Source organism: Duganella levis (assembly GCF_009857605.1).
Lineage (GTDB): Bacteria > Pseudomonadota > Gammaproteobacteria > Burkholderiales > Burkholderiaceae_D > Rugamonas > Rugamonas levis.
The window spans coordinates 1-112,699 of sequence record NZ_WWCT01000015.1; the positions used below are offsets into that span (position 1 = coordinate 1).

Annotated in this window: 105 protein-coding genes, 2 tRNA genes, 1 pseudogene and 2 riboswitches (1 of these 110 cut by a window edge); of the genes and pseudogenes, 59 read left to right on the forward strand and 49 right to left on the reverse strand. The window is 62.5% G+C overall.

What is annotated here, in order from left to right:
* From GTP69_RS17865 to fliE, 10 genes and pseudogenes are all read right to left on the reverse strand, one after another.
* A pseudogene (locus tag GTP69_RS17865) lies at positions 1-572 on the reverse strand (hypothetical protein); the annotation flags it as partial.
* Positions 569-886 carry a hypothetical protein gene (locus tag GTP69_RS17870; RefSeq protein WP_161056137.1) on the reverse strand — a complete coding sequence of 106 codons (318 nt, stop codon included), beginning with the start codon at positions 884-886 and terminating at the stop codon, positions 569-571. The pseudogene GTP69_RS17865 and the gene GTP69_RS17870, both read right to left, overlap by 4 nt.
* Positions 879-1,277 (reverse strand): flagellar export chaperone FliS, encoded by a 399-nt coding sequence (fliS, locus tag GTP69_RS17875; RefSeq protein WP_161056138.1) that lies wholly within the window; start codon positions 1,275-1,277, stop codon positions 879-881. The genes GTP69_RS17870 and fliS overlap by 8 nt, the downstream gene beginning before the upstream one ends.
* A 33-nt stretch (positions 1,278-1,310) precedes the next feature.
* Entirely contained in the window at positions 1,311-2,741 is a 1,431-nt protein-coding gene (gene fliD / locus GTP69_RS17880; RefSeq protein ID WP_161056139.1) for a flagellar filament capping protein FliD, read from the reverse strand.
* 99 nt (positions 2,742-2,840) lie between these two features.
* Complete coding sequence (locus GTP69_RS17885; protein ID WP_110849554.1) at positions 2,841-3,272, reverse strand: flagellar FliJ family protein; 432 nt, start codon at positions 3,270-3,272, stop codon at positions 2,841-2,843.
* Entirely contained in the window at positions 3,269-4,582 is a 1,314-nt protein-coding gene (fliI, locus tag GTP69_RS17890) for a flagellar protein export ATPase FliI (RefSeq protein ID WP_161056140.1), read from the reverse strand. Before fliI ends, GTP69_RS17885 begins: the two co-directional genes overlap by 4 nt.
* Complete coding sequence (gene fliH / locus GTP69_RS17895) at positions 4,579-5,295, reverse strand: flagellar assembly protein FliH (protein WP_110849556.1); 717 nt, start codon at positions 5,293-5,295, stop codon at positions 4,579-4,581. The genes fliI and fliH overlap by 4 nt, the downstream gene beginning before the upstream one ends.
* Entirely contained in the window at positions 5,292-6,332 is a 1,041-nt protein-coding gene (locus GTP69_RS17900) for a flagellar motor switch protein FliG (protein WP_161056141.1), read from the reverse strand. The genes fliH and GTP69_RS17900 overlap by 4 nt, the downstream gene beginning before the upstream one ends.
* Positions 6,316-8,088 carry a flagellar basal-body MS-ring/collar protein FliF gene (gene fliF, locus GTP69_RS17905; protein ID WP_161056142.1) on the reverse strand — a complete coding sequence of 591 codons (1,773 nt, stop codon included), beginning with the start codon at positions 8,086-8,088 and terminating at the stop codon, positions 6,316-6,318. Before fliF ends, GTP69_RS17900 begins: the two co-directional genes overlap by 17 nt.
* Positions 8,089-8,109: 21 nt before the next feature.
* The gene (gene fliE, locus GTP69_RS17910) at positions 8,110-8,460 is read right to left on the reverse strand and encodes a flagellar hook-basal body complex protein FliE (protein WP_161046257.1); all 351 of its coding nucleotides are present in this window, start codon (positions 8,458-8,460) and stop codon (positions 8,110-8,112) included.
* A 583-nt stretch (positions 8,461-9,043) separates the two neighbouring features.
* On the opposite strand from fliE, the gene GTP69_RS17915 reads away from it, so the two are divergent.
* The 7 genes from GTP69_RS17915 to GTP69_RS17945 are packed head-to-tail and all read left to right on the forward strand — an operon-like array spanning position 9,044 to position 15,403.
* Entirely contained in the window at positions 9,044-9,952 is a 909-nt protein-coding gene (locus GTP69_RS17915) for a FliM/FliN family flagellar motor switch protein (protein ID WP_161056143.1), read from the forward strand.
* Positions 9,953-9,954: 2 nt separating this feature from the next.
* Entirely contained in the window at positions 9,955-10,326 is a 372-nt protein-coding gene (locus GTP69_RS17920; RefSeq protein ID WP_202423758.1) for a FliM/FliN family flagellar motor switch protein, read from the forward strand.
* On the forward strand, positions 10,323-11,096 hold the full coding sequence (gene fliP, locus GTP69_RS17925) for a flagellar type III secretion system pore protein FliP (protein WP_161056144.1): 774 nt from the start codon (positions 10,323-10,325) through the stop codon (positions 11,094-11,096). The genes GTP69_RS17920 and fliP overlap by 4 nt, the downstream gene beginning before the upstream one ends.
* A gap of 18 nt (positions 11,097-11,114) precedes the next feature.
* Positions 11,115-11,387, forward strand: a complete 273-nt coding sequence (fliQ, locus tag GTP69_RS17930; protein WP_110849563.1) for a flagellar biosynthesis protein FliQ — start codon at positions 11,115-11,117, stop codon at positions 11,385-11,387.
* 8 nt (positions 11,388-11,395) lie between these two features.
* Positions 11,396-12,190, forward strand: coding sequence for a flagellar biosynthetic protein FliR (locus GTP69_RS17935; protein WP_110849564.1), 795 nt, complete (start codon positions 11,396-11,398; stop codon positions 12,188-12,190).
* On the forward strand, positions 12,183-13,319 hold the full coding sequence (locus GTP69_RS17940) for an EscU/YscU/HrcU family type III secretion system export apparatus switch protein (RefSeq protein WP_161056145.1): 1,137 nt from the start codon (positions 12,183-12,185) through the stop codon (positions 13,317-13,319). The genes GTP69_RS17935 and GTP69_RS17940 overlap by 8 nt, the downstream gene beginning before the upstream one ends.
* 14 nt (positions 13,320-13,333) lie before the next feature.
* Entirely contained in the window at positions 13,334-15,403 is a 2,070-nt protein-coding gene (locus GTP69_RS17945; RefSeq protein WP_202424476.1) for a flagellar biosynthesis protein FlhA, read from the forward strand.
* 10 nt (positions 15,404-15,413) lie between these two features.
* Here GTP69_RS17945 and GTP69_RS17950 read toward each other — a convergent pair whose 3' ends face one another.
* The 3 genes from GTP69_RS17950 to GTP69_RS17960 form a co-directional block, all read right to left on the reverse strand.
* Positions 15,414-16,385: a hypothetical protein gene (locus GTP69_RS17950; protein WP_161056147.1), complete on the reverse strand. Its 972-nt coding sequence runs from the start codon at positions 16,383-16,385 to the stop codon at positions 15,414-15,416.
* Positions 16,386-16,490: 105 nt separating this feature from the next.
* A complete protein-coding gene (locus GTP69_RS17955; RefSeq protein WP_161056148.1) occupies positions 16,491-17,471 on the reverse strand; it encodes a flagellin N-terminal helical domain-containing protein in 981 nt (326 codons plus the stop codon).
* A gap of 256 nt (positions 17,472-17,727) precedes the next feature.
* Positions 17,728-19,356 carry an electron transfer flavoprotein-ubiquinone oxidoreductase gene (locus GTP69_RS17960; RefSeq protein ID WP_161056269.1) on the reverse strand — a complete coding sequence of 543 codons (1,629 nt, stop codon included), beginning with the start codon at positions 19,354-19,356 and terminating at the stop codon, positions 17,728-17,730.
* 217 nt (positions 19,357-19,573) lie between these two features.
* Between GTP69_RS17960 and GTP69_RS17965 the strand changes: the two genes are divergently transcribed.
* Complete coding sequence (locus GTP69_RS17965) at positions 19,574-20,350, forward strand: SDR family oxidoreductase (RefSeq protein WP_110849571.1); 777 nt, start codon at positions 19,574-19,576, stop codon at positions 20,348-20,350.
* On the opposite strand, the gene GTP69_RS17970 is transcribed toward GTP69_RS17965, so the two are convergent.
* Positions 20,347-20,907 carry a PAS and helix-turn-helix domain-containing protein gene (locus tag GTP69_RS17970; RefSeq protein ID WP_110849572.1) on the reverse strand — a complete coding sequence of 187 codons (561 nt, stop codon included), beginning with the start codon at positions 20,905-20,907 and terminating at the stop codon, positions 20,347-20,349. The genes GTP69_RS17965 and GTP69_RS17970 overlap by 4 nt on opposite strands.
* 132 nt (positions 20,908-21,039) lie before the next feature.
* Between GTP69_RS17970 and GTP69_RS17975 the strand changes: the two genes are divergently transcribed.
* The gene (locus GTP69_RS17975; protein ID WP_161056149.1) at positions 21,040-21,747 is read left to right on the forward strand and encodes a CoA transferase subunit A; all 708 of its coding nucleotides are present in this window, start codon (positions 21,040-21,042) and stop codon (positions 21,745-21,747) included.
* Between the two features lie 14 nt (positions 21,748-21,761).
* Positions 21,762-22,412, forward strand: a complete 651-nt coding sequence (locus GTP69_RS17980; protein ID WP_161056150.1) for a CoA transferase subunit B — start codon at positions 21,762-21,764, stop codon at positions 22,410-22,412.
* Positions 22,413-22,761: 349 nt separating this feature from the next.
* On the opposite strand, the gene GTP69_RS17985 is transcribed toward GTP69_RS17980, so the two are convergent.
* The 3 genes from GTP69_RS17985 to GTP69_RS17995 form a co-directional block, all read right to left on the reverse strand.
* Positions 22,762-23,283, reverse strand: coding sequence for a PEP-CTERM sorting domain-containing protein (locus GTP69_RS17985; RefSeq protein ID WP_161056151.1), 522 nt, complete (start codon positions 23,281-23,283; stop codon positions 22,762-22,764).
* Between the two features lie 78 nt (positions 23,284-23,361).
* A complete protein-coding gene (locus GTP69_RS17990) occupies positions 23,362-24,393 on the reverse strand; it encodes an HAF repeat-containing protein (RefSeq protein WP_161056152.1) in 1,032 nt (343 codons plus the stop codon).
* 208 nt (positions 24,394-24,601) lie between these two features.
* On the reverse strand, positions 24,602-25,906 hold the full coding sequence (locus GTP69_RS17995; protein WP_161056153.1) for a dicarboxylate/amino acid:cation symporter: 1,305 nt from the start codon (positions 25,904-25,906) through the stop codon (positions 24,602-24,604).
* A gap of 244 nt (positions 25,907-26,150) precedes the next feature.
* Between GTP69_RS17995 and GTP69_RS18000 the strand changes: the two genes are divergently transcribed.
* The 3 genes from GTP69_RS18000 to GTP69_RS18010 are packed head-to-tail and all read left to right on the forward strand — an operon-like array spanning position 26,151 to position 29,644.
* Entirely contained in the window at positions 26,151-27,026 is an 876-nt protein-coding gene (locus GTP69_RS18000; protein ID WP_161056154.1) for an alpha/beta fold hydrolase, read from the forward strand.
* Between the two features lie 7 nt (positions 27,027-27,033).
* Positions 27,034-27,384: a RidA family protein gene (locus tag GTP69_RS18005; protein WP_161056155.1), complete on the forward strand. Its 351-nt coding sequence runs from the start codon at positions 27,034-27,036 to the stop codon at positions 27,382-27,384.
* 7 nt (positions 27,385-27,391) lie between these two features.
* Entirely contained in the window at positions 27,392-29,644 is a 2,253-nt protein-coding gene (locus tag GTP69_RS18010) for a RelA/SpoT family protein (protein ID WP_161056156.1), read from the forward strand.
* Between the two features lie 94 nt (positions 29,645-29,738).
* On the opposite strand, the gene gstA is transcribed toward GTP69_RS18010, so the two are convergent.
* Positions 29,739-30,338, reverse strand: a complete 600-nt coding sequence (gstA, locus tag GTP69_RS18015) for a glutathione transferase GstA (RefSeq protein WP_161056157.1) — start codon at positions 30,336-30,338, stop codon at positions 29,739-29,741.
* Between the two features lie 92 nt (positions 30,339-30,430).
* On the opposite strand from gstA, the gene GTP69_RS18020 reads away from it, so the two are divergent.
* The gene (locus GTP69_RS18020) at positions 30,431-31,294 is read left to right on the forward strand and encodes a LysR family transcriptional regulator (RefSeq protein WP_161056158.1); all 864 of its coding nucleotides are present in this window, start codon (positions 30,431-30,433) and stop codon (positions 31,292-31,294) included.
* On the opposite strand, the gene GTP69_RS18025 is transcribed toward GTP69_RS18020, so the two are convergent.
* Genes GTP69_RS18025 through GTP69_RS18035 form a run of 3 tightly spaced genes read right to left on the reverse strand, consistent with a single transcriptional unit; the run spans position 31,289 to position 33,905 of the window.
* Complete coding sequence (locus tag GTP69_RS18025; RefSeq protein ID WP_161056159.1) at positions 31,289-31,933, reverse strand: CatA-like O-acetyltransferase; 645 nt, start codon at positions 31,931-31,933, stop codon at positions 31,289-31,291. The two genes, GTP69_RS18020 and GTP69_RS18025, sit on opposite strands and share 6 nt — an antisense overlap.
* 12 nt (positions 31,934-31,945) lie before the next feature.
* A complete protein-coding gene (locus GTP69_RS18030) occupies positions 31,946-32,950 on the reverse strand; it encodes a serine hydrolase domain-containing protein (protein WP_161056160.1) in 1,005 nt (334 codons plus the stop codon).
* A 31-nt stretch (positions 32,951-32,981) separates the two neighbouring features.
* Positions 32,982-33,905, reverse strand: coding sequence for a cation diffusion facilitator family transporter (locus GTP69_RS18035; protein ID WP_161056161.1), 924 nt, complete (start codon positions 33,903-33,905; stop codon positions 32,982-32,984).
* A gap of 140 nt (positions 33,906-34,045) precedes the next feature.
* On the opposite strand from GTP69_RS18035, the gene GTP69_RS18040 reads away from it, so the two are divergent.
* From GTP69_RS18040 to GTP69_RS18095, 12 genes are all read left to right on the forward strand, one after another.
* A tRNA-Val gene (locus GTP69_RS18040) sits at positions 34,046-34,122 on the forward strand.
* Between the two features lie 40 nt (positions 34,123-34,162).
* Positions 34,163-34,239, forward strand: a tRNA-Val gene (locus GTP69_RS18045).
* Between the two features lie 175 nt (positions 34,240-34,414).
* Positions 34,415-36,322: a threonine--tRNA ligase gene (gene thrS, locus GTP69_RS18050; protein WP_161046208.1), complete on the forward strand. Its 1,908-nt coding sequence runs from the start codon at positions 34,415-34,417 to the stop codon at positions 36,320-36,322.
* A 20-nt stretch (positions 36,323-36,342) separates the two neighbouring features.
* A complete protein-coding gene (infC, locus tag GTP69_RS18055; protein WP_371868013.1) occupies positions 36,343-36,882 on the forward strand; it encodes a translation initiation factor IF-3 in 540 nt (179 codons plus the stop codon).
* A 195-nt stretch (positions 36,883-37,077) separates the two neighbouring features.
* On the forward strand, positions 37,078-37,275 hold the full coding sequence (rpmI, locus tag GTP69_RS18060; RefSeq protein ID WP_110849662.1) for a 50S ribosomal protein L35: 198 nt from the start codon (positions 37,078-37,080) through the stop codon (positions 37,273-37,275).
* A 25-nt stretch (positions 37,276-37,300) separates the two neighbouring features.
* Positions 37,301-37,660, forward strand: a complete 360-nt coding sequence (rplT, locus tag GTP69_RS18065; protein ID WP_056156032.1) for a 50S ribosomal protein L20 — start codon at positions 37,301-37,303, stop codon at positions 37,658-37,660.
* An 83-nt stretch (positions 37,661-37,743) separates the two neighbouring features.
* Complete coding sequence (pheS, locus tag GTP69_RS18070) at positions 37,744-38,763, forward strand: phenylalanine--tRNA ligase subunit alpha (protein WP_161056162.1); 1,020 nt, start codon at positions 37,744-37,746, stop codon at positions 38,761-38,763.
* Positions 38,764-38,795: 32 nt separating this feature from the next.
* Positions 38,796-41,219: a phenylalanine--tRNA ligase subunit beta gene (pheT, locus tag GTP69_RS18075; protein ID WP_161056163.1), complete on the forward strand. Its 2,424-nt coding sequence runs from the start codon at positions 38,796-38,798 to the stop codon at positions 41,217-41,219.
* 144 nt (positions 41,220-41,363) lie between these two features.
* The gene (locus GTP69_RS18080) at positions 41,364-41,711 is read left to right on the forward strand and encodes an integration host factor subunit alpha (RefSeq protein ID WP_019919772.1); all 348 of its coding nucleotides are present in this window, start codon (positions 41,364-41,366) and stop codon (positions 41,709-41,711) included.
* Between the two features lie 17 nt (positions 41,712-41,728).
* Entirely contained in the window at positions 41,729-42,142 is a 414-nt protein-coding gene (locus tag GTP69_RS18085) for a MerR family transcriptional regulator (RefSeq protein WP_161056164.1), read from the forward strand.
* A 142-nt stretch (positions 42,143-42,284) separates the two neighbouring features.
* Positions 42,285-42,917, forward strand: coding sequence for a response regulator (locus tag GTP69_RS18090; RefSeq protein ID WP_110849666.1), 633 nt, complete (start codon positions 42,285-42,287; stop codon positions 42,915-42,917).
* A gap of 108 nt (positions 42,918-43,025) precedes the next feature.
* Positions 43,026-44,606: a CHASE3 domain-containing protein gene (locus tag GTP69_RS18095; RefSeq protein WP_161056165.1), complete on the forward strand. Its 1,581-nt coding sequence runs from the start codon at positions 43,026-43,028 to the stop codon at positions 44,604-44,606.
* Here the strand turns inward: GTP69_RS18095 and GTP69_RS18100 are convergent.
* Complete coding sequence (locus GTP69_RS18100) at positions 44,503-45,306, reverse strand: Crp/Fnr family transcriptional regulator (RefSeq protein WP_161056166.1); 804 nt, start codon at positions 45,304-45,306, stop codon at positions 44,503-44,505. The genes GTP69_RS18095 and GTP69_RS18100 overlap by 104 nt on opposite strands.
* A 201-nt stretch (positions 45,307-45,507) precedes the next feature.
* On the opposite strand from GTP69_RS18100, the gene GTP69_RS18105 reads away from it, so the two are divergent.
* The 9 genes from GTP69_RS18105 to GTP69_RS18145 all read left to right on the forward strand — a co-directional run bounded on the left by GTP69_RS18105 (position 45,508) and on the right by GTP69_RS18145 (position 56,900).
* Positions 45,508-46,176: a response regulator transcription factor gene (locus GTP69_RS18105; RefSeq protein ID WP_161056167.1), complete on the forward strand. Its 669-nt coding sequence runs from the start codon at positions 45,508-45,510 to the stop codon at positions 46,174-46,176.
* Positions 46,173-47,162 carry a sensor histidine kinase gene (locus GTP69_RS18110; protein ID WP_161056168.1) on the forward strand — a complete coding sequence of 330 codons (990 nt, stop codon included), beginning with the start codon at positions 46,173-46,175 and terminating at the stop codon, positions 47,160-47,162. The genes GTP69_RS18105 and GTP69_RS18110 overlap by 4 nt, the downstream gene beginning before the upstream one ends.
* Before the next feature lie 101 nt (positions 47,163-47,263).
* Positions 47,264-47,692, forward strand: coding sequence for a type IV pilin protein (locus tag GTP69_RS18115; RefSeq protein WP_161056169.1), 429 nt, complete (start codon positions 47,264-47,266; stop codon positions 47,690-47,692).
* Positions 47,677-48,309 carry a pilus assembly FimT family protein gene (locus GTP69_RS18120; protein WP_161056170.1) on the forward strand — a complete coding sequence of 211 codons (633 nt, stop codon included), beginning with the start codon at positions 47,677-47,679 and terminating at the stop codon, positions 48,307-48,309. Before GTP69_RS18115 ends, GTP69_RS18120 begins: the two co-directional genes overlap by 16 nt.
* Positions 48,306-48,725 (forward strand): type IV pilus modification PilV family protein, encoded by a 420-nt coding sequence (locus GTP69_RS18125; protein ID WP_161056171.1) that lies wholly within the window; start codon positions 48,306-48,308, stop codon positions 48,723-48,725. Before GTP69_RS18120 ends, GTP69_RS18125 begins: the two co-directional genes overlap by 4 nt.
* Position 48,726: 1 nt before the next feature.
* A complete protein-coding gene (locus tag GTP69_RS18130) occupies positions 48,727-49,926 on the forward strand; it encodes a PilW family protein (protein WP_161056172.1) in 1,200 nt (399 codons plus the stop codon).
* Positions 49,923-50,516: a pilus assembly PilX family protein gene (locus GTP69_RS18135; protein WP_229261031.1), complete on the forward strand. Its 594-nt coding sequence runs from the start codon at positions 49,923-49,925 to the stop codon at positions 50,514-50,516. The genes GTP69_RS18130 and GTP69_RS18135 overlap by 4 nt, the downstream gene beginning before the upstream one ends.
* 25 nt (positions 50,517-50,541) lie before the next feature.
* Entirely contained in the window at positions 50,542-55,167 is a 4,626-nt protein-coding gene (locus GTP69_RS18140; RefSeq protein WP_202424474.1) for a pilus assembly protein, read from the forward strand.
* A 68-nt stretch (positions 55,168-55,235) separates the two neighbouring features.
* Entirely contained in the window at positions 55,236-56,900 is a 1,665-nt protein-coding gene (locus tag GTP69_RS18145; protein WP_161056174.1) for a peptide chain release factor 3, read from the forward strand.
* A gap of 106 nt (positions 56,901-57,006) precedes the next feature.
* Here the strand turns inward: GTP69_RS18145 and GTP69_RS18150 are convergent, their stop codons facing one another.
* Genes GTP69_RS18150 through xth form a run of 3 tightly spaced genes read right to left on the reverse strand, consistent with a single transcriptional unit; the run spans position 57,007 to position 59,449 of the window.
* On the reverse strand, positions 57,007-57,903 hold the full coding sequence (locus tag GTP69_RS18150; RefSeq protein WP_161056175.1) for an NAD(P)H-hydrate dehydratase: 897 nt from the start codon (positions 57,901-57,903) through the stop codon (positions 57,007-57,009).
* On the reverse strand, positions 57,900-58,664 hold the full coding sequence (locus tag GTP69_RS18155) for a histidine phosphatase family protein (protein ID WP_161056176.1): 765 nt from the start codon (positions 58,662-58,664) through the stop codon (positions 57,900-57,902). The genes GTP69_RS18150 and GTP69_RS18155 overlap by 4 nt, the downstream gene beginning before the upstream one ends.
* A complete protein-coding gene (xth, locus tag GTP69_RS18160) occupies positions 58,664-59,449 on the reverse strand; it encodes an exodeoxyribonuclease III (RefSeq protein WP_161056177.1) in 786 nt (261 codons plus the stop codon). The genes GTP69_RS18155 and xth overlap by 1 nt, the downstream gene beginning before the upstream one ends.
* Before the next feature lie 178 nt (positions 59,450-59,627).
* Between xth and GTP69_RS18165 the strand changes: the two genes are divergently transcribed.
* The 3 genes from GTP69_RS18165 to GTP69_RS18175 are packed head-to-tail and all read left to right on the forward strand — an operon-like array spanning position 59,628 to position 62,136.
* The gene (locus tag GTP69_RS18165) at positions 59,628-60,014 is read left to right on the forward strand and encodes a GntR family transcriptional regulator (RefSeq protein ID WP_161056178.1); all 387 of its coding nucleotides are present in this window, start codon (positions 59,628-59,630) and stop codon (positions 60,012-60,014) included.
* A complete protein-coding gene (locus tag GTP69_RS18170; protein WP_161056179.1) occupies positions 60,011-60,724 on the forward strand; it encodes an ABC transporter ATP-binding protein in 714 nt (237 codons plus the stop codon). The genes GTP69_RS18165 and GTP69_RS18170 overlap by 4 nt, the downstream gene beginning before the upstream one ends.
* Positions 60,721-62,136, forward strand: a complete 1,416-nt coding sequence (locus tag GTP69_RS18175; protein ID WP_161056180.1) for a hypothetical protein — start codon at positions 60,721-60,723, stop codon at positions 62,134-62,136. Before GTP69_RS18170 ends, GTP69_RS18175 begins: the two co-directional genes overlap by 4 nt.
* Here the strand turns inward: GTP69_RS18175 and GTP69_RS18180 are convergent.
* Complete coding sequence (locus tag GTP69_RS18180; RefSeq protein WP_161056181.1) at positions 62,133-62,474, reverse strand: hypothetical protein; 342 nt, start codon at positions 62,472-62,474, stop codon at positions 62,133-62,135. The genes GTP69_RS18175 and GTP69_RS18180 overlap by 4 nt on opposite strands.
* A 96-nt stretch (positions 62,475-62,570) precedes the next feature.
* On the opposite strand from GTP69_RS18180, the gene GTP69_RS18185 reads away from it, so the two are divergent.
* Both GTP69_RS18185 and GTP69_RS18190 read left to right on the forward strand, forming a co-directional pair.
* The gene (locus tag GTP69_RS18185; protein WP_110849683.1) at positions 62,571-63,005 is read left to right on the forward strand and encodes a cache domain-containing protein; all 435 of its coding nucleotides are present in this window, start codon (positions 62,571-62,573) and stop codon (positions 63,003-63,005) included.
* 11 nt (positions 63,006-63,016) lie between these two features.
* The gene (locus GTP69_RS18190) at positions 63,017-64,648 is read left to right on the forward strand and encodes a methyl-accepting chemotaxis protein (RefSeq protein ID WP_161056182.1); all 1,632 of its coding nucleotides are present in this window, start codon (positions 63,017-63,019) and stop codon (positions 64,646-64,648) included.
* Here GTP69_RS18190 and GTP69_RS18195 read toward each other — a convergent pair.
* From GTP69_RS18195 to gcvT, 6 genes are all read right to left on the reverse strand, one after another.
* The gene (locus GTP69_RS18195) at positions 64,645-65,052 is read right to left on the reverse strand and encodes a hypothetical protein (protein ID WP_161056183.1); all 408 of its coding nucleotides are present in this window, start codon (positions 65,050-65,052) and stop codon (positions 64,645-64,647) included. The two genes, GTP69_RS18190 and GTP69_RS18195, sit on opposite strands and share 4 nt — an antisense overlap.
* Positions 65,053-65,074: 22 nt before the next feature.
* On the reverse strand, positions 65,075-65,311 hold the full coding sequence (locus GTP69_RS18200; RefSeq protein ID WP_161056184.1) for a hypothetical protein: 237 nt from the start codon (positions 65,309-65,311) through the stop codon (positions 65,075-65,077).
* Positions 65,312-65,320: 9 nt separating this feature from the next.
* Positions 65,321-65,617 carry an ArsR/SmtB family transcription factor gene (locus GTP69_RS18205; RefSeq protein WP_229261032.1) on the reverse strand — a complete coding sequence of 99 codons (297 nt, stop codon included), beginning with the start codon at positions 65,615-65,617 and terminating at the stop codon, positions 65,321-65,323.
* Between the two features lie 115 nt (positions 65,618-65,732).
* Entirely contained in the window at positions 65,733-68,627 is a 2,895-nt protein-coding gene (gene gcvP, locus GTP69_RS18210; protein WP_161056186.1) for an aminomethyl-transferring glycine dehydrogenase, read from the reverse strand.
* 107 nt (positions 68,628-68,734) lie between these two features.
* Positions 68,735-69,115, reverse strand: coding sequence for a glycine cleavage system protein GcvH (gene gcvH, locus GTP69_RS18215; RefSeq protein WP_161056187.1), 381 nt, complete (start codon positions 69,113-69,115; stop codon positions 68,735-68,737).
* A gap of 28 nt (positions 69,116-69,143) precedes the next feature.
* Entirely contained in the window at positions 69,144-70,268 is a 1,125-nt protein-coding gene (gene gcvT / locus GTP69_RS18220) for a glycine cleavage system aminomethyltransferase GcvT (RefSeq protein WP_161056188.1), read from the reverse strand.
* A gap of 43 nt (positions 70,269-70,311) precedes the next feature.
* Positions 70,312-70,411: riboswitch (glycine riboswitch) on the reverse strand.
* 8 nt (positions 70,412-70,419) lie between these two features.
* Positions 70,420-70,506, reverse strand: a riboswitch (glycine riboswitch).
* 122 nt (positions 70,507-70,628) lie between these two features.
* Here gcvT and GTP69_RS18225 point away from each other — a divergent pair.
* Positions 70,629-71,189 (forward strand): ATP-dependent Clp protease proteolytic subunit, encoded by a 561-nt coding sequence (locus GTP69_RS18225; protein WP_161056189.1) that lies wholly within the window; start codon positions 70,629-70,631, stop codon positions 71,187-71,189.
* Positions 71,190-71,242: 53 nt separating this feature from the next.
* On the opposite strand, the gene GTP69_RS18230 is transcribed toward GTP69_RS18225, so the two are convergent.
* The gene (locus GTP69_RS18230; RefSeq protein WP_161056190.1) at positions 71,243-71,446 is read right to left on the reverse strand and encodes a hypothetical protein; all 204 of its coding nucleotides are present in this window, start codon (positions 71,444-71,446) and stop codon (positions 71,243-71,245) included.
* Between the two features lie 156 nt (positions 71,447-71,602).
* Positions 71,603-73,096, reverse strand: a complete 1,494-nt coding sequence (locus GTP69_RS18235) for a methyl-accepting chemotaxis protein (protein ID WP_161056191.1) — start codon at positions 73,094-73,096, stop codon at positions 71,603-71,605.
* Between the two features lie 176 nt (positions 73,097-73,272).
* On the opposite strand from GTP69_RS18235, the gene GTP69_RS18240 reads away from it, so the two are divergent.
* The gene (locus tag GTP69_RS18240; protein WP_161056192.1) at positions 73,273-75,762 is read left to right on the forward strand and encodes a DUF1631 family protein; all 2,490 of its coding nucleotides are present in this window, start codon (positions 73,273-73,275) and stop codon (positions 75,760-75,762) included.
* Here the strand turns inward: GTP69_RS18240 and GTP69_RS18245 are convergent.
* Positions 75,759-76,382, reverse strand: a complete 624-nt coding sequence (locus GTP69_RS18245; RefSeq protein ID WP_161056193.1) for a LysE family translocator — start codon at positions 76,380-76,382, stop codon at positions 75,759-75,761. The two genes, GTP69_RS18240 and GTP69_RS18245, sit on opposite strands and share 4 nt — an antisense overlap.
* Positions 76,383-76,480: 98 nt before the next feature.
* Here GTP69_RS18245 and GTP69_RS18250 point away from each other — a divergent pair, with 98 nt between their 5' ends.
* The gene (locus tag GTP69_RS18250) at positions 76,481-77,356 is read left to right on the forward strand and encodes a LysR family transcriptional regulator (protein ID WP_161056194.1); all 876 of its coding nucleotides are present in this window, start codon (positions 76,481-76,483) and stop codon (positions 77,354-77,356) included.
* Here the strand turns inward: GTP69_RS18250 and GTP69_RS18255 are convergent, their stop codons facing one another.
* A complete protein-coding gene (locus GTP69_RS18255; protein ID WP_161056195.1) occupies positions 77,357-77,956 on the reverse strand; it encodes a glutathione S-transferase N-terminal domain-containing protein in 600 nt (199 codons plus the stop codon).
* 108 nt (positions 77,957-78,064) lie between these two features.
* Here GTP69_RS18255 and GTP69_RS18260 point away from each other — a divergent pair, with 108 nt between their 5' ends.
* The 7 genes from GTP69_RS18260 to GTP69_RS18290 all read left to right on the forward strand — a co-directional run bounded on the left by GTP69_RS18260 (position 78,065) and on the right by GTP69_RS18290 (position 88,355).
* Entirely contained in the window at positions 78,065-78,691 is a 627-nt protein-coding gene (locus GTP69_RS18260; protein WP_161056196.1) for a phosphatase PAP2 family protein, read from the forward strand.
* Between the two features lie 96 nt (positions 78,692-78,787).
* Positions 78,788-82,315 carry a chromosome segregation protein SMC gene (gene smc / locus GTP69_RS18265; protein WP_161056197.1) on the forward strand — a complete coding sequence of 1,176 codons (3,528 nt, stop codon included), beginning with the start codon at positions 78,788-78,790 and terminating at the stop codon, positions 82,313-82,315.
* Complete coding sequence (locus GTP69_RS18270; protein WP_161056198.1) at positions 82,312-83,499, forward strand: cell division protein ZipA C-terminal FtsZ-binding domain-containing protein; 1,188 nt, start codon at positions 82,312-82,314, stop codon at positions 83,497-83,499. Before smc ends, GTP69_RS18270 begins: the two co-directional genes overlap by 4 nt.
* A 12-nt stretch (positions 83,500-83,511) precedes the next feature.
* Positions 83,512-85,851: an NAD-dependent DNA ligase LigA gene (ligA, locus tag GTP69_RS18275; RefSeq protein ID WP_161056199.1), complete on the forward strand. Its 2,340-nt coding sequence runs from the start codon at positions 83,512-83,514 to the stop codon at positions 85,849-85,851.
* A gap of 1 nt (position 85,852) precedes the next feature.
* Positions 85,853-86,752: a UTP--glucose-1-phosphate uridylyltransferase GalU gene (gene galU / locus GTP69_RS18280; RefSeq protein WP_161056200.1), complete on the forward strand. Its 900-nt coding sequence runs from the start codon at positions 85,853-85,855 to the stop codon at positions 86,750-86,752.
* Entirely contained in the window at positions 86,749-87,285 is a 537-nt protein-coding gene (def, locus tag GTP69_RS18285) for a peptide deformylase (RefSeq protein WP_161056201.1), read from the forward strand. Before galU ends, def begins: the two co-directional genes overlap by 4 nt.
* An 11-nt stretch (positions 87,286-87,296) precedes the next feature.
* Positions 87,297-88,355 carry an AI-2E family transporter gene (locus GTP69_RS18290; RefSeq protein ID WP_161056202.1) on the forward strand — a complete coding sequence of 353 codons (1,059 nt, stop codon included), beginning with the start codon at positions 87,297-87,299 and terminating at the stop codon, positions 88,353-88,355.
* On the opposite strand, the gene GTP69_RS18295 is transcribed toward GTP69_RS18290, so the two are convergent.
* The 3 genes from GTP69_RS18295 to GTP69_RS18305 form a co-directional block, all read right to left on the reverse strand.
* Positions 88,352-88,777 carry a hypothetical protein gene (locus GTP69_RS18295; RefSeq protein WP_161056203.1) on the reverse strand — a complete coding sequence of 142 codons (426 nt, stop codon included), beginning with the start codon at positions 88,775-88,777 and terminating at the stop codon, positions 88,352-88,354. The two genes, GTP69_RS18290 and GTP69_RS18295, sit on opposite strands and share 4 nt — an antisense overlap.
* Before the next feature lie 52 nt (positions 88,778-88,829).
* Entirely contained in the window at positions 88,830-89,906 is a 1,077-nt protein-coding gene (locus GTP69_RS18300; RefSeq protein ID WP_161056204.1) for a DNA topoisomerase IB, read from the reverse strand.
* A gap of 73 nt (positions 89,907-89,979) precedes the next feature.
* Complete coding sequence (locus GTP69_RS18305) at positions 89,980-90,207, reverse strand: hypothetical protein (protein ID WP_161056205.1); 228 nt, start codon at positions 90,205-90,207, stop codon at positions 89,980-89,982.
* Positions 90,208-90,360: 153 nt separating this feature from the next.
* Between GTP69_RS18305 and GTP69_RS18310 the strand changes: the two genes are divergently transcribed.
* Genes GTP69_RS18310 through urtE form a run of 6 tightly spaced genes read left to right on the forward strand, consistent with a single transcriptional unit; the run spans position 90,361 to position 96,938 of the window.
* The gene (locus GTP69_RS18310; RefSeq protein ID WP_229261033.1) at positions 90,361-91,473 is read left to right on the forward strand and encodes a porin; all 1,113 of its coding nucleotides are present in this window, start codon (positions 90,361-90,363) and stop codon (positions 91,471-91,473) included.
* A gap of 22 nt (positions 91,474-91,495) precedes the next feature.
* Positions 91,496-92,752, forward strand: coding sequence for an urea ABC transporter substrate-binding protein (gene urtA / locus GTP69_RS18315; RefSeq protein ID WP_161056206.1), 1,257 nt, complete (start codon positions 91,496-91,498; stop codon positions 92,750-92,752).
* A gap of 53 nt (positions 92,753-92,805) precedes the next feature.
* Positions 92,806-94,377, forward strand: coding sequence for an urea ABC transporter permease subunit UrtB (urtB, locus tag GTP69_RS18320; RefSeq protein WP_161056207.1), 1,572 nt, complete (start codon positions 92,806-92,808; stop codon positions 94,375-94,377).
* Complete coding sequence (gene urtC, locus GTP69_RS18325; protein ID WP_110849707.1) at positions 94,374-95,447, forward strand: urea ABC transporter permease subunit UrtC; 1,074 nt, start codon at positions 94,374-94,376, stop codon at positions 95,445-95,447. Before urtB ends, urtC begins: the two co-directional genes overlap by 4 nt.
* Entirely contained in the window at positions 95,444-96,235 is a 792-nt protein-coding gene (gene urtD / locus GTP69_RS18330) for an urea ABC transporter ATP-binding protein UrtD (RefSeq protein WP_161056208.1), read from the forward strand. The genes urtC and urtD overlap by 4 nt, the downstream gene beginning before the upstream one ends.
* Before the next feature lie 4 nt (positions 96,236-96,239).
* Positions 96,240-96,938, forward strand: coding sequence for an urea ABC transporter ATP-binding subunit UrtE (urtE, locus tag GTP69_RS18335; protein WP_161056209.1), 699 nt, complete (start codon positions 96,240-96,242; stop codon positions 96,936-96,938).
* Here urtE and GTP69_RS18340 read toward each other — a convergent pair.
* The 10 genes from GTP69_RS18340 to GTP69_RS18385 form a co-directional block, all read right to left on the reverse strand.
* The gene (locus GTP69_RS18340; RefSeq protein WP_161056210.1) at positions 96,935-97,735 is read right to left on the reverse strand and encodes a substrate-binding periplasmic protein; all 801 of its coding nucleotides are present in this window, start codon (positions 97,733-97,735) and stop codon (positions 96,935-96,937) included. The two genes, urtE and GTP69_RS18340, sit on opposite strands and share 4 nt — an antisense overlap.
* 22 nt (positions 97,736-97,757) lie before the next feature.
* Positions 97,758-99,041, reverse strand: coding sequence for a DUF445 domain-containing protein (locus GTP69_RS18345; protein ID WP_161056211.1), 1,284 nt, complete (start codon positions 99,039-99,041; stop codon positions 97,758-97,760).
* Between the two features lie 75 nt (positions 99,042-99,116).
* The gene (locus GTP69_RS18350; protein ID WP_161056212.1) at positions 99,117-99,734 is read right to left on the reverse strand and encodes a hypothetical protein; all 618 of its coding nucleotides are present in this window, start codon (positions 99,732-99,734) and stop codon (positions 99,117-99,119) included.
* 259 nt (positions 99,735-99,993) lie between these two features.
* On the reverse strand, positions 99,994-100,896 hold the full coding sequence (locus GTP69_RS18355; RefSeq protein ID WP_161056213.1) for a response regulator transcription factor: 903 nt from the start codon (positions 100,894-100,896) through the stop codon (positions 99,994-99,996).
* Positions 100,880-104,272, reverse strand: a complete 3,393-nt coding sequence (locus GTP69_RS18360; RefSeq protein WP_161056214.1) for a hybrid sensor histidine kinase/response regulator — start codon at positions 104,270-104,272, stop codon at positions 100,880-100,882. The genes GTP69_RS18355 and GTP69_RS18360 overlap by 17 nt, the downstream gene beginning before the upstream one ends.
* Positions 104,273-104,331: 59 nt before the next feature.
* Positions 104,332-105,003 carry a flagellar brake protein gene (locus GTP69_RS18365; RefSeq protein WP_161056215.1) on the reverse strand — a complete coding sequence of 224 codons (672 nt, stop codon included), beginning with the start codon at positions 105,001-105,003 and terminating at the stop codon, positions 104,332-104,334.
* 205 nt (positions 105,004-105,208) lie between these two features.
* Entirely contained in the window at positions 105,209-105,958 is a 750-nt protein-coding gene (locus tag GTP69_RS18370) for a pseudouridine synthase (protein WP_174864439.1), read from the reverse strand.
* 24 nt (positions 105,959-105,982) lie between these two features.
* The gene (locus GTP69_RS18375) at positions 105,983-108,550 is read right to left on the reverse strand and encodes a [protein-PII] uridylyltransferase (RefSeq protein ID WP_161056216.1); all 2,568 of its coding nucleotides are present in this window, start codon (positions 108,548-108,550) and stop codon (positions 105,983-105,985) included.
* 19 nt (positions 108,551-108,569) lie between these two features.
* On the reverse strand, positions 108,570-109,403 hold the full coding sequence (gene map, locus GTP69_RS18380; protein ID WP_161056217.1) for a type I methionyl aminopeptidase: 834 nt from the start codon (positions 109,401-109,403) through the stop codon (positions 108,570-108,572).
* Positions 109,404-109,539: 136 nt separating this feature from the next.
* Positions 109,540-110,337, reverse strand: a complete 798-nt coding sequence (locus GTP69_RS18385) for an MHFG family PEP-CTERM protein (RefSeq protein WP_161056218.1) — start codon at positions 110,335-110,337, stop codon at positions 109,540-109,542.
* 349 nt (positions 110,338-110,686) lie between these two features.
* Here GTP69_RS18385 and rpsB point away from each other — a divergent pair, with 349 nt between their 5' ends.
* From rpsB to pyrH, 3 genes are all read left to right on the forward strand, one after another.
* Complete coding sequence (gene rpsB, locus GTP69_RS18390; RefSeq protein ID WP_161056219.1) at positions 110,687-111,439, forward strand: 30S ribosomal protein S2; 753 nt, start codon at positions 110,687-110,689, stop codon at positions 111,437-111,439.
* 128 nt (positions 111,440-111,567) lie between these two features.
* Positions 111,568-112,485 (forward strand): translation elongation factor Ts, encoded by a 918-nt coding sequence (gene tsf / locus GTP69_RS18395; protein ID WP_161056220.1) that lies wholly within the window; start codon positions 111,568-111,570, stop codon positions 112,483-112,485.
* A gap of 120 nt (positions 112,486-112,605) precedes the next feature.
* Positions 112,606-112,699, forward strand: partial view of a UMP kinase gene (gene pyrH, locus GTP69_RS18400; RefSeq protein WP_161056221.1) — the 5' end (the start) only. The gene runs 623 nt beyond the window's last position; 94 of the gene's 717 nt are visible here — the first part of the coding sequence; its start codon is at positions 112,606-112,608; the stop codon falls past the right edge of the window.

Sequence of the window (112,699 nt, forward strand, 5' to 3'; positions counted from 1 at the left end):
GCCACCGAGCCGGCTGGGGCCGGCACGGGTGCTGGCGCCGGCGCCATGCTCAGCATGGAACTGATCATGGCCGGCAGCAGACTGCTGGCGGCGGCGCTGGTGCCGGCGGTGGCGTCAGCCGCATCAGCGGCGACCGGTTGGCGGCCATCGCTGCCGGCTTGCTCGTCGGCCTTGGCGGTATTGGTGACGTCGGCCAGGTGCAGCAGCTGGGAAAACAGCGGCGCGGCGACCGGCGCCACGGCACTGGCGGCTGCCAGGGCGGCCTGGGCGGCGGCATCGGCGCTGCTGCGTTCGGGCTGCTGGGCGGCGGCCTGGGCCGGCTTTTGCGCCGGCTGCTGGCTGGCTTGCGTCGTGCTGGTCTTGCCCGCATTGCTGCTGGCACTGTTCGCGCTGCTGTTATTGCTGTTATTGCTGCTGCCGGTGCTGCTGGCCGCCGGTTTGGCGGATGCGGCCGTACTCTTGCCGCTATTCGCGGCTGCCGACGCCGTGGCGTTGTTGGCGGCCACCGGGGCGGTGAGTTCGGCGCGTGCGGCTTGGGCGGCTGCCGCTGCGCTGGAGAGTGTCATGGTCATGCTTGGATTCCGGTTTCTGCGTGTTCGCTTTCGAGGGCGTAAGCCAACCAGCCCTCCTGGGTTGCCTGCATTTGCTGCAACTTGCTGCCCAACGCATCGGTGGCCAGGTCGCAGCGCTTGACGGCTTCGTTGTGCATCTGCCGCAAGGCCGACAGGGCAGCGCGTTCGGCACTGCTCCAGCTGCCTTGCGCCGCCATTTGCGGCAGGGCGGTGGCCAGCATGGTGTTGATCGCCGTCAGCGCGCGCCAGTCTTCGGCGGCGATGGCGGCGCTCATTTTCTGCGTCAATTGCAGCAGGGTGCGCTGTCTATCCATTTTTGGCCTGGATTTCCTGCACGCCCAGCCAGCCTTTCTTGATGGTGGTCAGCAGGGTGGTGACTTCGTCGATGATGGACGGGTCGAGGCTGACGCCGGCCGTGTACAGGCGGCCGGCACAGTATTCGTACAGGCGGCCGAGGTTTTGCACCACCTCGCCGCCGTTGTCGAAGTCGAGCGAGCTCGACAGGCCGTTGATGATGTCGGTGCATTTGTTCAGGCTGTTGGCCTTGAGCTCGTAGCGCTTGCCGACGATATGGCCGCGCGCGCGCGCCAGTTCTTCGAGCAAGCCGTCGGTGAGCACCAGCACCAGCTCAATCGGCGAGGCCCGTGCGACCTGGGCATCCAGATTGGTGGAGTGGTAACTGCTGTAGGCTTCCTGGTTCATCATGGTCTTCCCTGTACTGCGTCAAAAATGGGTTGCTTAACTGCTGCTGTCGGTCGAGAACATGGCCGTGAACATATTCGAGGTGGAGGTCATCGACGACTGCAGTTGTTGCAGCGCGGTGAACTGCGCCAGATAACGCTTGTAGGCGCTGTCGAACTGGTTTTGCAGCGTGGCCTGGCGGTCGGTGATGTTGCTCGACAGTGTGTCATTTTGCTGCTTGCGCTGCACCAGCAGGCCGCCGGCGCTGGTGGTCCACGAGGTGGTCAGCTTGTTCATGGCGCCCAGCACGCCGGCGTCGACGCCAGTGCCGGCGCGGCCGAACAGCTTGTCGAGCGCGCTCGGATTGGCGGCGATGGTCTTGTTCAGGCGCGTCGAATCCAGCGTCAGCGTGCCATCTTTGGCGGCCGTGATGCCGAAGCTGATCAACGACTGGCCGCCGGTGGCGTCGCGCAGGATGGCGCCCAGGCGGTCACGCAGGTTGAGTACGCCGGCATCGTTGTAGAAGGCCGCGTCTTCCGACGTCGGGCTCGGCGTGGCGTTGGAGTCGGTGGTCGACACCAGCGTATGGTCGCCGGCGGCGGTCAGTGTCTTGATCGACGCCATCAGGGTGTTGTAGGCGTCGACGAACTTCTGCACATTGGCGGCGGTGCCGGTATTGTCGGAGGCGATCGTCAGGTTGACTGCCGCATCGTTGGCGCCTTGGGCCTGGGTGATGGTGAACTTGACATCGTCGACGATGCTGAACACGTTCGAGGCTTGCTCGACCTTGGTGCCGGTCTTGCCGCCGGCCCAGACGATGGCATTGGTGGCGTTGGTCTGCACGGTCTGGTTGACAGTGGCCAGCGAACTGGCCAGGCCAGCATCGCCGAGGCCGGTGGTGTCGATCGAGGCGACCGCCTTGTCCTTGCCGGTCTGGTTCGAGGTCAGGACCAGGCGGGTCTGGCCGTTGATGGTCATGGTTGAGGCAGTAACCTGCGATTTGTTGTCTGCCGCAGCGTTGATGGCGGCCGCCACTTCCTTGGCGCTCAGGGTGCCGTCCTTGTTGCTGTCGGCGCTGGCCAGGTCGACCTTGAAGGCGCTGCCGTCGGCCAGCGTGATATTCATGCTGCCGGCGGCGGTGGCGCTGCTGTCGCCGACGTTATACGAAACCTGGCCGGCGGTGGCCAGTTGCTCCACATAGAACGAATAGGTGCCGGCCTGGGCGCTGGAGGTAGCGGTGGCGGTGCCGATCGCGGTGTTGCTGAACGTGGCTTTGGTCGCGGTCACCGAGGAGGTACCGGTCGCCAGCGCCGCCAGCGTGGTCTGGAAGGTGCTCAGCGCCGTGCCCAGCGTGGTCAGGCCGGTCCCGACGGCGGTCGACTTGGTCGACTGCTTGTCCAGGATCGCCTTGGTCGGCGCCACATAGGCATTCGCCAGGTTCTCGGCGGTGGTTTTCGGGTCGTAAGTTGGGGCGGTGATAACAGCCATGATCGTGCTCCTTGGAAGGATGATGAAGTGTACCCTGATACAGGGCGACCTTAATCGTTTCCGTATGAAAATATTCCAGACAATTTTTTGTAACGACGCTTATTTTTGGCCGCGTAGCCACAATTGCGTTGCCAGATCATCATGTTGTTTGCGTTCCTTGGCGTTTTTTTCCTGCGACACGATTTTTTGTTCCTTGCTTAACACCTTGCCCATCACTTCGCGTTTTGCCCAGGCCGCATTGAGCGCCTGTTGCGAAACCGCCATATCGGCCTCGTGCATATGCAGGTCGAGCCGGTGACTGTCGGCCATGGCCATCACGGCCTGCTTGTAGTCGCCACAGTTGCCGGCCAGGGCAGGGTGCAGGTTGCCGCTGGCGCCGCTGTTGGTGTACAGCGTGGTCAAGCGGTCCAGGTTTTTCTGATAGCGGTCGCGCACACTGGTCTTTTCCGCCATTTCCGTCTGCAGGCGCTCGACTTCGGTGTGGCGCAAGGCCACCAGCGTGGTCAGGTTACGGATCTTCTGTTGGCTCATGGTGTCATCAGCTTTTCAAGTTGCGCGATACAGTCGTTGATGGGCGCCGCTTCCTTGGTGCCCTGGCACAGGAAATCTTCCACGCGGGGATGCAGCTGCACTGCCTTGTCGGTGACCGGATCGGCGCCCGGCACGTAGGCGCCGAGCGGGATCAGGTCGCGCACGCGGTCGTGGCGCGCCATGCTGGCTTTCAGCGCGCGTGCCGCCATCTGGTGTTCGTGGTCGATCACTTGCATCATGCAACGGCTGATCGAGGCCGCAATATCGATGGCCGGGTAGTGGCCGCGTTCGGCCAGCTCGCGGGTCATGACGATGTGGCCGTCGAGAATCGCGCGGGCGGTGTCGACCACCGGGTCCTGCTGGTCATCGCCTTCGGCCAGCACCGTGTAGATGGCGCTCATGCTACCGGTCTGGTTTTCGCCGTTGCCGGCCGATTCCACCAGCTGCGGCAGGTTGGAGAATACCGACGGCGGATAACCCTTGGTGGCCGGCGGCTCGCCCAGCGCCAGCGCTACTTCGCGCAGCGCCATGGCGTAGCGGGTCAGCGAATCGACCAGCAGCAGCACATTCTTGCCCTGGTCGCGGTAGTGGGCCGCGATCGAGTGGCACAGTTCGGTGGCCATGACGCGCATCAGCGGGCTTTCGTCGGCCGGCGCGATCACCAGCACGGCTTTCTGCAAGCCTTCCTTGCCCAGCGACATATCGACAAACTCGCGCACCTCGCGCGAACGTTCGCCGATCAGGCCGACCACGACCACATCGGCCACGGTCTGGCGGGTCATCAGGCCCAGCAGCACGGATTTGCCGACGCCGGAACCGGCCATCAGGCCGACCCGCTGGCCCTTGCCCAAGGTCAGCATGGAGTTGATGGCGCGCACGCCGACGTCGAGCGGTTCGGTGACCGGTTTCTTGCGCAGCGGATGGACGCGCGGCGGTTGCGATTCCAGCGGAAAATCGCCGGTCAGCTTGCCAAGGCCGTCGATCGGTTCGCCGAGGCCGTTGACCATGCGGCCCAGCCAGCTGGAGCCGATTTGCAGGCTGACTTTTTCCGGCGACGGCAGCACGCGCGCGCCGGTGGTCAGGCCGATGGCCTTTTTGAACGGCATCAGGTAGGAAAGCTTGTCACGGAAGCCAACCACTTGCGCATCCAGCCATTCGCCGCTGACTGTCTCAATCTGACAACGCTGGCCGGTGTGTAAAGGGCAACCTACTGCCTCAAGCAACAAACCGGATGCGCCCACCAGGCGGCCCGTCGGGGTCGCCATGGGTACTGAACCCAGTTCGAGATTGCGTAAGGCATCAGCGATCACTCGTCGCCCTCCGGTTCATCGCCGCTGTCGGCGATCTGTAATTGATTATCGACCTGTTCCATGACCGCCGCAAGCCGTTGATGGCAACCGGCATCCACTTCATTATCGCCTGCCTTGATGCGACATTCCCCTACCTCAAGACGGGCATCGGGGATCAGGTTCCAGCGCTTGGAACGTTTCGGGTCCAGCTCGGCAATGCGTTTCAGCTCTTCCGGATTCAGGAAGACATCGATTTCATCGCGGGTCGGCGGCATCGAGGCCAGGGTTTCTTCGACCAGCGCCATCAGTTGCACCGGTTGCAGCGCCAGTTCGGCGCGGATCACCTGGCGCGCCACCTTGGCGACCAGATCGACCACTTCCTTGCGTTGCGCGGCGCGGTAGTCGGAGCGCAGTTTCTTCAGGCTTTTCAGCATGGCGTCGACCGGGCGCGCCATCTGGTCGTAGGCGACCAGGGTTTCGTGGCGGCCTTCTTCGCGGCCCTGTTCCTGGCCCGACTGGCGGCCGGTTTCAAAACCGTCTTCCTGGCCACGCGCCAGACCGATTTCGTAACCGTCGCGCTGACCCTGTTCAAACCCCTCGCTGACCGAGGCAGCCCACTGGGCGCCGCCGTCGCCGCCATGGCCGTGGCCATGACCGTGCGCAGCCGCCGCAGCGGCGCGCTGGGTGGTGAACTGCGCCAGCGGCGGAAAGCGGTAGGGACGGAACTGCTTCATTCAATCACCTGTTCTGCAAACAGCTGGATCTCGACTTCGCCGGCGTCGGCCAGCGCTTTGACGGTGGCCATGATTTCCTGGCGCGTCTGTTCGATACGCGACATCGGCACCGGACCGGCGCGGCGCATCATGTCCTCGAAGGCCTGGGCCTGGCGTTTCGGCATGGTTTTCAGGATCGCATCGCGCACCGAAATATCGGCGCCCTTGAGCGCGATCGCCCATTGTTCCAGCGGCACGTCTTCCAGGATGCGGGTGACTGCCTGTTCGGTCTGGTTGCCGAGGATGAAGAAGTCGTACATCGACAGCTCGATCTTGGACACCACGTCCGGATCGTGGGCGCGCAGCAGCTCGACCATCTGCGCGCGGTTGCTCGGCAGGCGGTTAAGAATTTCGGCGGTCTGGCGGATGCCCTCGACGCTGGTGCCTTGCGAATCGAAGGAGCTCAGGCAGCGGTCCACCAGTTCGTCCAGCTCCTGCAGCAGGTCGGCGTCGACTTCTTCCATGCGCGCCAGATTCAGCAGCACCACGTCGCGGGTGTCCTGCGGCAGGCCGTCGATGATCTGGCCGGCCAGCGCGGCCGGCAGGAAGGCCAGGAACACCGCCTGCATCTGCACGTGCTCGTTGGAGATGTATTCGGCCAGCCATTTCGGCGAAGCCCATTGCAGGCGCGCCATCTTCGGCCGCAGTTCGTCGCCGTAGATGTTGTTCAGCACGGTATTCGCGAGATCGCCGCCCAGCGCCAGGTCCAGCGAGCGCTTCAGGTAAGAACGCGAAGCGCCATGCACGCCCGACTGTTCGCGGTAGTCGTCGAAGAACTTCTGCATCGCGTTCTTGACCGACTCCACCTTGATGCCGCTCATGCGCGACATCACTTGCGTGACTTCCAGCAATTCCTCGCGCGACAGGCAGCGCAGCACGGCCGCAGCCGGCTCCTCGCCGATGCTGAGCAGCACGATGGCAGCTTGCTCCACCGGCGTCAGCTTGGTCGGCATGGCGTATTCGCCGCCGTCATCATCCATGTTATTGAGTTCGGCCATTTTTCTGCATCCATTGTTTGACGACTTCGGCTACGCGTTCCGGTTCTTTCGCGGCCAGCACTTTCAGGTGGTCGACCATGACGTCGACCGCCGAGCCTGGTGGCGGCAGATCGTAATTTTCCAGCAGCGGCACCACCGGCATGCCAGGCTGAGCGGACGTGCCGCCCAGCGCCGGGGCGCCACCGGCGGCGCCGGCGGTACCGGCCAGCACGGCCTGGTCCTTGGCGCCGGCTTCCTTGGCTTCCTTGGCGGCGACCACGGCAGCCTGTTCGGCGGCGCGGCGTTCGGCGTTGATGCGCGCGGTTTCTTGCGGGTCCGGCGCGAAGCGCATGGTGACCAGGCGCATGAGCGGACGCAACAGCAGCAGGTAACCGAGCAGGGCGGCTACGCCGTAGATCGCGTACTTGCTGATGTCGACGATGTTGTCGCGCTCTTCCCACCACGCGACCGGCGCGGCCTTGGCCGGGAAGTTCATGGCCGAGACCACCAGCTGGTCGCCACGCTCGGCGTTGATGCCGAGACCGTTGCGCAGGATTTTGTCGATGTTGGCGATGTCGGCGGCGCTCCAGCCGGTTTTCGGCGTCGGCGCGGCGGCTTGCGCCAGCACCACGGCCACGCTCAGTTTTTCCAGGCGGCCACGGCTGCGCTTGGTCTGGATGATGCTGCGGTCATACGCATACTGGCGGGTGGTGGCGTTCTTGCGGGCGGTGCCGTCGGCCGGCGCCGCGTTCGGATCGCTGGCGCCGCCAGCGGTTTGCTGGGCGGCGGCGGCCGGATTGGCGGCGGCCGGCGGCGGCCGGTTGGACAAGGTGCCCGGCACGCCCATCACCATGCGGTTGCGGTCCTGCTCTTCGCGCATGGCTTCGCTGGTGACTTTCGGATCGGCGCCGTATTTCTCGACGGTTTCCTCGACGCGGTCGTTGTCGACCGCGGCCGCCACCGACATGCGGTAGTTGTCATCGCCGATCACCGGACCCAGCAGGCCCTTGATGTTGTTCTTGACGTCGTCCTGGTAGCGCTTGCTGGCGTCGTTGCCGCTGGTGCCGGCGTCAAAGCCGTCGGCCAGGTCGATGTGGGCCGACAGCAGGTTGCCGGCCTGGTCCACCAGGCTGACGCGCGCCGGCGACAGGCTGGCCACACTGCCAGCCACCATGTTGACCACGGCGGCGATCGCTTCCGGCGGCAGCGTGGCGCCCGGCTTGAGCGCGACCACGACCGAGGCCGACGATTTGTCGCCGTCCGCCGAAACAAACGAGGTCGACTTGGCGATCGACAGGTGCACGCGCGCATGCGAGATCGCATCCAGCGTCATGATCGATTGCGCCAGTTCGCCTTCGAGGCCGCGGCGGAAGCGCACGTCCTGGACGAATTGCGACACGCCCAGCGGGTCGTTCTTGTCCATCAGTTCCAGGCCGGCCGGCAGCTGGGCGGTCACGCCCTTGGCGGCCAGCAGCATGCGCACCTTGCCCAGCATCGATTCCGGCACCAGCACCTGGCCGCTTTCCGGGTGGATGCGGTACGGAATATGGTCGGTGTCGAGCACGTTCATCATGTCCGGCGCCGAGACTTTCTCGCGCGCGCCGAACACCGGCTTGTAGCTCGACTGGTTACTCCACATGTACATCATGGTCAGCGCCGTCAGGCCGATGGCCAGGATCAGCAGTGGATACAGGGTTTTCAGCAGGGCAGGGGGCAGCGACGGCGCAGACGGGTTCGCGCGCCAGCGGCCGAAGGCGGACTTAAGGGTGTTAATCACAGTGAAGGCTTTCGCGGAGGCTTACAGCGGTAATTTGATCAGTTCGTCAAGGCCGCCCATGACTTTGTTGCGTACTTGCATCAGCATGGAGAAGGACAGGCCGGCATCCTGGCTCGACAGCATGGCGCCGACCAGGTCGTCGCTCTTGCCGGAATCGACATCGGCCATTTTCTGGCCGGCTTCGACGTCCATGGCATTGACGTGTTCGATGGCGCCTTGCATCGATTGGGCGAAGGAGGCGCCGTGCTGGCCCGCCTGCGCGCCGTACTGGTTGGCGGCAGCAATCGTGGGGCTGCTGTTGGCCAGGCTTTGTGCCGCATTGGTCAGCGACGCCAGGTCGGCCTGTATCAGGCTGGAGAATCCGTTACTCATCTTGCTACCCCCGTTTTTACAGCATTAATTCCAGATGACTACCTTAGCGAGATTGCCGCTAAGCAGCAAGCTCATGTTCAGATATTCTCGCGTCCTATACCAAACCTGCGACACATCCGTTGTGCATGTCACAGTCTTGTAAAAAAGGTAGTGTAGGACTGTCAGACTAACGCTGACGTGTCGGGCCGGCTGCTGTGCCACGCGACCGTTTTTGCCTGATCATTATCGACCAAGTGTAAAATTTCTTTACGGCACCGGCGGGCGGCGCGCAAAACAATTATTCTGGGGCAAATATCGTTATAAATCATTCACTAAGCGCCATGTGTTCACGTATGTTGCAGAGCAGCGAAAGACCCTACAATCTGAACTAAGCTTACCGGCTAGCAATATTCTTGTAAAGCAGTATTTGTCTCCAAGGAAATTATTCCGTCAAATATTGTTCATTAGCAATAATGTGAATTTTCAGGTATGCTGCTACCGAGATCGTCCTACGTTACGAAAAAATTGCGCCTGAAGTAACCAGTTTTTAGCTGGATAGTGCGATGATGGAGGCGTAGGAAGAATTAACCGCCATGGCCAATACATGACAACGACAAAACAGACGCAACATCAAGTGCTGGACCCCTGCCTGCTGGGCCGTCCGGTACACCTGCTGCATATTTTTGCGGCCCAGTTGCGCGACGATCTGACGCAATCGATGCGCCTGAACATGAACCGCCGTTATTGGGGCGGTTTCCAGGTCGACGATGTGACGTTCAACCGGCTCGAAGGCAACGAGATCCGCAGCCGCTGGCTCAGCTTTGCGGCGCCGGCCGGCCAGATCGCCTTTTCGCTGGAGCGCAAGGTGCTGCTCAGCGTGCTGAACTACCGCTATGGCAGCGGCGCCAAGACCGAAGCCAAGACCGAGGGCAAGGCCGACACTGCCGCCGCGGTCGACGAAAGCGCGGTGCGCGTGACCGCCACCGAGGAGCGCCTCGCTGTGGTACTGGGGCAACAGTTGACCGGCACCCTGGCCGGCCGCATCGAACTCAACCTGCCCGCCGTGGATAAGCCGGCCCCTGCCGAAGGGGAGAGCCACGAGCCGGCCGATACCGCATTCAAGCCGGCGCCCGGCGCGCAACCGCCGAAAGGCGCGTGGGCGATCACCGTCACCGTGGCCGACATCAGCAGCGGCGCCACCGGCCAGTTCTGGTTTGCGCTCGACAAGAACCTGATGGCCAGCGTGCTGCGCGGCCTGCTGCGCGACCGCGACGCCGGCAAGAAAGCCAAGACCGCCGCGCCGCTGGCCCAGCGCCTGCAGGTCGGCCTGATCGGCCGCCTGGCCAGCAAGGAAGTCTCGCTGGGCAGCTTGTACGATTTACAGGTTGGCGATGTGATCCCGATCAGCCTGGCCAGAGCAGACGTCCTGCTCGAAGATTCCCGCCTGTTTACGGCCGCAGTCACCGAGCACAAAGGCAAACTCTGTTTAACCTCTTTTGAAGACGCAGAATAATGATGAACATGAACGTAGCCAACCCTAGCGACGCCCTGCTGGACGACCTGTCGGAAGAGATGATCATCGACCAGCCTGGCAATGAGCTGACCGACATCCCGGCGGCCGCGCCGCGCCGCGATCTGCCGGCGATGATGCGCAAGATTCCGGTCACGCTGACGCTGGAAGTGGGGTCGGCCCGCATCTCGCTGGAAGAGCTGATGAACATCGGCGCCGACAGCGTGGTGGAACTCGATGTGCTGGCCGGCGAACCGCTGGTCATCAAGGTCAACGGCACCGCCATCGGCCGCGCCGAAGTGGTGGTGGCGGGCGAAAACTACGGCCTCAAAGTGATCGACCTCGACGGCCTGAATCTGGACATGATGACTCCATGATCTGGAGTATCAACGCGCCGTGGCGCCGCCGCCTGACGCTGGCCGCGCCGGTGGCGGCCTTACTGGGATTAGGGCTGGCGTGCGCGTCGGCGCAGGCGGTCGACCTGCTTGCCAATGTGGTGCCGGGCGCCAAGACCGAACTGACGGTCAAGATGCAAATCCTGATCATCATGACCTTGCTGGGACTGCTCCCGGTGATGGTCATGATGATGACCAGCTTTACCCGTTTCGTGATCGTGCTGTCGCTGCTGCGGCAGGCGCTGGGTTTGCAGCAGGGCTTGCCCAACCGGGTGATCACCGGCGTGGCGCTGATCCTGACCCTGCTGGTGATGCGGCCGATCGGCGACCAGATCTGGACCGAGGCCTTCGTGCCGTACGACCAGGACAAGATCGGCCTGGAGACCGCGCTGCAGATCGCCGAGAAGCCGGTGTCGCGCTTCATGCTGGCGCAAACCAGCAAGGCGGCGCTGCAGCAGATCGCCCACCTGGCCGGCGAGGACAAGATTACCGAGCCGGCGCAGCACGCGTTTACCGTCAAGCTGGCGGCGTTCGTGTTGTCGGAGCTGAAGACCGCGTTCCAGATCGGCTGCATGCTGTTCATTCCGTTCCTGGTGATCGACCTGGTGGTGTCGTCGGTGCTGATGGCGATGGGCATGATGATGCTGTCGCCGCTGGTGATTTCGCTGCCGTTCAAGCTGCTGCTGTTCGTGCTGGTGGATGGCTGGACGCTGACCGTGAATACGCTCGTGACGAGCATCCAGGCTTACTGATAGGAATAGGGCGGATCGATGCTGACACCCGAAATTGCGGTCGACCTGGTGGTCGAGTCACTGCACATCGTCATGCTGCTGGTGGTGGTGCTGGTGGTGCCGGGCCTGATCACGGGTCTGCTGGTGGCGCTGTTCCAGGCCGCCACCCAGATCAATGAACAGACGCTCAGTTTCCTGCCCAGGCTATTGATCACGCTGCTGGCGGTGATCCTGGCCGGGCGCTGGATGTCGACCCTGCTGATGGACTTTTGCGTGTCCATCTTTACCCGCGCCGCCACCCTGGTCGGCTAGTCGCTCTCATGGAAGCCATCTTCGCCCAGCTGCTGCCGATGCTGACCGCCCTGTGGTGGCCGTTCTGCCGCATCCTGGCGATGTTCATCGGCGCGCCGGTACTGGGCGAGGCGGTGACGCCGACCACGGTGCGCATCCTGATTGCGCTGGTGCTGGCCATCATCATGATGCCGCTGACCGCCGGCGCCGACTGGGGCCCGGCCGCCATCAATCCCTTCTCGCTGGCCGGCGTGGTGGCGACGCTGGAGCAGGGCCTGATCGGCTTCGTGCTGGGGCTGGCGTTCCACTTCGCCATGTCGGTGATCGGCGTGCTGGGCTTCATGGTGTCGTCGCAGATGGGCTTGTCGATGGCGGTGATGAACGACCCGATGAACGGGCAGTCGTCGGACGTCACCTCGGCGCTGCTGTCGACGCTGGCCATCATCATCTTCTTCTCGATCGACGGCCACCTGGTGATCGCCAACGTGATCGGCCAGAGCTTCCGCGCCTGGCCGCTGGGCCACGGCTTCGGCCCGCTGCTAATGCAGACGGTGGCCTACAACGTCGCCTGGATATTCTCGGCCGCCATGCTGCTGGCGCTGCCGGTGGTGTTTTCCACCATGGTGGTGCAGATCGGCTTCGGTTTCCTCAACCGCGTGGCGCCGGCGCTGAACCTGTTCGCGCTGGGCTTTTCGGTGATTACCATCTTCGGCCTGCTGATGCTGGCGCAGGTGGTGCGCTTCATTCCCGAGCACTACGTGCGCATGACCAATATGGTGCTGGAGATGATACGCCAGCAGATGCAGGTGGCCATCCATGGCTGACGACAGCACAGGCGACAAAACAGAAAAGGCTTCACAGCAGAAGCTGAAGAAGTCGCGCCAGGAAGGGCAGGTAGTCCGTTCGCGCGATCTGTCGACCGCGATCGGCATTCTGGTCAGCCTGAAGCTGTTCGTCTACCTGCTGCCCGGCTATATGGCCGAGTTCCATGAGATTTTTCACCTGAGTTTTGCCCCGTTCGACAGCGACGGCGCCATCGACAATGCGCTGTCGATCGTCTTCAGCAGCGCCATGTGGCTGCTGATCAAGATGCTGCTGCCGCTGTTCGTGGTGCCGCTGTTTATCATGCTGGGCGCCATGGTGCCGGGCGGCTGGGTGGTGTCGATGACGCATTGGGAACCGAAGCTGTCGCGCATGAGCCCGATGGCGAATATCGGCCGCCTGTTCAGTGGCAAGCACGCGTTCGAGCTGCTGATTTCGATCGGCAAGGCCGGCGTGCTGATCGCCGTGCTGATCCACGTGGCGCGCTCCACCGTGCCGCAGTACACCCAGCTGCAGATGATGCCGATGGGGCAGGCCATGATGAGCGGCTCCAACCTGATGCTGGACAGCCTGATGTCGCTGGTGGCGGTGTTCATCATCTTCGCGCTGATCGACGTGCCGGCGCAGGCCTTCTTCTTCGCCAAGAATCAGCGCATGTCCAAGCAGGACCTGAAGGAAGAGCACAAGTCGACCGAAGGCCGGCCCGAGGTCAAGGGCCGCATCCGTCAGCTGCAGCGCGCCATGGCCCGCCGCAGCGCGCGCAAGACGGTGCCGAGCGCCGACGTGGTGATCGTCAACCCGGAGCACTATGCGGTGGCGCTGAAATACGACGCCGACAAGGCCGAGGCGCCCTACGTGGTGGCCAAGGGCGTGGACGAGATGGCGCTGTACATCAAGCAGCTGGCCGCCGAATTCAAAATTGAAGTGATGGAGCTGCCGCCGCTGGCGCGCGCCATCTATAACACCAGCCAGGTCAACCAGCAGATCCCGGTGCAGCTGTACCAGGCCGTCTCGCAGGTGTTGAACTATGTGCTGCAGTTGCAAGCATTCCGTGCCGGACGGCGTAACGCCGCCCCAGTGCGTCCAGAAGACGTTGTTGTGCCCACATCCATGAGCGAGGTTGAGCAGTGAATTTTTTCCAAACCATGATTACGGAGATCCGTCGCCACAAGTTTGCCACCCCGGCATTCTTGCTGGTCATCCTGGCGATGATCATGTTGCCGTTGCCGCCGATATTGCTGGACGTGATGTTCACCTTCAATATCGTGCTGGCGCTGATCGTGATCCTGGGGTCGGTGCAGGTGCGCCGTCCGCTGGACTTCTCGGTGTTCCCAACGGTGCTGCTGGCCACCACAATGCTGCGCCTGACGCTGAACGTGGCGTCCACCCGCGTGGTGCTGCTGCACGGCCATGAAGGCACGGCCGCCGCCGGCCATGTGATCGAGGCGTTCGGCAATGTTGTGGTGGGCGGTAACTACGTGGTCGGTATCGTGGTGTTCGTGATCCTGATGATTATCAACTTCATGGTGGTGACCAAGGGCGCCGAGCGGATTTCCGAAGTGTCGGCGCGCTTCACGCTGGACGCGCTGCCCGGCAAGCAGATGGCGATTGACGCCGACCTTAACGCCGGCTTGATCAACCAGGAAAAAGCCCAGGTGCGGCGTCAGGAAGTAGCGGCCGAGGCCGACTTCTACGGCGCCATGGACGGCGCCTCCAAGTTCGTGCGCGGCGATGCCGTGGCGTCGATCCTGATCCTGATCATCAATATGGTGGGCGGCGTGGCGATTGGCGCGCTGATGCAGGACATGTCGTTCGGCGACGCTTTCCGTCAATACGCGCTGCTGACCATCGGTGACGGCCTGGTGGCGCAGATCCCGGCGCTGCTGCTGTCGGCGGCCGCCGCCATCCTGGTCACCCGGATCTCGGACTCGGGCGACTTCGAGCAACAAGTCGGCAGCCAGGTCCTGACCTCGCCGCAAGTGATGTTCAGCGCCGCGCTGATGATGCTGATCCTGGCCATGGTGCCGGGCATGCCATGGCAGATGTTCGGCGTGTTTGCGCTGGCGCTGGCGTATGTCGGCTGGAAGCTGTTAACCAGGGTGAAGGCGCCGGTCAGCAATAATCTGGACGCTATCGAGGCGGCGCTGCGCGACGACCGCGCGCCCGAGCTCGACTGGAACACGCTGCCGGCGGTGCAGCCGCTGCAACTGGCGGTCGGCTACAAGCTGGTGGGCCTGATCGACAAGGCGCACGGCGAGCCGTTGACCAAGCGCATCAAGGGCGTGCGTCAGAGTATTTCGGAGGCGATGGGCCTGCTGCTGCCGCCGATCCTGGTGCGCGACGACCTCGGCTTGAAGCCGTCGCAGTATTCGGTGGTGCTGTCGGGCAGCGTGGTGTCGCAGGCCGAGGTGTTTGCCGACCGCCTGATGGCGATCCCGTCGCCGAATGTGTACGGTCAGATCGACGGCATTCCCGGCATTGAGCCGGCCTACGGCATGCCGGTCACGTGGATCGAGACCAGCGAGAAAGCCAATGCGCTGGGGCTGGGCTACCAGGTGGTGGAGGCGCCGAGCGCGATCGCCACCCATTTGTCCAAGCTGATTCGCGAATACCTGCCGGAGCTGTTCCGCCATGAAGACGTGCCGGCCATGATGGAGCGCCTCGGCGCCATCTCGCCCAAGCTGGCGGCGGCGCTGGACAAGGCGCTGACCCACACGCAGATGCTGCGCGTGTTCCGCGTGCTGCTGGCGGAAAACGTCTCGCTGAAGGACATCGTGCCGATCGCCACCACGCTGGTAGACAGTTCGGAAACCACCAAGGACCCGATCCTGCTGGCGGCCGAGGTACGGTGCGCGTTGCGGCGCCAGATCGTCACCGCGCTGTTCGGCCAGAAGACTGAGATGCGCGCCTTCAACCTCGGCGGCGACCTGGAGAATATGCTGCTGGGATCGTTGAATCAGGCGCGCCAGAGCGGCAAGGTGGTGTTGGACAATTATCCGATCGACCCGCACCTGCTGGCCCAGCTCCAGGTGAACATGCCGGTGGCGCGCGAACAGATGAAGCAGCAGGCGACGCCGCCGCTGCTGCTGGTGTTGCCGCAGATCCGGCCATTGCTGGCGCGTTATGCGCGCCTGTTCGCGCCCGGCCTGCATGTGCTGTCATACAACGAGATTCCGGAGAACCGCGAAGTCAGCATCATCGGCACGGTCGGCTGACCGCGCTCATTCAGGCGTTGGCGGACAGCAGGTCGTCGCCGACGACGGGCTGGGACAGCAGTACCGCCACTTCGGCCATGGCGCGGAACAGCGCTTGCGTCAGGGCGGCGGTGTGCAGCCGGGTCGGGTGGGTGTGCTCGCCAATCGAGGGCGGCAGCTCGCGCCGCAGGCGGCAGCGCAGGATCGTCAGGCCGGCGCGGTTGACCACTGCCGCTACCTGCGGCAGGATGTCGCGCATGTGCTGCATGGCGGCGGTCTGCGCCGCGCCAACTTCCATCACCACGCCATTGCCGCTGGCCGGCTCCATCTGGATCACCACCCGGCCCACGCCCGGCAGCATCAGCTCCAGGCGCAAGGCCACGCGCGCGCGACGGCGGCGGTTGCGGTCGTATTCTTCGTCATCCTTGACCACCACTTTCAATACCAGCCGCTCGGCGCCCCAGGCGTAGACGGCAAAGCGCCATGGTTCCATTTCGGTCACCAGCGGCGCGCCGGGGCGGCCATCGCGCATCGATGACGGCGTGTTGTAATCGGTCATGAACAGGGTGGCCGGCAGGTGCTGGCCGTTGGCTTGCTCCAGCCAGGCGGCGCGCTGCTCGCCATAGGTGCGCACCATGATTTGCCAGGAAGCCGCCATCATGGCGGTGTCCGGCGGCTGCCAGACCAGCTGGCGCGATAAAAACACTTGATTGGGCCGCATCGCGGCCTGGTCGGCGGCATCCACCACATCGGCCAGCGCATGGGCCAGCGCCTCGGCGCCGCCGGGCGGCAGCGGATGGCCATCGGCTGCGTCGAGGATGACGCCCACCGTGTTGGGGCCGGCAGGGCCGGTCGGGCCACCGGGGCTGAGCGGGCCAACCGGGAAATCGATATCGAGCGAACCGTCGTTGCCCGGCACGCGCGTGACCTGGCCAGGCTGCGCTTGCGGCCGGTCCGGGACGCCGAGGGGGCGGATTGCAGGTCCGATACGATCTACAGCCATCAGGCTCGCTTTCAGAGGTTACGAATATGAAAAAAGCCAACCGAAATGTTCCGGTTGGCCCTTTGCGTAACCCGGATATGGTGACATATCCGGATGTTACTACGATTACTGCAGCAAGGACATAACCAGCGACGAGGTGCTGTTCGACTGTTTCAGCATCGCGGTGCCAGCTTGCAGCAGCATCTGCGACGAAGTCATGTTCGACGATTCAGCAGCGAAGTCGGTGTCCATGATGCGGCCGGTTGCAGCGGCGGTGTTGGTCGAGATGTTCGACAAGTTGTTGTACACGTGGTCCAGACGGTTGGCGATTGCACCCATCGCCGAACGCAGGCTGCCTACGGAGTCGATGGCTTTCGACAGCATGTCGATGGTCGCATTGGCGTTGAACGAACCGTCGGAAACGCCGCTTGCATCGCTGATTTCCGAGCCAGCAACGATAGGGGTGCCGGCCGAGTCATTTGCTGGGGCATTGGTGCCGCCAACGCCGACGTTGGTGCCGTCGCCGCCGTCGAATGCTACTGCTGCATTGCCGATGGCGTTCAGCATCGAGGTAACTTGGGTCGACACGCTGCCGTCCATTTTTTCGCTGCTCGAAGCACCGATCTGGAAGGTCAGGCTGGTGTTCTGGAATTTGCCGCTTGGCGCTGGGGTAGGCGAGGAGTCCAGTTTGGTCGAGAACAGCACGCTGCCACCGAACGAGGTGTTTTGCATGATGTTGCTCAGCTCTTTGGTCAGAGCGTTGTACTCAGCTTGCATTGCGGTACGGTCGGTGGTGGTCGAAGCGCCGTCAGCCGACTGGGTTGCCAGATCCTTCATGCGGGTCAGGATGGTGGTGGTCTCATCCAGGGCGCCTTCGCCGGTTTGCAGCAGCGAGATCGAGTTCTGGGTGTTGCGCATGGCCATGGCCATACCGCTGGTCTGGGCTTTCAGACGGGTGGCGATCTGCAGGCCTGCTGCGTCATCCATTGCCGAATTGACACGGAAGCCGGTGCTCAGGCGGGTCTGCGAGGTCGACAGCGCCGACTGGGTGCGGGAGATCGAGTTCTGTGCGGAAAGGGCCGCGGAATTGGTGTGAAGGCTCAGCATGAAATAACTCCTGGTAGGTGGATTCAGTTCGGAGCAACGAATCTTTTGCGCTCTCCCAAGTACAAGACGACCGTATCTGGAAGGACATTAAATGCTTCGTGGAAATTTATTGAAAATAATTTGTAATCGCGCTGCAGGCCGCTGTTTTACGTTGTTTCGGGCAGGCCCCACCAGCCGATTATGGGCCGATTGCTGCCCGGAATCAAATAAAAACAGCGCGGTGGGAAGACCGCGCTGTTGGTGGGGTGTTGCTTTTCTACATATTCGGATAGTTCGGGCCACCGCCGCCTTCCGGTGTCACCCAGACGATGTTCTGGGTTGGGTCCTTGATATCGCAGGTTTTGCAATGCACGCAGTTCTGGGCGTTGATCTGCAGGCGGTCGCCGCCGTCGTCAGTCTTGACGAATTCATACACCCCGGCCGGGCAGTAGCGCTGCTCCGGGCCGGCGTACTGGGCCAGGTTGACGTCCACCGGCACGCTGGCGTTCTTCAGCGTCAGGTGGATCGGCTGGTCTTCGGCGTGGTTGGTGTTGGAGATAAACACCGACGACAGACGGTCGAAGGTCAGCTTGCCATCCGGCTTAGGGTAATTGATTGGCGTGAACTGCGAGGCCGGCTTCAGGCACTCGTGATCGGCGTGCGAGTGGCGCAGGGTCCATGGCGCTTTGCCGCGGAACACGATCTGGTCGATGCCGGTCATCAGCGAACCCAGGTACAGACCCTTGTTCAGCCACGGCTTGACGTTGCGCGCCACGTGCAATTCTTCGTGCAGCCACGATTGTTCAAACGCGACCGGGTAGGCGGCCAGCTCATCGGCCTGGCGGCCGGCGCCCAATGCCTCGAACACGGCGTCGGCGGCCAGCATGCCGGACTTGATCGCCGCATGGCTGCCCTTGATGCGGCTCATATTCAGGAAGCCGGCGTCGCAGCCGATCAGCGCGCCGCCGGGGAACACCAGTTTCGGCAGCGATTGCAGGCCGCCGGCGGTGATCGCGCGGGCGCCATATGAAATGCGCTTGCCGCCTTCGAGGAACTGGCGGATTTCCGGGTGGGTCTTGTAGCGCTGGAATTCTTCGTACGGCGACAGGTAAGGATTGGCGTAGTTCAGGCCGACCACGTAGCCGACCATCACCTGGTTGTTTTCCAGGTGGTACAGGAAGGAGCCACCGTAGGTCTTGCTGTCCAGCGGCCAGCCGGTGGTGTGGATCACCAGGCCGGGCTGATGCTTGGATGGGTCGATTTCCCACAGCTCTTTAATGCCGATGCCGTACGACTGCGGGTCTTTACCCTTGTTCAGGTCGTACTTGGCCATCAGCTGCTTGCCCAGGTGACCGCGCGAACCTTCGGCGAACAGCGTGTATTTGCCATGCAGTTCCATGCCCAGCTGGAATTCCGGACCAGCTTCGCCGTCGCGCTTGACGCCCATATTGCCGGTGGCGATGCCCTTGACCGAGCCGTCGTCGTTGTACAGGATCTCGGCGGCGGCAAAGCCGGGGAAGATTTCCACGCCCAGCGCTTCGGCCTGCTGGCCCAGCCAGCGCACCACATTGCCCAGCGAGATGACGTAGTTGCCGTGGTTTTCAAAACACTTCGGCAGCAGGAAGTTCGGGGTCTTGAAGGAGCCGGTTTCGGTCAGGAACAGCACGCGGTCTTCGGTGACGGCGGTGTTGAGCGGCGCGCCTTTTTCTTTCCAGTCAGGGATCAGTTCGGTCAGCGCCTGCGGGTCCATCACGGCGCCGGACAGGATGTGCGCACCCAGTTCGCCGCCTTTTTCCAGCACGACGACGGACACTTCCTGGCCTTTGGCCGCAGCCAGCTGTTTGATCTTGATCGCTGCCGACAAGCCTGCCGGGCCGCCGCCGACGATCACGACGTCATACTCCATCGCATCGCGTGGGCCGTACTGTTCTACTAAGGATTGAGGCTGTGTCATGGTCTATTGTTATAGTGGTTTTGATGAATGTAAAAATTTTAGCACGAGTGTGCTTCTTTTTCTGCTGGATTGCTGCCATTTTCCGCGACATTATTAGACACCGCAATCTAATACTGGCGATTTGTGTAATGATTACGCTTAGACAGCAACCAACACACAGGAGCATCACGTGGGCATAGAAGTTAACTTTGAGGGAAAAATTGCGCTGATCACCGGCGCCTCCAGCGGTCTGGGAGCCCGGTTTGCCAAAGTGCTGGCCCAGGCGGGCGCGCAAGTCGTGCTGGCCTCGCGCCGCACCGAGCGGCTGAAGGAGCTGCGCGCCGAGATCGAGGCCGATGGCGGCGCCGCCCATGTGGTCAGCCTGGATGTGACCGATTACGCCAGCATCAAGTCGGCCATCGCCCACGCCGAGACCGAAGCGGGCCCGATCGACATCCTGGTCAACAACTCGGGCGTGTCGACCACCCAGCGGCTGGTGGACGTGACGCCGGACGACTATGCCTTCGTGATGGACACCAACCTGCGCGGCGCCTTTTTTGTGGCGCAGGAAACCGCCAAGCGCATGATCGCGCGCGCCAAGGGCGATCCGGGCAAGCAGCACCGCATCATCAATATCGCTTCGGTGGCGGGACTGCGCGTGCTGCCGCAGATCGGCGTGTACTGCATGAGCAAGGCCGGCGTGGTGCAGATGACCAAGGCGATGGCGGTGGAGTGGGGCAAGTACGGCATCAACACCAACGCCATTTGCCCCGGCTATATTTCCACCGAGATCAACGAGGATTATTTCGCCAGCGAGCAGGGTCAGAAGCTGGTGCAGATGCTGCCACGCAAGCGTCCCGGCAAGCCGGAAGACCTGGATGGCCTGCTGTTGCTGCTGGCCGGCGAGGATTCCAACTTCATCAATGGCGCGATTATCTCGGCCGATGACGGCATGACGGCGACTTAAAGCTGGACACCGACCAATTTGTGCACCAGCTCGGAAGAGGTGGACGCCGAGAACTTGCGCATCAGCTTGGCGCGGTGCATTTCGACCGTGCGCGGGCTGAGATCGACTTGGCGGGCGATGGTCTTGCTGGTTTTGCCTTCCACCAGCAGGGCGGCGATTTCGCGTTCGCGCGGCGTCAGTTCGGCGGTGACCGGGCGTTTTTCGCTGACGTCCTCGAAGGTCCAGATGCCGGCGCCGAGCGGGGCGTCGGACAGCATCGCGTGGCCGGTGACGTGACACCAGAACAGTTCGCCATCGGCGCGGCGCATGATGCGTTCGTCGGAATAGCGGCCCTTGGCGTTCATGATCGGGACGATGCGGTCGCCGGTGCGCAGGAACTCGTCCATGGTCGGGTACAGTACCAGGAACGACAGGCCTTCGAGCTGGTCGCGGGTGTAGCCGAACATGGCCGCCAGCGCGCCATTGCAGGTCTGGATGGTGCGATTTTCCGAGATGCACATGCCGACTGGCGCATGAAGGAAAATCGATTCGTAATCAATAATCGGCTGAGCGCGCATGTATGGGTACGGTGCAGGTATTTCTACGGTATTGAACTTTCGATGGGCGTATTCTATGCTGGATCGCCGCATCGCTAACGTATTTAACATCGTTGGCAAGGCACACGCAACATAAATCATAAAGGGACATCCATGAACAAGATCTATCCGGACGCAGTTTCCGCCTTGAACGGCGTCGTCCAGAACGGCCAGACCATTGCCGTAGGCGGCTTCGGCCTGTGCGGCATCCCGGAGGCGCTGATCGGCGCACTGCGCGATTCCGGCGTCACCGGCCTGACCGCCATCTCCAACAACGCCGGCGTCGACGGCTTCGGCCTCGGCCAGTTGCTGGAAACCCGCCAGATTAAAAAGATGATCGCCTCCTATGTGGGCGAAAACAAGGAGTTCGCGCGCCAGTACCTGGCCGGCGAACTGGAACTGGAATTCACGCCGCAGGGCACGCTGGCCGAGAAACTGCGCGCCGGCGGCGCCGGCATCCCGGCCTTCTTTACCAAGACCGGCGTCGGCACCATCGTCGCCGACGGCAAGGAAATCCGCGAGTTTGACGGCGAACAATACGTGATGGAGCGCAGCCTGGTCGCGGACGTGGCGCTGGTCAAGGCCTGGAAGGCCGACAAGGCCGGCAACCTGGTGTTCCGCAAGACCGCGCGCAACTTCAACCCGAACGCGGCCATGGCCGGCAAGATCTGCATCGCCGAAGTCGAACAGCTGGTGGAAACCGGCGAGATCGATCCCGACCAGGTGCACCTGCCGAGCATCTATGTGCATCGCATCGTGGTCAACGCCACGCCGGAAAAACGCATCGAGCAGCGCACCATTCGCGCCGCCAACCAAGAATAACGGAGAACATAATCATGGCATGGACTCGTGATGAAATGGCTGCGCGCGCAGCCAAGGAGCTGCAGGACGGTTACTACGTCAACCTCGGCATCGGCTTGCCTACGCTGGTGGCCAACTATGTGCCGACCGGCATCGAAGTGTTCCTGCAATCGGAAAACGGCCTGCTGGGCATCGGCCCGTTCCCGACCGAAGAAGAGATCGACGCCGACCTGATCAACGCCGGCAAGCAGACCGTGACGGCGCTGCCGGGCTCCGCTTACTTCAGCTCGGCCGATTCGTTCGGTATGATCCGCGGCGGCAAGATCAACCTGGCGATCCTGGGGGCGATGCAGGTGTCGGAGCAGGGCGACCTGGCCAACTGGATGATCCCCGGCAAAATGGTCAAGGGCATGGGCGGCGCGATGGACCTGGTGGCCGGCGTCAAGAAAGTGGTGGTGCTGATGGAACACGTGGCCACCGCCAAGGACGGTTCGACCTCGCACAAACTGCTGCCGAAATGCGACCTGCCGCTGACCGGCGTCGGCGTGGTGGACCTGGTCATCACCGACCTCGGCGTGCTCGAAGTGAGCGACACCGGCCTGAAAGTGACCGAACTGGCGCCGGGCGTGACCAAGGACCAGATCCAGGCCGCCACCGGCGTCAAGCTGGACTTTGCCGCGCTGTAAAAAGTTTTAATTCAATGCAACGGCACGCTACGGCGTGCCGTTTTTCTTTGTTAAGCTATTGTGATATTTGCTACTTAATTTCTTAACGGATTACTCATGCGTGTTGTTTGGCTGCTGCTGGGCTTGTTGTGGACGTGCGCCGCTGGCGCACACACGCACAACAGCACCGCAGCGGTGTTGCAGCTGGGGCAGCGTGACGTGCGCTACCTCGGCATCGAAGTCGGGCCCGTTTCGCACGCGCCGACCGCCGCTTGCCGCAGGCGCTGCGTTTCTTTCAACGCGAGATGTTGCCGCTATTGGGCTGGTGCGCCATCGGCGCGGTGCTGGCCAGGCTGGTGTCGCTGATCGCCTAGCGCGCCTGCTGACGACGCCGGGCAACCGTGCCGAGCAGCGCCAGGCCACCCAGCAGCATCGCGTAGGTGGCAGGCTCCGGCACCGCACTGGTCAGGCTCCAGCGGCTGGCCGAGTATGCTTCGACACCCGGACCTTCGGCGTAAGCCCCGCCCGGAGTAGAGTAATTGATGACGTTGGTGACAGTGGCGCCGTTGACGGAGCCAGACAACAACACGTTCTGGAAGCTGCGGTCAAACAGCAGGAAATTATTCTCCAGGCCGTTAAAGGAAAACACCGCGTTGCCCGAGAACGTGCTGTTTTGCGACCTGATCAGACCGGCAACGGCAGTCCCATTGATGCTGAACGTGGCATTGCTAATGTGTTCGACCAGATTGCCGCTGGCGGTGCCGTCCAGTTTTCCGCTGACCACCTCGCCGTTCAGGAAGTGATAGGAAAACTCGTAGGTAGTGGCGTGGGCCGCCGTCGCTGCCGCCAGCAGGATGCTGACAGCGGCGAAGTGTCGTAGCATGGTGTGCATGTAGTGTCTCCTTGATATGGAAATTGTGTATTCAGTACTATCCCATGGAGGCGCACGCTTGTCTGTCGCACAAATGTGCTACATGACCGGCAGGGCGATGCCGTGGTAGCGGCGCCGATAGACGACCACGCCGACAGCCCCCACCAGCACCAGGGCGATCAGCCCCAACATCTCCTGTGGGCCGTGCGTGGCGACCGCCGGCTGGCTGGAAATCATGGTGGCAGCGTTAAATTTGTTGCCGACACTGTAGGCGCCGATGACCAGTTCCTGGTCGTTGATGGCGTTGACCAGATACAGGCCGTAGCCGCCGCGATGCACCGTCATCTTGCCGTCGCGGTAGACGAAGGAACGGCGCTCGTCGCCGACGCGGATGCTGCCCACCACATGGCCGGCATTGTTGACGGCGGTGGCGTAGCTGTCGCCGTAGCCGATCAGCGCGCCCAGGTCGACCATCTTGCCCTTGTTCCACATGAAGGCGTGCCAGCGGCGGTCAGGCGTTTCCGACGCGCCCACCACCACGCCGTTGTCGCTGATGGCGCTGGCGCTGCTGACCCGGCCGCCCAGCGTGCCGAGATCCTGCATGCCGCCGCCCGGCGCGGTCAGGAAGGCGTGGCGGTAGCCATTGGCCAGCGCGGCCGTGCCGACCACGGCGCCATGGGTGTTGATGCCGGCGGCATAGCTGATCCTGCCGCCCAGCGTGCCGAGGTCGAGCGGTTCGCCGCCGGGCGTGCTGACGAAGGCGCGGTAATAGCCGTCGCTGGTATCGGAGAAACCGGCCACCTGGCCGTCGTTGTTGATGGCGGCGCCGTAGCTGCTGTTGCCGCCCAGTGTGCCGACATCCTGCATGCGCTCGCCATGGCGGACAATGAAGGCGCGCCAGTAGCCGCTGGCGTTCTGCGCCGTGCCGACCACGTCGCCGTTGGCGTTGATGCCTCGGGTGAAACCCTCGCGGCCGCCCAGCGTGCCCAGCTCGACCGGGCGCTGGTCGAACAGGATGGCGCGCTGGTGGCCGTCTTCGTCTTCGAGGATGCCGGCCATCTGGCCGCGCGCGTTGATATCGACAGCGATACTGGCTTCCTTGCCGCGGGCGCCCAGGGTCAGGTCATGCATGGTGTCTCCTTGTGGTTGGTCGCGGAGAGAACTGCAAGTCTTGTGCCACGGAATATTGCGGCTTGGGGAGGGTGGAGTGTGCGGAAATGAACGTCAACACTGTTCGTTTCCGGACAATTTCTTGCTTATTCAATTGGCGCCTTCTGCCAAATACAAACGCCCCGCGCGGCGTGGGCCGGGCGGGGCGTTTAGGCGAGAACGTGAACGCTTAGGCGCGCACTGGCTCCAGCGGTTCCAGGTCGGACAGTGGTACGGTCGAGCCTGGATTGGCCAGTTCGGCCTTCATGGTGTCGTGGTTCAGCTCTTTTTCCCAGTGCGAGACGACGATGGCAGCGACGCCATTGCCGACGAAGTTGGTGAGCGCGCGGCATTCCGACATGAAGCGGTCAATGCCCAGGATCAGCGCCATGCCGGCCACCGGAATGTCCGGTACCACGTGCAGGGTGGCGGCCAGCGTGATGAAGCCGGCGCCGGTGATGCCCGATGCGCCTTTCGAGGTCAGCATCGCGACGCCGAGAATGGTCAGCTCTTGCAGCAGGGTCAGCTCGGTGTTGGTGGCTTGCGCAACGAACAGGGCGGCCATGGTCATGTAGATGTTGGTGCCGTCCAGGTTGAACGAGTAGCCGGTTGGGACCACCAGGCCGACCACCGATTTCGAGCAGCCCAGGCGTTCCAGTTTGCGCATCAGCGATGGCAGTGCCGATTCCGACGAGCTGGTGCCCAGTACGATCAGCAGTTCTTCCTTGATGTACAGGATGAAGCGGCCGATCGAGAAGCCGGTCAGGCGCGCCACGGTGCCCAGCACCACGATCACGAAGATGGCGCAGGTAGCGTAGAAGCAACCCATCAGGGTGGCCAGCGGCAGCAGCGATTTGATGCCGTATTTGCCGATGGTGAAGGCCATGGCGCCAAACGCGCCGATCGGTGCCACCTTCATGACGATGTTGACCACGCCGAAGACTGCGTGCGCAGCGTCGTCGATCAGCTTGACCAGCGGCTTGCCACGCTCACCCAGCAGGGAGATGGCGAAACCGAACAGGATGGCGATCAGCAGCACTTGCAGGATATCGCCCTTGGCAAAGGCGTCCACCACCGTATTCGGGATGATATTCATCAGGAAATCGGTGGTGGTCAGCGGGTGCGCCTTGGTGGTGTACTGCTCGATGGCCTTGGTGTCCAGCGTGGCGGCGGTGGCGTTGAAGCCGGCGCCTGGCTTGACCAGGTTGGCGACGAACAGGCCGATCACCAGCGCGAAGGTGGAGATCACTTCGAAGTACAGCAGGGCCTTGCCGCCGACGCGGCCGATTTTCTTGATGTCCTGCATGCCGGCGATGCCGGAGACCACGGTACAGAAGATCACCGGGGCAATGATCATTTTAATCAGCTTGATGAAGCCGTCGCCCAGGGGTTTCATGGCAACGCCGCTGTCCGGGTAGAACAAGCCCAGCAGGATACCGCAGGCGATGGCGAACAGCACCTGGACGTATAAGACTTTATAGAATGGTTTTTTCACGGGGTCTCCTCGTGTGTTTCTGTGAGGAGTGCATCATCGCTCAGGCCGAGAGATATCACTATTGTGGAAAGCCGCAAATTCGCGCTGGTGATATCTCTCTGGAATACGGGTTTCTACGTAGCTGCCACCCGCGTGCGCTAGGTGAATGACGCTGCCCTGCGCTACACTTCGCTAAGGGATTAACCACAACACGGTAAAATGGTATTTTTACACATAAGATCAAAGAACCATTAAGGGAAGCCGCATGCTCGAACCAAAAATAAAGTCTGTTCAATGCCTGTCGCTGGCCGGCCTGCATCGCATGTCCTACAAGGAGTGGGGTGATGAGAGCAATCCCAACGTGCTGCTGTGCGTCCATGGCGTGACCCGCGTTGGCGACGACTTTGACAATATGGCCAGGGCGCTGGCCGGCGATTACCGCGTGATTTGTCCCGACATCGTCGGCCGCGGCCGCTCGGACTGGCTGCGCAACCCGCAGTTGTACGTGCTGCCCCAATATGTCAGCGATATCGTGACCTTGCTGGCGCGCGTGCTGCCAGATGAAAATCAGCAGGTCGATTGGTTCGGCACTTCGATGGGCGGCCTGATCGGCATGGGCATGGCCTCGCTGCCCGGCAATCCGATCCGCAAGCTGGTGCTCAACGACATCGGCCCGGTGCTGGCGCCGCAGGCGCTGCAGCGCATCGGCGACTACATCGGCCAGGACCTGCGCTTCGACAGCTTTGAAGCCGGCGCCAAGTTCGTCCGTGACGTGTCCGTCTCGTTCGGCGAGCATACCGACGAGGAATGGCACAAACTCGCGGCCGATGTTTTGCGCAAAGACAAGGACGGCAAATGGGTGCGCCATTACGATATGGGGCTGGCCTTGCCCTTTCGTTCGGCCACGCCGGAATCGGCCGAAGCCGACCAGGCCATGCTGTGGGCTGCGTACGACGCCATCACCTGCCCAACGCTGCTGGTGCGCGGCGCCGACTCCGACCTGCTGTCGCCTGAGACGGCCAAGCTGATGGCGGAACGTGGACCGAAGGCCCAATTGGTGGAAATTCCAGACGTCGGCCATGCGCCGACCTTTATCCACGACGATCAGATTCATATAGCAAAGCAATTCCTGTTAGGTTAAAAGTATTATGGAAATCAAACGACTGTACGCAGGCAAACGCCTGTCGGAAGTAGCAATTCACAACAGCACCGTCTATCTGGCTGGCCAGATCGCCGAAGACACCACGGCCGACATCAACGGCCAGACGCGCGAAGTGCTGGCCCACGTCGACCGCCTGCTGGCCGAGGCCGGCAGCGACAAGACCTGCATCTTGAGCTGCCAGATCTACATCAAAGACCTGGCCGACTTCGCCGGCATGAACGAGGAGTGGGACGCCTGGGTGCCGCAAGGCCACACGCCGCCGCGCGCCACGGTCGAAGCCAAGCTGGCCGACCCTAACTGGCTGGTCGAAATCGTCGTCGTCGCAGCGCAGCGCTAGGAGTCTCATGGTTTCCACCACTGCGGTCAGCAGCGTCACGTCGGAGCAACTGGTCCAGGGCCTGACGCCCGACGAAAGCGCCCGCATGCTGGCGGCGCTGGAATTTGCCAGCACCGCGTATGCCGACAAACAATGCAGCAGCGGCCAGGCCGCGCTCGACTTCGCGGTCGGCGTGGCCTGCACGCTGTCGTCCCTGAGCACCGACGTCGAAACCCGGCTCGCCGGCCTGATGTTCGAGCTTACCCTGCTCGACACCGAGCAGGCGGCCGTGATCGAGCCGCGCTTCGGGCCGGAAGTCAACGAACTGGTGTCCGGCGTGCGGCAGCTGATCCGCCTGCGCGAGCTGACTCAGAATCAAAATACCGGCGCCGCGCCGGGACGCGGCCGCAACGCCGCGCAAATGGCGGTGGCGCAAGTTGAAACGCTGCGCAAGATGCTGCTGGCCATGGCCTCCGACATGCGCGTGGTGCTGGTGCGGCTGGCGTCGTGCGTGACCACGCTGCGCTACTTTGCCGACATCAAGCTGTTCAACGACATGACCGCCGCCTACGGCCGCGAAACGCTGGACCTGTACGCGCCGCTGGCCAACCGCCTCGGGATCTGGCAGTTGAAGTGGGAGCTGGAGGATTTGTCGTTCCGCTTCATCGAGCCGGAAACGTACAAGCGCATCGCCAAGATGCTGGAAGAAAAGCGCATGATGCGCGAAGGCTTCGTCACCAACGCGATTGCGCGCCTGCAGTCGGAAATGGCGTCAGCCGGCATCCAGGCCGAGGTGTTCGGGCGGCCGAAGCACATCTACTCCATCTGGAGCAAGATGAAGGGCAAGGAGCTGGACTTTACGGACCTGTACGATGTGCGCGCGTTCCGCGTGATCGTGGCCGACGTCAAGACCTGCTATACCGTGCTGGGCGTGGTGCACAACATCTGGACGCCGATTCCGAAAGAGTTCGACGACTACATCTCGCGGCCGAAGCCGAACGGCTACCAGTCGCTGCACACGGTGGTGATGGCGGAAGACGGCCGGCCGCTGGAAGTGCAGATCCGCACCCAGGAAATGCACAGCTTCGCCGAATACGGCGTGGCCGCGCACTGGCGGTACAAGGAAGAGGGCGGCTCCAACTTCCAGGGCCAGAAGTACGACGAGAAAATCGCCTGGCTGCGTCAGCTGCTGGCGTGGAAAACCGACGTCGCCGATGCCGTGGTCGGGCAGGAAGAACAGCAGCGCGAGTGGGTGGAAAAGCTCAAGGCTGCGGCCTTGGATGATCGTATCTTCGTGCTGACGCCGCAAGCGCGCGTGATCGAACTGCCGGTCGGCGCCACGCCGGTCGACTTTGCCTATCACCTGCATAGCGACGTCGGCCACCGCTGCCGTGGCGCGCGCGTGGACGGCATCATGGTGCCGCTGAACACGCCGCTGAAAAACGGCCAGACCTGCGAAATCATCACCGCCAAAGGCGCACCCGGCACGGCCGGCCCGTCGCGCGACTGGCTCAGCGATGAATATACGGTGGCGACCCGCACGCGCTCCAAGATCCGCGCCTGGTTCCACGCCATCGACATGCAGGAAACGCTGTCGCACGGCCGCGCCATGGTGGAAAAAACCTTGCAGCGCGAAGGCAAGACGGCGGTCAACCTGGAAGCGCTGGCTAACAAGCTGGGTTTTGCCAAGGTGGACGACCTGTTCCTGTCGGTCGGCAAGGATGAATTCAGCCTGCGCCACATCGAGCAAGCCTTGCACGACAGCGGCGAACCGGCCGAGCCGGTGGACGAAGTCTTCCTCGGCAAGAGCAAGGCGTCCAGCGTTGAGCAGGGCGCCAAGTCGGGCGTGCTGGTGGTGGGGACCGATGGCCTGATGACGCAGCTGGCCAAGTGCTGCAAGCCGGCACCGCCGGATGGCATCGTCGGCTTCGTCACGCGCGGAAAGGGTGTGTCGATTCACCGCGCAACGTGCAAGAACTTCGCCGAAATGCGCGCCAAGGCGCCGGAGCGGGTCATCGTCACCGAATGGGGACGGGCGGTGTCGGACACGGTCTACCCGGTCGATATCTTCATTCTGGCGAATGACCGCCAGGGGCTGCTGCGCGATATTTCCGAGGTCTTCTCGCGCGAGAAGATCAACGTCATCGGCGTCAACACGCAAAGCGCCAAAGGCTTTGCGCGCATGACCTTTACGGCCGAAATCGGCGCCACCGCGCAACTGCACAAAGCGCTGAACTCCATCGCCGAAGTGACCGGCGTCCAGGAAGCCCGCCGCGCCTAAACTCCGGGGTCAGGTCCGGCACTTGGACACGAGCACAACCGTAGCGCTTGCTACGGTTGTGCTCGTGTCCAAGTGCCGGACCTGACCCCGGAGTTTATTTGTGGGCTTGCTGGGCGGCTTGGATGGATGGGCGGCTGGCGAGGCTGGCATGGTAGCTTGCCACCGCCGGCCATTCGTTGAGGTCGATGGCGAAAAACTGGAACCAGCCGAGCACAGTGTACAGGTAGGCATCGGCAACGGTGAAGGTTGCTCCCATCAGATACGCGCGTTGCTGTAGCGTGGTTTCCAGCACGCTCATGCGGCGGAGCAGGCGGTCGCGGAAGATGGTTCGGGCCGCTTCCGGCAAGTCACTGTTGAACAATGGCGCGACGCCAGCGTGGATTTCGCTGGTGATGAAATTCAGCATTTCCTGTAATCGCACGCGTTCCCAGCTGCCGGCTGGTGGCGCCAGTGCTGCTTCCGGTTTGAGGTCGGCCAGATATTGAATAATGGCCGGTCCCTCGGTCAGGATTTCCCCGTTTTCCAATTCCAGAGCCGCCACGTAGCCCTTCGGGTTGATGGCGCGGAAGTCGCGGCCGTCGGCGGTGCGCTTGCTCTGGTTGTCGACCTTGATTAGTTCATGCGCCAGGCCCAGCTCGTTCAAGACGATCAATGGCGACAGCGAGCACGTATGCGGTGCGTAGTACAGCTTCATTGCGAACTCCTTAAATGGTGAACCCTCACTGTATGCGTCGCATCAAGGCGCTGTAAAATGAATGCTTCAGAAGCGCGCTATCAGTTTTTCTAATGATGAATTTATCCCATTGGCGATTGCTGGTTGCCGTCGCCGACTTGCGCAATATTTCGCGGGCGGCGCAGCAGGTCGGCCTGTCGCAGTCCGGCGCCAGCCAGGCGATTGCGCAGATTGAGGCATCGCTAGGCGCGCCGCTGTTCGTGCGTGAGCGGCGCGAGGTAATGCTCACCGCGCTTGGCGAGCAGGTCTTGCAGCACGCGCGCGGCATGCTGGTGGAGCTGGATGCCATCCGCGCGTTGGGTGATGCGGCGCTCGGCTTGCATGCCGGCCGCATCCGGCTGGCGACGTTTCCGTCGGTGTTGGCCACGGTGCTGCCGGGGCTGGTATCGGCGTTCCGGCGCCGTCATCCCGGCATTGATGTGGTGGCGCTGGAGGGATCGGATGAGGAAGTAGAAGCCTGGCTGGCTGAAGATACGATCGAACTTGGTGTGGTGCTGAATCCGGCGCCGCAGCGGCAGGCGGTGATCATCGGCCGCGATGCGTGGGTCGCGCTATTGCCGGCGCAGCATCCGCTGGGGCGGCGTTCCAGCGAGCAGGGCGTCAGTTGGAGTGATCTGGCCGATCAGCCATTCGTGCTGGCCACCGGCGGCTGCAATGTTCATGCGCACAGCCTGGCGATGCAGACCGGCGTGACGCTGAGCGACATCCGCGTCACCGTGCGCGACCTGGCCAGCGCGGCAGTGCTGGTGCGTGAAGGACTGGGCGTGTCGGTGATCCCGGAATCGGCACTGCCGTTCGACCAGCGCGGCCTGCGCGTGATGCAATTGCAACCGCCTACCTACCGCGAATTCGGCCTGGTGTGTTCGCAGGCCGGACGCGATTCGCCGGCGGTGCAAGCCTTCCTGCGCGAGTTATGACGCCAGCGTCTGCGCAATGCGCTCGCTGATGGCTTCGGCCAGCAGATGCACGTGGTAGCCGTCGATAAAGCCGTGGTGGGCTTGCACCGCCATAGTCATGCTCAGCTTGCCATCGGCGCGCGGCGCGCTGTAGCGGCCCCAGGCCAGTGACGGGATATCGTAGCTCTTGTGCTCGTAGATCGGATGCTCGATTGCGGACAGCTTCAGCCACGGCATGCAGGTGATGTAGATATTGCGGCGCTGCTCGTATTCGTTGAGGTCTTCGGCGGTGTTGATCAGCTTGGTGCTGGCTTCTGCTTCCTTGGCCGAGGCGACGCTGCGGGCGATGAATTCATTCAAGTCATCCGTCATGACGAAGCGCGCGAAATTCAGATTCTCATCCTGGTTGAGCACGGTGTACGAGGCCCAGAAATCCTCGATCTTGATTACTTCGCCCTTGTAGATGCGGTACAGGTAATTATCGATTCCTTTAACCGCATGCAGCACGTGGTACAGGAAGAAGTGGAAGCTCGGCAGGCCGCGCTGTTTGCAGTAAGGCCGGAAATCCGGCACTTCCAGCTCAAAGCTCAGGTTGACCAAAGGGTTTTCGAACGACGCAAAAGCATTGTATCGGTCGCGGCGTTTTTCAAAATTCTGCATAAGACGTATTGTTTACTGGAGGGCGACAGCATTATAGCTGTCCAGGATGGCTTGCAAGATATTGGCGGAGCGTCGCTGGCCGTAGCCTTTTCCATAGGCGCTGGAGGTGACGATCACTACCGACTTCAGCGACGGGATGACGTAGATCTTGTTGCCGCCATTGCCGGAAGCGAAGTTGACGACGATCTCGCGGCCACCAACGCGCTCGGTTTTGCGATACCAGAAATAGCCGTAGTGGTCGGCATAGCGGTCGACGTCGCTGATGGCGACACGCGGCGCCAGTGCGGCCTGTATCCACTCGGCGCTGAGGATGCGGCGGCCCTGGTACATGCCGTTGTCCAGCACCACCTGGCCGATCTTCGCCAGGTCGCGCGTGCGCAGGAACAGGTTGCCCTGGCCCTTGGGATGATGGGCCGTATCGCGCAGCCACTGCCAGCGCTGGATGCCGAGCGGCTCGAACAGCGTGCTGCGCGCGAACGTCTCCAGGTCAATGCCGGTGGCTTGTTCGACCGTGACGCCGGCAATGTAGGCGGTCATCGAGTTATAGCGGTAGCGTGTGCCGGGTGCGGTGTCGGCCGGCGTGGCCAGCGTGAAGGCGACTGGATCGGCGGCGTCGTCCATCTTGTCTTCGTTACCGGGCGAGGCGGGATCTTCATCGAAGGCAGCCAGGCCGGAGCGCATGGTTAGCACCTGGTCCAGCGTGACGCCTTCCAACGCCGTGCCTTTGGCGGCGGGCCAGTAACGGTCGATGCGGCCGTCGGCGCTCAGCTTGCCGCGATCGACTGCTGCGCCGGCCAGCAGGGCGGTGATGCTTTTGCCGGCGGAGCGGATGTCGTGCAGCGTGTCCGCGGTTTCGCCGTTGTAGTAACGCTCGGCCACGATGGCGCCGTCGCGCATCACCAGCACGCTGCGCAGGTCGAGGTGTTCGTCGCGGTCCCAGCGGCTCAATACTTCATCCAGCGGCTGCGCCATCGCTTGTGCTGCAGCCATCAAGAGTGTGAAGAGAAGAGATTTCATCGCATCCCCTATATGATAGGCAGCCGCGCGGTTATTTCGTGGCCACTTCTGCTTGCAGCGTAATGTGGTCAATGCTGTGCTTCTCCAGCAGCATGGCCTTGATGGCGTGCAGGATGTCGGGCCAGCGCTCCAGGTCGGTGATTTCGACGTGGCCGATCAGTGCCGGTTCGCCTGGCGACATGTCCCACACATGCAGGTCGTGCACCGAGCACACGCCGTCCACTTGCTCCAGGTCGGCGCCAACTTTGAGGTAGTCGATTTGCTCGGGCACGCCGCCCATCAGGAAGTGATACGACTCGCGCAGCACGCCGACGGTGGAGCGCAGGATCAGCAGCGCGACGAACAGCGACAGCAGCGGGTCGATCTGCATCCAGCCGAAGTAATAGATAACGGCGCCGGACACCAGCGCAGCCACCGAACCCAGTAAATCGCCTAGCACATTCACCAGCGCTGCGCGCGTATTCATATTGCTGTCACCGCGCGACAGCATCCACGCCAGCAGCAGGTTGATCAACAAGCCGAGGCCGGCCACGATAAACACTGTGGCGCCATGCACTTCTTCCGGATGCGAGAAGCGGCTGATGGCTTCGTAGCCGATCCAGCTGACCAGGACCAGCAGTACCAGGCTATTTACAAACGCCGCCAGCGCCTCGGCGCGGCCGAAGCCGAACGAGTGGCGCGCCGACGGTGGCCGCTTGGCGATGATCTGCGCCAGCAGCGCCAGCCCGAGCGCAGCGGCGTCCGTCACCATGTGCCCGGCGTCGGAAATCAATGCCAGCGAATTGGACATAAAGCCGGTCACCACTTCGACCACGGCAAAGCCCAGCGTCAATACCAGCGACCACGCCAGCACCGACTGGCTGCGCTGCACTGTGTAGTGTTTATAGTGGGCGTCGCCGGCGCGGTGTTCGTGCAGGTGGGCGGAGGGCGAGGACGTGGCGGTGTCTGCTTGCATGGGCGTGTTGTTAGATATCAATAGCCACAGTTTAATGTATGACGGCAGCGCGTGCTTTTTTGCTGTCATAGGAGAATTAGAAATGTTTCATATCATTACCCTTGTTTTTCTTCCGATCGCTCTCTATAATGCTGGTCTTCGGGCGGTTAGTTCAGCTGGTTAGAATACTTGGTCGACATCCAAGGGGTCGGGGATTCGAATTCCTCACCGCCCACCAGAATTCGCAGTAAAGCGGTACAATTTAAAGCAGTAAAAACGGGCGGTTAGTTCAGCTGGTTAGAATACTTGGTCGACATCCAAGGGGTCGGGGATTCGAATTCCTCACCGCCCACCAGAACATATGTAAGAGCGAGAAAGGCATCACGGTTATGACACCGCGAACTACTACCAAGCTTTGGGAGTGACGCTAGTCAACGGGATTCTTTTGCTTGAAAAAAGAGAAAACGCGGCTAGCCCGCGTTTTTTTTCGTCTGCATCTTTTAATACCTTTTAAATTACCGGAGATCACAATGATTTCAGTCCGCCTTCCTGATGGTTCCGCCCGTGAATTCGACGGCCCGGTCACCGTTGCACAAGTGGCATCCAGCATCGCTACCAGCCTCGGCAAAGCCGCGCTGGCCGGCAAGGTCGACGGCAAAGTGGTCGACACCTCGTATCTGATCGAGAAAAACGTCGATCTGGCCATCGTGACCGATAAAGACCCTGAAGGTCTGGATGTGATCCGTCACTCGACCGCTCACTTGCTGGCGTACGCCGTCAAAGAGCTGTTCCCGGACGCGCAGGTCACCATCGGCCCGGTCATCGACAACGGCTTCTACTACGACTTTTCGTACAAGCGCCCGTTCACCCCGGACGATCTGATCGCCATCGAAAAGAAAATGGCCGAGCTGGCCAAGAAAGACGAGCCGGTCACCCGCAAAGTGCTGCCGCGCGATGAAGCTGTGGCGTACTTCAAGTCGATCGGCGAAGCCTATAAGGCCGAGATCATCGAATCGATTCCTGCTGATCAAGATGTTTCGCTGTACAGCGAAGGCAACTTCACCGACTTGTGCCGCGGCCCGCACGTGCCATCGACCGGCAAGCTGAAAGTATTCAAGCTGATGAAGCTGGCCGGCGCCTACTGGCGCGGCGACAGCAAGAACGAAATGCTGCAGCGTGTCTACGGCACCGCCTGGGCGAAAAAAGAAGATCAGGAGCAGTACCTGTTCCAGCTGGAAGAGGCGGAGAAGCGCGACCATCGCAAGCTGGGCAAGCAGCTGGACTTCTTCCACTTCCAGGATGAGGCGCCGGGCCTGGTGTTCTGGCATCCGAAAGGCTGGACCATCTGGCAACAGGTGGAGCAGTACATGCGCAACAAGTACCAGGTCAATGGCTATCAGGAAGTGAAAGCGCCGCAGATTCTGGACGCCAGCCTTTGGGCCAAGACCGGTCACTGGGATAACTACCGCGAAAACATGTTCGTCACCGAGTCGGAAAACCGCTCGTACGCGCTGAAGCCGATGAACTGCCCGGGCCACGTGCAGATCTTCAATAGCAATATGCGTTCGTACCGCGACCTGCCGCTGCGCTACGGCGAGTTCGGCCAGTGCCACCGCAACGAGCCGTCCGGCGCGCTGCACGGCATCATGCGCGTGCGCGGCTTTACCCAGGATGACGGCCATATCTTCTGCACCAACGAGCAGATCGAGCCGGAAGTGGTGGCTTTCCATACGCAAGCGATGGAAGTGTATTCGGATTTCCACTTCCACAATATCGACGTCAAGCTGGCGCTGCGTCCGGACAACCGCATCGGTACCGACGAAGTCTGGGATGAGGCCGAAGAAGCGCTGCGTTCGGGCCTGCGCGCCTGCGGCGTGACCTGGACCGAGCTGCCGGGCGAGGGTGCATTCTACGGTCCGAAGATCGAGTACCACCTGAAGGATTCGCTGGGCCGCCCATGGCAGGTCGGCACCATGCAGGTCGACTTCTTCATGCCGGAGCGTCTGGGCGCCGAATATGTGGCGGCTGACAACACCCGTCAGGTGCCGGTCATGTTGCACCGCGCGATCGTCGGTTCGATGGAGCGTTTCATCGGCATCCTGATCGAAAACTATGCGGGCGCACTGCCGGCATGGCTGGCGCCGGTGCAGGTTTCGGTGCTGAATATCTCGGACGCGCAGGCGGAATATGTGCAGCAAGTGGCTGAAAAGCTGCGCCGCAGCGGCTTCCGCGTGCAGACTGATTTGCGCAATGAGAAAATAAACTATAAAATACGTGAACATTCCGTCCAAAAACTGCCGTACATCCTTGTGGTGGGCGACAAAGAGCGGGATGCCAACACCGTCGCCGTGCGGGCACGGGGCAATGTCGATCTGGGCGTCATGTCCGTCGATGCCCTGATAGAGCGACTGCAACAAGACGTCGCCACCAAGGCCTGATCGCACTGGCAATTCATTAGATTTTAAAAGGAATCACCATAGCTACTGACAAGTCGCATCGCATCAATGGCGAAATCACTGCCCCTGAAATGCGTTTATCCGGGGTCGATAACGAGCCGCTCGGTATCGTGAGTTTGGCCGAAGCCTTCCGCCTGGCGGAAGAGGCAAATGTCGACCTGGTCGAGATCGCTCCTACCGCGGTCCCGCCGGTATGCCGTTTGATGGACTACGGCAAATTCAAGTATTCGGAGCAGAAGAAGGCTCACGAAGCGAAATTGAAGCAGAAAATCATCGCCGTGAAGGAAGTCAAATTCCGTCCGGGTACCGATGATGGCGACTACAATATCAAGCTGCGTAACCTGACCAAGTTCCTGGAAGAGGGTGATAAGACCAAAATCACCCTGCGCTTCCGCGGCCGCGAGATGGCGCACCAGGATATTGGTTTCCGTATGCTGGAACGCCTGAAAGCCGACCTGGAGCCGTACGGCCAGGTAGAGCAGTTCCCGAAAATGGAAGGCCGTCAGATGATCATGATCCTGTCGCCGAAGAAAAAGAAGTAATCTGGCTGGTATAGCAGGCAAAAAAAGGGCACAACTAGTGCCCTTTTTCATTTTATGGGCTATAATTGTCGGCTGTAGTAAATGTAGTGGACTCGCATCCACTGCACAAACAAGTGAGAGCAGGCATCTAAGAGCGACGTAGTGTTGCCACCTGTAATCCTGTTAATAGGAGCTGTCCGAGAGGGCAGAATATCTATGCCAAAAATGAAAACCAAGAGCTCGGCGAAAAAACGTTTTCGCGTGCGTCCAGGTGGTACCGTTAAATCGGGTATGGCTTTCAAACGCCACATCCTGACCAAGAAGACGACGAAGAACAAGCGTCAACTGCGCGGCACCCGTAACATCAATGCGTCCGACGTCCAGCGCGTCTACGCTATGATGCCATCCGCTTAATCTCACACTCATCTAAGGAGCTAATATGCCTCGAGTAAAACGTGGGGTTACTGCGCGTGCCCGTCATAAAAAAGTACTGAATCTTGCCAAAGGCTACCGCGGTCGTCGTAGCAAGGTATACCGTATTGCCAAGCAAGCAGTTATGCGCGCTGGTCAGTACGCATACCGTGACCGTCGTAACAAGAAGCGCGTCTTCCGCCGCCTGTGGATCGCTCGTATTAACGCCGCTTCCCGTGAGCATGGCGTTACCTACAGCGTGTTCATGAACGGTCTGAAGAAAGCTGCAATCGAACTGGACCGTAAAGTCCTGGCCGATATGGCAGTGATGGACAAGCCAGCGTTCGCTGCGATTGTCAACGTCGTTAAAGCTAAAATCGCTGCTTAATTTTTAAGCGCGGATTTACGCAAGAGAACGGGGCAAGGGTCATACCTGTGCCCCGTTTTTTGATTCAAGGATAAGAAAAACGCATGGACTCCCTGGAACAACTCGTCGCCTCAGCAGTGCAGGATTTCGACGCGGCCAAAGATGACGCCGCCGCACTGGAAAACGCCAAAGCCAAATACCTGGGCAAGACCGGCCAGGTTACCGAATTGATGAAGGGCTTGGGCAAGCTCGACCCGGACGCCAAAAAGGCGCAGGGCGCGCTGATCAACGCCGCCAAGCAGCAGATCGAAGCCGCGCTCAATGCGCGCCGTGATGCGCTGGCCGAAGCCCAATTGCAAGCCCGCCTGAACGCCGAAGCGATCGACGTCTCGCTGCCAGGCCGCGGCCGCGCCGGCGGCGGCATCCACCCGGTGATGCGTACCTGGGAACGGGTGGAAGAGATCTTCCGCTCGATCGGTTTCGACGTGGCCGACGGCCCGGAAATCGAAAACGACTGGACCAACTTCACGGCGCTCAACAGCCCGGAAAACCATCCTGCGCGCTCCATGCAGGACACCTTCTACATCGAAGGCAACGACAGCGAAGGCAAGCCGCTGCTGCTGCGCACCCACACCTCGCCGATGCAGGTGCGCTACGCCCGTAGCCACACGCCGCCGATCAAGGTGATCGCGCCCGGCCGTACCTACCGCGTCGACAGCGACGCCACCCACTCGCCGATGTTCCACCAAGTGGAAGGCCTGTGGATCGCCGAGAACATCAGCTTTGCCGACCTCAAGGGTGTGTACCTGAACTTCGTCAAGGCCTTCTTCGAGACCGACGATTTGCAGGTGCGCTTCCGTCCGTCGTACTTCCCGTTCACCGAACCGTCGGCCGAGATCGACATCGCGTTCGGTAGCGGTCCGCTCAAGGGCCGCTGGCTGGAAGTGTCCGGCTCGGGCCAGGTGCACCCATCGGTGGTGCGCAATTTTGGCCTGGACCCTGAAAAGTACATTGGTTTCGCGTTCGGCTCCGGCCTGGAGCGCCTGACCATGCTGCGCTACGGGATCAACGACCTGCGCCTGTTCTACGAAGGCGACCTGCGTTTCCTGAAGCAGTTCAACTAATACGGCACCGATAACAAGAAAGTCGAACGAATATGCAATTCTCTGAAAATTGGCTGCGTACCATGGTCGATCCGAAGATGACTTCGGACGAACTGGCCCATCTGCTGACGATGTCCGGTCTGGAAGTGGAAGAAGTCGAACCGGTCGCGCCGCCGTTCTCGAATGTGGTCGTAGGCCACGTGCGCGAAATGGCCAAGCACCCGAACGCCGACCGCCTCAACGTCTGCGAAGTAGACGTCGGCACCGGCACCTTGCTGACCATCGTCTGCGGCGCGCCGAACGTGCGTCCGGGCCTGAAAGTGGTCTGCGCCATGGCTGGCGCCGTGCTGCCGCCGGGCGCCGATGGCAAGCCGTTTGAAATCAAGGTAGGCCAGCTGCGCGGCGTCGAATCGCAAGGCATGCTGTGCTCGGCCAAGGAACTGAAACTGTCGGAAGAGGGCAGCGGCCTGCTGGAACTGCCGGACGACGCGCCAGTCGGCCAGAACTTCCGCGATTACTACGCGCTGAACGACCTCAAGTTCACCATCAAGCTGACCCCGAACAAGGCGGACTGCCTGTCGGTGCTGGGCGTGGCGCGTGAAGTGTCGGCGCTGACCGGCGTGGAACTGATTGTGCCGACCTTCCGTGCGGCTGCCGTCAATCTCGACGAAAAACTGCCGGTGAAAATCTCGGCGCCGGACCTGTGCGGCCGTTTCTCGGGCCGCGTCATCCGTGGCCTGAACGCCAAGGCGGTCACGCCGGACTGGATGAAGCAGCGCCTGGAGCGCAGCGGCCAGCGTCCGGTATCGGCGCTGGTGGACATCTCCAACTACGTGATGCTGGAACTGGGCCGTCCGAGCCATGTGTTCGACCTGGACAAGATCCACGGCGGCCTCGACGTGCGCTGGGGCCGCAAGGGCGAATCGCTCAAGCTGCTGAACGGTAACACCATCCAGGTCGACGAATGGGTAGGCGTGATCGCCGACGACCAGGAGCTTGAATCGCTGGCCGGCATCATGGGCGGCGACGCCACTGCCGTCTCGCTGGACACCCAAAACATCTATCTGGAAGCAGCATTCTGGTGGCCGAACGCCATCCAGGGCCGCGCCCGCAAGTACAACTTCTCGACCGATGCGGCACACCGCTTCGAGCGTGGCGTCGACTATGCGACCACTGTTGAGCATATCGAGCGCATCACCGCGCTGCTGGTGGAAATCTGCGGCACCAGCCACACGCAAGTGGGCCCGGTGGACGACCAGATCGTCAACGTGCCGAAGCGCGAGCCAGTGCAAATGCGCACCGCGCGCGCGCAGAAAGTCATTGGCGTGGCGCTGGACGACAAAGTCATCGCCGACATCTTCACCCGCCTGGCGCTGCCGTTCACGCTGGCCGATGGCGTATTCTCGGTGACCTCGCCGTCGTACCGCTTCGACATCGAAATCGAGGAAGACCTGATCGAAGAAGTGGCGCGCGTCTACGGCTTCGAGAACATCCCGACCGTGGCGCCGGTGGCTGCCAACACCATGATCATTGCGCCGGAAAATACCCGTTCGCTGTTCGCGGTGCGTCACCAGCTGGCCGATCTGGGTTACCAGGAAGTGGTCAATATGAGCTTCGTGGAAGCCCAGTGGGAACAGGACTTCGGCGGCAACAGCAATCCGATCAAGCTGCAGAACCCGATCGCCAGCCAGCTGAGCGTGATGCGTTCGACCCTGGTCGGCAGCCTGGTGGCCAATGTGCGCTACAACCTGAACCGCAAAGCAAGCCGCGTGCGCGCGTTTGAAATCGGCGCCATCTACCAGCGTGACGACAGCGTGCCGGACGGCCCGCTGACCGTGGCCGGCTATCACCAGCCGAAACGCGTTGCCGGCATCGCCTACGGCCCAGCCTCGGACGAGCAGTGGGGCCAGGACACCCGCGCCATCGACTTCTTCGACGTCAAGGCCGACCTGGAGCACCTGTTCGCGCCGCTGGCGCTGCGTTTCGTCAAAGCCGAACACCCGGCGCTGCACCCAGGCCGCTCGGCTCATGTATTGCTGGATGGTAACGTCATTGGCTTCATTGGCGAACTGCATCCACGCTGGTTGCAGAAATACGAGCTGCCACACGCACCGATCGTGTTCGAACTTGATGCGCTTGCCTTGCAGCAACGAGCAGTGCCAAAGTATGATGAGATCTCCAAGTTCCCGGGCGCCACCCGTGACCTGGCGGTGGTTGTCAAGCAAACGATTCCAGCGCAGGATTTGCTGGATGCATTCAATGATGCTTTGCAAACAATTCCTCAGGGAAAAATTGTGCAAGCCATTGTTTTGTTTGATGAATATCGTGGTAAAGGTTTGGAGGCAGACGAAAAATCGCTTGCTTTCCGCTTTAGCTTGCAAGATACTCAAAACACGCTGCAAGACGATGTGGTGGAAGCCGTCATGGCTGCCGCCAGCGATGCCGCCAAGCAGAAACATGCTGCGCGTCTGCGCTAGCAAGTATTGCATTTTTGACTAATAGGGAGTCCGGCCTGCGCCGGACTTGTTCATTTTTGATAAAGGCAGGGCTGGAAAATTAATAACAACGACGTTGATTCCGCCGTACTCCAATCCGCATTGGCTGCCGATCTGCACCGGGCCATGCAGGTTGCCAAAGTGCGCCAGGATGCTGAAAAAGATTTGCCCACGCTGACCAAGGCGGAACTGGCCGAACTGTTGTTCGAGCAGGTTGGCCTGAACAAGCGCGAGGCCAAGGACATGGTGGAGACCTTCTTTGACGAGATCCGCAATGCGCTGGAGCGCGGCGAAGCCGTCAAATTGTCCGGTTTCGGCAATTTCCAGCTGCGCGACAAGCCGCAGCGTCCGGGCCGCAACCCGAAGACCGGCGAAGAAATCCCGATCACGGCGCGCCGCGTCGTGACCTTCCACGCCAGCCAGAAGCTCAAGGGCATGGTCGAAGAGAGCAATCCGATGGCGCGCGCCGCCTGAACGGGAGCTGAGTCGTCATGAACGATCGTCTCGCCAAGTCCGAACTGGTGGTACTGCCGCCGATCCCGGCCAAGCGCTACTTCACCATCGGCGAAGTCAGCGAGCTGTGCGGCGTGAAGCCGCATGTGCTGCGTTACTGGGAGCAGGAATTTACCCAGCTCAAGCCGGTCAAGCGGCGCGGCAACCGCCGCTATTACCAGCACCACGAGGTGCTGCTGATCCGTCGCATCCGCGAACTGTTGTACGAGCAGGGCTTCACCATTAGTGGGGCACGCAATAAACTCGACAGCCGTGCCTACGATAGCGCCGCCGCGGAGTATGATGCGGGAACGGTCAACGGCGTGCATCCGTCGGCCGTTGTACCCCCGCTGGACCGCGACTTGATACGCGGCGAATTGCTGGCGATCCTCGGCTTGCTCAAGCAAGACTAAGAAGCCCGCGCACCGCTGGCGCAAAGCGCGGCGGGCGGAGAGTGATTGCTGCTATACTTCTTTCAATATTATTTTATTATCAGCGACGCTGATGCACGGTGGCGGATAGCCCGGCTTCGATCGGGTACGACGAGAGGAAACAATGATACGCGTTGCCATTTGTGACGACCATCAAATTGTAAGAGCAGGCTTTAAACAGATTTTTTCATCCTCGGACGATTTCGAGGTGGTGGCGGAAGCCGGTACCGGGCGCGAAGCGCTGGATATCGCCCGTCGCGAAATTTGCGATGTGCTGTTGCTCGATATCGCTATGCCTGACCAGAGCGGTATCGACACCTTGCGCACCATCCGTCAGGGGCAGCCTGATCTGCCGGTGCTGATCCTGTCCGGGTATCCGGCGCAGCAGTACGCGCTGAACCTGTTCAAGATGGGCGCCAACGGTTACCTGAACAAGGAGTGCGAGGCGGACGAGCTGATTACGGCGGTGCGCACGGTATTCCAGGGCCGCCGCTATGTCAGCTCGCAAGTGGGCGAGCTGCTGGCGCAAAGCTTTGACCGCGACCCCAACAAGGCGCCGCATACCGAGTTGTCGGATCGCGAGTTCCAGGTGTTTCTGCGCCTGGCGCGTGGCTCGACCGTGTCGGATATCGGCGTGGCGTTGTCGCTGAGCATTAAAACCGTCAGCACCTACCGCACCCGCATCATGGAAAAGATGGGCATGCAGTCGAATTCGGACCTGACGTACTACGCAATGAAGAATAATCTTTTAGATTAGCAACACGTGCGCACCGTTGGGGTGCGCACAGACGCATCAACTTTTCTTCCAGTCTATAATTGGTATGCTTGGCGTAGTTACGCCTTGCCCCAATCGTGAAGGAAACGGATGTATTTCACCGTCGAAACAGCGCCGCATCACCGCTTGCCGCTGTACAAGACTCTCTTGTGCGTGACTTGCGCGTTGCTGCTCATCGTCAACGGTTTCAGCCTGTTCCACAATTTGCAAGCATTGCGCGGTGCGCAAGTCCTGCTGAGCCAGACTGCGCGCGTCGCCGACCGCCTGCAATACCTGAACGTGCTGGTGCTGGATGCCGAGAGCAGCATGCGCAGCTATTTCCTGTCCGACCGCGACGCCTATCTCGGGCCGACCCGTACCGCGTTGACCGACAGCGAAGCCGAGTTCAAGGAACTGGAAAAGCTGCTGTCCGACAATCCCTCGCAATTGAAGAACCTGACCCAGCTGCACACGCTGGTGCGCCGCCGCCTGAGCATCATGAGCCAGGCCATCGACGTCTACCGCGATGGCGGCTTGCAGGAAATCGTCAATATCGCCAAGCTCAGCGACGATCGCTCCAGCATGGATGAGATCCGCCTGCTGGTGGTGATCATGGAGCAGGAGCAGAACGAAACGCTGAACGTCCGCAGTGCCGCGTTCTACAAGGAATACCAGAAAGCCGTGTGGCTGGGCGTCAGCATCAATGCGCTGGCGATCCTGGTGCTGGTGATGTTCTACCAGCTGGTGCGGCGCAGCTTTGCGCACCGTGCGGCGGTTGAACACGCGCTGCAAAGCGCCAACGAAAATCTGGAAACCACGGTCGAGCAGCGTACCGAGCAATTGTCGGTGCTGTCACGCCGCCTGATCAGCATCAGCGAAGAAGAGAAGATGCACCTGTCGCGCGAATTGCACGACGAGCTGGGCGCCAATCTGACGTCGATCAGCATGGATATTGCCGCCGTCACGCAGCAACTGCGCCATAGCCACCCGGAACTGGCCGAGCAACTCAAGCGCGCCCGTGGCACGCTGGTGGAAACGGTGGAGATGAAGCGCCGCATTGTCGAGAATCTGCGGCCGAGTCTGCTGGATAATCTGGGCTTGTGCGCGGCCATCGAAAGCTATTGCATGGAATTCACGCGGGCCTCGCAAGTGCGCTGCGATTGCAGCGTGGCGGCCGAGATTGAGGGATTGAGCCGGCATTCCGGCGACTTGTCGATTGCCTTGTTCCGCATCGTGCAGGAGTCGCTGACCAATATCCGCAAGTACGCCAAGGCCAGCCGCGTGACGGTCACGCTGAACCGCACCACGGAAGGCTTGATGCTACGGATTATCGATGACGGCATCGGCATCGCGCCGGATACCATCATCAAGCCGATGTCGCATGGTTTGCTGGGGATGCGCGAACGCGCCTTGCAATTGGGCGGCGTGATGAATATCCGCCGTGGCCGTAACGATACCGGTACCTGTATTGAAGTGGCGATTCCGCTGCGTCACCGCGAGGGCATGACGCCGCCACCTGAGCCGACGGCGCAGGAGCGCCGCGCCAACATGACGCCGACCATCCTGCCGCCGGCGATCAGCGATGTGATCAGCAGCGCGCTACATCCAGGCGCAGACGGTCAAACTCCGTCTTCGCAACCTTATAGCACTCACCCGCATACGCCTCCAAGCCTGAGCGATCAAGCACAGTGATGTTGCCGCGGCGGTAGGTGATCAGGCCTTCGTCCTGCAACTTGCCGGCGGCGGCGGTGATGCTTTCGCGGCGCACGCCCAGCATGATCGAGATCATTTCTTGCGTGACTTTCAGCGAGTTGGATGGCGAACGGTCCAGGCGGTCCAGCAGCCAGCGGCACAGCTTCTGTTCGATCGAGCTGTGACGGCCGCCGACGGCGTTTTGCGCCATCTGCGCGAACAGCGCGGTGTTGTAGCGCATCAGCAGCGCCGGCAGCGCACCGCCACGGGCGAATGCGGCGCGCAGGTGTTCGGCCTTCATGCGGTAGCCATAACCGGCTGCCTGCACTACTGCGCTGCACATGGCGCGCTCACCTTCAAACAGCGATACGCCAACCACGCCTTCGTGGCCGATCACGGCGATCTCGGTGGTGGCGCCGTCTTCCATCACGTACAGCAGCGAGACAATCGCCGAGGTCGGGAAGTGCACATACTCCATTGCATTGCCGAACTCGAACAGTTCTTTGCCAAATGGCAGTTGCACCATTTCCAGATGTTCAAACAAGGATTCCAGCACCTCGCGCGGCAGGGCGGCCAGCAACTCGTTTTGCTGAGCGCCGGTGTAGGTGACCGCAGGCCGGGACGCAACTTTGATTGCTTTGGCGCCGACCGGTAAAGCGCGGGCGGTCTTGGTGGTTGCGTTGACTTGGGTATTGTTCATGGAGTTCCTCACAAAGCTAGTTACGTGTTGGTGTAACTTTATGGGGAATGTGAATTACCGAACATAAGAGCAGGGGACGCACAAATGTAGGCATGTGCCATGCACACTTGTAGTCCTGATCCTACATGGTCAGGGATGACCTGTCTTTATCGTGGAGGCAGGGGCATAATGTCACACATCCAAAATAAGCGGCGCACGAATATGCATGTACTGGTGGTAGAAGACGATGCAGTGTTGGCGGATGGCCTCAGTCGCGTGCTGGGCGGCCACGGCATGGCTGTGGAAGTGGTCGGCAATGGCACCCAGGCGGATCACCTCCTACAACGCGCCGTCACAGCCGAGGTGGTGGTGCTGGACATCGGCCTGCCCGGTATGGACGGCTTCGAGGTGGTGCGGCGGCTGCGCGCGCGCGGCAGTGCGGTGCCGGTGCTGCTGCTGACGGCGCGTGACGCCATCGAGGACCGCGTGCGCGGGCTGGAGCAGGGCGCCGACGATTACCTGGTCAAGCCCTTCGCCACCGCTGAACTGGTGGCGCGCGTGAAAGCGCTGGCGCGCCGCAATACGCCGAAGCCGGCCGGACTGTCGCTGGGCGACCTGTCGCTGGACCTGGCCGCCAAGCGCGCGCGCGTCGGCGATAAGGTGATCGAATTGTCGGTGCGCGAATGGGCGGTGCTGGAATACCTTCTACAGCATGCCGCGCGCGTGGTCTCCAAGCAGCAGATCATCGACGCCATCCTGCCGTGGGGCGATGATCTGACGCTGAACGCGGTGGAAGTCTACATCTCGCGCCTACGCTTGAAGATTGCCGATGCCGGCGTGGCGATCCGTACCATCCGCGGCTTCGGCTACGTGCTGGAACTGGCCGCATGAGCGGCAGCATCCGCCTGCGCCTGCTGCGCTGGGTGATCCCGCCAGTGCTGCTGATGAATCTGCTGGCCGGCGCGCTGGCCTACATGCTGGCGCCGCCGCCATTGCGCGAAGTGGTGCTGCGCACGCTGGTGCTGCTGGAAATCGTGTTTGCGCTGGGCTGCGTCGGGCTGGTGTGGTTCTCGGTCAGCAACGGACTGCGGCCGCTGAGCCGCCTGCGCGCCGAGCTCAACGCGCGCGAAGGCGACGACCTGGCGCCGATCGCGGCGGTCGAGGTGCCCTACGAGCTGGAGCCGGTGGTGTCGGCCTTCAACGGCCTGCTGGCCAAAGTGGGCGAGGGCGCGCAGGCGCGGCAGGATTTCCTGGCCAACGTCGCGCACCAGCTGCGCACGCCGCTGGCTGGCCTCAAGACCCAGCTGGAATGGCTGGGCGCGCGTCACACGGAGCCGGATACCGCCAAGTCGGTCGGCCTGATGCTGTCGGCCACCGAGCGCATGATACGCCAGACCAACCAGCTGCTGGCCCTGGCCCGCGCCGAGCCGCATCACTTCGAGAAAACCCGGCTGGAGCCGCTGGCGCTGGACGCGCTGGTGGCCGACGCGGTGCAATCCTTCGTCGACCAGGCGCGGCTGAAAAACATCGACATCGGCTTCGACCTGGCGCCAGTCACCGTAATCGGCGACCGCTTCCTGCTGCGCGACCTGATCGATAACCTGATCGACAACGCCATCCGCTACACGCCGCCGCACGGCGCGGTGACGGTCAGCGTGCGGCCCAAGCTGCTGATCGTGGAAGACAACGGCCCCGGCATTCCACTGGCGCGGCGCGAGCAGGTTTTCAATCGCTACGTGCGGCTGGACGACAAGACCCACGGCAGCGGCCTGGGCCTGGCGATCGTGCGCGATATCGCCGTGGTGCACGGCGCGCGGCTGACCATTTCCGACCCGCCGGGCGGCCAAGGCGCGCTATTTACGGTCAAATTTGCCTGACTTTGTGCGCTTGTCAGCGGTTTGTCAGGATTTCCTCAGGGAAATGCAAGCTGGCCACGTTATACTTTCTCCATAGAACAATTTTCGTCTATGGGGACATCATGAAACGCGCACATGCAGGCTTTACCCTGATCGAACTGCTGGTGACCGTTGTCATCATTGGCATTTTATCGGCGGTGGCGATTCCGATGTATGGCGACTATGTCACCCGCAGCCGCCTGACCGAAGCCTTCACCGCGCTTGGCGCGGCGCAGCCGGCGGCCGAACAGTTCTGGCCTAATAGCCGCACCTATGCCGGCTTCGACGGCGCCACCGGCTTCCCGGCCGCCAGCACCAACTTTACCTATGCGTTGAGCAATGCTGGCGCTTCCAGCTACACCCTGACCGCGACAGGCATCGGCAAGATGAACGGCTTCGTCTACACGCTCGACCAGAATGGCAAGCGCGCCACCACCGGCAGCCCAAGCGGCTGGGGCACCAGCGCCGATTGCTGGGTCGACCGCAAGGGCGGGAAATGTTCGTCCAACTAAATCGCCGCGCAGGAGGCTTTACGCTGATTGAGATGATGACCACCATCGTCATCATGGGCGTTTTGCTGGCGATCGCCATCCCCAATATGAGCGCCTGGCTGGTGGCCACGCGGGCCCGCTCGGCCAGCGAGTTCTACATGGAAGGCTTTGCGCTGGCGCGCCGTCAGGCCGTCAGCCACAACAGCGAGAGCCGCATCACGCTGACCGTCAATCCCGGCACCGGCCAGTTGGACTGGCAGGTCGACATTTGCTTCCCGCGTCCCGGCACGCCGTGCGACGACAACAGCGGTTCCTGGTCCACCACCAATGCCGCCGCCGGCAACGACCCGCAAGGCACCGCCGGCTACCGCTCGGTGTTCCGCGCCGCGAGCGCCTTGCCCGGCACCGATGTGCTGGCCCCGAGCATCCTGCCGGAAGGCGCGACCGCGATTTATTACACGCCGCTGGGCTGGGTCGATCCGACCATTGACGAGCGCCTGACCCAGCTGCGGCTGGACCCGGCCGCGGCCTATAAGCGTGACGTGCCGGTCAGCGCGCTGGCGGTCTCGCTGGCCGGCATGCCGACTAAATGCGATCCGACCAAGACGGCCGGCGATTCGCGGGCGTGTCCGCCATGAAGCGCCGCCGGCACAGCCGCGTACAGCGCGGCATCGCGCTGCTGGAGGTGATGATCGCACTGGTCATCCTCGGCATCGGCCTGCTGGGCGCGATCGGCATGCAGGCGCGTGCCTATTCGGTGCTGTCGGACGCCGGCTTGCGCGCCGAGGCCACGCTGGCGTGCGAAAAACTGGTCGGCACCATCAGCACCGACGCCGCCAATGTAGCCAACTACGCGCTGGCCGAAGGCGCCACGCCCAACAGTACCATCGGCCCGTGGGCGCGCGAAACCGGCGCCGCGATTCCGGGCGCGGTGATCTCGGTGGTGGTGACGCAGCAGACGCGCCGCAGCCAGGTCGACATCAGCATCCGCTGGACCCGCAAGGCGGGCTCGGCGCAACTGCGCCAGCAGCTCACCGCTTATATAGGCTCCTGACATGCGCCGCGTGCTTGCTTCCCGCCATGCCGCCGGCTTTTCGCTGGTTGAACTGATGGTCAGTGTCGTGATCGGCATGCTGGCGATTCTGTTTGCCACGCGGCTGATCATCAGCGGCGAGCAGACCAAGGACGGCGCGGTCGGCGGTTCCGACTCGATGCAGAACGGCATGCTGGCGCTGTATTCGATCAGCAACGACGCCGCGCAATCCGGCTGGGGTCTCAACGACACGCTGGCGGCCGGCTGCCAGACCAGCTTCAGCGACAGCGGCGGCTACGCGCTGGCGCAGATCAGCGTCAACGGCGTCACCCGCACGCCGCTGGCGGCGGCCGTGATCCAGCCTGGCGGCGCCGGGTCGGACGTGATCTCGCTGTATGCCGGCAAGTCGGCCGCCGCCGTGGCGTCGCTGCGCATCAATGGCGAGATTGTCGCCGGCGCCAGCGTGCTGCCGACCACCACCCAGGCGCCGTTCGGCTTTGCCGCCGGCGATGTGCTGCTGGTGGTGCCGGAACCGGCCACGGCCGCCAATCCGGCCTGCTCGATCGTGCAGATGAGCGGCATGCAGGCGGCGCCAGACAACGACAAGATCGCCCTCGGTAGCGGCAATAATTTCCGCTTCGGCCCGGCCGCCGGCATTCAAAACGGCTATGCGAAAGGCGGCGGCCGCATCTTCAATCTCGGCGCGCCGGGTCGGCTGGCCTTCCATACGTGGTCGGTGGCCGGCGGCACGCTGCTGCTGCGCGCCACCGACCAGTCCGGCGCTAGCGCGCAGGGCGTGTCGGTGACCGACAACATCGTCGCGATCAAGGCCCAGTATGGGCTGGACACGCGCGTCATGACGATCTACAACCCGCTGCCGGCGCCAAGCGGCAGCGGCGTGCAGCTGACGCAATGGAGCAACACCATGATGGACGCCGACAGCGACCTGGTCGTTGCCGGGCCGGGCGATTTCCAGCGCGTGGTGGCGTTGCGGCTGGCGGTAGTGGCGCGCAGCAAGTCGGCGCAACGGCCGGGCAGCGACGGCCAGTGCCATGCCACCGATACCAAGCCGACCCTGTTCAATACGGCGGTGGGCAGCGCGGCAGCGGTGCCGGTGACCGTCAACGTCGCCGTCACCGGCGATCCGATCGCCTGGCAGTGCTACCGCTACCGGGTATTTGAAACCGTGGTGCCGGTGCGCAACGCGCAATGGAGGCCATGATGGCGCGACTACCCCGCTCCGGCCAGCGCGGCATCGCCTTGCCCATCATCCTGATCATGCTGACGGTGATGCTGGTCAGCAGCATCTACCTGCTGCGCGCCAGCACCTCGACCACGCTGACGGTGAACAACCTGGCCTATGACGCCGCGCTCAGCAAAGAGGCCGACCTCGGCGTGCACGCCGCCTTCGAATGGCTGTCGCAGCCGTCCACCAAGGCGCTGCTGGTGGCCGACAGCGCCGCCAACGGCTATGTCGCCACCATGAATCCCATGTGGACCGTCAGCACGCCGGCGTTCTGGACCGGCTCGGTGACCAAGGATCCGGTCGGTGGCGGCAGCCGCGTCGAATATGTGATTCACCGCATGTGCACCTTTGCTGGCACCTACAACGCCACCTCGCCGGCCAACAGTTGCATGTTGAGCGCGGCCAAGCAGGGCGTGGCCGCTGCGGTCGCGCTCGGTTCCAGCCTGGGGCAGAGCTCGGTCGTGTACGACAACCAGCCGCAGCTGCACTACGTAGTTACTGCGCGCATCTTCGGCCCGCGCGGCGGCAACGTAGTGGTGCAGTCGGTCGTGATGATGGGGCCTTGAGGCCGGTTTTTAGAATGGAACGATCATGAGATTCCCGCTGCCTTCACCGGCCCGCCGTATTCTGTTGAGCCTGATGCTGCTGGCGTCGGCCGCCGCGTTTGCGGCCCAGACCCAGATCGCCCAAGTGCCACTGCTGAACATCACCGGCACCGGCACCGTCAAGCCGAATCTGATGCTGTTGTTCGACAATTCCGGTTCGATGGACCAGGCTTACACGCCGGACTACGTGGACGACGCCATCTGCCGCGGCGCCGCCACGCTGGCCGCCAGCGCGGTCAGCTGCTCGCCCGGCCATCCGCCGTACATGACGGCCGACTTCAACAAGCAATACTACAATCCGGCGATTCTGTACGCGGTGCCGGTCAAGGCCGACGGCACCTTCTATCCGTCGCAGACCACGTTCACCAAAGTCAGCAACGACGGCTTCAGCGTGCGCTATAGCGTGCTGGGCGGCACACCCAGCAGCAATGCCTCGACGGTCAACCTGCTGACCGACTTCCCCGACATCCGCTGGTGCAATCCCAACAACAGCAACGACTGCGGCACCAATACCACCACCTACACCTATCCGGACGCCACCCACACCTCGGCCACGCAGATTGCCGGCGGACCGTACTACTACAACATCGGCGTCACCGAATACTGCACCGACGACACCATGACCGTGTGCCGCACCACCTCGGCGGGGGCGGCCGCGCCGACCAATTATCCGGTGGCGGTCAAGGTGCGCTGGTGCAGCGACAAGGCGCTGACCGTTTGCCAGGCCAAGCAGGTAGGCGCGTTCAAGTATCCGCGTTATTCGACCTCGGCCGGTTCGGTGGCGGCCTACGCCACCATCGCCATCGGCACCTCGCTCGCTACCGGCGCGCTGGACATCAGCAGCGTGAGCATCAATGAGGGCGGCACCAGCACCACGCTGACGTCGGGGCCGGTCACGGCTTCCGGCGGGACCACCACCGCCATCAACCGCCAGACGATGGCCAATGCGCTGGCGTCCAACATCAACAGCTATGGCGACACCAGAAATCCCGCGACGCTGCGCTATCTGGCCTGCGTGCGCACGCCGCCATCCGGCAGCAACGTGCCAACCTGCGCCGGGCTTGGCATCACACTGAGCGCCGACAACATTGTCGGCGTGGTGGCGGTCGATTGCAGCAGCACGACCAAGACCGCCGTGAGCTGTCCGCGCATCTTCGACGCCTCGCGCTCGGGCTATGCGCTGACGGTGATCACGTCGCCACCGGCGGTGGTGCCGTCCACCGCGCTGCTGAGTATCGCCGGCCCGGCCACCAATACGCTGTTCTTATCGACTACCATCAAGCTGGACAGCACCACACTGGCCAGCAATATCTCGATCCCCGCCAAAGCCAGCGCCACCACGGCGGCCAGCACGATTGCCAGCGCCATCGGCGTGAATGGCAACGTCCGCGGCTACGTCGGCGGCAATGGCGTGACCGACATCTGCGGCGCCGCCAGCACCAGCACGGTCTGTCTGGTGAATGTGGCGGCCACCGGCAATGGCCAGACGCCATCCGCTAGCACCGTCTCCGGCCTGACGTTTTCGGCGACCAAGAGCGCCGGCTTTCTCGATACCATTCCGATTGTGACGGCGCCGATGTCGGGCGGCTCGACCGGGCCGAGCAGCTTCGTCCGCGTCAACATCGTGACCGGCAACACCTATCCGAAGGGCAGTGACCGCACCGATTGCGTGGCCCAGTCCGGCGTCTGCACCTACCAGGAGGAAATGACCAACTTCGCCAACTGGTACGTCTACTACAAGACCCGCTTGCAAATGATGAAGACCTCGGTGGGGCTGGCGTTCGCCGCGCTCAACGCCAATTACAAGGTCGGCTTCGCCAAGCTGTCGGTGGTGGCCACCGGCGGCGCCATGGACATCATACCGGCCGATTTCACCGGCGCTTCGCGCACCAGCTGGTACACCAAGCTGTACGCCACCACCACCTCCGGTTCGACGCCGACCCGGCCGGCGCTTGACAATGTCGGCCGCATGTTTGCCAATCAGACGCCGTACCAGTATGCGGCCGGCCAGGAAGTGGTGCAGTTTCCCTGTCAGCAGAACTTTGTGATCCTGACCACCGACGGCTACTGGAACGGTGGCTCGACCAAGAACTACAACGACGATTATTCGCCGGTGGTCAACAACGACAACGCCGAGAGCACCGCGCGCTTCTGCAGCTACGCCTCCGGCTGCGTCGATACGCGGGCCCAGAGCGTGCCGTCGCTGGCCGACGTCGCGCTGCACTGGTACAACGGCGGTTCCAGCGACGACACCATCTCGCTGCGGCCGACGCTGGAACCGAATATGGCCAAGGCCGGCTCGGTGCCGGCGCGTTCCGGCGAAAACACCCACCTGCACATGAACACCTACACGCTGGGCCTGGGCGTGGACGGCGTGATGAATTACGACCCCAACTACGACACCACCGCGCGCAAGGTCGGCGGCGACTTCTACAACCTGATCACGCGCGTGGCCACCGGCTGCCCGTGGAACAACAACGGCCCGTATGTGTGGCCGAATCCGGATGTGACCAACGGCGGCAATACGGTGCAGGAACGCGTGGACGACCTGTGGCACGCGGCCGTCAATGGCCACGGCAAGTATTTCAGCGCCTCGCAGCCGAAGGAAGTGGTGGCCGGCCTCAGCGAAGCGCTGTCGAATATGCAGATCCGCCTCGGTGCGGCAGCGGCGGCAGCGACCTCGACGCCGAATATTTCGCTGCAGGACAACGACATCTTCTCCGACACCTTCACCACCGTGAAGTGGTACGGCGAACTGGCTGCCAAAAAAATCAACACCTCGACCGGCGAAGTCGGCAGCGCCGTCACCTGGACCAGTTCCGACACAGTCGGCCGCAATCCCGGCGCCACCGGTCCGGCGGGACGCATCATCAAGATGCTGGACACCACCAACAACACGTTGAAGGAGGTCACCTACGCGAACATGAGCACGCTGGAAAAAGGCTGGTTCAGCAACAAGTGCACAGCGCTGGCGCAATGCACGCTGCTTACCACGGCCGAGCGCGCCACGGTCAATGACGGCACCAACCTGGTCAACTGGCTGCGCGGCGCCCAGACCTATGCCGACGACCGCTTGTTCCGCGCCTACACGCTGACCGACCACACGCCGGCCGGCCTGAGCGGCCCGATTCCGATCCTGCTGGGCGATATCGCCTCGTCCAAGCCGGCCTATCTGCGCGACTCGCGCAAGAATTACACGCGGGCCGGCTATGCCGCCTTCAAGGCCGGCACGCAAACCCGTCCGGCGACGGTGCTGACCGCCGCCAACGACGGCATGCTGCACGCCTTCGACGCGACCAACGGCAACGAGCGCTGGGCGTATATGCCGCGCATCACCATGAAAAAGCTGTATTTGCAGGCCAGCACCACCTACGGCACCAATCACCAGTTCAGCACCGACGGCTCGCCGGAGCTGGCGGACGTGCAGATCGGCGGCGTCTGGAAGACCGTGATGGTGGCCGGCCTCAATGGCGGCGGGCGCGGCTATTACGCGTTGGATGTGACCGATCCGATTAATCCGGTGGCGTTGTGGGAATTCTGCGCCGACTCCACCGTGTGCAGCCGCAATGATCCCGACATCGGGCTGACCTTCGGCAATCCGCAATTCGGTTTGTGGAACAACCAGTGGGTGGTATTCCTGACCTCAGGCTACAACAATGTGCCGGGCACCGATGGCGTCAGCACCGGCAGCGGCCAGGGCATCCTGTACATCGTCGATGTCGCCACCGGTGCGGTGCTGAAGAAAGTCTCGACCCAGACCGGCGATGCCACCACGCCATCCGGCCTGGCCAAGATCACCTCGATCAGCAGCGATCCCAACCTGGACCCGGTCACCACCTACATCTACGGCGGCGACAACAACGGCCGCATGTGGCGCTTCGACCTGACCGACGCCACCGGCGCCACTGTGCCGGTGATCAAAATGGGCGACGCCGGCACCACCAAGCCGATCACCACCCGGCCGGACGTGACGCTGTGCGCCATGACCACCAGCAGCACCAACAACGGCGTCACCAGCAGCGCGACCACCGCCCAGCGCGTGGTGCTGTTCGGCACCGGCCGGCTGCTGGACGTGCCGGATACCACCAACACCGATGTCCAGAGCTTGTTCCTGCTGAAGGACAGCGGCGCCACCATCAACAACGTGCGCGGCAGTACCATGGTGCAGCAGACCCTGAGCCAGGTCGGCACCAGCAGCAACATCACCTTCGCGCTGACCAGCAACCCGGTCGACCTCAGCCAGAAAGACGGCTGGTTCTTCGACTGGAGCATCACCGCCGGCGAGCGCATGAACCTCGACCCGCAAATCGTCAGCGGCGTCGCCAATGTGGTGACCAATCTGCCATCGTCGTCGTCGGCCTGCTCGGTGGGCGGCACCAGCAATGCCTACCAGGTTGACGTCTGCACCGGCACGGCGCTGCCGAATACGCCGGCCGGCACCATCCTGTCGTCGGACTCGGCGGCGGTCGGCTTCATCATCTACCGCTTGCAAAATGGCCAGCTGAAGATGACCAGCACGCTGGCGACCGGCGTCACCAAGACCGGCCAGCTACAGGAAGGCAAATCGGCCGATGCGCATCGGGTAGGCTGGCGCCGGGTGCAGGGGGAATAAGTTACTGTCGCCGGGGCTAAGAGCCGGTATAATCGAGGGTTTGCAGAACCGCCTCAGATCGCTCACACATGGCCAACGATAACGAAAACGTAACTCCCGACAGCAACGACGACAGCGCCTTGTCCGCCAGCGCCAAGACGCCGGCGCTGATCGCGCGCGAAGTGCAGCGCCGCCGCACCTTCGGCATCATCTCCCACCCGGATGCGGGTAAAACCACGCTGACCGAAAAGCTGCTGCTGTTCTCGGGCGCGATTCAGATGGCCGGTACGGTCAAGGCCCGTAAATCGGGCCGTCACGCCACCTCGGACTGGATGGAGATCGAGAAGCAGCGCGGCATTTCCGTCGCTTCGTCGGTGATGCAGTTTGAATTCCGCGACCACGTGGTCAACCTGCTGGACACCCCGGGTCACCAGGACTTCTCGGAAGATACCTACCGCGTGCTGACGGCGGTCGACTCGGCGCTGATGGTGATCGACGCCGCCAAGGGTGTGGAAGCGCAGACCATCAAGCTGCTGGACGTCTGCCGCATGCGCAATACGCCGATCGTCACGTTCATGAACAAGATGGACCGCGAAACCCGCGATCCGCTGGAACTGCTGGACGAGCTGGAATCGGTACTGAAGATCCAGTGCGCGCCGGTGACCTGGCCGATCGGCATGGGCAAGAACTTCCGCGGCGTGTATCACCTGCTGAACGACACCATCATGCTGTTCAAGGCGGGTGAAGAGAAGGCCGACGGCGCGTTCGAGCTGATCGAAGGCATCGACAATCCACGCCTGCAGGAAATGTTCCCGCTGGAGATGGACCAGTTGCGCATGGAAGTGGAGCTGGTCAACGGCGCCTCGCATCCGTTCGACCTGGAGCAATTCCTGGCGGGCGTGCAGACGCCGGTCTTCTTCGGTTCGGCGATCAACAACTTCGGCGTGCGCGAGATTCTGTCGGCGCTGGTCGACTGGGCGCCGGCGCCACGCGAGCGTGACGCCACCGTGCGCGCGGTCGATCCGAAAGAAGAACCGTTTACCGGCTTCGTGTTCAAGATCCAGGCCAATATGGACCCGGCACACCGCGACCGCATCGCCTTCCTGCGCGTATGCTCGGGCCGCTTTGAACGCGGCATGAAGGTCAAGCACCTGCGCCTGGGACGTGAAGTCAAGGTGTCGTCGGTGGTGACCTTCATGGCATCGACCCGCGAACAGGTGGAAGAAGCGTACGCCGGCGACATCATCGGCCTGCCGAACCACGGCAACATGCAGATCGGCGACTCGTTCTCCGAAGGCGAACTGCTGACCTTCACCGGCATCCCGTTCTTTGCGCCGGACTTCTTCCGTCAGGTCCGCATCCGCAACCCGCTGAAAATCAAGCAGTTGCACAAAGGCTTGCAGCAGCTGGGCGAAGAGGGCGCGGTCCAGGTCTTCAAGCCGGTGCAAGGTGGCGAGCTGGTGCTGGGCGCGGTCGGCGTGCTGCAGTTTGAAGTGGTCGCCAGCCGCTTGCTGAACGAGTACGGTGTCGACGCCGTGTTTGAAAGCACCAGCATCAGCAGCGCGCGTTGGGTATCGAGCGACGACAAGAAAGCCTTGTCCGACTTCGAAGACCAGCTCGGCCACAACGTCGCCTACGACGCCGCAGGCAACCTGGCCTACTTGGCGACCTCGGGCGTCAACCTGCGTCTGACGCAGGAACGCTGGCCGAAGCTGCAATTCCACGCCACCCGCGAACACTCCGCCAAGCTCTAAAACTCCGGGGTCAGGTCCGGCATTCGGACACGAGCACAACCGTAGGCTTCGCTAAGGTTGTGCTCGTGTCCGAATGCCGGACCTGACCCCGGATTATGACCCCGGATTAAAATGCGCGGAGGAGGGCGGGGACTTCGTTGCTGAGCTCGCGGGCAAGGTAGCCTAGCGGCCCGTGTTTCAATGCGAGTTGTTCGCCCGCCAGCGCGTGTAGCGCGATGCCCCAGGCTGCCGCCTGTTCCAGCGTCGCGCCACGCGCCGCCAGGCCGGTGATGATGCCGGCCAGTACGTCTCCCGATCCCGATATCGCCAGGCCGGCGTTGCCGCCCTGGTGCCGCCATTGTCTTCCATCCACCGTCGCCAGTACCGTCAGCGCGCCTTTCAGTGCGACTGTGGCTTGCCAGCGCTGCGCCGCCAGTCGGGCGGCGGCTTCCGGCTGGGCCTGGATGTCTTGCTTGTCGGCGCCGGTCAGGCGCGCCAGTTCGCCGGCATGCGGCGTCAGCAGGACGGGGCGGTCGAAGCGGAAGCCGTACGGCGCCGTCTCCGTGCCGCACTCGGCGTCGCGGCCGACCAGGCTCATGCCGGCCGCATCGAGGATCAGGTGGCTGTCGCTACAGCACTGCAGCAACGCGCGCACCAGTTGGCAACAGGCGTCGTCGTCCTGCATGCCGGGACCGATCAGCACGGCACTGGCTTGCTGGCAGGCTTGGTGCAGGCCGGATGCGCTGTCGGCCAGCAGGCCGCCATCGTTGGTCTCCTGCAAACTGATGACGCGCGCTTCAGGCACGGCAGTGCCGATATGGGCCGCGACACTGGCGGCGGTGGCGATGGTCAGCTTGCCGGCGCCGGCGCGCAAGGCGGCGTTGGCCGCCAGCAGCACCGCCCCCGGCATTTCCCGCGAACCGGCGACGATCAGCACGTGGCCGCGCACTTCCTTGTCCGCGTCCGCGCCTGGCATTGGCAGCGGCCAGTCACGCAGCAGTTGCGGCGTGATGTCCTGGTTCATGATTTGGGTGCGGCCGGCTGGTCGGCCTCGTGCGTCACCGGCGTGCCGGTTTGTTCCAGCGGGGCGACAAAGTTGGCTTGCACCAGCTTCAGCTTGCCATTTTTGCCGGCATGCGGGTCGAAGCGGTATTCGGTGATGCCGCAGTTGGGCACGTCGCCGGCGCGGTCGATTGCCAGGATGGCGTCTTCATCCAGCCGCTCCAGCAGGTAGCGGAAGCAGTTGACGATGACTTGATGGCCGACGATCAGCACCCGTTCGCCCCGGTATTCCCGGGTGATGGTGTCGATCACGCTACGCAGCCGTAGGATGACGTCGCACCAGCTTTCGCCGCCCGGCGGCCGGAAATAGAATTTGCCCACATGGGCACGCTGCTCGGCCAGTTCCGGATATTTGTCATGGATGCCTAGCGGCGTCAGCCGGTCGAGGATGCCGAATTCTTTCTCGCGCAGGCGTTCGTCGGCGGCCACGGCGGTTAGTTGGTCGCGGTCCAGCCGGTCCAGCACGGCTTTGGCGGTGGCCCGCGCCCGCACGTACGGCGAGTACAGCACTACCGTTGGCCGATTGTCCGGCCCCAGCGCATCGAACCAGTCGCTCATGGCCTGTGCCTGGCGCTGGCCTAGTTCGGATAGCGGCACGTCAACATCGCGGTCGGCGATGTCAATCAGGAACTGTTTTCCGGCCTCGGCAGCATCACGGGCGACGTTGCCGGCGCTCTGGCCGTGCCGCACCAGCCACAGTTGCTGAGGCCACTTTTGCTCCATCAGCCTATCCTTTTTAGGTCCAGTTCCACCCACACCGGCGCATGGTCGCTGGGCTTCTCTCGGCCGCGCACGTCACGGTCGACTTCGGCGGCTTTCAGCGCCGGCGTCAGCGACGGGCTGAGCAGCAAATGGTCGATTCGCAGACCGGCATTGCGGCCGTAAGCATTGCGGAAATAATCCCAGAAGGTATAAATCACTTCGTCGGGATGTTTGGTGCGCAAGGCATCGCACCAGCCCTGTTTCATTAGCCGGTGGAAGGCGTCGCGGGTTTCTGGACGGAATAGGGCATCGTCGACCCAGCGCTCCGGCTTATAGACATCCAGCTCGGTCGGCATGACATTGAAATCACCCGCCAGCATGGCTGGCGCACCGCTGTCGATTAACTTGGCGGCATGGGTGATTAATCGGTCAAACCACTTCAGCTTATAGTCGAATTTCGGTCCCGGCGCCGGATTCCCGTTCGGCAGATATAAGCCGCCGATAATCACGCCGTTGACCACCGCTTCTATATAGCGGCTTTGAATATCTTCCGGATCGCCCGGCAAACCGCGCCCGGTTTCAGTCGGTGTGGCGCCGCGCGCCAATATGGCCACGCCATTCCAGCTTTTTTGGCCGTGCCAGATGGCGCCATAACCGGCGTCGTTAATTGCCTGCTCGGGGAATTTCTCCTGCGGGGCTTTTAATTCTTGCAGGCAGACGACATCCGGCTTGGTCTCATCGAGCCATTGAAGGAGGGCCGGCAACCGGCTGCCGATACCATTGACATTGAAGGTGGCGATACGCATACGACAAGTTTAACCGCCAATTGCCCCTGCCTGCGTGCGGAAACGTACGAAAATTCGCCTATCCATGCCAAGTGTTGGCGCGATCCAGCCAGCTTCTGGCGACAGTTGACTTTTGCGCTTGACAACGTCCGCGATTGCGCATACTGTATTACTCAACTAATACACAGATACCACTAACATGGCCATGCACACAGCTGCCTTATTTTCGATAGCGACCGGCTCCTCCGATCCTATCTACCGGCAATTAATCGAACAGGTCCGGCGATTAATTGCGGCGGGCGTTTTAAAACCGGGCGATGTTTTACCGTCAGTGCGGGACGTGGCGTTGGCCTTGGCGGTCAATCCGATGACGGTGTCCAAGGCTTATAACATGCTGGAAACCGAAGGCTTATTAAGCCGTGCGCGCGGTGTTGGCATGCTGGTAGCGGAAGGAAATAAGCCGCAGGGACGGGAAAATCTTTTAAGACCGGCATTGGAACGGGCCGCAGCCGAAGCCCGCCAATTGGAACTCGATCCGGACACGGTGCTGCAATTGTTTGCGAAAATTCTTGGAGAAACTAAATGAATCCAGTCGTGGTGGAAAACCTGCATAAAGCCTTCGGCAGCCAACAGGTATTGCAGGGCGTGAATTGGAATATTGCTCGTGGCAAGGTGATTGGTTTATTGGGCCGCAATGGCGCCGGTAAATCGACATTGCTGGAATGTCTGCTCGGCCTGCGTGAATCAGACGCCGGCAGCAGCCGCGTATTTGGCCGATCGGTCACCGCGCTGGATGAGCAAACCCGCGCCAACATCGGCTACGTTCCACAAAAATCCGACCTGTTCGAGTGGTTAACGCCTGTGCAACTTTTGAACTATTTCAAAGCCCTGTATCCGCGCTGGAATCAGGGCAAGGTGGATGGCTTGATGGAACGCTGGGGCTTCCACGGCGAAGCGCGCGACAAGCAAATCAGCCAGTTGTCTGGCGGACAACGTCAGCGCCTGTCGATCATCCGCGCACTGGCGCATGATCCGCAACTGCTGGTGCTGGACGAGCCGGTCGCCAGTCTCGACCCGGTCGGCCGCCGCGATTTTTTGCAGGAACTGATCAGCGGCGTGATCGAACGCGACACCACGGTGATCTTCTCCACCCACATCCTGTCCGACCTGGAACGGGTGGCGCTGGATGTCGCCTTCTTGCAAGGCGGCAAGATCGTCCTGCAAGGCGCGCTGGATGAGCTGTTGGAAGGTAAAAACCTCAGCCTGGAAGACCTGTTTGTCGAGGTGACCAAATGACACTCCGCCAAGCCTACGGCCCCATGCTGGCGCAACTGGTGCAGGACAGCGCCACCCGCCGCCAGATTGTACGCGCGACTTTGCTGCTGGCGGTCGGCGAAATCCTGCTGCTGACACTCTACGATGGTCGTCGCGGCCAAGCGGGCACCCTGGTGCTGGTCTGTATGCCATGGGTAGCGTTGCAGCTTTGGTGCGGGGCTTTCCTGAAAAATGCGGTCCGCCAGAATCGACCGGAATATGCCGGCCTGGTGCCGCATCTGCGCAATCGGCTGATACGGGTGACAGCCGCAATGTATGCCGTCGAAATCGCGCTGCTGGCTGTGGTGAGCGGATTGGTGTTCGGCCACGCGGGCTACGGCCTGGTGTTTGGTGGCGTGTTCACTGTGTTAAGCATTCTCATGAACCGTTATATGGCGTTGGCCTGGGTCATGGCACTGGCCATCCCGTTCGGCATGTCTTATGCGGTCAACGATTTGCCGCCCCTGCTGGCCGGACTCAACGAAGCCGCAGTGACGGCCGTCGCCATGGTGCCGATCGTGCTGCTGGGCGGCTGGGGGCTGCACCTGATCCTGCCGCGCGGCGGCGATGACCACTGGCGTTGGCAAGCCCAGTTCAACCAGCGCCAGGACGCGCTGACCTGCGGGCGGAGCAGCACATCGGCCAAGTCTGCGCCGTCGCGCCTAAGGCAAGTGATGCAGAGTTTTTACCTGGCTGCGCTGCGCCGCGACAGCCAACGCGGAGTGGCGGCAGACCGCGCCTTGATGCATGCGATCGGCCCCGGCGCGCATCCAGCCCGCATGATCGCTTTTTCGCTGGTCTCCACGCTGCTGGCGCTGGTGATCGGCCGCTTTCTCAGCGACGGCGCCCGCACCGGCATGACCATCGCGACCGGGCTGATGCAGTTGGGCGCAGTGCTGATGTACGCCATCAGCGTGGCCGACGATGTCGTGCTGCACGGCGCCGAGCAGCAACTGTACTTCCTGACGCCGTCCGCACCGGCCGCCGCCCGCATCAATCGTCTGCTGGTAACGACGGTGCTGCGCCGCGCGCTGGCGGCGTGGCTGGTATCGCTGGCTTGCGTGGCTGGCTTGGACTCGGTGCTGGCCGATCACTTGAGCCTGCACGGCGTAAGCTTTGCCATGTCCATGGTCGTGCTGTGGACAGTAACACCGCTGCTGCGCAATTACGCCGTGGCCCCGGCCCAACGTCTCGGCGTGACGTGGACGGTTGTCATTGTCATCATGGTGCTGGTGTGCCTGGGCGCTGTTGGGCTGTTACAGCTGGCGCCCAACTTCCCCTGGTACGAAGTGGGCAGCGTGGCCGGACTCGGCGCACTGATCTACATGGTCCTTCGCTTCCGCGCGCTGATGGCGCTGCCGCCGGTGCTGCCGGCCGGACGATTGGCGGTCTAAGCCGGCGTGCGCTTGCCCAGCCAGATCACATCGATGACGGCGCCGATCCAGCCCACCAGCAGCACGGCCGAGGCCAGGTTGGTGGCCGGATTGTCAATGCCGGACGCATGCACGCGATCCAGGATGGCGAATGGATCGAGCGCCAGCTTGCCCGCGTCCAGTTCATCTTGTAATTGAGACAGCAAGTGCAGCATGGTGGTCAGCAGATACAGCACGGCGGCGGCGGTCGGCAGCAGGAACAGCATGCCGCGCAGCGTGCGGCGCGGCCGCAATGCCAGGTGACCCAGTCCGGGAAACAGCAAAGCGGAGATGAGTACCGCCCTGGATGATGCTTTCATGATGCTCCTGTTGTTACTTTGTGCCGATTGACCGAACGCAAGATTGCAGCGCGGCAGCCAGCGTAGATTACAACATCTTGGCTGCCAGGGGGAATCATGCGTGCTTGGATCATTATCGCTTTGTTGACGAGTTGCGCGGCGCACGCTGCGCCCGGCGAAAAGGACGCGGTGGCGTTGGCCGAGAAGGGCGCGCAGTTCGTGCGCGCACACGGCAAGGCCGAGATGATCGCGCGCATCAATAGCAAGGACGCCGAATTCAACCAGGGCGCGCTGTACCTGGCGATGCGCGACCTGCAAGGCATCACTGTGGCCCATCCGACCACCGCGCTGATCGGCAAGAACCTGCTGGATGTGCCGGACGCCGACGGCAAGCTGTTCCGCCAGGAGATGGTGGCGCTGGCCAAGGGCGTGGGGCACGGCTGGGTCGACTACAAGTTCCGTAATCCGGAAACCGGCAAGGTCGAGGCCAAGCGCACCTACGTGCTACGGGTCGGCGACGTCGCGCTCGAAGCCGGCATCTACAAACACTGAGCGTGCCGACCATGCTCAGCAAACTGAAGATCGGGCCCAAGCTGCTGCTGGCCCCTGGGGTGGTGCTGATCCTGTTGATCGTGCTGTCGGCCGGCGCGTATCTCGGGCTACTGCGGCAGAACCAGTCACTCGACAATATGGTGCAGCAGCGCGCCGTGCGCCTGAAGGCGGCGGCTGACCTGGTGGCCGGCGCGCACAAGGCGCATACCGAAATCTACCAGCTGCTCACCTGGATCAACGCCAGCTTCTCGGCGCCGCGCGTGGACGCGCTGGTGCGCGACATCCATCTGCGTCACGCGGCGCTGGACCGCCAGTTCGCGCAGCTGGAAATGGCCACGCAATCCGATCCGGCCGAGCGCCGTTTCGTGGTGCAGTCGCAGGCCGCGCACACGGTCTACGTCAAGGCCATGCAGGATGTGATTGAGCTGGCGATGGTTGATCAGTCGATGGCGGCCAACGCCATGTCCAAGGCCGAGCGGGCGTTCGACGTGGTGGCGCAGCGGCTGGAAGAACTGTCGCGGCTCGAACAAAGCCTGAGCGAACGCGCCTACGCCGACGCCGAAACGGATTTCCGCGTGCTGTCGACCTGGATGCCGATCGTGGTGGCCCTGTCGATCGCCCTGTCGCTGCTGGTGACCATGGCGGTCCGTAACGCCATGCTGAAAGAGGTGCGCGAGATCGGCGCGGCGGCGGTCGATCTGGCCGAAGGCAACCTGACGGTGCGCCAGCGCGTCTACGGCCGCGACGAAATCGCCGAAACCTCGCGCGCGCTTGACACCAGCATCCGCAACCTGAATACCACGCTGAAGACCATCCTGTCGACCGCGCAGTCGATCGACAACGCCTCGCGTGAAATCGCCCAGGGCAATGCTGTGCTCACGCGCCGCACCCGCGCGCAAGCCGGCACGCTGGAGGAAGCCGGCGACGCCATGCAGCAGCTGGGCGGGCAGGTGTCCGACACCGCCACCCACGCCGAACTGGCGGGCCAACTGGCGCACTGCGCCAACAGCTTTGCCGCGCGCGGCGGCTCGGTGGTGCAGCGGCTGGTGGTGACCATGGCGTCGATTCGCGGCAGCACGCGGCGGGTGGTGGAAATCGTCGGTGTGATCGATGGCCTGGCGGTGCAGACCCATATGCTGGCCCTGAGCGCGGCGGTGGAAGCGGCGCGCGCCGGCGAGCATGGCCAGGGCTTTGCCGTGGTGGCCGGCGAAGTGCGCATCCTGGCGCAGCGTTCGACATCGGCGGCGCAGCAAATCAAGCTGCTGGTGGCCGAATCGGTGGCGGACATCGACAGCGGCGCGCGTTCGGTGGCGGAAGCCGGCGACAGCGTGGCGGAGATTGTGGCCTCGGTGCGCCAGGTCGGCGACATCATCGGCCAGATCGGTGACACCAGCGCGCAGCAGGCGCAGGGCGTGCTGGGTGTGCAGCAGGCCATCGTCAGCATGGATCAGGTGACGCAGCAAAATCTGGCGCTGGTGCAGCAAGCCGCTGCCGCCGCCAGCAGCCTGCAACGGCAGGCCTTGTATCTGTCGGAAGCGGTGGCCATCTTCAAGCTGGATGAAGGTTTGGAGCAGCCTGATGCCACGCGTCCGGCCGGCAGCCCGCGCGTGGTGCGTCTGCGGCTGGCGTCAGTACGGAGCTAAGCTGCGCGCCAGCGGTCGCCCGGTTGCTGAATGTAGCGGGCGATGACGTATTTCCACGGCATGGCCAGCGGGATGATGATGGCGACCATGCATTCCATCGCCGTGCCCATGATGTTGTCGTCCATGGCGCCGCTTTGCCACGCGGGCAGGGCGACGATCAGCAGCCAGATCGACTTCCACGCCAGTTCCCAGAACAGCACCGGCAGCATTTGCAGCGGATAGCGGATGCCGATCACGCACAGCAGGCTGAAAGCGGCCAGCATGCACTTGACCACGCCCTGCGACAGGCCCCAGGGCTCGGCGTGATGGATCACGCTCGGCCACACCACCAGCGCCAGTCCCAGCGCGATGATCAGATAGACAGCTCTCAGCGAATACAGGCGAAACAGCGATACGTGTGGCATGGCGAAACTCCTTAATGAGGGTTTATTCGACTTCCTTGAGTACTTTTTCAATCGCGATGATGCGGATCTTCAGGTCGGCCAGCGCGGCTGCCGTTTGCTCCTGCGCGGCGACGGCGCGTTCTGCCAGCTGGCGGTAAGCCTCGTTGCCCTGCGCTTCCAGTTCGGCCTTCTTGACGGCCGTGCGCGAGCGCAGCAAGAAGATCAGGAAGATGGTCCCCAGCGGCATCAGCAGGGTAAGCAGGTAAATATTTTCGGACATGGTGAGCCTCTACTTTTCAGGATTGGTCGTCAGGGTACGTACTGCGTCGGCGATCGTGGCCGGGGTCAGGTCGATGGCGAACGGCGCGGCGTCGAAATAATTCAGCGCCTTGCCGTCGTTCGACAACTCCATCTGACTGGTCACCAGGCCGGCTTCCTCCAGCTTCTGCAAATGCAGGTGCAGCAGCGGGCGGCTGATATTCAACTCACGCGCCAGCTGGCTGACGTAATTCCGTCCACCCGCTGCCAGCGCCGCCACCACCCGCAAACGGTGCGGGTTGGACAGTGCCGCCAGAGTGGCCAACAACTGATCGCCTGTGAGAGATTTGGATTTCATGTGTCAAGAATATCTGACAGGTGAAAGAAATGCAAGCGAAAAAAAAGCCCGGCGTGCAGCCGGGCTTTTTTTGAGCGGACGAGGATTACTCGTAGTCGCTGATCGGCGCGCAGCCGCAGAACAGGTTGCGGTCGCCGTAGACGTTGTCGGCGCGGCCGACCGGTGGCCAGTATTTCTGCTTGCGCAGCGATGGCAGCGGGTAGGCCGCCACTTCACGCGAATACTTGCGCTCCCAGACGTCGGCCGTCAGCACCTGGGCGGTGTGCGGCGCGAATTTCAGCGGGTTGTCCAGCTTGTCGAATTCGCCGCTTTCCACTTTGGCGATCTCGCCGCGGATGGCGATCATGGCGTCGATGAAGCGGTCCATCTCGATTTTCGATTCCGACTCGGTCGGCTCGATCATCAGCGTGCCCGGTACCGGGAACGACATGGTCGGTGCGTGGAAGCCGAAGTCCATCAGGCGCTTGGCCACGTCTTCGTTCGAGATGCCGGTGGCATCCTGCAGCGGACGCAGGTCGATGATGCACTCGTGCGCCACCAGGCCGTCGTGGCCCGAGTACAGCACCGGGAAGTGCGGCGACAGGCGGCGGGCGATGTAGTTGGCGTTGAGGATCGCGGTTTCGGTCGCGGCGGTCAGGCCTTCGGCGCCCATCATGGCGATGTACATCCACGAAATCGGCAGGATCGATGCCGAGCCGTATGGCGCGGCCGAGACAGCGCCGATGCCGGCGTTGTCTCGGATGTAGCCGTTCGAACGCTGGTTCGGCAGGAACTTGGCCAGGTGCGCGCCAACGCCGATCGGGCCGACGCCTGGGCCGCCACCGCCGTGTGGGATGCAGAAGGTTTTGTGCAGGTTCAGGTGCGAGACGTCGCCGCCGAACGCGCCCGGTGCAGCCACGCCGACCAGTGCATTCATGTTGGCGCCGTCGACGTACACCTGGCCGCCGTGGCTGTGGATGATGTCGCACAGTTCGCGGATACCTTCTTCAAACACGCCGTGGGTCGAAGGGTAGGTGACCATGACGGCCGCCAGGTTCTTCGAGTGCAGCTCGGCCTTGGCTTTCAGATCGGTCAGGTCGACGTTGCCGTTTTCGTCGCAGGCAGTGACTACCACCTGCATGCCGACCATCGAAGCCGATGCCGGGTTGGTGCCGTGCGCCGACGATGGAATCAGGCAGATATTGCGATGGCCTTCGCCACGCGACTGGTGGTAAGCCTGGATCACCAGCAGGCCGGCGTATTCGCCTTGCGAGCCGGCGTTAGGCTGCAGCGAAATGGCGGCGTAGCCGGTCACCGCGCACAGCATCTCTTCCAGCGAAGCGATCATCTCGCGGTAGCCGATGGTTTGCGCTTCAGGCGCAAACGGGTGGATGGTCGAGAACTCAGGCCAGGTCACCGGGATCATTTCGCTGGTGGCGTTCAGCTTCATGGTGCAGGAACCCAGCGGGATCATGGTGCGGTCCAGCGCCAGGTCCTTGTCGGCCAGCGAACGCAGGTAGCGCAGCATCTCAGTTTCCGAGTGATAGCGGTTGAATACCGGGTGCGTCAGGTAGGCGCTTTCGCGTTGCAGCGCTTCAGGGAACGAGCGCTCGACGGCGGCTTCCACGGTGTCGAAGTCCGGGCCGTGAGCAGGGCCGCCGACCGGATGCGAGAACACGGTCCACAGCAGCGCGATGTCTTCGCGGGTGGTGGTTTCGTCCAGCGAGATGCCGACGTGCGAAGCGTCGATCACGCGCAGGTTGACGCCGTGCGAGTGGGCCGATGCATGCAGCTGCTCGGCGTTTTTGACGTTGATGGTCAGGGTGTCGAACCAGCTGTCGTTGGTGATGGTGTAGCCCAGCGTTTTCAGGTTCGAGGCCAGTACGCCGGTCAGGCGGTGCACGCGCTTGGCGATCTGCTGCAGGCCTTGCGGGCCGTGGTAGACGGCGTACATCGACGCCATCACCGCCAGCAGCACTTGCGCGGTGCAGATGTTGGAGGTGGCTTTTTCGCGGCGGATGTGCTGCTCGCGGGTTTGCAGCGCCAGGCGGTAAGCCTTGTTGCCCTGCGCGTCGATGGTGACGCCAACCAGGCGGCCCGGCATCGAGCGTTTGAATTCGTCGCGGGTGGCCATGTAACCGGCGTGCGGGCCGCCGAAGCCCAGCGGTACGCCGAAGCGCTGCGAGTTACCGACGACGACGTCGGCGCCCCATTCGCCCGGAGGCGTCAGCATGGTCAGCGCCAGCAGGTCGGCGGCGGCAACCACCATCGCGCCTTTGGCCTTGATCGCTGCGACGTCGGCTTTGTAATCGCGCACGTTGCCGTTCACGCCCGGATATTGCAGCAGCACGCCGAAGCAGTCGCCGATGCCTGCCAGTTCGGCCGGGTGGAAGGTTTTAACGTCGATGTCGAGCGGCTTGGCGCGGGTCTGGATCACTTCCAGCGTTTGCGGCAGCACGTCGTCGGCGACGTAGAACACGTTCGATTTCGATTTGCTCACGCGCTGGATCAGCGTCATGGCTTCGGCGGCGGCGGTGCCTTCGTCTAGCATCGAGGCATTAGCGATGCCCATGCCGGTCAGGTCGGTGATGGTCTGCTGGAAGTTCAGGATGGCTTCCAGGCGGCCTTGCGAAATCTCTGGCTGGTAGGGCGTGTAGGCGGTGTACCAGGCCGGGTTTTCAAAGATGTTACGCAGGACGACGTTCGGCGTCAGCGTGTTGTAGTAGCCCTGGCCGATCAGCGACTTGAGCACCTTGTTTTTCGAGGCGATTTTTTTCAGCTTGTTCAGCGCTTCCTGCTCAGGCATCGGCTGGGTGTAGGCGCCCAGCGGCAGCGCGGCCTTGTTGCGGATGTTGGCGGGCACGATGGCGTCGATCAGGGCGGCGCGCGTGGCGTAGCCGAGGACCGACAGCATGTCCTGCTGTTCTGCGGCGTCTGGGCCGATGTGGCGGGCGATGAAGGCGTCGCGTGCTTCGAGTTGGGAGAGGCTGGTGCGGGTCATGATATGGGCGAGGGCAGAGAGGAAAAAGGGCTGTCGTCCCCGCGAAAGCGGGGACCCATGCGGAGCTGGCGTTCTATGGGCCCCCGCCTGCGCGAGGGCGACGGCAATCAGGCGCCGGTGTTTTTGCCGTAGGCTTCGGCGTCCAGCAGGCCGTTGATTGCGTTGGCGTCGGTCGGCTTGATCTTGAACAGCCAGTTGGCGTAGGCGTCGGCGTTGATCGATTCCGGCGCGTTGACCACGTCTTCGTTCACGGCCACGACTTCGCCGGCCACTGGGGCGTAGATGTCGCTGGCGGCTTTCACCGATTCCACCACGGCGGCGTCGTTGCCGGCTTCGTAGCTGTCGCCGACTTTCGGCAGTTCGACGAAGACGATGTCGCCCAGCGCGTCCTGCGCGTACTCGGTGATGCCGACGGTGACGGTGCCGTCTTCTTCAGCGCGTACCCACTCGTGGGATTCGGTGTACTTCAGGTCTGCAGGAATGTTCATGTAAGGGCTCCAGAGGTGGTGAGATAAATTAGACTGCCAGGATTTTACCGTTACGGACGAACGGCAGCTTCACCACGGAAGCAGCCAGTTTTTTGTCGCGGATTTCTACGTGGACGGTGTCGCCGACGTTCACGCCCATCGGCACGCGCGCCAAGGCGATCGCCTGCTGCATGGAAGGGCTGAAGGTGCCGCTGGTGATTTCGCCGGTGGCCTCGCTGCCGGCCACGATGACTTTCTGGTGCGCGCGCAGCACGCCGCCTTTTTCGCGCAGAATCAGACCGACGAACTGGCTGTTCTGGCCCTTGGCTTGCAGTGCGGCCTTGCCGATGAAGTCACGCTCGGACACCAGGTCGATGGTCCATGCCAGGCCAGCGTCCAGCGGGTTCACGGTGTCGTCCATGTCCTGGCCGTACAGGTTCATGCCGGCTTCCAGGCGCAGCGTGTCGCGCGCGCCCAGGCCTGCCGGCTTGACGCCGGCGGCGGCCAGCGCGTTCCACAGCTGTTCGGCCTTGTCGGCGGCGACGCCGATTTCAAAACCGTCTTCGCCGGTGTAGCCGGTGCGGGCGATCATCGCCTCGCCAAACGCGGCGCTCTGGGCGAAAGCGACGTTGAACGGCTTCATTTCGGCGGTGGCTTCTTTAGATTCCGGGATCACTTCCCACACCTTGGCGCGGGCGTTCGGGCCTTGCACGGCGATCAGCGCCATGGCATCGCTGCCGCCGTCGCGGCGCTGGGTGATGGTCAGGCCACTGCTGGTGGCGTCATTTTGCGCCTGCATCCACGCCACGTCCTTCTCGGCGGTGCCGGCGTTGACCACCAGGCGGAACCAGCTTTCGTTGATGAAGTAGACGATCAAGTCGTCGATCACGGTGCCCTCTGGATTGAGCATGCAGGAGTAGAGCGCCTTGCCCGATACTTGCAGCTTGTCGACGTTGTTGGCCAGCAGGCCGCGCAGGAAGGTGCGCACATTGTCGCCCTTGATGTCGACCACGCACATGTGGGCGACGTCGAACATGCCGACGTCGGTGCGCACGGCGTTGTGTTCTTCGATTTGGGAACCGTAGTTGACCGGCATGTCCCAGCCGCCGAAATCGACCATGCGGGCGCCGGCTGCGCGGTGTGCGTTATTGAGGGGGGTGGCTTTGAGCGTCATGTCCGGTCCAAACGAAAAGAGGTTAACAGGGAATACGCATATTCCAAACCCCTCTGTCCTTGGTACCTGAGAGATAGCGGAAAGCTGCTTCCGCACGCCCCTTCGGTGGATTGCCCATGCAATCTCTCTCCAGAGTTTGAGCCGTTTTCTGGCCCCTTGACCGGTCCTTTTGCCTGAGAGTTTGTGGGTAGTGCCCCTTCGGCGGCAAAGCTGGTTTGCCCTCTCCCGATCAAGACTCGGGAATATATGTCAGACGGGCTTGAATGTCAATCTTGCCCGGGGCGCGCACGAATGAACAGAAGGAAAGCTGGAAAAGAAACAATTTGCTAGAATTAATCACACTATTTCGAGAGCCCAACCATGAGCCAAGATCACACCAGTTATGAAGGGCACGCGTGGTTCACGCTGTCCGGCGACGTTAACAGCGATATGGTCCGCCGCGTGTTTGACGCCGTTGCCGATATGACCGAGGACCGTATTACCACGGCCCACATCCTGATCCAGTCCAACGGCGGCTATGTCAGCGACGGTATTTGTCTGTACAACTACCTGAGCAAGCTGCCGATCAAGATCATCACCTACAACGCCGGCGCAGTAGCGTCGATTGCAGTGATCCTGTATCTGGCCGGTTCCGAGCGCTATGCCAGCGACACTGCGCGCTTCATGGTGCACAAGTCGCACGCCAGCGCGCCGCACGGCGCACGGCCGGACGCGCTGCGCATCATCGTCGAGGGCTTGCAGGCGGACGACGCCCGCACCGAGCAAATCCTGCGCAACCATGTGCAGCTGAGCGACGACAACTGGCGCACGCACGAATATTCGGACCTGCACCTGACGGCGGCCGAAGCGTTGAAAGTGGGATTGGTGAGCGGGGTGGAAGACTTTGTGCCGCCTGCCGGGCAGCGGGTGGCCAACATCTAACGCTTGCCGGCGATGCGGCGCGTCTGGCGCCGCATGTACCGCTGATTGTCTACTTAGCGGTTGCCGGACTGCTTGTTGCCGTCATTTTTGTGGCTTTGACGGCCTGCTTCAACGTGCTGCTCATGGGTGCCGCCCTGGGTGCCGCTGCGCGCGCCGCTGGACGAACCTGCGGTGCCCGATTGCTTGTTGCTCTGGTTCGAGCCTTGTTTCGAGCTCTGGTTGCTACTGTTGCTGCTGCCTTTTTGGTTCGAGTTCATTTTGATTCCTTTGATAAAGTGAAAAGAACGTACTCGCCGGAATCACCTTGGCGTGGATGCTGAGGCGTTTCCGGTGACGTCATGATGCGGCGAGCAAGGCTGGGTCGGTATCGGAATACTCCTTGGTGGCTTGTAGGAGCATGCCTTGCTGGCAAATTAAAACTCTTCCCATTCCACCGGCTGTTGCGGCTGCTGCGCTGCGCGTGGCGGGCGGGATAGGGCGCCTGGCCCGGGGCGCTTGGGTGGCGCTGATCGCGGCGAGGGCTGTGCGGGTGGCAAGGTCGCGGCAGGCTTGGCAGGTGCCACTGGCGTGGTCGCTGGCGTGGCCGGTGTGTCAGGCGCGGCAAACAGGCTGATCGCATCGCCCAGCTTGCCGGTTTCGGCGCGCATGGAGGCGGCCGCCACAGCGGCCTGGCCGACCAGCGTGGCATTCTGCTGCGTGGCCTGATCCATCGCTAGAATCGCCTGGTTGACCTGTTCCAGCCCGGCAGTCTGCTCGGCGCTGGCGGCGGCAATCTCGCCGATCAGGCCGGTCACCTGCTTGACGCTGCCAACCACCTCATCCATGGTCTTGCGCGCCTGATCGGCCAGTTGCGTGCCGCGTGCCACCTTGTCGACCGAATCGTCGATCAGCTCCTTGATTTCCTTGGCCGCCGCCGCTGAGCGCTGCGCCAGATTGCGCACTTCCGAGGCCACCACAGCAAAACCACGCCCCTGTTCGCCGGCGCGGGCTGCTTCCACCGCCGCATTCAAGGCCAGGATATTGGTCTGAAAAGCAATGCCGTCAATCACGCCGATGATTTCCGCAATCTTGCGCGAGCTGTCGTTGATCGAGGCCATGGTGCCCACCACCTGCTCCACGTCATTGCCGCCACGCACCGCCACGGCCGACGCCGACAGCGCCAGCTTGTTGGCCTCCACTGCGTGGCCGGCATTCTGGCGCACGGTGGCGGTAAGCTGCTCCATCGAAGAAGCAGTCTCCTCCAGCGCCGACGCCTGCTGCTCGGTGCGCGCCGACAAGTCCTGGTTGCCGTCAGCAATTTCAGTCGCCGCGCCGCCGATCGCCCGCGCGCCGTGCTGCACCTGGCAGACGATGGCCTGCAAGCTGTCGTTCATATGTTGCATGGCGCGCAGCAGCTTGCCGGTCTGGTTGTCCGGCTGTGGCGCGATTTGCGTGCCGAGGTCGCCACCGGCGATGCGTTGCGCCACCAGCATCGCCTGCTGCAACGGCGCCGAAATCGAGCGCGCCGTCCACAGGGCCATCAGGGCGCCGCCAGCCACGGCCAGGAACAGCAGGCTATAGGTCGTGACGCGGGCGCTGGCGTACAATTCATCGGTCTGCCGCGTGGCTTCCTGACTGGATTGAATGGCCGATACCAGCAGCTGGCTGAGTTGGGTATTTAGCGCGCGGGCTTGCTGCAATTGGGCTTCCGGCGATGGCGTCGCGCCTTCGCTGAGCAGCGCTTCGTTGCGTTTGGCCAGCGCCGTCATGGTTTGCGGCAGCCACTTGCCGGCCAGTTCCGCCGACGCATGGTTGATCGCGCTGATGCGGGACAGCGCGCTCAGCCCCAGCAGCGCTGTCAGGCTGAGCACGACAGCGAAGGCAGCCAGCAGCTTGCGGGATGTTTCCAGGTTGTGCAGGAATTTCATGGGCATCCTTGGTGGACGGTAGAGGGAGTTTTTTATCTTAGGGAAACTGCAAGCTTGCCTGTTGAGCCGTCGCAAAATACACAAAAAATTGCATATTCTTGGCTTCTTGGTATTGCTTGATGGAAATATCATGTGACAATGTAGTGGACAGTTGATTTCATTCATCAGGCACACCCATGGTTGCATCTCCAACAACGCCCGCAGCACCGAAAAAGACGGTGTCGCCGCGTCACGCCTTGTTGGAGGAGCTGATTGGGATTGCGGTCAAGCACGCCGGTGATCAGTATCTGGAGTTGGCCAACAAGCTGGCCGGGGCGTTGATTGATGCGACGGATGGCGATACGCGGCTGATCCAGCAGCGCATTCGCGCCGGCAACCAGCTGCGCAATCGGAATTTTGCGTTTTTACATCTGGCGACTAGTTCGCTGGAGAAGGCGCTGCGACGCGAGATCGCGGAGTTGGCGCCGGCCGTCAAGCGGGTGGCGCGCAGTGCGGACCAGCCGCTGTCGCTGGTGCCGTTCGAGGAAATGGATAACCAGGTCGCGCTGGGCGGCGTCAGCAAGCCGTTCGAGGTGTTGCATGCGGATGCCTTGCAGACGCTGAATGTGCGGCTGGCGTTTTTGCTGGATCGCGATATTTTGCGACTGAGCCAGAATCCGTTTCGGCCGGCGGTGTTTCTCGAAGCCTTGCAGCAGGCCTGGACAGAATTTGATCCGGAGGAAGCGTCGGCAGGGCTGTTGCAGCCGTGGATCAAGCCGGAGATGTTCATTGCACTGGGGCCGATGCTGGAGGCGTTGAGTCTGGCTTTGCAGAGTAGCGGCGTGCTGCCGAGCGGCACGGATGGCTACAAGCGCCGCAAGCTGGATGGCGGAACGACCAAGACGAAAACCAATCAGGCGGCGCTGGCGCAGCAGCTAAGGCAGTTTTTTGCGTCCAGCGACGTGGCGGGATCGGCGGCGGGACAGATTGTGGACGGCATCGCCAGTGGCATGCTGCACGCCGGCGGCGTCGACCTGACGATACCGGATCTGCCCGCTGCCGCGCTGGCGGCCGGCAGCACGTGGACGCCCAACGCCGCAGCGCCAGCCACGCGCGGCCAGGCGGTCGGCACGGCCGCGATCGCCGGCATGAGTGCCGCTCAGTCGGGCTTGCAGGCCTTCAGCAGGGGCATCCAGCCGGGCGCGCAAGTTGGCGGCTGGGCACAAGGCGCGGCGCAGGGCTTCCATGCCGGTGGTTTGCCAAACGAAACCGCCCAGCGGCTGGCGCAAGTCGACGCCAAGCAGCCCTTGCTGGCCTACCTCGCTGAACTGCAAAAAGCCGTACCCTACGAATCCATCGGCAACCTGGCGGCCGTCACCGGCGGCACGGCGCCAGCGTCTGCATCTGCGCAGGCCACGCCGGCCGGAAACATCTTCTACCTGCCGACCCTCAAGCAAAGCATGCCGCAAGGCAGCCTGACGCGCGCCGACGAATCCACGATCGACCTGCTGTCCGCCGTCTTCGACACTGTCTTCAGTGACCAAAGCATCTCGCCGGAAATCCGCGAACTGATCCGCTTCCTGCAAATCCCGGTCCTGAAAGCCGCCCTGGTCGACAAAAACTTCTTCTTCCAAGAAGCCCACCCGGCGCGCCGCCTGCTGGAACTGCTGTCGCGCATGGTCTGGGAGCAGCGCAAAGGCCCGGACGATCCGCTGTTTCAGGCCATGCAACGCAGCGTCGACCGCGTCGGCCGCGACTATGAGCAAGAACTGTCGGTCTTCACCGAAGCCGTCAACGAGCTGGAAGCGTCGATCCAGGCGGAAGAGAAAGCCGCCGCCGTCGCCATCGCCGCCCCCATCGCTGCCGCGCTCAAGCAGGAAAAGATGGCCGAGTCGAACAAGCTGGCCGAGAACGCTGTCGCCTTGCGCATCGGTACCGGGGAAGTCATCGCCGTGGTGGAAGCCTTCCTCGAACAGCGCTGGACCTCGGTGCTGACCATCGCCTACAGCATCGAAGACGACAAGCCCGGCGCCGTCAACAACGCCACCAAAACCATGGACGACCTGATCTGGAGCGTGCGTCCCAAGCTAACGCCCGACGACCGCAAGCAACTGATCGCCAAGCTGCCGGGGCTCTTGTCCGCGCTGAATAAATGGTTGGATGTTATCAAATGGCAGGATGCCGATCGCCTGCAATTCTTTGCCGAGCTGGCCGAATGCCACGCCTCGATCGTCCGCGCGCCGCTGGAAATGTCGCCCGAACGGCAGGTGGAAATCGCCATGCAAGTCGCCCAGCAGGCCGCCGAGCGCCGGTTGGCGCTGCAAGCCAAGGCCGAAGCCGAGGCTGCGGCCGACCACCAGACCGCGCCGCCAGCCGAAGAGGACGATGCCCTGATCGAAGTGGACAGCCTCACGCGCGGCATGTGGCTGGCGTTTGAGCAGGAAGACGGCAGCAGCCGCAAAGTCAAACTGGCGTGGATCAGCCCGCGCCGCACGCTGTACATCTTCTCGACCGCCGCGCGGCAGGAAGCCTTCTCCATGTCGGGCGACGACCTGATCCGCCGCTTCCGCGACGGCAGTGCCCAGGTCGCGCGCGCAGAAGGCGTGGTCGCCGTGGCACTCTCGCAAGCCCTGTCCCGCGGCGCCGACAACGACGCCGCCATCGCCACCCCGGCGGCCGCTGGCTAACGTACGGCCAACAGCGCGCCGCCCATTCCCATGAACACTACCGCCGTGCTGCGGCCGGCCAGACGGCGGCGGCTTGCGCTGGCTGCCACATTTCGCGTCAGCCATGCCGCGCAACTGACGTAAAAGAAATGCGATACCAGCGTGCAGATCGTGAACGTCGACGTCAGCAACAGAAAACGATGCAGGTCGATATGGTCATGCGGCATAAACTGCGGGAACACGGCGGTGAAGAACAGGATCGCCTTCGGATTGCTGACCGCGATCAGCAATCCTGAGCGAAACGTTTTGAATCGGCTTTGCTCCATTGGCTGCGTCGCCTGTGTGGTAGCCGGCGCGCCGGCGTTGCGCCAGGCCTTGATGCCGAGATACACGAGATACGCCGCGCCCGCTACTTTCAGCAGTCCGAACGCCAGCGCGGATGCTTGCAACACCAGGCCCAATCCGGTTGCCGCTATCGTTGCGACGATAAATACGCCCAGCGCGTTGCCTGCGGAACTGTAAAGCGCGCGGTGCGCGCCCTGGCTGGACGCAGTGGAAATCGCCATCAACACGCCAGGCCCAGGGCTGAACGCCGCAGCCAACGATACCGACAGAAACAGCAGCCAGGTCGAAAAATCCATCTCGGTCACTCCGGAAAGAAAAAACTTAGTATCGTTTTAAACCGAGAAATTATAAATGCTCTAATATTTACAATATCTTTAACTGGCGATTCACAATCATGGACAGACTACGTAGCATGGAAGTGTTCGTCGGCGTGGTGGATGCCGGCAGTTTTACGGCGGCTGCCAAGGTGTTCGAGATGTCGGTGGTCATGGTCGGCAAACATATCGCCGAACTGGAGCAGCGTCTCGGCACGCGGCTATTGAACCGCACCACGCGCCGGCAGAGCCTGACCGAAATCGGCGAGCAGTACTGCGAACAGTGCCGGCAGATCCTCGCCCACGTGCACAGTGCGGATTCGGGCGCGCTGGCCATGCGCAGCAGCGCGCGCGGCACGTTGCGGATCAGTGCCCCGGTCGCGTTTGGCAGCGCGTTGCTGGCGCCGAGCCTGCCTGATTACATGGCGGCCCATCCCGAAGTCAGCGTCGACCTGGAGTTGAGCGAACGCATCTCCGACGTGGTGGAAGAGGGGCTGGACGCGGCCATTCGCATCGGCCGGCTGGAGGATTCGACCATGATTGCCCGGCCGCTTCAGCCTTACGGCATGGTGATCTGTGCCTCGCCAGCCTACCTGTCCCAACACGGCATGCCGGGCACGCCGGCCGATCTGGCCCATCACCAATGCCTGGATTTCCTGCATTGGCGGCGCGTGGTGCGCTGGCAGCTGAATACAAACGCCGCGCCCAAGCCTAGCCGGTTTCGTTCCAATAATGGCCAGGCCCTCAAGCAAATGGCGCTCAACGGTTTCGGGCTAGCGATGCTGGCGGAAATCGTCGTCGCCGAAGAGATTGCAGCCGGTCGCCTGGTGCCGGTCTTGCGCGACTTCATGCCGCCCATGCGGCCACTGCACCTGATTTATCCGCGTGGCCGGCAAGCCACCCCCAAGCTAAACAGTTTTGTCGATTTTGTGGTGGCGCATTTCGGCCTGCCCTGATTACGGCGTGCCGTTGGCGCCATGCAGCAGCCAGCCTGGGCGCTCGCCAAGCAGCTGGGCCCAGGCGGAGAGTGCCGGCAGGGCAGGACGCTCCATCGGCGTTGACAGCCAGCGGTTGAATGCCAGGCCCAGCACGATATCGGCCAGCGTGAAGTTGTCGCCTGCAACCCATCTTCCAGTATGCGAAAGTTGTGCATCGAGCAATTGCATCAGGCGGTTCCAATCCCTGATGCTGGCCGCAATCGTGGTCAAATCGGTGTGCGCCGCACTGCCGCGAACCAGTGCCATGAAGGCGTAGCGCCACGCCGTGTTCAGTTCGGTGGCCTGCCAGTCCATCCATTTTTCCACGTGGGCACGTGCCATTGGCTGAGCCGGCAGCAGATCGTGGCGAGCATGCTTGCTGGCCAGATAGCGGCAAATGGTATTCGACTCCCATAACACCTCACCGCCGTCAACCACGACCGGTACCATGGCGTGAGGATTGAGGTGCTGCACATCCGTCCCGCTGGACGGTTTAAGTTGATATGAAACGCCGATTTCAGCGCAGGTCCACAATACTTTGCGGACATTGATGGAAGTGTCCTTGCCAAGAATGATCATTTTTAAATTATTCTGTTTGCCCGTCTGTACTTTTTTACTTGAACTTCACTTTTGTTGCGCTGCAATGAAGGCTAGAATGTTGTCATACGGTGAAATGGGAAAAGCACGATGGTTTGGTGGCATTGGTTGAGTGTGATTGGCAGTCTGGCGGTGACCGGGCCGATTGGCGTGGCGATTCTGGCGTGGTTGCTGGCCGGGAAGTCCTGGCGGCTCACGGCCATCTGGCTGGCGCTGTTCGGCGTCGGCATGGCGCTGGTGGTGATTACCAAGATGGCGTTTATGGGCTGGGGCATTGGTGTGCAGTCGGTCGACTTTGCCGGCTTAAGCGGCCATGCCATGCGCGCTGCGGCCGTCTATCCGGTGGTCGGCTTCCTGATCACGCGCTCATCGCCGCAGTGGGCGCGGCAACTGGGTGCCGCTGCCGGCGTGGCGTTGGCCGTGCTGATTGCCATGTCGCGCGTCTATGTCCATGACCATTCCAGTTCCGAGGCCATTACCGGCTGCATTCTTGGCCTGATGGTCGCGGCCGCCTTCATCTGGTATGCCAGCGGCGAAGGCCATCTGGCGCTGAGCCGCGTGCTGGCCGTGCTGTGCCTGCCCATCCTGCTGCTGGCGCCCCACGCGGAGCCGATCCCGGCCGAACTGTGGATTACCAAGGCCGCGCTCTACCTGTCCGGCCGCGACCAACCCTTTACCCGCGCCAGCTGGCATGCGCCACGGCCGCAGCTGCGCTAGCCTGGGCAACGGTGTAGCCCTATGCGTTTTCGGCCTGATATGATACGCAAAATGGTATTATTGTGAAATTTTACAGCCCACACACCAGATAACAACGTGCGTCTATCTTCCATCAAATTGTCGGGATTTAAGTCTTTCGTTGATCCCACCAATTTCCAGGTGCCGGGTCAGTTGGTTGGCGTGGTTGGTCCCAACGGGTGCGGCAAGTCGAACATCATCGATGCCGTGCGCTGGGTGCTGGGCGAATCGAAGGCCTCGGAATTGCGCGGCGAGTCGATGCAGGACGTGATCTTCAACGGCTCCACCCACCGCAAGCCGGCCGGCCGCTCGTCGGTGGAACTGGTGTTCGACAATCACGCCGGCAAGGCCGCCGGCCAATGGGGCCAGTATGCGGAAATCGCCGTCAAGCGCACGCTGACGCGCGACGGCACCTCCACTTACTACATCAACGGCCAGCCGGTGCGCCGGCGCGACATCCAGGACATCTTCCTCGGCACTGGCCTCGGTCCGCGCGCGTATGCGATCATCGGCCAGGGCATGATCTCGCGGATTATCGAGTCGCGCCCCGAAGAGCTGCGCGTGTTCCTGGAGGAAGCCGCCGGCGTTTCGAAGTACAAGGAACGCCGCCGCGAAACCGAAAACCGCCTGCACGATACGCGCGAAAACCTGCTGCGGGTGGAAGACATCCTGCGCGAGCTGAATTCCAACCTGGAGAAGCTGGAAGGCCAGGCCGCCGTGGCGACCAAGTTCCACCAGCTGCAAGCCGACCAGGAAGAGAAACAAAAGCTGCTTTGGCTGCTGCGCAAGGTGGAAGCCGAGAACGAGCAGAAAAAATACTTCCGCGAAGTGGAGCAGGCGCAAAACGATCTGGAAGAGCAGACCGCCAAGCTGCGCAACGTCGAACTGTCGCTGGAGCAGATGCGCCAGTCGCATTTTGCGGCCGGCGACCGCCTGCACACCGCGCAAGGCGCGCTGTATCAGACCAACGCCGAAATCGGCAGCCTGGAAGCCAAGATCAAGTTCGCGCTTGAATCGCGCACCCGCCTGCAATCGCAGCTGGCGGCGCTGACCGCGCAGCGCGACCAGTGGCAGCGCCAGTCCAGCGAATACGGCGAGCAGATTTCGGAAGCCGAATTCACGCTGGAAGAACTGGGCGCCAAGGTGGAAGAGTCGCAGATGATGGCCGAGCAAAAGGCCGAGTCGCTGCCGATGCTGGAGCAGGCGTGGAAAGAAGCGCAGACACTGAGCACCGAGTCGCGCGCCCGCATTATGCAGGCGCAGCAACAGCTGGAGCTGGAGTCCGCGCACCAGCGCAACGCCAACAACATCCTGAACGGCCTGGCCGTGCGGCGCGAGCGTTTGCAGCAGGAGAAGAACGGTTTGAGCCTGCCGGACAGCTCACACCTGTCCAACCTGCGCATGCAGCTGGAAGAAAAGCAGCAGGCGCTGGAAGAGCAGAACTTCGTGCTGGAAGAAGCGCTGGAGCAGCAGCCCAAGCTGGAGCAGGAACGCCAGGACGCGCAGCAGCAGGTCAACGCCGAAACCGCCGCCAACGCGCAGCTGGAAGCGCGTCTGAATGCGCTGCGCCAGTTGCAGGAGCGCGTGCAAACGCAGGGCAAGGTCACGCCGTGGCTGCAAAAGCACGAGCTGGAATCGCTGCCGCGTTTATGGCAAAAACTGAATATCGAAGCAGGCTGGGAACAGGCGCTGGAATCGGTGCTGCGCGAGCGCACCTCGGCGCTGCAAATGTCGAATATCGACTGGGCCAAGGCTTTCTTCAGTGATGCGCCGCCGGCCAAGCTGGCGCTGTTTGCGCCGTCCACCGCCGTGCCGCCGGCGCCGGTGGAAGCGCCGGGCCTCAAGCCTTTCCTGAATCTGCTGAAGTTGAACGACCCTGGCCTGCGTGGTTTGCTGCAGGACTGGCTGCACAACGTCTACTTCGCCGAAGACGCGGCGGAAGCGTTTGGCGATCGCGGCAAGCTGCCGGCCGGCGCCAGCATCATTACCCGCCAGGGCCACGTCATCACGCAGGGCAGCGTGCGTTTCTACGCCGCCGATTCTGAACAGGATGGCATGCTGGGACGCCAGCAGGAAATCGATAACATCACCAAGCAGTTGCGCGCGCAGCAGATGCTGGCCGACGAGGCGCGTTCGCGCTCGGTGCGCGCGGATGCGGCCGTGTCGGACCTGACGCGCCGCCTGACCGAGTACCGCGCCAAGCTGCAAAGCCTGCAGCAGTCGGTGCACACGATGCAGCTGGAGGTGATGAAGCTGTCCGAGGTGGAGGCGCGCTTCAACCAGCGCAGCACGCAGATCGAAACCGATCTGGCCGAGATCACCGCGCAGGAAGAAGAGCACACCCAGGTCAAGCTGGAGTCGGAAGAAAAGTTCGAGCAGCTGGATATGGAACTCGGCAACCTGCAAGGCACGCACGAAGACGGCCAGACCGACTTTATGCAGAAGGAGCAGCGCCTGGCCGATGCCCGCGAAGCCTTGCGCGATCTGGAACGCTCGGCGCAGGAAGTGCAGTTCGCCGAGAAGACTCAGCGCAGCAAGATCGAGGAATTCCGCCGCAATATCGCCACCGCCAATGCGCAGGTGGCGCAGGTGACGGAGAGCCTGGAGTCCGGCCGCATGGAGCTGGAAGAACTGGAGTCCGGCGAAACCAGCGACGGCCTGCAGGATCTGCTGGACCATCGCACCACGCAAGAGAAAGCGCTTTCCGACGCGCGCCACGAACTCGATCAGATCGCGCAGCAACTGCGCCTGTTCGAGGAAGGCCGCATGTCGACCGAGCGCGCGTTGCAACCGCAGCGCGACAAGATCATGGAAATGCAGCTGAAGGAGCAGGCCGCGCGCCTGAACCAGGAACAGTTTGCCGCGCAATTGGCCGAGGTGCAGGCCGATGAGGCGGCGCTGTCCGAGAAGCTGCATCCCGATATGAAGGCGTCCTACCTGCAAGGCGAGGTAACCCGTCTGACCAACGCCATTTCGCTGCTGGGCGCCGTCAACCTGGCGGCGCTGGACGAGCTGGCGACGGCGTCCGAGCGGAAGAACTTCCTCGATTCGCAGAACGCGGATCTGACGGAGGCGATCAACACGCTGGAAGACGCGATTGCGCGGATCGACAAGGAAACCCGCGATCTGCTGCAAGACACCTTCGACCGCGTCAACAGCCATTTCTCCGAACTGTTCCCGATCCTGTTCGGCGGCGGCCAGGCCAAGCTGATTATGACGGGCGACGAAATCCTGGACTCCGGCGTGCAGGTCATGGCGCAGCCGCCGGGCAAGAAGAACGCCACCATCCACCTGCTGTCCGGTGGCGAGAAAGCGCTGACCGCCACCGCGCTGGTGTTCTCCATGTTCCGCCTGAATCCCGCGCCATTCTGCCTGCTGGACGAGGTGGACGCGCCACTGGACGACGCCAATACCGAACGATTCTGCCGCATGGTCAAGCGCATGTCTGAACATACTCAATTCCTCTTCATCTCGCACAACAAGATTGCGATGGAGATGGCCAATCAACTGATCGGTGTGACGATGCAAGAGCAGGGTGTATCGCGCATCGTGGCGGTGGATATGGAATCCGCCGCAAACTTCGCTTCCGAGGCACAAGCAGCATGACAGATCTCCAACTCAGTTTACTCGCAGCCGCAGGCGTGTTTATCGCCGGCGTCTTCACGTACAACAAAATCCAGGAATACAAGGCCAAGAAAAGCGTGGAACGCGCTTTCTCGACCGACCATGACGATGTGCTGATGCGCACCGGCGGCGAAGAACCGCAGCTGGCGCCGACATCAACCACGCCGGCCGCGCCGCATGCGCGTCAGGAGCCGAGCTTCTCGCTCGACGGCACGGCGCCTGGCGTCGCTGGTGGTGAAGCATCGGCTGCCGCCGCCGCACTCGGTGCGCTGGCTGCAGATTTCACCAGTGACGATGGCGCACTGCTGACCGTGAGCGAAGAGGAACTGGCGGCGCGCGCCAACGCGGCATCGGCTGCGGCGGCGGAACAGGCCACCGCCTTGGTCGATCCGCTGATCGACTGCCTGCTGCCGCTGGCGCTGGAAGCCCCGGCGCGGGGCGACAAGCTGCTGCCGGTGCTGCAAACCCTGCGCATGGTCGGCAACAAGCCGGTGCACTACATCGGCAAGGCCGTTAGCGGCGACTGGGAGCCAGTCGCCCACGGCGGCGTCTACACCGAACTGCAAGGCGGCGTGCAACTGGCCAGCCGCAGCACCGCGCTGAACGAACTGGAATACTCGGAACTGGTGACGCGCCTGCGCGCCATGGCCGACGAAATCGGCGCCGAGCCGCAGATTCCCGACATGATCGAAGTGATGGCCGAGGCGCGCAATCTGCACCGCTTTGTCGCCGGCCACGACGCGCAGCTGGGCGTCAACCTGCAATCGAACGGCGCGCCATGGGCCATCAACACGCTGATCGGCGCGCTGGAGAAGCAAGGCTTCGACCTGCGTCCGGATGGCCGCTTCGTGATGCCGGACGGTGAGGGCGGCTTCCTGTTCTCGCTGTCGACCAATGTGACGCCGGCCGAGGAAACCACTGCGCGTCTGACGTTGCTGCTGGACGTGCCATGCGTGGCGCCGGCGCGCGACGGCTTCGGCGCCATGGTCGCTTGCGCCAAGGGCTTGATGGCGCGCCTGGACGGCACTATCGTTGACGATTACAACCAGCCGCTGTCGGATGCGGCGCTGACCGAGATCGCCGGCCAGGTGCAGGATTTCTACGCCGAGATGAACGATGCGGATATTCCGGCCGGTTCCACCCGCGCGATGCGTTTGTTCAGCTAAGAAGGTTAGGTAATGACGGAAGTAGATTTTAAAACGCGCATCGAGCAACTCAGCGCGGAGCTGAACCGGCATTTGCACGCCTATCATGTGGAAGACGCGCCCACCATCCCGGACGCGGAGTACGACAAGCTGTTTATCGCGCTGCAAAAGCTGGAAGAAGAACACCCAGAGCTGGCGCTGCCCGACTCACCGACCAAGCGCGTAGGCGCGGCGCCGCTGCCGCAGTTTGACCAGGTCACGCATACGGTGCCGATGCTGTCGCTGAATAACGGCTTCACTGAAGAGGATATCGAGAACTTCGATCGCCGCGTGCGCGAAGGCCTGGATACGGCAGCGCTGGTGGAATATGCCGCCGAAGTAAAGTACGACGGCCTGGCCATCAACCTGCGCTACATCGACGGCCTGCTGGTGCAGGCGGCCACGCGCGGCGACGGCTATACCGGCGAAGATGTCACCGCCAATATCCGCACCATCCGCAGCATTCCCTTGCGCCTTAAGACCGACAACCCGCCCGCCATCCTCGATGTGCGCGGCGAAGTGCTGATGTTCAAGCGCGATTTCGAAGCATTGAATGCGCGTCAGCGCGAAGCGGAACAGAAGGAATTCGCCAATCCGCGCAACGCTGCGGCGGGCAGCCTGCGCCAGCTGGATTCGCGCATCACCGCTTCGCGCAAGCTGAGTTTCTTCGCCTATGGCGTCGGCGCGCTGGAAGGCGCCGAGATGCCGCTGTCGCATTCCGCGCTGCTGGACTGGTATCGCCAGCTTGGCCTGCCGGTGGCCAAGGAAGCCTCGCTGGTGCGCGGCTACGATGGCCTGATGGCGTACTACAAGCAGATCGGCGACGCCCGCCCGACCATGCCGTACGAGATCGACGGTGTGGTCTACAAGGCCAACCTGCTGGCTGACCAGCGCACGCTGGGCTTCGTCTCGCGCGCGCCGCGTTTCGCGCTGGCGCACAAGTTCCCGGCTGAAGAAGCGCTGACCATCGTCCAGGCGATTGAAGTGCAGGTTGGCCGCACCGGCGCGATTACTCCGGTGGCGCGGCTGGCGTCCGTGTTCGTTGGTGGCGTCAACGTCACCAACGCCACGCTGCACAATGAAGATGAAGTGCGCCGCAAGGACGTGCGCGTTGGCGACACCGTCATCGTGCGGCGCGCCGGCGACGTGATTCCGGAAGTGCTGGCGGTGGTGCTGGAGCGTCGTCCAACGCCGGAACCGGCGCAATACGTGCTGCCAAAAACCTGCCCCGTATGCGGCTCGCACGTGGTGCGCGAAGAGGGCGAGGCGATTGCGCGCTGCTCCGGTGGCCTGTTCTGCTCCGCGCAGCGCAAGGAAGCCATACGTCACTTCGCCGGCCGCCGCATGATGGACATCGAAGGCCTGGGCGACCGCTACATCGACAGCCTGGTCGAATGGGGGAAGGTGCAGCGCGTGGCCGACCTGTATTCGCTGAAGCTGGAAGACCTGCTGGAAATGAAGCGCCTCGCCGACGAACGTGACGGCACGACGCCGGAGACGGTCGCCAAGGGCAAGATCGCCACCAAGTGGGCGGACAATCTGCTGGAAGCCATCGCCGCCAGCAAGAACCCGCCGCTGGAGCGCCTGCTGTTCGCGCTGGGCATCCGCCACGTCGGCGAATCCACCGCCAAGACGCTGGCCGAGTGGCTGGGCCGCTTTGACCTGGTCCGCCGCGTACCGGCTGCGCTGTTGCGCGTGCTGCCGGATATCGGCGGCACCGTGGCCGAGTCGATCGCCGACTTCTTCGCCGAAGAGAAAAATCAGGAAGCCATCGACGCCTTGCTGGCCGCCGGTGTGGCGCCGAAAGACGAGCATCCGCCAAGCGGCAAGCTGCGCGAGAAGCTCGACATGGTCAAGTTGATGGCGGCGCTGGCGATTCCTAAATTGACGGAACCGCGCAGCAAGCAGCTGGTGGAAGAAGGCGTGACGCTGGAAGCCCTGGCCTATCTGCAGGTGTTCAACGTCTTCGGCCTGCCGGCTGCGGTGTCGGATGCGCTGGAAGCGTGGATGTCGGAGCCCGCCAACCGCGCGCAAGTCAAGGCGCTGCACCTGCTGCGCTACGACCTGCTGGCGCAGCTGCCGGAAACCGTGGCCGCTGAAGGCCACCTGACCGGCAAAACCTTTGTATTGACAGGCACCTTGCCGAATATGGGCCGCGACCAGGCCGCCGCGCTGATTGAAGCGGAAGGCGGCAAGATATCCGGTTCGGTCTCGAAAAAAACACACTATCTGGTTGCCGGTGCAGATGCCGGCAGCAAGCTGGCCAAAGCACAAGAGCTGGAAGTCACCATTTTGGATGAAGCCGGCCTGCTCGAACTCCTCGCACAAAAATAACATGACCAAAATAAGAAAAGCAGTTTTCCCGGTTGCCGGTCTCGGTAGCCGTTTTCTCCCTGCCACCAAGGCCCAGCCGAAAGAGATGCTGCCCATCGTCGACAAGCCGCTGATTCAGTACGCGGTGGAAGAGGCGGTAGCGGCGGGCATCACGGAGATGGTGTTCATCACCGGCCGTAACAAGCGCGCCATCGAAGACCATTTCGACACCGCCTATGAGCTGGAGGCCGAGCTGGAAGCGGCCAACAAGCGCGTTTTGCTGGACCTGGTGCAGAACGTCATCCCCAAGCATATCAACTGCATCTACATCCGCCAGTCGGCGCCGCTGGGCCTCGGCCACGCGGTGCTGTGCGCGCGGCCTGTAGTGGGCGACGAGCCGTTTGCCGTGCTGCTGGCGGATGACTTCATGGACACCGCCGACGGCGTCAAGCCGGTGCTGGCGCAGATGACCGACGTGTATGAAACCGAGCGCGCCAGCATTCTGGCGGTGCAGGATGTGCCGCGCGCGGCAACGCGCCAGTACGGCATCGTTAGCGCCAGCGCTTATCAGCCCAAGCTGGAACAGGTGCATGGCATCGTCGAAAAGCCGATGCCGGAAGTGGCGCCGTCGACGCTGGCGGTGGTCGGGCGCTATGTGCTGACGGGCCGTATCTTCAGCTACCTGGAAAACATCGGCAAGGGCGCCGGCGGCGAGATCCAGCTGACCGACGGCATCGCCGCGCTGATGAAGGACGAGCGTGTGCTGGCCTATCGCTACGACGGCACGCGCTACGATTGCGGCTCCAAGCTGGGCTACCTGAAGGCCACCACCGCGATGGGCCTCAAGCACCTAGAAACGGGCGACGAATACTGCGAGTTCCTGCGCCAGATACAGTGCGATATCAAGGGAGAAGCATCATGACGGTACGAGAAATCCTGAAGATGGGCGATCCGCGCCTGCTGCGCGTGGCCGAACCGGTCACCGAATTCGATACGCCGGCGATGAAAGAACTGATCGCCGATATGTTCGACACCATGCACGCGGCCAATGGCGCCGGGCTGGCGGCGCCGCAGATCGGCGTCAACCTGCAACTGGTGATCTTCGGCTTCAAGCAGAACGCGCGCTATCCCGATGCGCCGCAGGTGCCGGAAACGGTATTAATCAATCCAATCCTCACGCCGCTGTCGGACGAGATGGAAGAGGGCTTTGAAGGCTGCCTGTCGGTGCCTGGCCTGCGCGGCAGCGTGCCGCGCTACGTCAAACTGCGTTACGAGGGCGTGGATGAACACAATCAGCCGATCAAGCGCGACGTCGACGGCTTCCACGCGCGCGTGGTGCAGCACGAAGTGGATCACCTGCTGGGCAAGCTGTACCCGATGCACATCAAGGACTTCTCCAAGTTCGGCTTTACCGAAGTGATGTTCCCCGATCTCGATCCTAACGACGACGATTGAGCGCGCCGCAGATGCCCCAGTTCTCATTCCAACAAAAAGTCTTCCTCGCCCTGCTGGCCTTAGTCACCATCGGCTTCGGCTGGATACTCGCGCCGTATGGCGGCGCCATTTTCTGGGGTGTGGTGCTGGCCATCCTGTTCGCGCCGATCTACCGCTGGCTGCTGCAGCGCACCCGCAACAGGGCCGGCCTGGCCGCGATGCTGACGCTGTCGCTGATCGTGGTGATCGTGATTCTGCCACTGACACTGGTGTCGGTCTCGATCGTCAACCAGGCCGCATCGGTGGTGCAGATGGTGCAGTCGGGTGAAATCACGGTCGCCATGTTCTTCAATAAGCTCGTGGCGGCGCTGCCGGACTGGCTGGTGTCGCTGCTGGACCGCTTCCATCTGACCAGCCTGGAATATTTGCAGGCCAAGCTCACCGAGGCGGCGTCGCAAGTGAGCAAGGAAGTGGCCACGCGCGCCATCAATGCGGGCCTGTACACCTTCGATTTCCTGACCGGCTTGTGCATCATGCTGTACCTGCTGTTCTTCCTGCTGCGCGATGGCGACAAGCTGGCGAAACGCATCCGCGAGGCGGTGCCGCTGAGCCGCAAGTACAAGCAGCGGTTGTTCCAGAACTTCACCACGGTGATACGCGCCACGGTCAAGGGCAATATCCTGGTCGCCATCGCGCAGGGCGCCCTGGGTGGCCTGATCTTCTGGTTCCTGGGCGTGAACGCGCCGGTGCTGTGGGGCGTGTTGATGGCTTTCCTGTCGCTGCTGCCGGCGGTGGGTGCGGCCATTGTCTGGGCGCCGGTGGCGGTGTACTTCCTGGCGACGGGCTCGGTGTGGCAGGGCATCACGCTGGCTGTCTTCGGCGTGTTCGTGATTGGCCTGGTGGACAACTTCCTGCGCCCGGTGCTGGTGGGACAGGACACCAAGATGCCTGACTACGTGGTGCTGCTGTCCACCGTGGGCGGCATGGCGCTGTTTGGCCTGAATGGCTTTGTCATCGGTCCGGTGGTGGCGGCGCTGTTCATCGCGGCGTGGGATTTATTCGTCAACGCCAGCGAATTCCATACTGACTAATCGTCTTCGCCCAGCAGGTCGCGCGCATTCAGCAGGGCGTAGATGATGTCCGGCTTGTTGCGGAAGCAGCGGCGCAGGGCGGCCGGCAGGGCTTCGTGCGTTTTGCGGCACAGGCCCGGTTTCTCGGCCAGTTTGATCGACAGGCCCATTACCGTGCTGACGCCGCGTACCGACGGCGTGATGGTCAGCGTGATACCCAGCAGTTCGTCCAGGCGGCGCTTGATGCGGCCCAGGTCTTCATACGTGGCGAGATTTTCGATGGCCGCGACCAGCTTCTTTTCCTCGTCGCGCGTGAGCTGAAGCACGCGGATGTCGGCGTCTTCCGGCGCCCGTTCCCAGGCTTCCAGCAAGTCATCGCGCCCGCACACGCAGGCGCCGGGCGGGCACTCTTTACGGATGAGGAAGGGCAGGGCACGGGACATGAGGCGACTCGCGGACAGGGGAGACTGATTCTACTCCGCCCGCCCGGCCTTGTCAGCCAGCTTTCAGCCGCTGTTGCAGCAGCGCGAGGACTGCCGCTTCCTCGGGCCGCAGCGCATGCAGGTCTTCCTTGAGTTCCTGTTGCGCGCGGCGGCGCAGGGCGGTCAGCATGCTGCCGTCGAGGTAGGACTCGATCACCGCCGGATGCACATAGCACTTGCGGCAGATGGTCGGCGTATTGCCGAGTTTTTTGGACACGGATTCAATCGCCTGCACCACGTTCTTCTTGGCCTGCGCTTCGGAGTCGTATTTTTCATACTCCTTCAACGCTACCGCCGCCAGCACGGTACCGGCCCAGGTGCGGAAGTCCTTGGCGGTGTAGTCGGCGCCGGTGATGGCGTGCAGGTAGTCGTTGACGTCGGCCGAGCCGATGGCGTGCGGATTGCCGTCGTCGTCCTCGTACTGGAACAGTTCCTGGCCCGGCAGGTCGCGTATCTTGCGGATGATGTTGGCCAGGCGCCGGTCCTGCACTTCCAGCGCGTGATGCACGCCGCTCTTGCCGCGAAAGCGGAACTGCACCTTGCTGCCATCCAGCCGCACATGACGATCGCGCAGCGTGGTCAGGCCGAAGGATTTATTCTCGCGCGCGTACTCCTCGTTCCCGATCCGCATCAGCGTCGCTTCCAGCAGGTAGACGATGGTGGCCAGTACCTTCTCGCGCGGCAGGCCAGGCTTGCGCAAGGCTTCATCGACGGCGCTGCGGACCGATGGCAGAGCTTTGCCGAAGCTGAGCATGCGTTCATATTTGGCGTCGTCGCGGTGCGTGCGCCAGCGCGGGTGATAGCGGTACTGCTTGCGGCCGCGCGCATCGCGGCCGGTGGCCTGCAGGTGGCCCAGCGGCTGCTTGCAAATCCAGACGTCGGCCCACGCCGGTGGAATCACCAGTGACTTGATGCGGGCCAGCGTATCGTCGTCGGTGACGGCGTTGCCGTCGCTGTCGAGATAGCGGAACTGTTTGCCGCGCGCCTTGCGCAGGATGCCCGGCTGGCCGTCGTGCACGTAGCGCAGGCCGGCGGCGCGGGCAGCGTCCGCTGGCGCCAGGTCGGCGGCTGGAATGTCATCGCGCTTCATCGCTATCCTTGGTGGCCTGAATACGATGCATCGTACCCGGCTGTCCGGCGCTACGATGTGCGCTGGCGCACGATTAGTCCATGCGCTTCAGGCGCTGGCCGACGATGCTCCACTTACAGGCCTCGCCGTCGACGGTGCCGGTCAATACCCAGCCGGTGCCGATCTTCTCGACGCCGATCTCGCATTCCAGTTCCTTGGCCAGCTTTTCAGCCCAGCCCTTGGCGGCGCCCTGGCCCTTGAATAGTTCATTGCCTTCGTAGATTACGGTGGCGTCGAATACGGAGGCGGCGAATATGGTCATGATGGTCTTCCCGAAAAATCAAGCCGCTATTGTGCCACGACTGTGATATGCCTGGGCTGCGTCGCGGCTGCGCCACTACGTCATTCAACGTATTCCTTGAAGATTGTCGGCTAGTTAATCTTGTCTCATCCAAAACCGAACGGGGAGAGCAAGATGGGGGTGAACAAGAAGCTGCTGGCGGCACTGGCTGCGGCGGCGGTGGGCAATGCCTGGGCCGGGGCGACGATCAATATGGGCGACGACAAGTCGGTCACGGTCGGTTTCGGCCTGCGCGAGAGCTACACCAGCGCGGACAACGGCGCGCCGGATGGCGGCCGTTCCAGCGACTTTAATCTGGACAGCGGCCGCCTGTTCTTCGGCGCTTCGCTGAACAAGAACATCAAGGGCATGTTCAACACCGAGTGGGATGGCGACAAGATCCGCGTGCTGGATGCGGCCGGGCAGTTCGCCATTTCGCCTGAACTCAATATCTGGGCCGGCCGCCTGCTGTCGCCGTCCGACCGCGCCAACATGGCCGGTCCTTACTACTCGCTGGGCGGCGGCTACTGGGCTGGCGTGGCCTCGCGCTACGGCTACAACGGCGGCATCTTCCGGGGCCGCGACGACGGCGTGGTCGTGTGGGGCAATGCCGGCGACGGCGGACGCCTGGGCTACTCGTTCGGCGCTTTCGAGGGCCACACCTTCGGCATCGGTTCGCTGACGCAGTCGCAGGCCAAGGCCGCAGGCATCAAGGCCGATGATTCGCTGATGTATGCGGGCCGCGTGCAGTACGACTTCTGGGACGCGGAACCGGGCTACTACGGCACCGGCAATTACCTCGGCGGCGCCGACATCCTCGCCATCGGCGTGGCGGGCCGCTATCAGAAGGACGGCATCCTGACTGCCGGCGCGGTCGGCAAGTACAGCTCCTACAACGTCGACTTCCTGCTGGAGAAGCGCATCAAGGGCGCCGGCGCCTTCGCCATCGAGGCGGCCTGGTACAACTACGACACCGACGACATCATCAAGGCCGAACAGGGCAAGGCGTATTCCGCCGGCGCTTCCTACATCTTCGAGCAGAAGGTCGGCTGGGGCAAGTTCCAGCCCTTCGTGCGCTGGCAGAAGTTCGCCGCCGACACCAACATCGACACTAGGCAGTATGACGCCGGCGTCAACTACATCATCGACGGCTACAACGCGCAGGTCAGCGCCGTGTACTCGAAGACCAAGATCACCAGCGTGGCCGACCAGGACAAGTTCCAGATCGCGCTACAACTTCAATACTGATTAACCACCACGGAGTTTAGCTATGCAAAATCGTCGTCATTTTATCGGCACCTTGAGCCGCATCGCCGCCGCTACCGCCTTGCTGGCGGCCGGCACGCAGGCCTACGCTGCGGACACCATCAAGATCGGCATCCTGCATTCGCTGTCCGGCACCATGGCCATTTCGGAGACGTCGCTGAAGGACGTGGCGCTGATGACCATCGATGAAATCAACGCCAAGGGTGGCGTGATGGGCAAGAAGCTGGAAGCGGTGGTGGTCGATCCGGCCTCGAACTGGCCGCTGTTTGCGGAAAAGGCGCGTGGCCTGATCGCGCAGGACAAGGTGTCGGTGGTGTTCGGCTGCTGGACCTCGGTGTCGCGCAAGTCGGTGCTGCCGGTGTTCAAGGAGCTCAATAGCCTGCTGTTCTACCCGGTGCAGTACGAGGGCGAGGAACTGGAGAAGAATGTGTTCTACACCGGCGCGGCGCCGAACCAGCAGGCGATTCCTGCGGTCGAGTACCTGATGAGCAAGGACGGCGGCGGCGCCAAGCGCTTCGTGCTGCTGGGGACCGACTACGTGTATCCACGCACCACCAACAAGATCCTGCGCGCTTTCCTGAAGAGCAAAGGCGTGAAGGATAGCGATATCGATGAGGTGTACACGCCTTTCGGCCATTCGGATTACCAGACCATCGTCGCCAACATCAAGAAGTTTTCGGCGGGCGGCAAGACGGCGGTGATTTCGACCATTAACGGCGACTCCAATGTGCCGTTCTACAAAGAGCTGGGCAACGCCGGCCTGAAGGCGACCGACGTGCCAGTGGTGGCGTTCTCGGTTGGCGAAGAAGAGCTGCGCGGCGTCGACACCAAGCCGCTGGTGGGCCACCTGGCGGCGTGGAACTACTTCGAGTCGATCAAAAATCCGGTGAATGCGGAGTTCATCAAGAAGTGGAAGGCGTATGCGGTCGCCAAGAAGCTGCCGAATGCCGGCACGGTGGTGACCAACGATCCGATGGAAGCGACTTATGTCGGCATTCACATGTGGGCGCAGGCGGTGGAGAAGGCCAAGTCGACCGACACCGACAAGGTGATCGCGGCGATGGCCGGCCAGACCTACAAGGCGCCGGACGGCTTTACGCTGACCATGGATGCGACCAACCATCATCTGCACAAGCCGGTGTTCATTGGCGAGATTCGTCCGGACGGCCAGTTCAACGTGGTGTGGAAAACGCCAGGTCCGGTGCGCGCCAATCCTTGGAGCCCGTACATTCCGGGTAACGAGGGCAAGCAGAAGCTGTAACCGATATGCCCCGCGCAGTTGCGCGGGGCTGCTTCACCTGAGGACTACGCATCTTGAAAAAACTCCTGCTTCTTGCCTGCCTGCTGTGCGCGGGCCTTGCGCGCGCGGCGATCGATCCCGCCGTGCTGGCGCCATTGGCCGGTGACGATGCCGACGCGCGCGTCGCCGCCATCGCCACCATCGGCGCACTCGCCACCGACGACGCCACGCGGCTGCTGACGGCGCTGCAAAACGGCGACGTCTACACCACGCCGGACGGCAAGCTGTATATCGTCGCCGACGACAAAGCCTACAACCCGGCTACCGGCGCCACCACCGCGCTGCCCGAAGGCCTGGACGGCATCATGATCAACAACCGTTTGCGCGGCGCCGTCGAAGAGGCGCTGTCGGCGCTGAAGATGTTCTCGCCTGACCGCGCGCAACGCCTGGCCGCCGTCACCGAACTGCAAAAGAGCACCACGCTGGCGCAAGCGCCATTGATCGAGAAAGCGCTGGCGAAAGAGCAGGACGCCGGGATCCGCGAGCTACTGCGCCTGGTCGCCGCCACGGCCAACCTGCAATCTCCGCAAGCCGCCAGGCGCAAGGCCGCCGTGGAGGCGCTGGCCGACAGCAGCAATGCCAACCTGCGCCCCGCGCTGCAAGCCATGCTGGCCAGTGACCCCGACCAAAGCGTGCGCATCGCCGCCGCCCATACGCTGCAGGCGCTGGACAGCCGCCTGGCGCGCACCGAATTTGTCGGCAATCTGTTTTACGGCGTCTCGCTGGGCAGCGTGCTGTTGCTGGCGGCGCTGGGCCTGGCCATCACCTTTGGCCTGATGGGCATCATCAACATGGCGCACGGCGAACTGCTGATGATCGGCGCCTACACCACCTACCTGTGCCAGCTGGCCTTCCGCCGCTGGGCGCCGGATGCGCTGGACTGGTATCTGGCCGCCGCGCTGCCGGCCGCCTTCATCGTCACCGCGCTGGTCGGCATTGTGCTTGAGCGCACGGTGATCCGCTGGCTCTACGGCCGCCCGCTGGAAACGCTGCTGGCCACCTGGGGCATCAGCCTGATATTGATGCAGGCGGTGCGCACCATCTTCGGCGCGCAGAACGTTGAAGTGGCCAATCCGGCCTGGATGTCCGGCGGCGTGACCGTGCTCGGATCGCTGGTGCTGGCCTACAACCGCATCGCCATCATCGTCTTCGCCGCGCTGGTGGTGGCCGGTGTGTGGCTGATCCTGAACAAGACGCGTCTCGGCCTGTTCGTCCGCGCCGTGATGCAGAACCGCCGCATGGCCGGCTGCGTCGGCGTCTCTACCGCCAAGATCGACATGATGACTTTCGGCCTGGGTTCCGGCATCGCCGGCCTGGGTGGCGTGGCGCTGTCGCAACTGGGGAACGTGGGGCCGGACCTGGGCCAGGGCTACATCGTCGATTCCTTCATGGTGGTGGTGCTGGGCGGTGTCGGCCAGCTGGCCGGCACGGTGATCGCCGCGCTGGGACTGGGTGAAGCGAACAAGTTCCTGGAGCCGGTGGCGGGTGCGGTGCTGGCCAAGATCGCCATCCTGGTATTCATCATCATCTTTATCCAGAAGCGTCCGCAAGGGCTGTTCGCCATGAAAGGAAGGAGCGCTGAATGAATCATCCCTCATTATTTTCGCGCCGAGCGTGGACCGGCATCGTCGCCTGTACCGTGGTGCTGGCGGCGCTGCCGCTGCTGAATCTCTTCTTCGCCGACGGCCATGCGCTGCATGTGCCGAGCTACCTGGTAAGCCTGATCGGCAAATTCATGTGCTACGCACTGGCGGCGCTGGCGCTGGACATGGTGTGGGGCTATGCCGGCATCCTGTCGCTGGGCCACGGTGTGTTCTTTGCGCTGGGGGCTTATGCGCACGGCATGTACCTGATGCGCGCCATCGGCCGCGAAGGCGTGTACCAGAGCGACCTGCCGGACTTCATGGTATTTTTGGACTGGAAAACCTATCCATGGTTCTGGAGCGGCACCGACAGCTTCTGGGTATCGCTGGCGCTGGTGGTGCTGGTGCCGGGCGTGCTGGCCTTCGTGTTCGGCTTCTTCGCCTTCCGCTCGCGCATCAAGGGTGTGTACTTCTCGATCATCACGCAGGCCATGACGTATGCCTTCATGCTGCTGTTCTTCCGTAATAACACCGGCTTTGGCGGCAACAACGGCTTCACGGACTTCAAGCGCATTCTCGGCTATTCGATCAGCGCGCCGGGCACCAAGGCCACGCTGTACCTGGTGACGCTGGCGGTGCTGCTTGGCGCGCTGCTGCTGTGCCGCTGGATCGTCACCTCCAAGCTGGGACGCGTGCTGCAGGCGGTGCGCGATTCGGAGTCGCGGCTGATGTTCATTGGTTATAACCCGCTGTGGTTCAAGCTCTTTGTGTGGACGCTGTCGGCGGTGCTGTGCGGGATCGCCGGCGCGCTGTACGTGCCGCAGGTGGGCATCATCAATCCGTCCGAGATGTCGCCGGCGAATTCGATCGAGATGGTGATCTGGGCGGCGGTCGGCGGGCGGGGCACGCTGCTCGGCCCCATCATCGGCGCGTTTTCGGTGAATGGCCTGAAAAGCTGGTTCACCGGCGCCTTTCCGGATCTGTGGCTGTTTGCATTGGGCTTGATCTTTATCCTGGTGACGCGCTATCTGCCGCGCGGGCTGGCCGGGCTGGTACGCAAGGAGCAGGCATGACTTTGAACGATGCGCGTATTGCGCAGCAAGGGCTGGATACGACGCACGGCGCGATCCTGTACCTGGAAGAGATTAGCGTGGTGTTCGACGGCTTCCGCGCGCTCAATAAACTGAGCCTGGATATTTCGGTCGGTGAGCTGCGCTGCATTATCGGCCCGAATGGCGCCGGCAAGACCACCATGATGGACGTCATCACCGGGAAGACGCGGCCGACCTCCGGCACTGCCTACTTCGGCCAGACCATGGACCTGAGCCGCATGAGCGAGCACCAGATCGCGCATGCCGGCATTGGCCGCAAGTTCCAGCGGCCGACGGTGTTCGAGCAGCACACGGTGTTCGAGAACCTGGAGCTGGCCATGAAGCTGGACAAGCGTGTGCGGCCAACGCTGTTCGCGCGGCTTTCGTCGGACCAGCGCGGCAAGATCGACGAGATCCTCAAGCTGATACGCCTGAACGGCAGTGAGCAGCGCCTGGCCGGGCTGCTGTCGCACGGTCAGAAGCAGTGGCTGGAGATCGGCATGCTGCAGATGCAGGAGCCGCAGCTGATTTTGCTGGACGAACCGGTGGCCGGCATGTCGGACGCCGAAACGGCGCGCACGGCGGAGCTGCTGAACGAATTGCGGGGCAAGCATTCCATCGTGGTGGTCGAGCATGACATGGCCTTCGTGACCGAGATCGCGCAGCAGGGCGTGGTGACGGTGCTGCATGAAGGCGCGGTGCTGGCGCAGGGCCGCATGGAAGAAGTGCAGGCCGATGAACGTGTGATTGAAGTCTATCTGGGACGCTGACGCTATGCTGCAAGTAGAAAAAATCAACCAGTACTACGGTTCCTCGCATACCTTGCGCGGTGTGTCGCTGGAGCTGGAAAAGGGCAAGTGCATGGCGCTGCTGGGCCGTAATGGCGTCGGCAAGACCACGCTGCTCAAGTGTCTGATGGGCGTGCTGCCGGTGTCGGCCGGCAGCGTGAAACTGGAGGGACGCGATATCACCAAACTGGCGCCGCACCAGCGCGCGCGGGCCGGCATCGCCTACGTGCCGCAGGGCCGCGAGATCTTCGCCCGGCTGACGGTGGAGGAAAACCTGCTGATGGGCCTCGCCACCCACAGCGGCAAGAAGGCGCACACCATCAAGGGCGAGGTATATGAACTGTTCCCGGTGCTGAAGGAGATGCTGCACCGGCGCGGCGGCGACCTGTCCGGCGGCCAGCAGCAGCAGCTGGCGATCGCGCGCGCGCTGCTGGCGGAGCCGAAACTGATCATTCTCGACGAGCCGACTGAGGGCATCCAGCCGTCGATCATCAAGGACATCGGCAACGTGATCCGCCTGCTGCGCCAGCGCGGCGATATGGCGATCCTGCTGTGCGAGCAGTACTTCGATTTCGCGCACGAGCTGGCGGACCAGTTCATGGTGCTGTCGCGCGGCGAGGTGGTGGCGTCCGGCGCGCAGTCAGTGATGAACGACCCGGAGGTCAAGCGCCATCTCGCGGTTTAATGCGTCTTGAAGAAATTGCGGGTGATGGCATCCATTTCACCCGTGTGCTTCATTAGTGAGATGGCGTTGTCGAACTGTTTGACGAAGTCGTTCTTGTAGGTGTACTTGCCGTTGTCACGGTCGGTGAAGCCAAGGAAGCCTTGCTTGACCGCGATCACCGCCGCTTCGGCGACGCTGGCGTGCATGCCGCCTTCATCATATTTGCCCTGGGCCTTGAGCTGGTTGAGCGTCCACTGGATCGACAGGCGGTCGTTGATGTAGCAGTCGATGCGCTTCAATCCCAGCTTGACGATGTTGGTCTCGCTGTCCTTGGCTTCTTCCACGCGCAGCTGGCGGGCGCGGACGGCCTGGTCGAACGCTTCGCCGCCGACGATGAAGCCGGCGTTGTTGCCGATGGTGAGACCATAGAAATCCTCCGGCCAGCGCTTGCGCGGCTTGGCCGCCAGAACGTCCTTGCGGCAGACGGCCACCACGTGTTCTTCATACAGCGGCAGCGAATACGGCCAGGTCCACGGTTCGTCCTTGGTGTTCATATAGGGCGGGTAGAGGGCGAAGCCGGTGCCGGTGCGCAGCAGCGCCATGCCGCGCTTCCAGGGCACGGGCTGGATTTCGACTTTGTAGCCCTGCATGTGGCCGACAGCGGCGCGCACGATGTCGTAATACAGGCCGGCGGGCTTGCCGTTTTTTTCGTAGGCGTAGGGAGGATAGCCGGCGTCGGCGTAGATCGTGACCGGAATGTCGGCCGCCTGCGCACTCGCGCATAGCACAGAGATCAACGAGGTTAGCCAGAATTTCATGTAGGCCATCCTAACATGATAGTCAGGGATGGAGATAACTTCCTGCCCATTCCATGATCTGGGCACTTGTATATAACAGCAGGCCGATCATGCCGCCCACCAGCGTGCCGTTGACGCGGATGAATTGCAGGTCCTTGCCGATATTGAGTTCGATCTGGCGCGACATGTCCTGGTTGTCCCAGGCTTTGACGGTGTCGCTGATGTGGCGCGTGAGGAAGCTGGAGAAGGCCGGCGCCAGCGTGCGCGCCATACCGGCCATGTGCTGGTTGAGCGAGGCGCGCATGCCGGGATGGCGCAGCAGTTCTTCGCTGAGCCACTGGCTGGCCTGGATCACGCCGTCGTTCAGCTTCGATTCGCCGCCGGCGATATCGGCCTTGATCCAGTCACGCACGCTGCCCCACAGGTCAGCGATGTAGTTATTGAAAGTGTCGCCGTCGCGCAGGTAGCGCTTGAAGTCTTCGCCGCGGGCGATGAAGGCGGGATCAGATTCCAGCCGCACCAGGAAGCGCTGCACCATGTCGTCGAACTTGAGGCGCAGCTTGTGATCGTGGTCGGCGGCGATGTCGAGCATCAGATTATTGAGTGCCTTGGCGATCATCGCCGCGCCGTTCTCGCTGATCCATTCGGTCGGCAGCACCAGTTCCATGGCGGCGTGTTCGCGTTTCAGCCAGGCGGCGATCTGGCCGGCGATGACGTCGCGCGTGGTGGGGCGGTTGATGACGCCCATCAGCGCCACCATGCCGTCGTCCAGCAGTTCCTGGTGGCGGCCGTCCTTGGTCAGCGTGGCCAGCAGCGAGCCTAATGAACGCGACATATCCAGCTTGCCGATGGCGGAGTTCAGGGCGTCGCGCAGCAGTTGCTGGATGCGGGCATCGTCCACAGTAGCCAGGATTTCGGGCAGCAGTTGCAGCAGGTGGCTGGCGAGGTAGTTGCGGTTGGCCGGTTCCTTCAGCCATTCGGCGACGCTGGTGGCGGGATCGGTCTTCAGGATCACGGCCGCCAGCGATTCCGGCTTGAGGAATTTGTCTTCGACGAAGCCGGCCAGGTTGTCTGCGATGCGCTCCTTGTTATTGGGGATGATGGCGGTGTGGCGCGAGATGAACGGAATCGGCACCTTGCGGAACAGCGCCACCACGGCGAACCAGTCGGCCAGCGCGCCGACCATGGCCGCCTCGGAGACGGCGCGCAGGCCGTCGGTCCACAAGCCGCGCGGCATCAGCGAGGTGATGACAAATACCGCCGCCGCTGCGGCCAGCAGCGACAGCGCCAGCCGCTTGGAGCGTTTCAGTTCTTCTTCCTTGGTCATGTTCCGCCACCCCTGAGTCGATCATCAGGGCAGTGTATGCCAAAGATGCCCCGTAGCGGCGCTAGCGTGGCTGTTTTACGCGGTTGACCCGGCCGGGCGGGCGCCACGCCTGCCATGTTTTTTTGCTTTGCCTTGTTTGCGGCCTTGTTTGCGGCCTTGTGTGGCCGCGACGGCGACGCGCTGCGCGCTCGGCCGGGCGGACCGGCTGGCGGCGGCCGGCGGCTCTGCGGCGACATAATCGGCGCCGGCGAACAGGCGCGCTATAGCGGCTTTTTGCTTCGCCCGGCAGACGTCGGCCAGCACCCACTGCTCATTACCGGGAAAGCGTAGCCAGACGGCTTTCCATGCATTGCGGTTGCCGCTACCGTACAGGTTGGCGAAGCCCGAGGGCGTGAGTGTCAGATCGCCGGATTTGATCTCGGTGCCGGTGACGGTGGCGAAGTGGGGTTGCCCGCCAAAGCTAGCACGCAGCCGGGTGCCATCCGGCAGATAAACCTGTTTCCATTGATAGCCGGCGCCGCTGGTGGTGCTGGTCTGCTCCTGCGCGGGGGCGGCCGGAGGATGCATGTAGCGGCGGATGGCGTCGCAGATGATGGGTTCCAGTTCCCAGCTGTTCCAGCGAATGCCGGTGAGTTCGCCCAGTTCCACCAGCAGGTCAGCGGGCAGGCGTGTGGGGAATTGAAGGGTAGACATGGGGGGCTCCTAAAAAGGGGTTTTACTAAAAGCTGCTAGCTCCTGCTATGCGGTGCGAGAGCGCTCTAACACTTACTAAAGTTAGAGTGCCGGCACGGCTTTTAGTTCCCCAAACGGTCCTTTAGCACTAAATAGTAGTGGCTACTATCAGCTAGTACGGTTTAGGCAATTTTAGTAAAGCGACCAAAAATGACGCCTCCTTGGCAAGTCCCCAGCGTGCAGCGAGCCAACCGGTTGGCGTATCGGCGTCTCGTCTTCTTCAGGAGCGTTCTATTCTTGCCAGCGCCACGGAGGCGGCGGAGGTGCGGGTTTCGACGCCGAGTTTGACGAAGACGTGTTCCAGGTGTTTGTTGATGGTGCGCGGGCTGGTGCCGAGGATGTCGCCGATGTCGCGGTTGGTCTTGCCCTTGATGACCCAGTTGAGCACTTCCGATTCGCGCTGCGTCAGTTTGAAGGACGCCATCAGCTTTTCGATTTGCGCGGTGTCGGATTCCTCGCGCAGCACGATCATCCACTGTTCGTTCTCGCTGAACTCCGCCGCCGAGAAGATCAGGCGCCGCGCGCCGCGCGCCAGCGTTAATGGCGGATGCGATAAGCCCTGGCTATGCGCCAGTTGCGTCGCTTGCAACCACGCCGGCAGTTCGGCGTCGACCATATAACCCTGCATCAGCGTGCGCGCCAGCGGTGTTTGCCAGACCACTTTGCCGTCGCGCGGCGTCATGGCGATGACGGCGTTGCCGAAGGCGTCCAGCGCGCTGCGGGCCTGGTCGACCAGCCTTGCGGTCTGCATGTGGGCGGCGATGCGCGCCAGTACCTCGCTGGTGCGCAGCGGCTTGGTGACGTAGTCGTTGCCGCCGGCGGCAAACGCGGTGACCACGTGTTCGGCTTCGGTCAGCCCGGTCATGAAAATCACCGGAATGTGGCGCGTGGCCAGATTGGCTTTCAGCTGGCGGCAGGTTTCAAAGCCGTCCATGCCCGGCATGATGGCGTCCAGCAGGATGATGTGCGGCTGCGCTTCGGCGGCGCGCAGCAGCGCCGCCTCGCCGTTGTTCGCCACCAGCACCGTGAAGCCCGATTCGTCCAGCGCGTCGTGCAGTACCGCCAGATTCTCCGGGACGTCGTCCACCACCAGCACAAGGCCGGCGTCAGTGTTGAAGTTCATCGTTGTTGTTCTCTCTGACAAAGTCCGCCATCGCATCCAGCTGGAAGCGGGCGGCAAAGTTGCGCATGGTTTGCGTGAAGTGCTGGTAGCGCGGATCGAGCGCGCCGATTTCATCCAGCTTGTTCTGGATGCCACGCACGTAGCCGATGCGTATCAGCTCGCGCAGCGACGTCATGACGGCGGCCGGCGGGAACACCAGCAGCGGCGGCGCGGCCGGTGCGACCGGTTCAGCCGGCGCCTGCATGATCCACTCCAGCGACAGGCGCGCGCCGATCCAGTCCAGCAGCTCGCTCACGTTGACCGGCTTGATGAAGAAGTCCTCGGCGCGGATGCCGGCCGGATTGTCCATGCCCTTGTCGAAGGCGTTGGCCGAGACGATGGCGATCGGCACCGCCGACATTTGCTTGCGGCGCAGGATGTAGCTGGCTTCCCATCCATCCATGCCAGGCATGGCAAGATCCATCAGGATCAGGTCCGGCTGGAAGCTGGCGTACAGGTCCAGGCACTCCAGTCCCGATGCGGCCTGCGCCACTTCAAAGCCCAGTGGTTGCAGGATGTTGTGCAGCAGTTCGCGGTCCACGTTCTCATTGTCGACTACCAGGATGCGGCGGCGCGGGCCGCGATAGCCGCTGCGTTGCCGCGCCTCGCCGGCCAGCAGCGCGTCGCGCGTGGCGCGGCCGGACGGCACGTGCACGCTGGGCAGGAACAGCCGCACCTGGAAGGTGCTGCCTTGCGGCGTGGTGCGGACTTTCAGTTCGCCGCCCATCAACTGCGTCAGCATGCGCGCGATCGGCAGGCCAAGGCCGGTGCCGCTGGCGTTGGCCTGCGCACTGGCGCTGCCGCGCGAGAACGGTTCAAAGATATGGTCTATCTCTTCTTGCAGGATACCGGGACCGCTGTCCTCGATTTCCACCGACGCCATCTCGCGCGCGTATTGCAGGCGCATGAAGATGCCGCCATGGCTGGTGAACTTGACCGCGTTGCCGAGGATGTTGATCAGGATCTGGCCGAGTCGCTTGCGGTCGGCGCGCACGCAGGCCGGGAGCACGCCGGTCAGCTCGTAGCGGAAGCTCAGGCCCTTGTTGGCCGCCTGTAGTTCGAACATGCGCACCACCTGGCCGATGAAGTCCGGGAAGTCCAGCTCCTTCATGTCGAAGTTGAATTTGCCGCCCTCAATGCGGGCGATATCCAGCGTGCCTTCGATCAGCGACAGCAGATGCTCGCCGCTGTTGCGGATCACGCGCACCGCCTGCTGCCGGTGCGCGGGAATGGAGGGATCGTTGTCCAGCAGCTGGGCGTAGCCGAGGATGGAATTGAGTGGCGTGCGGATCTCGTGGCTGATGCCGGCGATGTAGCGGCTCTTGGCCTGGTTCGCCAGGTCGGCGGCCTGCTTGGCCTGTTGCAGCTGGGCGTCGGTCTGTTGGTGCAGCTCGATCTCGCGCGTCAGCAAACCGGTCTGGCGGTTCGATTCTTCCTGCGCCACGCGGCGGCTCTCGCTGGTCAGCACCAGCCACCAGGCGACGATGCCGCTGACCAGCAGCAGCGCCGCAAAAATCTTGAAGAACACCAGCCGCAGTTGCGGCAGCAGCGCCTCGGAGCCGGGTGGCAGCACCGACTGCTCATGATAGTAGATCAGCCCAAGCAGCGCGCCGAGCGACAGCACGGTGACGATCATCAGCAGTAGGTAGTGTCCCAGGCCGCTGCTCAGGTAGCGCCATAGCGATTGCGGCAGCAGCGCGCGCATCGCTTCCTGCCACTGCACGGCGACGCGCGCATGCGGCTTGCAGGTGTCGTTGCAGCGCGCGTCCAGGCAGCAGCACAGCGAGCAGATCGAACCTTGGTAGGCAGGGCAGTGCGCCATGTCTTCGGCCTCGTACTCCTTTTCGCAGATCACGCAGGTCTTGCTGTGGATGTGTTCCGGCTGGCGCGCCATGTAGTACTTGCCGCGCGTGGCGATGGCGATCAGCGGCGACGCCACGAAGGCCGTCAGCAGCGCGATGAAGGCCGAGAAGGCGTGCGCCTGCTGGCCGAACAATCCCATGAACGCGGCGATCGACAGGGCCGACGCCAGCAGCATGGCGCCGACGCCGACCGGGTTGATGTCGTACAGGTAGGCGCGGCGGAACTCGATGCCTTTCGGACTGAGGCCCAGCGGCTTGTTGATCACCAGATCCGCCACCACCGCCGTGATCCACGAGATGGCGATGTTGGAGTACAGCCCCAGCACCTGGTCCAGCGCCTGGAATACGTCCAGCTCCATCAGCAGCACGGCGATCAGCGCGTTGAACACGGCCCACACCACGCGGCCCGGATGACTGTGTGTCAGCCGCGCGAAGAAGTTGGACCACGCCAGCGAGCCGGCATAGGCGTTGGTCATATTGATCTTCACCTGCGACACCACCACCAGCAGCGCGGTTGCCGCCAGCGCCGCCTGCGGCTGCGAGAACACCAGCCCGAAGCCGACCAGGTACATATGAGTCGGATTGACGGCCTGCTCCAGCGGCACCGCCACGCTGATGGCCAGATACGCCAGTAGTGCGCCGCCCAGCATCTTGGCGATGCCCAGCACGATCCAGCCGGGACCGGCCACCAGCACGCCGAGATGCCAGCGCAGTCGGTTCTCGCGGGTCTGCTGCGGCATGAAGCGCAGGAAGTCGACCTGCTCGCCGATCTGCGTGATCAGCGCCACGCCGACCGCCGTCGCCGCGCCGAACATCAGCACATTGAACTGGCCGTTGGCGCCATCGCGGCCGGCATAGTGCAGCAGTTCGGCCGGCATTTCCGGGCGCTTGAGCCAGATGGCGATGAAGGGCAGGGCCATCAGCACCAGCCATACGGGCTGCGTCAGCATCTGGATGCGGCTGATCAGCGTCACGCCGTGCGTCACCAGCGGAATCACCGCCAGCGCGCTGACCATATAGCCCAGCCACAGCGGCATGTGGAAATACAGCTCGAGCGCATAGGCCATGATGGCCGCTTCCAGCGCAAACAGGATGAAGGTGAACGAGGCGTAGACGAACGACGAAATGGTCGAGCCGATATAGCCGAAGCCGGCGCCGCGCGTCAGCAAGTCCATGTCGACGCCGTAGCGCGCGGCGTAATAGCTGATCGGCAGGCCGGTCAGGAAGATGATCAGGCCGACCGCCATGATGGCCCACAGCGCATTAATGAAACCGTAGTTGACGCTGATGGTGCCGCCGATCGCCTCCAGCACCAGGAAGGAGATGGCGCCGAAGGCCGTATTCGAGACGCGGAACACCGACCACTTGCGGAATGCGCGCGGCGTGAAGCGCAGCGCATAATCCTCGATGGTTTCGTTGGCCACCCAGGTGTTGTAATCGCGGCGGATTTTGACGATGCGCTGTGTGGTGGTCATAAAAAAAGCAGCTAGTGGACTAGCTGTTTTTTAAGCAAGAAACGTGCCGTCGGCGATGCTCAACGGTGGTGCTTGCTGTTCAACTTGTCGAGCAGGCGCCGCAATTCTTCTTCCATGGTCGGCGACAGATTCGAGAACTGGCAGCCGATCTGCACCTGTTCGCCCAGCAGGAAAGAGCGGAAGGTGCGCGCCAGGCGGATCTCCAGGTCGGCGATCATCACCGAATCCGGCCCCAGTTCCAGCCGCACGCGTTGCAGCTTGCGGCCGACGTGCAGGCCGACCGCGTCGCGCGGCGAGGCGCGCATGCCGACGCCGCCGGCGGAAAAATCGTACAGCTGCAATTCATATGGCTTGCCGTTCAACACGAACGAGGCCATGTAGTAAACGCCCAGCGGCGTCTCCAGCCGCGTCGAAGCGCGCCGGTTCAGCACCAGGCATTTGAGCGGGAATTCCATCGGAATCAGGGTCGGCTCGTTGGGCTTGGAGGCCCAGTCGGTCGAGCTGAGGGTAAACTGCAGCTTGGCGGAGCGCATCCAGGCCACAAAAACCGCCTCGCCCGGCGGCAGGAATTCACCTTCGTTGAGTTCCACCACAAAGTGCGGATTCTCCGGATCGACCCATTTGATGCGCGCCATCACCACATTGGTGGAACTGAGCGGATAAATGGACACCGGCTCGCCGCTATCGGCCAGCAAAGTCAGGGCATCACCGATGTCATGTTCATCGGTCATGTCATGCGGCTTCGAACCCGTTGCGATTGGCTCCACAGCATCTTTTAGGGTGGGAGGCCCGCGACGGAATTCATTGGGTATAGGATCGTTCACGACGGCATATCTCTTTGGCAATGACTTCTATAATGCGAGGTCGATCTGCGCAGTTTACAGTGGATTCCGGTTTTTGGCTTGCAAAATAGCAAGAATTTTTGTCTGCCTGTGGTCAGAAGCGTTCATCCGGGCGCAAATAACGCCATTGGCCGACCGGCAGATCACCTAGTTTCACCTTGCCAATCCGCACCCGTTTTAAACCGACAACTTTCAAGCCGACCATGTCGCACATGCGGCGGATCTGGCGCTTCTTGCCTTCACGCAGCGTGAAGCTGAGCTGGTCGTCGTTCTGCCATCGCACCTTGGCCGGCAGCAGCGGCTTGCCGTCCATCCACAGGCCGTGGTTGAGCTTTTTCAGGTCGCTGTCCGGCAGCTTGCCCGGCTTGGTGTACTCGACCCGCACCAGGTATTCCTTGTCGACGTCGGTATGTTCGCCGATCAGTTCCTTGGCCACTCGGCCGTCCTGGGTCAGCACCAGCAGGCCGACCGAGTCGATGTCCAGGCGGCCGGCCGGCACCAGCGAGCGCAGCTGCGTCGGGTGGAACAGCTCCGGCGACGGATCGTCCGGCCAGCGGTTTTCCGGCTTGATCAGCACCACCGCCGGCTGATAGCCGTCCTCGGCCTGGCCGCTGACATAGCCCATCGGCTTGTTGATCAGCACCGTCACGCGCTTGGACTGCTCGGCCGCCGCCTGGCGTTCGACCGTCACATGCTGGCTCGGATAAATCTTGGTGCCCAGCTCGGAGATGACTTTGCCGTCAACCCGGACCCAGCCGCGCGCGATCCATTCGTCGGCCTCGCGGCGTGAGCACAGTCCCAGTTCGGACATGCGTTTGGACAGGCGGAGTAATTCTTCAGACATGGGGGGACTCTTTGAAAACAGGGGTTAAACTTTGATGGCGTCCAGCAGGTCGGTTTCCAGCTGGATCTGGTTGCGGGCGTTATTCAGCGCCGGGCCGTCGATCAGGAACACGTCTTCCACGCGCTCGCCCAGGGTCATGACCTTGGCCGTGTGCAGGTTGATCTTGTATTTGGTCAGCACATTGGCGATCGAATACAGCAGGCCGGTGCGGTCGTTGGCCGCCACCGACAGCAGGTAGTACTGGCCCCGCTCATCGGGGCGCAGGTCAACCGTCGGCTGGATCGGGAAGGTGCGCGACAGGCGCGACAGCCGGCCCTTGTTCGGCGCCGGCAGCGGCTCCGGATGGGTCAGCAGTCCGCACAGCTCGTGCTCGATCAGACTGATGATGTCGCGGTAGTTCTTGGCGAAATTCTGCTCGGTGACCAGGAAGGTATCCAGCGCATAGCCGTGCCGCGTGGTGTGGATCTTGGCGTCGAGGATGGAGAAATTCTTGCGGTCGAAATAGCTGCAAATGCGCGCGAACAGGTCCGGCTGGTCCTTGATGTAGACCGCGATCTGCAAGCCTTCGCCGATCGGCGCCAGGCGGCACTTGACCACCGGCGATTCGCTGTTGAAGCGTTCGTACAGCGCGCGCGTCTGCCAGGCGATGTCGGAGGCGTCGTGGCGCAGGAAGTAGGCCACGTCCAGCTGCTTCCAGAAGGCTTCGTGCGCGTGGGCGTCCAGGCCGTACAGGCGCAAGGTGGCCAGCGCCTCGTCCTGGCGGTTGCGCAGCTCGTTGGCGGCGCTGTGCGGTTCGCCGCCCAGCACGCGCAGCGTGATCTTGTACAGGTCTTCCAGCAGCTTGGCTTTCCAGGCGTTCCACACTTTCGGGCTGGTGCCGCGGATGTCGGCCACCGTCAGCAGGTAGAGGCCGGTCAGGTGGCGCTCGTCGCCGACCAGCTTGGCAAACGCCTGGATCACGTCCGGATCGGACAAGTCCTGCTTCTGCGCCACTTGCGACATGGTCAAATGGTTCTCGACCAGGAACACCACCAGCTCGGTGTCTTCCTCGCTCATGCCGTGTTCCAGGCAGAACTGCTCGGCGTCGGCCATGCCCAGCTTGGAGTGGTCGCCGCCACGGCCCTTGGCGATATCATGGAACAGCGCGGCCAGGAACAGCACCCACGGCTTGGGGAAGTTGGCCATCAGCTGGCTGCAGAACGGGTACTCGTGCGCATGCTCGGCCATCGTGAAGCGGCGCATATTGCGCACCACCATCAGGATGTGCTGGTCCACCGTGTAGACGTGGAACAGGTCGTGCTGCATCTGGCCGACGATCTTGCGGAAATTGGGCAGATAGCGGCCCAGGATCGACAGGTCGTTCATGCGGCGCAGTGCGTGGATGATGCCGCGCGGCGCCTGCATGATCTGCAGGAACAATGAACGGTTGGCCGGATCGGCGCGGAAGGCGGCGTCGATCTGGAAACGCTCGTGCCACAGCGCGCGGGTGGTGCGCGCCGTCATGCCCTTGATCGACGGCCGCTCGGTCATCAGCAGGAAGATTTCCAGCATGGCCGACGGCGTCTTCTCGAAGGTGTCGTCCTCGGCAATGTCGATCAGGCCGTTGACGTCGTTGAAGCGGGCGTTGATCGGCACTGCCACGCCGTCCTGCGGGAACAGCCGTTCCTCGATGTTCTGCAACAGAATGGTATTCAATTGCGTAACGGTCTTGGCGGCCCAGTAATAGCGCTGCATCAGGTATTCGCTGGCGCGGCGCATATGAGCGCCGGCGCCGGTGGCGGTCAGGCCCAGCGATTCGGCAATCGCGGTCTGGACATCGAACACCAGCCGGTCTTCGCGGCGGCCGGCGTGCAGGTGCAGGCGCACGCGGATGTCCTTGAAGGCGCGCTCTTTTTCCATCAGCTGGCGCGCTTCGGTCTGCGTGATCAGGCCGCTGCTGGCCAGGGTGCGCCACGAGTTGGCCAGGCCGGAGGCCTTCACCAGCCACAGGATCACTTGCAGGTCGCGCAGGCCGCCCGGGCTTTCCTTGCAGTTTGGCTCCAGGCTGAAGGCGGTGTCTTCATACTTGGCGTGGCGCTGGTTCATCTCCAGCAGCTTGGCGTGGTAGAAGGCGCGCGGGTCCATCGCCGCGTCGTAGCGGTGTTGCAGCTCGGCGAACAGCTGCTCGTCGCCGCAGATGATGCGCGCTTCCAGCAGGCTGGTCTGCACCGTGATGTCGGCCGCCGATTCGGTCAGGCACTCGTCCACCGTGCGGATGCTGTGGCCGATTTCCAGGCCCAGATCCCACAGCAGCTGCACCAGCTCTTCCAGCTTTTCCGTGGTGGCGGCGTCCGGCGCTTCCTGCAGCAGGATCAGCAGGTCGACGTCGGAATACGGGAACAGCTCACCGCGGCCGTAGCCGCCGACGCCGACCAGCGCGGTATGCTCCGGCAGGCCGGCCGCGTGCCAGGCGGTGGTCAGCACCGCGTCGACACTCTGGCGCAGGCTGCGCAGCAGCTTTTCCGGCTTGCCGTCTTCCTTGAAGGCGGCAATGACGACCTGGCGGTCGGCCTTCAGCTGGCGCTTGAGCTGCTCGCGCAATTGGTTCCTCATCACGGCCGCGTTCACGGGATTACGCTGCCTTGGCTGGGTTGGCCGACCCTTGGCCGGTGACGAAGGCCGGCGGCGGCGGGCTGCCGGCCGACAGCGTCAGCACCTCGTAACCGGTGTCGGTCACCACCAGCATGTGTTCCCACTGCGCCGACAGGCTGCGGTCCTTGGTTTTGATGGTCCAGCCGTCGCCCATTTCGCGGATTTCGCGGCGGCCGGCGTTGATCATCGGCTCGATGGTGAAGATCATGCCGGCTTCCAGCTTGACGCCGGTGCCTGGCTTGCCGTAGTGCAGCACCTGCGGCTCTTCGTGGAACACCTTGCCGATGCCGTGGCCGCAGAATTCGCGCACCACGCTGTAGCCGGCTTTTTCGGCGTGCTGCTGGATGGCGTGGCCGATGTCGCCCAGCGTGGCGCCCGGCTTGACCTGCTCGATGCCCAACCACATGCATTCATAGGTGATGTCCGACAGGCGCTTGGCCAGGATCGACGGTTCGCCGATGAAGAACATGCGGCTGTTGTCGCCATGGTAGCCGTCCTTGATGACGGTGATGTCCAGGTTGACGACGTCGCCATTTTTTAAAACTTTATCGCCCGGAATGCCGTGGCAGATGACGTCGTTGACCGAGGTGCAGATGGCCTTCGGGTAGGGCGTGTAGCCTGGCGGGCTGTAGTTCAGCGGCGCCGGGATGGTGCCCTGGACGTTGACCATGTACTCATGGCACAGGCGGTCCAGTTCGCCGGTGGTGACGCCCGGTTTGACGAAAGGGGTGATGTAGTCCAGCACTTCGGAGCCGAGGCGGCCGGCGATGCGCATGCCTTCGATATCTTCGGCGGTTTTGATGGTAATAGACATAGTGGATCGCAATCAGCTAGGTAAACGGTGAACGCGCCAGCCGCACCGGCCGCAACAGAAGCGGGGCGCGTGGCGTGCAATATATGGAAATTATAAACGACGCCGGGGCTGGCGGTGGCCCCGGCTGTGGCAAGACTCAGGCGGCGGCCTTGGCGACTGCCAGGGCGCGGCGGCGCGCCATCCAGCCCATCAGGCCCAGGCCGCCCAGCAGCATGGCCCAGGTGTCGGCTTCCGGCACGGCGGTATGGATGGCGCTGCCGCCGTCCATGCCCAGGCCGAAAGCGTTGCGGCGGGCGAATTGACTGGCCAGGTCGTCCAGATCGAGTTCATCGGCCAGTTCGAACTGGTCGACGCCGTCGCCGGACACGCTGCCGGCCAGGCGCTGCGTTTTGTTCGGCTTGCCGTCCGGATCGAGCTGGTCCAGCGGAATGGCATCGGCCAGCTCGTGCACATCGGGGTCGACCAGGCTGATGTCGGCAAATTCGGCCGGTTTCGCTGCGGCGGCCTGGCTGGCGACTGCTACCGGCGCCTTGCCTGGCGCCAGCTTGCTGATGCGGCTGATGTTGCCGCAAATCTTGGGTACCAGGATGCAGTGCTCGCCGACGCAGTACACGGCGCCCGGTTCACTGCGGGTTTCGGCCCAGTGGCTGCGGGTCACGCTGGCGCATTGCGAGGCGGCGCCGAAGTGCATGTCGTGGATGGCGGGATCGTACTTGCTCTTGCCGCCGATGGCGTCGCGCGTGATGCTGACGGTATCGTCCGGCTGATGTTCCTCGATGCGGCGCTTGAGCGTGCTGCGCACGGCGGCCGGAATGTCGGTGTAGCGGTCGATGGCGGCAGCCGGGCTGCCGGTGTACGGGTTGCGCCCAGGGTGGTCCCAGGAGCAGGTGGGTTGTATCGCGGCGGCGAGGGCGGCGGCTAACAGGACGGACATGATGGCGATCTTTCGAGAAGGACGCTATCGCAGGGGCTGGGCGCAACGAAAATTAAATTATCGGAACGAATTTTGCTCGATGATATTACATTCCCGGCATCTTTTGGTGGCTTGGAGGTAGATTTTTTAATCTTGTGTAACATTTTGGTGCGGCTGCACGGTTGTGGGGCGGCGCATCATAGTGAGAAATCTTGCGCAAGTGGCTGTTTTTAGGGTAGAATATCGGGTTGCTTGAATTTGGTTTAAGCAATGTTGTTAATTTCATTTATAAACTCGAATCCGGTCAACAAGGGTGCCAGGCATAGCCGGGTCACTGGTCGGATTCCGGAACTAACCCTGGAGTAATATTATGTCCGTAACTATGCGCGAAATGCTGGAAGCCGGTGTCCACTTCGGTCACCAAACCCGTTTCTGGAACCCAAAGATGGCACCGTTCATCTTCGGTCACCGCAACAAGATCCATATCATCAACTTGGAAAAGACGATGGCTATGTATCAAGAAGCGATGAAACACGTGAAACAGGTTGCTGCCAACCGTGGCACCATCCTGATGGTCGGCACCAAGCGTCAAGCACGCGATATCATCGCTGCGGAAGCGGCACGCGCAGGCGTTCCTTTCGTTGACCAGCGTTGGCTGGGCGGCATGCTGACCAACTTCAAAACCATCAAGACCTCGATCAAGCGCCTGAAAGACATGGAAGCTACGGTTGCCGATGGTTCGGTTGAGAAGCTGTCGAAAAAAGAAGCGCTGATGTTCCAACGTGAAATCGTCAAGCTGCAAAAATCGATCGGCGGCATCAAAGACATGGGCGGCGTTCCTGACGCAATCTTCGTCGTTGACGTTGGCTACCATAAAGGCGCCATCACCGAAGCCGCAAAACTGGGCATCCCAGTTATCGGCGTGGTCGATACCAACCACTCGCCAGAAGGCGTGCAGTACGTAATTCCAGGCAATGATGACTCGTCGAAAGCCATCACGCTGTACGCCCGCGGCGTTGCAGATGCCATCCTGGAAGGCCGTGCCGCTGCCGGTAACGAAGTAGTTGAAATGGTGAAAGCCGCAGCCGGCGACGAATTCGTCGAAGTCAGCGAACAAGCTTAATCGTTCCTGATTGGCTGTAAGGAAAAAGGGGTGGCCAACAGCTCCCCCTTTTTTTTAACGTAAATGGTTAGAGCATCTTGCTCACCACCCCGAATACCGATTATCAGATCGAAATACAGGAGAAACACATGGCAGCTATTACCGCAGCAATGGTAGGCGAACTGCGCTCGAAAACCGACGCGCCGATGATGGAATGCAAAAAAGCACTGACCGAAGCCGAAGGCGACATGGGTCGTGCGGAAGAGATCCTGCGCGTCAAGCTGGGTGGCAAGGCTGGTAAAGCCGCCAGCCGCATCACCGCCGAAGGCGTGGTCGCGACCTACATCGCCAACGGCGTGGGCGCCCTGGTGGAAGTGAACTCGGAAACCGACTTCGTTGCGAAAAACGACGACTTCCTGAACCTGGCCAACACCGCCGCCCGTCTGGTGGCTGAAAAGAACCCGGCCGACGTGGCTGCCCTGCTGGCCCTGCCAGCTGGCGACGAAGGCAAAACGCTGGACGAAGTCCGCGCTGCCCTGATCGGTAAAATCGGCGAAAACATGTCGATCCGCCGCTTCCAGCGTTTCGAAACCACCGCCAAACTGGCGTCGTACCTGCACGGCACCCGCATCGGCGTGATGGTTGAATTCGACGGCGCCGACGAGCAAGTCGGTAAAGACGTGGCCATGCACATCGCGGCCATGAAGCCAGTGTCGCTGTCGGCTGACCAGGTTCCTGCCGAACTGATCGAAAAAGAGCGTTCGGTGGCCAAGCTGAAAGCTGACGAAGATGCAGCCGCCGCTGTTGCTGCTGGCAAGCCAGTACAGCCTGCCGACATCGTCGCCAAGCGTCTGGAAGGCTCGGTACAGAAGTACCTGAAAGAAGTCTCGCTGCTGAACCAGGCTTTCGTGAAAAACGACAAGCAATCGATCGAGCAGATGCTGAAAGAAAAATCGACCACCGTGAAAGCGTTCGTAATGTACGTGGTGGGCGAGGGCATCGAGAAGAAGGTTGACGACTTCGCCGCTGAAGTGGCTGCGCAAGTAGCCGCTTCCAAAGGAGCGTAATACAGAAAACGGGCCGAGAGGCCCGTTTTTTTAAGCCCGCAGCAGTGCCCGGCGTCGGGCGAGGTATCATAGGCGCCGGCAGACTTACCCCGAACAACCAATCATTAGGAGCCCCGTCTCATGTCCAAACCAGCCTACAAGCGCGTCCTCCTCAAATTGTCCGGCGAAGCCCTGATGGGCGATGATCCTTACGGCATCAATCGCGCCACGATCG

What these genes read in the sequence shown, in the direction of transcription:
- GTP69_RS17870 (WP_161056137.1), bottom strand. Translation starts at nt 886, where the DNA reads ATGGATAGACAGCGCACCCTGCTGCAATTGACGCAGAAAATGAGCGCC.
- fliS (WP_161056138.1), bottom strand. Translation starts at nt 1,277, where the DNA reads ATGATGAACCAGGAAGCCTACAGCAGTTACCACTCCACCAATCTGGAT.
- fliD (WP_161056139.1), bottom strand. Translation starts at nt 2,741, where the DNA reads ATGGCTGTTATCACCGCCCCAACTTACGACCCGAAAACCACCGCCGAG.
- GTP69_RS17885 (WP_110849554.1), bottom strand. Translation starts at nt 3,272, where the DNA reads ATGAGCCAACAGAAGATCCGTAACCTGACCACGCTGGTGGCCTTGCGC.
- fliH (WP_110849556.1), bottom strand. Translation starts at nt 5,295, where the DNA reads ATGAAGCAGTTCCGTCCCTACCGCTTTCCGCCGCTGGCGCAGTTCACC.
- GTP69_RS17900 (WP_161056141.1), bottom strand. Translation starts at nt 6,332, where the DNA reads ATGGCCGAACTCAATAACATGGATGATGACGGCGGCGAATACGCCATG.
- fliE (WP_161046257.1), bottom strand. Translation starts at nt 8,460, where the DNA reads ATGAGTAACGGATTCTCCAGCCTGATACAGGCCGACCTGGCGTCGCTG.
- GTP69_RS17915 (WP_161056143.1), top strand. Translation starts at nt 9,044, where the DNA reads ATGACAACGACAAAACAGACGCAACATCAAGTGCTGGACCCCTGCCTG.
- GTP69_RS17920 (WP_202423758.1), top strand. Translation starts at nt 9,955, where the DNA reads ATGAACATGAACGTAGCCAACCCTAGCGACGCCCTGCTGGACGACCTG.
- fliP (WP_161056144.1), top strand. Translation starts at nt 10,323, where the DNA reads ATGATCTGGAGTATCAACGCGCCGTGGCGCCGCCGCCTGACGCTGGCC.
- fliQ (WP_110849563.1), top strand. Translation starts at nt 11,115, where the DNA reads ATGCTGACACCCGAAATTGCGGTCGACCTGGTGGTCGAGTCACTGCAC.
- GTP69_RS17935 (WP_110849564.1), top strand. Translation starts at nt 11,396, where the DNA reads ATGGAAGCCATCTTCGCCCAGCTGCTGCCGATGCTGACCGCCCTGTGG.
- GTP69_RS17940 (WP_161056145.1), top strand. Translation starts at nt 12,183, where the DNA reads ATGGCTGACGACAGCACAGGCGACAAAACAGAAAAGGCTTCACAGCAG.
- GTP69_RS17945 (WP_202424476.1), top strand. Translation starts at nt 13,334, where the DNA reads ATGATTACGGAGATCCGTCGCCACAAGTTTGCCACCCCGGCATTCTTG.
- GTP69_RS17950 (WP_161056147.1), bottom strand. Translation starts at nt 16,385, where the DNA reads ATGGCTGTAGATCGTATCGGACCTGCAATCCGCCCCCTCGGCGTCCCG.
- GTP69_RS17955 (WP_161056148.1), bottom strand. Translation starts at nt 17,471, where the DNA reads ATGCTGAGCCTTCACACCAATTCCGCGGCCCTTTCCGCACAGAACTCG.
- GTP69_RS17960 (WP_161056269.1), bottom strand. Translation starts at nt 19,356, where the DNA reads ATGGAGTATGACGTCGTGATCGTCGGCGGCGGCCCGGCAGGCTTGTCG.
- GTP69_RS17970 (WP_110849572.1), bottom strand. Translation starts at nt 20,907, where the DNA reads ATGCGCGCTCAGCCGATTATTGATTACGAATCGATTTTCCTTCATGCG.
- GTP69_RS17975 (WP_161056149.1), top strand. Translation starts at nt 21,040, where the DNA reads ATGAACAAGATCTATCCGGACGCAGTTTCCGCCTTGAACGGCGTCGTC.
- GTP69_RS17980 (WP_161056150.1), top strand. Translation starts at nt 21,762, where the DNA reads ATGGCATGGACTCGTGATGAAATGGCTGCGCGCGCAGCCAAGGAGCTG.
- GTP69_RS17985 (WP_161056151.1), bottom strand. Translation starts at nt 23,283, where the DNA reads ATGCACACCATGCTACGACACTTCGCCGCTGTCAGCATCCTGCTGGCG.
- GTP69_RS17990 (WP_161056152.1), bottom strand. Translation starts at nt 24,393, where the DNA reads ATGCATGACCTGACCCTGGGCGCCCGCGGCAAGGAAGCCAGTATCGCT.
- GTP69_RS18000 (WP_161056154.1), top strand. Translation starts at nt 26,151, where the DNA reads ATGCTCGAACCAAAAATAAAGTCTGTTCAATGCCTGTCGCTGGCCGGC.
- GTP69_RS18005 (WP_161056155.1), top strand. Translation starts at nt 27,034, where the DNA reads ATGGAAATCAAACGACTGTACGCAGGCAAACGCCTGTCGGAAGTAGCA.
- GTP69_RS18010 (WP_161056156.1), top strand. Translation starts at nt 27,392, where the DNA reads ATGGTTTCCACCACTGCGGTCAGCAGCGTCACGTCGGAGCAACTGGTC.
- gstA (WP_161056157.1), bottom strand. Translation starts at nt 30,338, where the DNA reads ATGAAGCTGTACTACGCACCGCATACGTGCTCGCTGTCGCCATTGATC.
- GTP69_RS18020 (WP_161056158.1), top strand. Translation starts at nt 30,431, where the DNA reads ATGATGAATTTATCCCATTGGCGATTGCTGGTTGCCGTCGCCGACTTG.
- GTP69_RS18025 (WP_161056159.1), bottom strand. Translation starts at nt 31,933, where the DNA reads ATGCAGAATTTTGAAAAACGCCGCGACCGATACAATGCTTTTGCGTCG.
- GTP69_RS18030 (WP_161056160.1), bottom strand. Translation starts at nt 32,950, where the DNA reads ATGAAATCTCTTCTCTTCACACTCTTGATGGCTGCAGCACAAGCGATG.
- GTP69_RS18035 (WP_161056161.1), bottom strand. Translation starts at nt 33,905, where the DNA reads ATGCAAGCAGACACCGCCACGTCCTCGCCCTCCGCCCACCTGCACGAA.
- thrS (WP_161046208.1), top strand. Translation starts at nt 34,415, where the DNA reads ATGATTTCAGTCCGCCTTCCTGATGGTTCCGCCCGTGAATTCGACGGC.
- rpmI (WP_110849662.1), top strand. Translation starts at nt 37,078, where the DNA reads ATGCCAAAAATGAAAACCAAGAGCTCGGCGAAAAAACGTTTTCGCGTG.
- rplT (WP_056156032.1), top strand. Translation starts at nt 37,301, where the DNA reads ATGCCTCGAGTAAAACGTGGGGTTACTGCGCGTGCCCGTCATAAAAAA.
- pheS (WP_161056162.1), top strand. Translation starts at nt 37,744, where the DNA reads ATGGACTCCCTGGAACAACTCGTCGCCTCAGCAGTGCAGGATTTCGAC.
- pheT (WP_161056163.1), top strand. Translation starts at nt 38,796, where the DNA reads ATGCAATTCTCTGAAAATTGGCTGCGTACCATGGTCGATCCGAAGATG.
- GTP69_RS18080 (WP_019919772.1), top strand. Translation starts at nt 41,364, where the DNA reads ATGCAGGTTGCCAAAGTGCGCCAGGATGCTGAAAAAGATTTGCCCACG.
- GTP69_RS18085 (WP_161056164.1), top strand. Translation starts at nt 41,729, where the DNA reads ATGAACGATCGTCTCGCCAAGTCCGAACTGGTGGTACTGCCGCCGATC.
- GTP69_RS18090 (WP_110849666.1), top strand. Translation starts at nt 42,285, where the DNA reads ATGATACGCGTTGCCATTTGTGACGACCATCAAATTGTAAGAGCAGGC.
- GTP69_RS18095 (WP_161056165.1), top strand. Translation starts at nt 43,026, where the DNA reads ATGTATTTCACCGTCGAAACAGCGCCGCATCACCGCTTGCCGCTGTAC.
- GTP69_RS18100 (WP_161056166.1), bottom strand. Translation starts at nt 45,306, where the DNA reads ATGAACAATACCCAAGTCAACGCAACCACCAAGACCGCCCGCGCTTTA.
- GTP69_RS18105 (WP_161056167.1), top strand. Translation starts at nt 45,508, where the DNA reads ATGCATGTACTGGTGGTAGAAGACGATGCAGTGTTGGCGGATGGCCTC.
- GTP69_RS18110 (WP_161056168.1), top strand. Translation starts at nt 46,173, where the DNA reads ATGAGCGGCAGCATCCGCCTGCGCCTGCTGCGCTGGGTGATCCCGCCA.
- GTP69_RS18115 (WP_161056169.1), top strand. Translation starts at nt 47,264, where the DNA reads ATGAAACGCGCACATGCAGGCTTTACCCTGATCGAACTGCTGGTGACC.
- GTP69_RS18120 (WP_161056170.1), top strand. Translation starts at nt 47,677, where the DNA reads ATGTTCGTCCAACTAAATCGCCGCGCAGGAGGCTTTACGCTGATTGAG.
- GTP69_RS18125 (WP_161056171.1), top strand. Translation starts at nt 48,306, where the DNA reads ATGAAGCGCCGCCGGCACAGCCGCGTACAGCGCGGCATCGCGCTGCTG.
- GTP69_RS18130 (WP_161056172.1), top strand. Translation starts at nt 48,727, where the DNA reads ATGCGCCGCGTGCTTGCTTCCCGCCATGCCGCCGGCTTTTCGCTGGTT.
- GTP69_RS18135 (WP_229261031.1), top strand. Translation starts at nt 49,923, where the DNA reads ATGATGGCGCGACTACCCCGCTCCGGCCAGCGCGGCATCGCCTTGCCC.
- GTP69_RS18140 (WP_202424474.1), top strand. Translation starts at nt 50,542, where the DNA reads ATGAGATTCCCGCTGCCTTCACCGGCCCGCCGTATTCTGTTGAGCCTG.
- GTP69_RS18145 (WP_161056174.1), top strand. Translation starts at nt 55,236, where the DNA reads ATGGCCAACGATAACGAAAACGTAACTCCCGACAGCAACGACGACAGC.
- GTP69_RS18150 (WP_161056175.1), bottom strand. Translation starts at nt 57,903, where the DNA reads ATGAACCAGGACATCACGCCGCAACTGCTGCGTGACTGGCCGCTGCCA.
- GTP69_RS18155 (WP_161056176.1), bottom strand. Translation starts at nt 58,664, where the DNA reads ATGGAGCAAAAGTGGCCTCAGCAACTGTGGCTGGTGCGGCACGGCCAG.
- xth (WP_161056177.1), bottom strand. Translation starts at nt 59,449, where the DNA reads ATGCGTATCGCCACCTTCAATGTCAATGGTATCGGCAGCCGGTTGCCG.
- GTP69_RS18165 (WP_161056178.1), top strand. Translation starts at nt 59,628, where the DNA reads ATGGCCATGCACACAGCTGCCTTATTTTCGATAGCGACCGGCTCCTCC.
- GTP69_RS18170 (WP_161056179.1), top strand. Translation starts at nt 60,011, where the DNA reads ATGAATCCAGTCGTGGTGGAAAACCTGCATAAAGCCTTCGGCAGCCAA.
- GTP69_RS18175 (WP_161056180.1), top strand. Translation starts at nt 60,721, where the DNA reads ATGACACTCCGCCAAGCCTACGGCCCCATGCTGGCGCAACTGGTGCAG.
- GTP69_RS18180 (WP_161056181.1), bottom strand. Translation starts at nt 62,474, where the DNA reads ATGAAAGCATCATCCAGGGCGGTACTCATCTCCGCTTTGCTGTTTCCC.
- GTP69_RS18185 (WP_110849683.1), top strand. Translation starts at nt 62,571, where the DNA reads ATGCGTGCTTGGATCATTATCGCTTTGTTGACGAGTTGCGCGGCGCAC.
- GTP69_RS18190 (WP_161056182.1), top strand. Translation starts at nt 63,017, where the DNA reads ATGCTCAGCAAACTGAAGATCGGGCCCAAGCTGCTGCTGGCCCCTGGG.
- GTP69_RS18195 (WP_161056183.1), bottom strand. Translation starts at nt 65,052, where the DNA reads ATGCCACACGTATCGCTGTTTCGCCTGTATTCGCTGAGAGCTGTCTAT.
- GTP69_RS18200 (WP_161056184.1), bottom strand. Translation starts at nt 65,311, where the DNA reads ATGTCCGAAAATATTTACCTGCTTACCCTGCTGATGCCGCTGGGGACC.
- gcvP (WP_161056186.1), bottom strand. Translation starts at nt 68,627, where the DNA reads ATGACCCGCACCAGCCTCTCCCAACTCGAAGCACGCGACGCCTTCATC.
- gcvH (WP_161056187.1), bottom strand. Translation starts at nt 69,115, where the DNA reads ATGAACATTCCTGCAGACCTGAAGTACACCGAATCCCACGAGTGGGTA.
- gcvT (WP_161056188.1), bottom strand. Translation starts at nt 70,268, where the DNA reads ATGACGCTCAAAGCCACCCCCCTCAATAACGCACACCGCGCAGCCGGC.
- GTP69_RS18225 (WP_161056189.1), top strand. Translation starts at nt 70,629, where the DNA reads ATGAGCCAAGATCACACCAGTTATGAAGGGCACGCGTGGTTCACGCTG.
- GTP69_RS18230 (WP_161056190.1), bottom strand. Translation starts at nt 71,446, where the DNA reads ATGAACTCGAACCAAAAAGGCAGCAGCAACAGTAGCAACCAGAGCTCG.
- GTP69_RS18235 (WP_161056191.1), bottom strand. Translation starts at nt 73,096, where the DNA reads ATGAAATTCCTGCACAACCTGGAAACATCCCGCAAGCTGCTGGCTGCC.
- GTP69_RS18240 (WP_161056192.1), top strand. Translation starts at nt 73,273, where the DNA reads ATGGTTGCATCTCCAACAACGCCCGCAGCACCGAAAAAGACGGTGTCG.
- GTP69_RS18245 (WP_161056193.1), bottom strand. Translation starts at nt 76,382, where the DNA reads ATGGATTTTTCGACCTGGCTGCTGTTTCTGTCGGTATCGTTGGCTGCG.
- GTP69_RS18250 (WP_161056194.1), top strand. Translation starts at nt 76,481, where the DNA reads ATGGACAGACTACGTAGCATGGAAGTGTTCGTCGGCGTGGTGGATGCC.
- GTP69_RS18255 (WP_161056195.1), bottom strand. Translation starts at nt 77,956, where the DNA reads ATGATCATTCTTGGCAAGGACACTTCCATCAATGTCCGCAAAGTATTG.
- GTP69_RS18260 (WP_161056196.1), top strand. Translation starts at nt 78,065, where the DNA reads ATGGTTTGGTGGCATTGGTTGAGTGTGATTGGCAGTCTGGCGGTGACC.
- GTP69_RS18270 (WP_161056198.1), top strand. Translation starts at nt 82,312, where the DNA reads ATGACAGATCTCCAACTCAGTTTACTCGCAGCCGCAGGCGTGTTTATC.
- ligA (WP_161056199.1), top strand. Translation starts at nt 83,512, where the DNA reads ATGACGGAAGTAGATTTTAAAACGCGCATCGAGCAACTCAGCGCGGAG.
- galU (WP_161056200.1), top strand. Translation starts at nt 85,853, where the DNA reads ATGACCAAAATAAGAAAAGCAGTTTTCCCGGTTGCCGGTCTCGGTAGC.
- def (WP_161056201.1), top strand. Translation starts at nt 86,749, where the DNA reads ATGACGGTACGAGAAATCCTGAAGATGGGCGATCCGCGCCTGCTGCGC.
- GTP69_RS18290 (WP_161056202.1), top strand. Translation starts at nt 87,297, where the DNA reads ATGCCCCAGTTCTCATTCCAACAAAAAGTCTTCCTCGCCCTGCTGGCC.
- GTP69_RS18295 (WP_161056203.1), bottom strand. Translation starts at nt 88,777, where the DNA reads ATGTCCCGTGCCCTGCCCTTCCTCATCCGTAAAGAGTGCCCGCCCGGC.
- GTP69_RS18300 (WP_161056204.1), bottom strand. Translation starts at nt 89,906, where the DNA reads ATGAAGCGCGATGACATTCCAGCCGCCGACCTGGCGCCAGCGGACGCT.
- GTP69_RS18305 (WP_161056205.1), bottom strand. Translation starts at nt 90,207, where the DNA reads ATGACCATATTCGCCGCCTCCGTATTCGACGCCACCGTAATCTACGAA.
- GTP69_RS18310 (WP_229261033.1), top strand. Translation starts at nt 90,361, where the DNA reads ATGGGGGTGAACAAGAAGCTGCTGGCGGCACTGGCTGCGGCGGCGGTG.
- urtA (WP_161056206.1), top strand. Translation starts at nt 91,496, where the DNA reads ATGCAAAATCGTCGTCATTTTATCGGCACCTTGAGCCGCATCGCCGCC.
- urtC (WP_110849707.1), top strand. Translation starts at nt 94,374, where the DNA reads ATGAATCATCCCTCATTATTTTCGCGCCGAGCGTGGACCGGCATCGTC.
- urtD (WP_161056208.1), top strand. Translation starts at nt 95,444, where the DNA reads ATGACTTTGAACGATGCGCGTATTGCGCAGCAAGGGCTGGATACGACG.
- urtE (WP_161056209.1), top strand. Translation starts at nt 96,240, where the DNA reads ATGCTGCAAGTAGAAAAAATCAACCAGTACTACGGTTCCTCGCATACC.
- GTP69_RS18340 (WP_161056210.1), bottom strand. Translation starts at nt 97,735, where the DNA reads ATGAAATTCTGGCTAACCTCGTTGATCTCTGTGCTATGCGCGAGTGCG.
- GTP69_RS18345 (WP_161056211.1), bottom strand. Translation starts at nt 99,041, where the DNA reads ATGACCAAGGAAGAAGAACTGAAACGCTCCAAGCGGCTGGCGCTGTCG.
- GTP69_RS18350 (WP_161056212.1), bottom strand. Translation starts at nt 99,734, where the DNA reads ATGTCTACCCTTCAATTCCCCACACGCCTGCCCGCTGACCTGCTGGTG.
- GTP69_RS18355 (WP_161056213.1), bottom strand. Translation starts at nt 100,896, where the DNA reads ATGAACTTCAACACTGACGCCGGCCTTGTGCTGGTGGTGGACGACGTC.
- GTP69_RS18360 (WP_161056214.1), bottom strand. Translation starts at nt 104,272, where the DNA reads ATGACCACCACACAGCGCATCGTCAAAATCCGCCGCGATTACAACACC.
- GTP69_RS18365 (WP_161056215.1), bottom strand. Translation starts at nt 105,003, where the DNA reads ATGACCGATGAACATGACATCGGTGATGCCCTGACTTTGCTGGCCGAT.
- GTP69_RS18370 (WP_174864439.1), bottom strand. Translation starts at nt 105,958, where the DNA reads ATGTCTGAAGAATTACTCCGCCTGTCCAAACGCATGTCCGAACTGGGA.
- GTP69_RS18375 (WP_161056216.1), bottom strand. Translation starts at nt 108,550, where the DNA reads ATGAGGAACCAATTGCGCGAGCAGCTCAAGCGCCAGCTGAAGGCCGAC.
- map (WP_161056217.1), bottom strand. Translation starts at nt 109,403, where the DNA reads ATGTCTATTACCATCAAAACCGCCGAAGATATCGAAGGCATGCGCATC.
- GTP69_RS18385 (WP_161056218.1), bottom strand. Translation starts at nt 110,337, where the DNA reads ATGTCCGTCCTGTTAGCCGCCGCCCTCGCCGCCGCGATACAACCCACC.
- rpsB (WP_161056219.1), top strand. Translation starts at nt 110,687, where the DNA reads ATGTCCGTAACTATGCGCGAAATGCTGGAAGCCGGTGTCCACTTCGGT.
- tsf (WP_161056220.1), top strand. Translation starts at nt 111,568, where the DNA reads ATGGCAGCTATTACCGCAGCAATGGTAGGCGAACTGCGCTCGAAAACC.